Origin of the sequence: Kitasatospora sp. NPDC051705, from assembly GCF_044453265.1 — a bacterium.
Lineage (GTDB): Bacteria > Actinomycetota > Actinomycetes > Streptomycetales > Streptomycetaceae > Kitasatospora.
Window position 1 is genome coordinate 1 of sequence record NZ_JBITCO010000021.1, and the last position, 115343, is coordinate 115343.

Annotated in this window: 88 protein-coding genes (1 of these 88 running past the window's edge); 67 read left to right on the forward strand and 21 right to left on the reverse strand. The window is 74.4% G+C overall.

Annotation, left to right across the window (positions count from 1 at the left end; translation table 11 throughout):
- Positions 1-367 precede the first annotated feature (367 nt).
- The 8 genes from ACIA8Q_RS24070 (at position 368) to ACIA8Q_RS24105 (ending at position 9022) form a co-directional block, all read left to right on the forward strand.
- Entirely contained in the window at positions 368-1006 is a 639-nt protein-coding gene (locus ACIA8Q_RS24070) for a response regulator (RefSeq protein WP_360221051.1), read from the forward strand.
- 144 nt (positions 1007-1150) lie between these two features.
- The gene (locus ACIA8Q_RS24075; RefSeq protein ID WP_387905670.1) at positions 1151-3844 is read left to right on the forward strand and encodes a DNA translocase FtsK; all 2694 of its coding nucleotides are present in this window, start codon (positions 1151-1153) and stop codon (positions 3842-3844) included.
- A 394-nt stretch (positions 3845-4238) separates the two neighbouring features.
- A complete protein-coding gene (locus tag ACIA8Q_RS24080) occupies positions 4239-5099 on the forward strand; it encodes a helix-turn-helix domain-containing protein (protein WP_396317661.1) in 861 nt (286 codons plus the stop codon).
- Between the two features lie 108 nt (positions 5100-5207).
- The gene (rimO, locus tag ACIA8Q_RS24085) at positions 5208-6701 is read left to right on the forward strand and encodes a 30S ribosomal protein S12 methylthiotransferase RimO (protein WP_396317662.1); all 1494 of its coding nucleotides are present in this window, start codon (positions 5208-5210) and stop codon (positions 6699-6701) included.
- A complete protein-coding gene (gene pgsA, locus ACIA8Q_RS24090) occupies positions 6698-7336 on the forward strand; it encodes a CDP-diacylglycerol--glycerol-3-phosphate 3-phosphatidyltransferase (RefSeq protein ID WP_360221027.1) in 639 nt (212 codons plus the stop codon). Before rimO ends, pgsA begins: the two co-directional genes overlap by 4 nt.
- Positions 7337-7458: 122 nt before the next feature.
- On the forward strand, positions 7459-7935 hold the full coding sequence (locus ACIA8Q_RS24095; RefSeq protein WP_360221048.1) for a CinA family protein: 477 nt from the start codon (positions 7459-7461) through the stop codon (positions 7933-7935).
- Positions 7936-8301: 366 nt separating this feature from the next.
- Positions 8302-8670: a helix-turn-helix domain-containing protein gene (locus ACIA8Q_RS24100; protein ID WP_030290911.1), complete on the forward strand. Its 369-nt coding sequence runs from the start codon at positions 8302-8304 to the stop codon at positions 8668-8670.
- A gap of 55 nt (positions 8671-8725) precedes the next feature.
- Entirely contained in the window at positions 8726-9022 is a 297-nt protein-coding gene (locus ACIA8Q_RS24105) for a hypothetical protein (protein ID WP_396317663.1), read from the forward strand.
- 122 nt (positions 9023-9144) lie between these two features.
- On the opposite strand, the gene ACIA8Q_RS24110 is transcribed toward ACIA8Q_RS24105, so the two are convergent.
- Positions 9145-13875: an ATP-dependent helicase gene (locus ACIA8Q_RS24110; RefSeq protein WP_396317664.1), complete on the reverse strand. Its 4731-nt coding sequence runs from the start codon at positions 13873-13875 to the stop codon at positions 9145-9147.
- A gap of 149 nt (positions 13876-14024) precedes the next feature.
- On the opposite strand from ACIA8Q_RS24110, the gene ACIA8Q_RS24115 reads away from it, so the two are divergent.
- The 5 genes from ACIA8Q_RS24115 (at position 14025) to ACIA8Q_RS24135 (ending at position 19484) form a co-directional block, all read left to right on the forward strand.
- Positions 14025-15551 carry a S8 family serine peptidase gene (locus ACIA8Q_RS24115; RefSeq protein WP_396317665.1) on the forward strand — a complete coding sequence of 509 codons (1527 nt, stop codon included), beginning with the start codon at positions 14025-14027 and terminating at the stop codon, positions 15549-15551.
- Positions 15552-15621: 70 nt separating this feature from the next.
- Entirely contained in the window at positions 15622-15816 is a 195-nt protein-coding gene (locus ACIA8Q_RS24120; protein WP_360221015.1) for a DUF3046 domain-containing protein, read from the forward strand.
- A gap of 195 nt (positions 15817-16011) precedes the next feature.
- On the forward strand, positions 16012-17145 hold the full coding sequence (locus ACIA8Q_RS24125) for an AI-2E family transporter (protein ID WP_360221012.1): 1134 nt from the start codon (positions 16012-16014) through the stop codon (positions 17143-17145).
- 193 nt (positions 17146-17338) lie between these two features.
- On the forward strand, positions 17339-18457 hold the full coding sequence (gene recA, locus ACIA8Q_RS24130) for a recombinase RecA (RefSeq protein ID WP_360221009.1): 1119 nt from the start codon (positions 17339-17341) through the stop codon (positions 18455-18457).
- Between the two features lie 4 nt (positions 18458-18461).
- Positions 18462-19484, forward strand: coding sequence for a regulatory protein RecX (locus tag ACIA8Q_RS24135; protein WP_396317666.1), 1023 nt, complete (start codon positions 18462-18464; stop codon positions 19482-19484).
- A gap of 33 nt (positions 19485-19517) precedes the next feature.
- On the opposite strand, the gene ACIA8Q_RS24140 is transcribed toward ACIA8Q_RS24135, so the two are convergent.
- The 5 genes from ACIA8Q_RS24140 to ACIA8Q_RS24160 all read right to left on the reverse strand — a co-directional run bounded on the left by ACIA8Q_RS24140 (position 19518) and on the right by ACIA8Q_RS24160 (position 24756).
- Entirely contained in the window at positions 19518-21275 is a 1758-nt protein-coding gene (locus ACIA8Q_RS24140) for an FAD-dependent monooxygenase (RefSeq protein WP_396317667.1), read from the reverse strand.
- A 122-nt stretch (positions 21276-21397) separates the two neighbouring features.
- Positions 21398-22249, reverse strand: coding sequence for an amino acid ABC transporter permease (locus ACIA8Q_RS24145; RefSeq protein ID WP_360222184.1), 852 nt, complete (start codon positions 22247-22249; stop codon positions 21398-21400).
- Entirely contained in the window at positions 22246-22896 is a 651-nt protein-coding gene (locus ACIA8Q_RS24150; protein WP_360222187.1) for an amino acid ABC transporter permease, read from the reverse strand. The genes ACIA8Q_RS24145 and ACIA8Q_RS24150 overlap by 4 nt, the downstream gene beginning before the upstream one ends.
- A 66-nt stretch (positions 22897-22962) precedes the next feature.
- Complete coding sequence (locus ACIA8Q_RS24155) at positions 22963-23862, reverse strand: glutamate ABC transporter substrate-binding protein (protein WP_360222190.1); 900 nt, start codon at positions 23860-23862, stop codon at positions 22963-22965.
- A 120-nt stretch (positions 23863-23982) separates the two neighbouring features.
- Complete coding sequence (locus ACIA8Q_RS24160) at positions 23983-24756, reverse strand: amino acid ABC transporter ATP-binding protein (protein ID WP_360222193.1); 774 nt, start codon at positions 24754-24756, stop codon at positions 23983-23985.
- 371 nt (positions 24757-25127) lie between these two features.
- Here ACIA8Q_RS24160 and ACIA8Q_RS24165 point away from each other — a divergent pair, with 371 nt between their 5' ends.
- Positions 25128-25886 (forward strand): response regulator transcription factor, encoded by a 759-nt coding sequence (locus tag ACIA8Q_RS24165; protein ID WP_360222196.1) that lies wholly within the window; start codon positions 25128-25130, stop codon positions 25884-25886.
- Between the two features lie 6 nt (positions 25887-25892).
- Positions 25893-27326, forward strand: coding sequence for a HAMP domain-containing sensor histidine kinase (locus ACIA8Q_RS24170; RefSeq protein WP_360222199.1), 1434 nt, complete (start codon positions 25893-25895; stop codon positions 27324-27326).
- Positions 27327-27378: 52 nt separating this feature from the next.
- On the opposite strand, the gene ACIA8Q_RS24175 is transcribed toward ACIA8Q_RS24170, so the two are convergent.
- The gene (locus ACIA8Q_RS24175; protein ID WP_360222202.1) at positions 27379-28398 is read right to left on the reverse strand and encodes a TAXI family TRAP transporter solute-binding subunit; all 1020 of its coding nucleotides are present in this window, start codon (positions 28396-28398) and stop codon (positions 27379-27381) included.
- Between the two features lie 210 nt (positions 28399-28608).
- On the opposite strand from ACIA8Q_RS24175, the gene miaB reads away from it, so the two are divergent.
- Together miaB and ACIA8Q_RS24185 are read left to right on the forward strand one after the other, a co-directional pair.
- Positions 28609-30108 carry a tRNA (N6-isopentenyl adenosine(37)-C2)-methylthiotransferase MiaB gene (miaB, locus tag ACIA8Q_RS24180; RefSeq protein ID WP_360222205.1) on the forward strand — a complete coding sequence of 500 codons (1500 nt, stop codon included), beginning with the start codon at positions 28609-28611 and terminating at the stop codon, positions 30106-30108.
- Between the two features lie 203 nt (positions 30109-30311).
- Entirely contained in the window at positions 30312-31010 is a 699-nt protein-coding gene (locus ACIA8Q_RS24185; RefSeq protein ID WP_387905692.1) for a hypothetical protein, read from the forward strand.
- A 31-nt stretch (positions 31011-31041) separates the two neighbouring features.
- On the opposite strand, the gene ACIA8Q_RS24190 is transcribed toward ACIA8Q_RS24185, so the two are convergent.
- Positions 31042-31287 (reverse strand): antitoxin, encoded by a 246-nt coding sequence (locus ACIA8Q_RS24190; RefSeq protein WP_387905695.1) that lies wholly within the window; start codon positions 31285-31287, stop codon positions 31042-31044.
- A 167-nt stretch (positions 31288-31454) separates the two neighbouring features.
- Between ACIA8Q_RS24190 and miaA the strand changes: the two genes are divergently transcribed.
- The 5 genes from miaA to hflX all read left to right on the forward strand — a co-directional run bounded on the left by miaA (position 31455) and on the right by hflX (position 38220).
- A complete protein-coding gene (gene miaA / locus ACIA8Q_RS24195; RefSeq protein WP_387905697.1) occupies positions 31455-32396 on the forward strand; it encodes a tRNA (adenosine(37)-N6)-dimethylallyltransferase MiaA in 942 nt (313 codons plus the stop codon).
- Between the two features lie 227 nt (positions 32397-32623).
- A complete protein-coding gene (locus tag ACIA8Q_RS24200) occupies positions 32624-33133 on the forward strand; it encodes a hypothetical protein (RefSeq protein WP_360222217.1) in 510 nt (169 codons plus the stop codon).
- Between the two features lie 43 nt (positions 33134-33176).
- Positions 33177-34085 (forward strand): diaminopimelate epimerase, encoded by a 909-nt coding sequence (gene dapF / locus ACIA8Q_RS24205; protein ID WP_387905699.1) that lies wholly within the window; start codon positions 33177-33179, stop codon positions 34083-34085.
- A 174-nt stretch (positions 34086-34259) separates the two neighbouring features.
- A complete protein-coding gene (locus ACIA8Q_RS24210) occupies positions 34260-36614 on the forward strand; it encodes a RelA/SpoT family protein (RefSeq protein ID WP_396317668.1) in 2355 nt (784 codons plus the stop codon).
- Between the two features lie 103 nt (positions 36615-36717).
- Positions 36718-38220, forward strand: coding sequence for a GTPase HflX (hflX, locus tag ACIA8Q_RS24215; protein WP_360222226.1), 1503 nt, complete (start codon positions 36718-36720; stop codon positions 38218-38220).
- A 110-nt stretch (positions 38221-38330) separates the two neighbouring features.
- Here hflX and ACIA8Q_RS24220 read toward each other — a convergent pair whose 3' ends face one another.
- Together ACIA8Q_RS24220 and ACIA8Q_RS24225 are read right to left on the reverse strand one after the other, a co-directional pair.
- Positions 38331-39452 (reverse strand): trypsin-like serine peptidase, encoded by a 1122-nt coding sequence (locus tag ACIA8Q_RS24220; protein WP_396317669.1) that lies wholly within the window; start codon positions 39450-39452, stop codon positions 38331-38333.
- Positions 39453-39493: 41 nt separating this feature from the next.
- On the reverse strand, positions 39494-40666 hold the full coding sequence (locus ACIA8Q_RS24225; RefSeq protein ID WP_387905706.1) for a trypsin-like serine peptidase: 1173 nt from the start codon (positions 40664-40666) through the stop codon (positions 39494-39496).
- A 359-nt stretch (positions 40667-41025) separates the two neighbouring features.
- On the opposite strand from ACIA8Q_RS24225, the gene ACIA8Q_RS24230 reads away from it, so the two are divergent.
- Genes ACIA8Q_RS24230 through ACIA8Q_RS24250 form a run of 5 tightly spaced genes read left to right on the forward strand, consistent with a single transcriptional unit; the run spans position 41026 to position 49089 of the window.
- Positions 41026-43029: an IucA/IucC family protein gene (locus ACIA8Q_RS24230; RefSeq protein WP_396317670.1), complete on the forward strand. Its 2004-nt coding sequence runs from the start codon at positions 41026-41028 to the stop codon at positions 43027-43029.
- Complete coding sequence (locus ACIA8Q_RS24235; RefSeq protein WP_396317671.1) at positions 43026-43724, forward strand: GNAT family N-acetyltransferase; 699 nt, start codon at positions 43026-43028, stop codon at positions 43722-43724. Before ACIA8Q_RS24230 ends, ACIA8Q_RS24235 begins: the two co-directional genes overlap by 4 nt.
- 9 nt (positions 43725-43733) lie before the next feature.
- Complete coding sequence (locus ACIA8Q_RS24240) at positions 43734-45140, forward strand: lysine N(6)-hydroxylase/L-ornithine N(5)-oxygenase family protein (protein WP_396317672.1); 1407 nt, start codon at positions 43734-43736, stop codon at positions 45138-45140.
- Positions 45118-46941 (forward strand): IucA/IucC family protein, encoded by a 1824-nt coding sequence (locus ACIA8Q_RS24245; protein ID WP_396317673.1) that lies wholly within the window; start codon positions 45118-45120, stop codon positions 46939-46941. Before ACIA8Q_RS24240 ends, ACIA8Q_RS24245 begins: the two co-directional genes overlap by 23 nt.
- Before the next feature lie 12 nt (positions 46942-46953).
- Positions 46954-49089 (forward strand): ATP-dependent DNA helicase, encoded by a 2136-nt coding sequence (locus ACIA8Q_RS24250; RefSeq protein WP_387905715.1) that lies wholly within the window; start codon positions 46954-46956, stop codon positions 49087-49089.
- Positions 49090-49278: 189 nt separating this feature from the next.
- Here the strand turns inward: ACIA8Q_RS24250 and lexA are convergent, their stop codons facing one another.
- Positions 49279-49941: a transcriptional repressor LexA gene (lexA, locus tag ACIA8Q_RS24255; protein ID WP_224281048.1), complete on the reverse strand. Its 663-nt coding sequence runs from the start codon at positions 49939-49941 to the stop codon at positions 49279-49281.
- A 562-nt stretch (positions 49942-50503) separates the two neighbouring features.
- Here lexA and nrdR point away from each other — a divergent pair.
- From nrdR to ACIA8Q_RS24325, 14 genes are all read left to right on the forward strand, one after another.
- Positions 50504-51001 (forward strand): transcriptional regulator NrdR, encoded by a 498-nt coding sequence (gene nrdR, locus ACIA8Q_RS24260; RefSeq protein ID WP_360212319.1) that lies wholly within the window; start codon positions 50504-50506, stop codon positions 50999-51001.
- 204 nt (positions 51002-51205) lie between these two features.
- Positions 51206-54088, forward strand: a complete 2883-nt coding sequence (locus ACIA8Q_RS24265; protein WP_387905719.1) for a vitamin B12-dependent ribonucleotide reductase — start codon at positions 51206-51208, stop codon at positions 54086-54088.
- Between the two features lie 166 nt (positions 54089-54254).
- Positions 54255-54491, forward strand: coding sequence for an RNA polymerase subunit sigma-70 (locus tag ACIA8Q_RS24270; RefSeq protein ID WP_360212316.1), 237 nt, complete (start codon positions 54255-54257; stop codon positions 54489-54491).
- A 3-nt stretch (positions 54492-54494) separates the two neighbouring features.
- Positions 54495-55061 (forward strand): Clp protease N-terminal domain-containing protein, encoded by a 567-nt coding sequence (locus ACIA8Q_RS24275; protein ID WP_360212315.1) that lies wholly within the window; start codon positions 54495-54497, stop codon positions 55059-55061.
- A 259-nt stretch (positions 55062-55320) separates the two neighbouring features.
- Positions 55321-57180, forward strand: a complete 1860-nt coding sequence (locus ACIA8Q_RS24280) for an ATP-binding protein (RefSeq protein ID WP_396317674.1) — start codon at positions 55321-55323, stop codon at positions 57178-57180.
- Complete coding sequence (locus tag ACIA8Q_RS24285) at positions 57180-57629, forward strand: roadblock/LC7 domain-containing protein (RefSeq protein WP_396317675.1); 450 nt, start codon at positions 57180-57182, stop codon at positions 57627-57629. Before ACIA8Q_RS24280 ends, ACIA8Q_RS24285 begins: the two co-directional genes overlap by 1 nt.
- Positions 57626-57994: a DUF742 domain-containing protein gene (locus tag ACIA8Q_RS24290; RefSeq protein WP_360212310.1), complete on the forward strand. Its 369-nt coding sequence runs from the start codon at positions 57626-57628 to the stop codon at positions 57992-57994. The genes ACIA8Q_RS24285 and ACIA8Q_RS24290 overlap by 4 nt, the downstream gene beginning before the upstream one ends.
- A complete protein-coding gene (locus ACIA8Q_RS24295) occupies positions 57975-58775 on the forward strand; it encodes a GTP-binding protein (protein WP_396317676.1) in 801 nt (266 codons plus the stop codon). The genes ACIA8Q_RS24290 and ACIA8Q_RS24295 overlap by 20 nt, the downstream gene beginning before the upstream one ends.
- The gene (locus tag ACIA8Q_RS24300) at positions 58772-60016 is read left to right on the forward strand and encodes a cytochrome P450 (RefSeq protein WP_396317677.1); all 1245 of its coding nucleotides are present in this window, start codon (positions 58772-58774) and stop codon (positions 60014-60016) included. The genes ACIA8Q_RS24295 and ACIA8Q_RS24300 overlap by 4 nt, the downstream gene beginning before the upstream one ends.
- Before the next feature lie 42 nt (positions 60017-60058).
- On the forward strand, positions 60059-61273 hold the full coding sequence (locus tag ACIA8Q_RS24305; RefSeq protein ID WP_396317678.1) for a cytochrome P450: 1215 nt from the start codon (positions 60059-60061) through the stop codon (positions 61271-61273).
- 269 nt (positions 61274-61542) lie between these two features.
- Positions 61543-62931: an ABC transporter substrate-binding protein gene (locus tag ACIA8Q_RS24310; RefSeq protein ID WP_360212304.1), complete on the forward strand. Its 1389-nt coding sequence runs from the start codon at positions 61543-61545 to the stop codon at positions 62929-62931.
- 231 nt (positions 62932-63162) lie between these two features.
- Positions 63163-64185, forward strand: a complete 1023-nt coding sequence (locus ACIA8Q_RS24315; protein ID WP_360212302.1) for a sugar ABC transporter permease — start codon at positions 63163-63165, stop codon at positions 64183-64185.
- Positions 64182-65123, forward strand: coding sequence for a carbohydrate ABC transporter permease (locus tag ACIA8Q_RS24320; protein WP_360212300.1), 942 nt, complete (start codon positions 64182-64184; stop codon positions 65121-65123). Before ACIA8Q_RS24315 ends, ACIA8Q_RS24320 begins: the two co-directional genes overlap by 4 nt.
- A gap of 164 nt (positions 65124-65287) precedes the next feature.
- Positions 65288-66997: a DUF4153 domain-containing protein gene (locus ACIA8Q_RS24325; RefSeq protein WP_396317679.1), complete on the forward strand. Its 1710-nt coding sequence runs from the start codon at positions 65288-65290 to the stop codon at positions 66995-66997.
- Between the two features lie 127 nt (positions 66998-67124).
- Here ACIA8Q_RS24325 and ACIA8Q_RS24330 read toward each other — a convergent pair whose 3' ends face one another.
- Positions 67125-68672, reverse strand: a complete 1548-nt coding sequence (locus ACIA8Q_RS24330; protein WP_396317680.1) for an MFS transporter — start codon at positions 68670-68672, stop codon at positions 67125-67127.
- Positions 68673-69058: 386 nt separating this feature from the next.
- Between ACIA8Q_RS24330 and ACIA8Q_RS24335 the strand changes: the two genes are divergently transcribed.
- The 3 genes from ACIA8Q_RS24335 (at position 69059) to ACIA8Q_RS24345 (ending at position 71296) form a co-directional block, all read left to right on the forward strand.
- Positions 69059-69610 carry a TetR/AcrR family transcriptional regulator gene (locus tag ACIA8Q_RS24335; RefSeq protein ID WP_360212296.1) on the forward strand — a complete coding sequence of 184 codons (552 nt, stop codon included), beginning with the start codon at positions 69059-69061 and terminating at the stop codon, positions 69608-69610.
- A 227-nt stretch (positions 69611-69837) separates the two neighbouring features.
- Positions 69838-70536, forward strand: a complete 699-nt coding sequence (locus ACIA8Q_RS24340; RefSeq protein WP_360212294.1) for a ribonuclease HII — start codon at positions 69838-69840, stop codon at positions 70534-70536.
- Positions 70537-70636: 100 nt separating this feature from the next.
- Complete coding sequence (locus tag ACIA8Q_RS24345; protein ID WP_360212292.1) at positions 70637-71296, forward strand: hypothetical protein; 660 nt, start codon at positions 70637-70639, stop codon at positions 71294-71296.
- Positions 71297-71548: 252 nt separating this feature from the next.
- Here ACIA8Q_RS24345 and ACIA8Q_RS24350 read toward each other — a convergent pair whose 3' ends face one another.
- A complete protein-coding gene (locus tag ACIA8Q_RS24350; protein ID WP_360212291.1) occupies positions 71549-72265 on the reverse strand; it encodes a hypothetical protein in 717 nt (238 codons plus the stop codon).
- Between the two features lie 358 nt (positions 72266-72623).
- On the reverse strand, positions 72624-74822 hold the full coding sequence (locus ACIA8Q_RS24355; RefSeq protein ID WP_360212290.1) for a RecQ family ATP-dependent DNA helicase: 2199 nt from the start codon (positions 74820-74822) through the stop codon (positions 72624-72626).
- A gap of 228 nt (positions 74823-75050) precedes the next feature.
- Between ACIA8Q_RS24355 and ACIA8Q_RS24360 the strand changes: the two genes are divergently transcribed.
- A complete protein-coding gene (locus tag ACIA8Q_RS24360; protein WP_360212288.1) occupies positions 75051-76646 on the forward strand; it encodes a DUF4192 family protein in 1596 nt (531 codons plus the stop codon).
- Positions 76647-76707: 61 nt separating this feature from the next.
- Here ACIA8Q_RS24360 and ACIA8Q_RS24365 read toward each other — a convergent pair whose 3' ends face one another.
- Positions 76708-78021 carry an alpha/beta fold hydrolase gene (locus ACIA8Q_RS24365; RefSeq protein WP_387905747.1) on the reverse strand — a complete coding sequence of 438 codons (1314 nt, stop codon included), beginning with the start codon at positions 78019-78021 and terminating at the stop codon, positions 76708-76710.
- Between the two features lie 650 nt (positions 78022-78671).
- Here ACIA8Q_RS24365 and ACIA8Q_RS24370 point away from each other — a divergent pair.
- From ACIA8Q_RS24370 to ACIA8Q_RS24400, 7 genes are all read left to right on the forward strand, one after another.
- Positions 78672-80798, forward strand: coding sequence for a glycogen debranching N-terminal domain-containing protein (locus tag ACIA8Q_RS24370; RefSeq protein ID WP_360212339.1), 2127 nt, complete (start codon positions 78672-78674; stop codon positions 80796-80798).
- Between the two features lie 150 nt (positions 80799-80948).
- Positions 80949-81707, forward strand: coding sequence for an NUDIX domain-containing protein (locus ACIA8Q_RS24375; RefSeq protein ID WP_360212284.1), 759 nt, complete (start codon positions 80949-80951; stop codon positions 81705-81707).
- Between the two features lie 274 nt (positions 81708-81981).
- Positions 81982-83508, forward strand: coding sequence for an ATP-binding cassette domain-containing protein (locus ACIA8Q_RS24380; RefSeq protein WP_396317681.1), 1527 nt, complete (start codon positions 81982-81984; stop codon positions 83506-83508).
- 3 nt (positions 83509-83511) lie between these two features.
- Positions 83512-84417 carry a hypothetical protein gene (locus ACIA8Q_RS24385; RefSeq protein ID WP_396317682.1) on the forward strand — a complete coding sequence of 302 codons (906 nt, stop codon included), beginning with the start codon at positions 83512-83514 and terminating at the stop codon, positions 84415-84417.
- A 126-nt stretch (positions 84418-84543) separates the two neighbouring features.
- Positions 84544-85476, forward strand: a complete 933-nt coding sequence (locus tag ACIA8Q_RS24390) for an FCD domain-containing protein (RefSeq protein ID WP_360212279.1) — start codon at positions 84544-84546, stop codon at positions 85474-85476.
- A 456-nt stretch (positions 85477-85932) separates the two neighbouring features.
- Complete coding sequence (locus ACIA8Q_RS24395; protein WP_360212277.1) at positions 85933-87579, forward strand: RNA polymerase sigma factor; 1647 nt, start codon at positions 85933-85935, stop codon at positions 87577-87579.
- 334 nt (positions 87580-87913) lie between these two features.
- Positions 87914-88717, forward strand: a complete 804-nt coding sequence (locus ACIA8Q_RS24400; RefSeq protein ID WP_387905796.1) for a S1 family peptidase — start codon at positions 87914-87916, stop codon at positions 88715-88717.
- 193 nt (positions 88718-88910) lie between these two features.
- Here the strand turns inward: ACIA8Q_RS24400 and ACIA8Q_RS24405 are convergent, their stop codons facing one another.
- Positions 88911-89141, reverse strand: coding sequence for a hypothetical protein (locus tag ACIA8Q_RS24405; protein ID WP_360212273.1), 231 nt, complete (start codon positions 89139-89141; stop codon positions 88911-88913).
- Between the two features lie 539 nt (positions 89142-89680).
- On the opposite strand from ACIA8Q_RS24405, the gene ACIA8Q_RS24410 reads away from it, so the two are divergent.
- The 6 genes from ACIA8Q_RS24410 (at position 89681) to ACIA8Q_RS24435 (ending at position 96860) form a co-directional block, all read left to right on the forward strand.
- Entirely contained in the window at positions 89681-91792 is a 2112-nt protein-coding gene (locus ACIA8Q_RS24410; RefSeq protein ID WP_360212271.1) for a DNA topoisomerase IV subunit B, read from the forward strand.
- A 156-nt stretch (positions 91793-91948) separates the two neighbouring features.
- Positions 91949-92434, forward strand: a complete 486-nt coding sequence (locus ACIA8Q_RS24415) for a DUF1453 domain-containing protein (protein WP_360212269.1) — start codon at positions 91949-91951, stop codon at positions 92432-92434.
- 41 nt (positions 92435-92475) lie between these two features.
- Positions 92476-93636 (forward strand): histidine kinase, encoded by a 1161-nt coding sequence (locus tag ACIA8Q_RS24420; protein WP_360212267.1) that lies wholly within the window; start codon positions 92476-92478, stop codon positions 93634-93636.
- A gap of 73 nt (positions 93637-93709) precedes the next feature.
- On the forward strand, positions 93710-94405 hold the full coding sequence (locus ACIA8Q_RS24425) for a response regulator transcription factor (RefSeq protein WP_360212265.1): 696 nt from the start codon (positions 93710-93712) through the stop codon (positions 94403-94405).
- 425 nt (positions 94406-94830) lie between these two features.
- On the forward strand, positions 94831-95160 hold the full coding sequence (locus tag ACIA8Q_RS24430) for a DUF485 domain-containing protein (RefSeq protein ID WP_360212263.1): 330 nt from the start codon (positions 94831-94833) through the stop codon (positions 95158-95160).
- The gene (locus ACIA8Q_RS24435) at positions 95157-96860 is read left to right on the forward strand and encodes a cation acetate symporter (protein ID WP_360212261.1); all 1704 of its coding nucleotides are present in this window, start codon (positions 95157-95159) and stop codon (positions 96858-96860) included. Before ACIA8Q_RS24430 ends, ACIA8Q_RS24435 begins: the two co-directional genes overlap by 4 nt.
- A 123-nt stretch (positions 96861-96983) precedes the next feature.
- Here ACIA8Q_RS24435 and ACIA8Q_RS24440 read toward each other — a convergent pair whose 3' ends face one another.
- Both ACIA8Q_RS24440 and ACIA8Q_RS24445 read right to left on the reverse strand, forming a co-directional pair.
- On the reverse strand, positions 96984-97670 hold the full coding sequence (locus ACIA8Q_RS24440; RefSeq protein WP_360212259.1) for a response regulator: 687 nt from the start codon (positions 97668-97670) through the stop codon (positions 96984-96986).
- Positions 97670-99265: a sensor histidine kinase gene (locus tag ACIA8Q_RS24445; RefSeq protein ID WP_360212257.1), complete on the reverse strand. Its 1596-nt coding sequence runs from the start codon at positions 99263-99265 to the stop codon at positions 97670-97672. The genes ACIA8Q_RS24440 and ACIA8Q_RS24445 overlap by 1 nt, the downstream gene beginning before the upstream one ends.
- Positions 99266-99563: 298 nt before the next feature.
- Between ACIA8Q_RS24445 and ACIA8Q_RS24450 the strand changes: the two genes are divergently transcribed.
- The 3 genes from ACIA8Q_RS24450 to ACIA8Q_RS24460 are packed head-to-tail and all read left to right on the forward strand — an operon-like array spanning position 99564 to position 102326.
- Entirely contained in the window at positions 99564-100373 is an 810-nt protein-coding gene (locus tag ACIA8Q_RS24450; RefSeq protein ID WP_360212255.1) for an ABC transporter ATP-binding protein, read from the forward strand.
- Entirely contained in the window at positions 100363-101229 is an 867-nt protein-coding gene (locus ACIA8Q_RS24455; protein ID WP_360212253.1) for an ABC transporter permease, read from the forward strand. Before ACIA8Q_RS24450 ends, ACIA8Q_RS24455 begins: the two co-directional genes overlap by 11 nt.
- 32 nt (positions 101230-101261) lie before the next feature.
- Positions 101262-102326, forward strand: coding sequence for an ABC transporter substrate-binding protein (locus tag ACIA8Q_RS24460; protein WP_360212252.1), 1065 nt, complete (start codon positions 101262-101264; stop codon positions 102324-102326).
- Positions 102327-102548: 222 nt separating this feature from the next.
- Here the strand turns inward: ACIA8Q_RS24460 and ACIA8Q_RS24465 are convergent, their stop codons facing one another.
- Both ACIA8Q_RS24465 and ACIA8Q_RS24470 read right to left on the reverse strand, forming a co-directional pair.
- Entirely contained in the window at positions 102549-103451 is a 903-nt protein-coding gene (locus ACIA8Q_RS24465) for a sucrase ferredoxin (RefSeq protein WP_387905774.1), read from the reverse strand.
- 120 nt (positions 103452-103571) lie between these two features.
- Positions 103572-106022, reverse strand: coding sequence for a DNA topoisomerase IV subunit A (locus tag ACIA8Q_RS24470; protein WP_360212248.1), 2451 nt, complete (start codon positions 106020-106022; stop codon positions 103572-103574).
- Positions 106023-106270: 248 nt separating this feature from the next.
- On the opposite strand from ACIA8Q_RS24470, the gene ACIA8Q_RS24475 reads away from it, so the two are divergent.
- The 3 genes from ACIA8Q_RS24475 (at position 106271) to ACIA8Q_RS24485 (ending at position 110539) form a co-directional block, all read left to right on the forward strand.
- Complete coding sequence (locus tag ACIA8Q_RS24475) at positions 106271-107629, forward strand: pitrilysin family protein (protein WP_360212246.1); 1359 nt, start codon at positions 106271-106273, stop codon at positions 107627-107629.
- Between the two features lie 20 nt (positions 107630-107649).
- A complete protein-coding gene (locus ACIA8Q_RS24480) occupies positions 107650-109014 on the forward strand; it encodes a pitrilysin family protein (RefSeq protein ID WP_360212337.1) in 1365 nt (454 codons plus the stop codon).
- A 331-nt stretch (positions 109015-109345) separates the two neighbouring features.
- Positions 109346-110539: an RtcB family protein gene (locus ACIA8Q_RS24485; protein WP_396317683.1), complete on the forward strand. Its 1194-nt coding sequence runs from the start codon at positions 109346-109348 to the stop codon at positions 110537-110539.
- A 77-nt stretch (positions 110540-110616) separates the two neighbouring features.
- Here ACIA8Q_RS24485 and ACIA8Q_RS24490 read toward each other — a convergent pair whose 3' ends face one another.
- Positions 110617-110898, reverse strand: coding sequence for an HPr family phosphocarrier protein (locus tag ACIA8Q_RS24490; RefSeq protein ID WP_360212242.1), 282 nt, complete (start codon positions 110896-110898; stop codon positions 110617-110619).
- Between the two features lie 226 nt (positions 110899-111124).
- On the opposite strand from ACIA8Q_RS24490, the gene ACIA8Q_RS24495 reads away from it, so the two are divergent.
- The 3 genes from ACIA8Q_RS24495 to ACIA8Q_RS24505 all read left to right on the forward strand — a co-directional run.
- Positions 111125-114031 carry a GNAT family N-acetyltransferase gene (locus ACIA8Q_RS24495; RefSeq protein WP_396317684.1) on the forward strand — a complete coding sequence of 969 codons (2907 nt, stop codon included), beginning with the start codon at positions 111125-111127 and terminating at the stop codon, positions 114029-114031.
- 93 nt (positions 114032-114124) lie between these two features.
- The gene (locus tag ACIA8Q_RS24500) at positions 114125-114724 is read left to right on the forward strand and encodes a DUF5998 family protein (protein WP_360212238.1); all 600 of its coding nucleotides are present in this window, start codon (positions 114125-114127) and stop codon (positions 114722-114724) included.
- A gap of 36 nt (positions 114725-114760) precedes the next feature.
- Positions 114761-115343: the start of a nucleotide pyrophosphatase/phosphodiesterase family protein gene (locus ACIA8Q_RS24505; RefSeq protein ID WP_360212236.1), read on the forward strand. 605 nt of this gene lie beyond the right edge of the window; 583 of the gene's 1188 nt are visible here — the first part of the coding sequence; its start codon is at positions 114761-114763; its stop codon lies beyond the right edge, outside the window.

Here is a 115343-nt window from a genome sequence, read left to right on the forward strand (position 1 = left end):
GGCCCCCAGGGGGGGGGCCCCCCCCCCGGGGGGGGGGGTGGGGGGGTTGGGGGGGGGGGGGGGCCGCGGGCCCCCCCCGGGCCCGCCCCCCCCCGGGGGCCCCCCCGGGGGGCCCCCCCCGTCCGGTGGACCGGTTTGCTGGCGGTCGGGCCCGGGAACCCGGTAGGGTCACCGATCGTTGCGAACAGTGACCGGACGACGACACGCTGGTGAGCGTGCGCCGGAGCACTGTCCGCACGCCGCTCCGGATCGGGTCCCGACGGGGCGATGTGCCGGGCGAGGGGGTGCGGCTAGCATGACCGGGGTAGCGGTGGGCAGTACGCGGTTGCCGTCACCGGGCGGCAGGCAGGCGACAGGAGGGCGGGCCCTGATGCAGAAGGCGAAGATCCTCCTGGTCGACGACCGGCCGGAGAACCTGCTGGCGCTGGAGGCCATCCTCTCGGCGCTGGACCAGACGCTGGTGCGCGCCGCGTCCGGCGAGGAGGCGCTCAAGGCGCTGCTCACCGACGACTTCGCGGTGATCCTGCTGGACGTCCAGATGCCCGGGATGGACGGCTTCGAGACCGCCGCCCACATCAAGCGGCGCGAGCGCACCCGGGACATCCCGATCATCTTCCTGACCGCGCTCAACCACGGCCCGCACCACACCTTCCGCGGCTACGCGGCGGGGGCCGTGGACTACATCTCCAAGCCGTTCGACCCGTGGGTGCTGCGCGCCAAGGTCTCGGTCTTCGTCGACCTGTACGTCAAGAACTGCCAGCTGAAGGAGCAGGCCTCGCTGCTGCGGCTGCAGCTGGAGGCGGGCGGCGGCGAGCCGGCCCTCGGCGGCGCGCTGCTCGGCGAGCTGTCCGCGCGGCTCGCTGCGGTCGAGGAGCAGGCGGAGGCGCTGGGCAAGCAGCTGGACGCCGTCGAGGACCCGGGGGTGGCCGCCACCGCGGGGCACCTGGAGCGCAAGCTGGCCGGGCTGCGCCGGGCCCTGGACGCCCTGCGGCCGGGGAGCCCGTGACCGCCGGTCCGGTTCACCTCCCCGGGTGAATTCCTGCGGCGGCCGGGTGAAACCGGATCAGCGTGACGGTGTGTCTGCGACACGTCCCCGTGCCCGGCTCGGCCGCATGTCCCGGGGTCGCCCGCCCCGGTAGGCTGCTGACCCATGGCCACACGTACGCCCGGCAGCGCGGCACGCAACCCCGGTCCGGGACCGTCCAAGAAGGCCGCGGCGAAGGCCCCGGGCAAGCCGCCCGCGAAGAAGGCGGCGACCAAGAAGGCGGCCCCCGCGAAGAAGGCGGCGGCGGCCAAGCCCGCCCCGCCGCCCCCGCCCAGGCCGATCCTCTTCCGCGCCGTGCGGGCCGTCTGGCTCGGCCTGGCGAACGCGGTGGCCGCGGTCTTCCGCGGCTTCGGCGACGGCGCCAAGAACCTCCACCCGGCCCACCGCAAGGACGGCGTGGGCCTGTTGCTGTTCGCGCTCGCCCTGGTGACCGCGGCCGGCACCTGGTTCAGCCCGGAGGGCTGGCTGGGGGAGGGGGCCACCGCGGTGGTGTCCGGGCTGTTCGGCCGGCTCGACGTGCTGGTGCCCTTCCTGCTCGCCGCGATCGCCATCCGGCTCTGGCGCCACCCGGAGCTGCCGGAGGCCAACGGGCGGATCATGATCGGGCTGAGCGCGCTGCTGGTCGGCGTCCTCGGCCTGGTGCACATCGGCTGCGGCGCCCCCACGATGGGCAGCGGCGCCTCGCGGATAAGGGCGGCCGGCGGGATCATCGGCTGGGCCGCCTCCACCCCGATGATGGCCGCCGCCGGTCCGACGCTGGCCGTGCCGCTGCTCCTGCTGCTGGCCTTCTTCGGGGTGCTGGTGATCACCGCCACCCCGGTCAACCGCATCTTCGAGCGGCTGCGCTCGGCCGGCGTCCGGCTCGGCGTGGTCGAGCCCCGGCCCGGGGACGGGACGCGCGACGGGCGCGCGCCGGAGCGCGAGCTGTCCACCGAGCCGCCGGAGGACGCCGACCCCTCGGCGCTGCCGTTCACCGTGGACGCCGGCGGCGAGGACCCGCGCGACGAGGTGGCCGCCCGCCGGCGCCGCCGCCGGCGCAAGCCGGACCCGGCCGAGCAGGACGGGCCGGAGGCCGTCCGGGTCTCCCTGGACAAGGAGCCGCTGGACCCGTACGCCACCCGCAACCTCGCCGCCGGCGCCGCCGCCGACCTGGACGGCGCGCTGGTCTACGGGGTGCCCGCCTCCTCGGCGGTGGCGGACATGATGCACCAGGTGCAGGACCGCACCGCCCCGCCCGAGGAGGCGGCCGTCCCGGCCGCCCGCAGCGGCGGCCCCGGCGCACCCGAGGAGCACGGCGCGGCGCCGGTGCGCATGGAGCAGCTCCAGCTCTCCGGCGACATCACCTACGCGCTCCCCCCGCTCGACCTGCTGGAGCGCGGCGGCCCGGCCAAGGCCCGCAGCGCCCTCAACGACGAGGTGGTGGCCCAGCTCACCGGCACCTTCTCCGAGTTCAAGGTGGACGCCAGGGTCACCGGCTTCACCCGCGGCCCGACGGTCACCCGCTACGAGGTCGAGCTCGGCCCGGCCGTCAAGGTGGAGCGGATCACCGCGCTCGCCAAGAACATCGCGTACGCGGTGGCCAGCCCGGACGTGCGGATCATCAGCCCGATCCCGGGCAAGTCCGCGGTCGGCATCGAGATCCCCAACCGGGACCGCGAGATGGTCAACCTCGGCGACCTGCTGCGCTCGCGCACGGCGGCCGAGGACACCCACCCGATGGTCGTCGGCATGGGCAAGGACGTCGAGGGCCACACCGTGATGGCCAACCTCGCCAAGATGCCGCACATCCTGGTGGCCGGCGCCACCGGCGCGGGCAAGTCGTCCTGCATCAACTGCCTGATCACCTCGGTGCTCGCCCGGGCCACCCCGGACGAGGTGCGGATGGTGCTGGTCGACCCCAAGCGGGTCGAGCTGACCGCCTACGAGGGCATCCCGCACCTGATCACGCCGATCATCACCAACCCCAAGAAGGCCGCGGAGGCCCTCCAGTGGGTGGTGCGCGAGATGGACCTGCGCTACGACGACCTGGCGGCCTTCGGCTTCCGGCACGTGGACGACTTCAACGCCGCGGTGCGGGCCGGCAAGGTCACACCGCCGCTCGGCAGCGAGCGGGAACTGACGCCGTACCCGTACCTGCTGGTGATCGTCGACGAGCTGGCCGACCTGATGATGGTCGCGCCGCGCGACGTCGAGGACTCGGTGGTCCGGATCACCCAGCTGGCCCGTGCGGCCGGCATCCACCTGGTGCTGGCGACCCAGCGGCCCTCGGTGGACGTGGTGACCGGTCTGATCAAGGCCAACGTGCCGTCCCGGCTGGCCTTCGCGACCTCCGCGATGGCCGACTCCCGGGTCATCCTGGACCAGCCCGGCGCCGAGAAGCTGATCGGCAAGGGCGACGCGCTCTTCCTCCCGATGGGTGCCAGCAAGCCGATCCGCATGCAGGGCGCGTTCGTCACCGAGGCGGAGATCGCCGCGGTCGTCCAGCACTGCAAGGACCAGCTCACCGCCGTCTACCGGGACGACGTGACGGTCGGCGGCGGGCCGAAGAAGGAGATCGACGAGGAGATCGGCGACGACCTGGACCTGCTGATCCAGGCGGCCGAACTGGTGGTCTCCACCCAGTTCGGCTCGACCTCGATGCTCCAGCGCAAGCTCCGGGTCGGCTTCGCCAAGGCCGGCCGGCTGATGGACCTGATGGAGTCGCGGGGGATCGTCGGGCCGAGCGAGGGCTCCAAGGCCCGTGACGTGCTGGTGAAGCCGGACGAGCTGGACGGGGTGCTGGTGACCCTGCGCGGGTGACGGCCCGTCCCTCCGTCGGCCCGTCCCCCCGTCGGGCCCGTTCCCCCCGCTGGACGCGTCTCTTCGGCGGACCCGCGTTCCCCGGGACCGGCGCTCCCCCGGACCGGCGCCCCTGGGGGCCGGTGCCCCTCGGGACCCGTGCCCCCGGGGAGGTGTCACTCGTTCGGAGGGGGGTAGGCGCCGTGGTGGGAACCGAACGTGCGTACACCGCGTCACAGGCCGGAAAGCGAAGCCCGGGGTTCCCCGCGCGGGCCCGCTGACAGCGGGTCAGCGGGGTGCGGGGCCCCGGTCGGGGCGGGTGTGCGCATTCGGTCCTGTTCCGCTTGAGAAACGATCCGCCCGCGCCCCTAGACTGTTCCCCAGCAGGTGGCCATCCGCTCGAAAGGCGTGCCCCGTGACCATCGGCAAGTCCCCCGACCGCGAGAACGCCCCGTCGTCCGCGCAGCCGTCCGACGCCGCGGTTCAGGCGGCCGATGCCCCGAGCATCGGCCGGGTGCTGTCCGCCGCCCGGATCGAGGCCGGGCTCACGGTGGACCAGGTGAGTACGGCGACCCGGGTACGGGTGCCGATCGTCCATGCCATCGAGGAGGACGACTTCGGCCGCTGCGGCGGCGACTTCTACGCCCGCGGACACATCCGCTCGATCGCCCGCGCCGTCGGCGTGGACGGCGAGGAGCTGGTCGCCCGCTACGACGACGCGCACGGCGGCTCGCCCGCCTCCAAGCGCCCCACCCAGCTGATCGACAGCGGGCCGATCAAGGTGCCCGGCCGCGGTCGGCCGAACTGGGCGGCGGCGATGGTCGCCGCGATCGTCGCCGTGGTCGCCCTGATCGGCTTCAACCTGGTGAACGGCAAGACCGGCCACACCGGGACCGGCTCCGCCAGCGCGCGGCTGCCCAGCGGCTCCGGCACCGGCTCCCTCGCCCCGGCCCCCTCGCCCACCGTGCAGCCCCCGGCACCCGCTCCCAGCGCCGCCGCGATCGCCGCCGTGCCGGCCGACAAGGTGACCGTGAAGCTGGTCGCCGAGGGCACCAGCTGGGTGTCCGCGGTGGACGGCACCGGGAAGTCGCTGTTCCAGAACAACATCAGCGACGGCCAGGACCAGACGTTCACCGACGGGAAGCAGATCAAGTTGGTGCTCGGCAACGGCGGGGCCGTGCACGCGTACGTCAACGGGAAGGACCTCGGTCTCCTCGGCAAGGACGGCCAGGTGGTGCACGTCACGTACACCCCCGGCGACCCGCAGGCGGGCTGACCAGAGCAGGCCTGTGGAGGGGTCGGAGACCTGGTGAAGATCTGGTAATCCGAGGCGCGCGGCCTCCGGGGCGAACGGCACCGGAGGCCGCGCGTTAATCTTGGGCCTATGCCTGAACGCCGCACTGTCGCCCTTGTCACGCTCGGATGCGCCCGCAACGAGGTGGACTCCGAGGAACTCGCCGGGCGACTGGAGGCCGACGGCTGGTTGCTCGTCGACGACGCCGCCGCCGCGGACGTCGCCGTCGTCAACACCTGCGGCTTCGTCGAAGCCGCCAAGAAGGACTCCGTGGACGCCCTGCTGGAGGCCAACGACCTGAAGGGACACGGCCGCACCCAGGCCGTCGTCGCGGTCGGCTGCATGGCCGAGCGGTACGGCAAGGAGCTCGCCGACGCGCTGCCCGAGGCCGACGGGGTGCTCGGCTTCGACGACTACGCCGACATCTCCGACCGGCTCCAGACGATCCTCTCCGGCGGCCACCACGCCCCGCACCTCCCGCGCGACCGCCGCAAGCTCCTGCCGATCAGCCCGGCCGAACGGCAGTCCGCCGCCGAGGCCGTCGCGCTGCCCGGCCACGGCGCCGCCGAGGCCCCCGCCGAACCGATCGCCGACCTGCCCGACGGCCTCGCCCCGGCCTCCGGCCCGCGCACCCTGCGCAAGCGGCTCGACGACAACCCGGTCGCCTCCGTCAAGCTCGCCTCCGGCTGCGACCGGCGCTGTTCGTTCTGCGCCATCCCCGCCTTCCGCGGCTCGTTCATCTCCCGCCGCCCCTCCGACGTGCTGCACGAGGCCCAGTGGCTGGCCGGGCAGGGCGTGCGCGAGATCGTCCTGGTGAGCGAGAACAACACCTCGTACGGCAAGGACCTCGGCGACATCCGCCTGCTGGAGACGCTGCTCGGCGAGATCTCCTCGATCGAGGGCGTCGAGCGGGTCCGGGTCTCCTACCTGCAGCCGGCCGAGATGCGCCCCGGCCTGATCGACGCGATGACCGGGACCACCGACGTGGTGCCCTACTTCGACCTCTCCTTCCAGCACTCGGCGCCGGCCGTGCTGCGCCGGATGCGGCGCTTCGGCTCCACCGACCAGTTCCTGGAGCTGCTGAAGACCATCCGCGACCGGGCCCCGCAGGCCGGCGCCCGGTCCAACTTCATCGTCGGCTTCCCCGGTGAGACCGAGGAGGACTTCGCCGAGCTGGAACGCTTCGTCACCCACGCCGGGCTCGACGCGATCGGCGTCTTCGGCTACTCGGACGAGGACGGCACCGAGGCCGCCACCTACGACGGCAAGCTGCCCGAGGACGTCATCGCCGACCGGCTGAGCCGGCTGAGCCGACTGGCCGAGGAGATGACCGCCCAGCGGGCCGAACAGCGGATCGGCACCGAGGTCGAGGTGCTGATCGAGTCGGTCGAGGACGGGGTGGTCGAGGGCCGGGCCGCCCACCAGGCGCCCGAGACCGACGGCCTGACCACCCTGCTCGGCGTCGAGGACCCCGCGGTGGGCCAGTTCCACCGGGCCACCGTGGTGGCCAGCGAGGGCGTCGACCTGATCGCCGAGGCGCTGGAGCAGGTGCGGGCCCCCAAGGCCCCGGGAGCCGGAGAATGACCAAGGGGCCCGGCGCCCCGGCCGCGGCCCACCCGGACAGACCGGTGGCCGCGGTACCGCCGCCGCCGGGTGTCTGGAACATCGCCAACATGCTCACGATGCTCCGGCTGCTGCTGGTGCCGGTCTTCGTGACGCTGCTGTTCGCCGACGGCGGGCACGACCCCAAGTGGCGCTCCGTCGCCTGGGCCTCGTTCGCCGTCGCGATGATCACCGACCTGTTCGACGGCGAGCTGGCCCGGCGCAAGGGCCTGGTCACCGACTTCGGGAAGATCGCCGACCCGATCGCCGACAAGGCGATCATGGGCGCGGCCCTGATCGGCCTCTCGCTGCTCGGCGACCTGCCCTGGTGGGTCACCGTGGTGATCCTGGCCCGCGAACTCGGCATCACCCTGATGCGCTTCTGGGTCATCCGCTACGGGGTCATCCCGGCCAGCCGCGGCGGCAAGCTCAAGACGCTCACCCAGGGCATCGCCGTCGGCATGTACGTCCTGGAGCTGACCGGCTGGCTCGCCACCGCGCGGGCCGTGCTGATGGCCCTGGCGGTGCTGCTGACCGTCGGCACCGCACTGGACTACGTCGGACAGGCGCTGCGCCTGCGCCGCGAGGGACTGGCCGCGGAGCGCGCGGGCCGGTGAACGAAGGGGGAGCGCGGGTGGCGCGGCAGGACACGGCGGGGCACGAGCCGGCTCGGCGCGACCCGGTCCGGTGCGATCCGGCTCAGCACGACTTGGCTCAGCACGACCCGGCTCAGCACGACCTGGCGGCGCGGGCGCACGCCGCGCTGCGCGCCGGGGGCGCCTCGCTGGCCGTCGCCGAGTCGCTGACCGGCGGGCTGCTGGCGGCCGCGCTGGTGGACGTCCCCGGGGCGTCCGCGACCTTCCGCGGCTCCGTCACCGCGTACGCCACCGACCTCAAGGCCTCGGTGCTCGGCGTGGACGAGGGGCTGCTGGCCGTCCACGGGCCGGTGCACCCGGTGGTGGCCCGGCAGATGGCCGAGGGCGTGCGCCGGCTGCTGGGGGCGACCTACGGCCTCGCGACGACCGGGGTCGCCGGACCGGACCCGCAGGACGGCCGGCCGGTGGGCACCGTACACCTCGCGGTGGCCGGCCCGGGGGGAACTCTGGTCAGTTCGCCCCGGCTGTCGGGGGACCGTGCCACAATCCGTCACGGGGCGGTGACCACCGCCCTGGAACTGCTCGTCGGGAGCCTCCCGGCCGGTGCGCCCACGACCTGACCTCGTGGGCCCGGCCCCCGCGCCTCGGGCGCCGGTGGAGTCCTGGTGGAGCCGCGGTCGCGGAGAACTCCACCCGACCGGGACCCGTCGATCCGGCGCACGGGTATGGGACAGCTGGAGGATCGTGTTACATCCAAGGCCCTGGTTGGGCAGAAACCAGGTGGCGAACGAGTTGCGTGACGGTGGCCGGGCGGGCCGCGACGGGTACCACGAGGGGCCCGCGGACCCGGGTACGACACCGCCGCGAGGAGGGGGACGGCCTTGCAGCCCAGAGTGAACACGACCAGGGTCCCCGCACGCGAAGCGGGCAAGGCGGTACGGTGGGGGCGTGACATCTCGATCCGCAGTCCGAGGAGGGAGGCACCGATGATCCTGCTCCGTCGCCTACTGGGCGATGTACTGCGTCGGCAGCGCCAGCGCCAGGGCCGCACACTCCGCGAGGTGTCGGCGGCCGCACGGGTTTCGCTCGGTTACCTCTCCGAGGTCGAGCGGGGACAGAAGGAGGCCTCCTCGGAGCTGCTCTCCGCCATCTGCGACGCACTCGACGTCCGGATGTCCGAGGTCATGCGCGAGGTCAGCGACGAACTCTCGCTCGCCGAACTTGCGGCGATGGCCACCCTCTCCGAAGGTGATCTGCTGAGGCCGGTGCTCGAACCGGTACCGCTGCCCGCCCCCGGCGCCGACCGGGCGAACATGTCGCCCAAGGCCGCCGCGATGGACGTGGTCGCCGCCTGAACCCGGCCTCGACTCCTGGGCTCCTGGTGCCCGGGGCGAGCGAAGGAGGGCGGTCGTGCGAAGAGCGTCGACGGTGTGCACGGAGGCCCGAATACGGCTGCGGCACGTGGTGTCCTGGTCGGCCCGCCGGGTCCTGGCGGTCCTCACCGCCGGCCTCCTCTGTTGGCTCCTGGTGATCCGGGGCCAGCTGGCGGACGGCGCGGCCCTCGGGTTGCTCGCGGCCGGAGGCTGGGGGCTCGGTCTGATCCCGGTGCACGCAGACCGGAGCGCGACCGGACCGCAGCGGCGCCTGCGGGCGCGGGCCGCACGGGCCGCGGGCCGGGTGGAGACGCAACCGCCGCCGACCGGCTGATTCACCCGTACGGGTGAGCCCGGTCGTACCGGCGCGACGAGTGGACGGGAACGCCGCGGGTCCGGTGGACCCGCGGCCTTCTGCTGCTCCGACGGGGGCCGGGCGCCGGGCCGACGGCACCGTCAGGGTCGCAGGCGCAGACCGCGCGGGGTCGCGTGGAAGCCGGCCTCCTCCAGTGCCGCACCGAGCTCCGAGCCGAGGGCCGGCTCGCCGTTCGCCCGCTCCACCGTGACGCTGCCCAGGGCGCCCTCGCGGACCGCGCCCGCCAGCGCGCCCGCCGCCAGCGCCCGGGTGGCCGCGTCCTCCGGCCAGGCCAGCAGCGATTTGCCGCCCCGCTCGACGTACAGCGCCAGCTCGCCGTCCACCAGCACCACCAGGGCGCCCGCCTTGCGGCCGGGGCGGTGCGCCCGGACCTCCTTCGCCTCCCCGGTGCCCCCGGCACCCGTGGCCTCCTTCGCCCCGGAGCCGGTCGGCGGCTCCGGCCAGGGCAGCGCCGCGCCGTAGGCGTTCGCCGGGTCGGCGGCGGCGAGCACCAGCACCTGCGGGGGCTCCGCGGCCGGCGCGGCCGGCCACTCGACCCCCCGGGCCCGCTCCAGTCGGGAGTGCACCGAGCGCAGCCGGTCGGCCGCGCCGTCCATGGCGAACTGGGCCCCGCCCAGCCCCTCGACGAAGTAGCCCCGGCGGGCCCGGCCGCGCTCCTCCATCGCGGCGAGCACCCGGTACACCCCGGCGAAGCCGCCGGGCACCCGCTCCGCCGCCACCGCGCCCCGGGTGAGCAGACCGTGCCGGTCCAGCAGGCTCTGGGCCCGGCTGGTGGCCCGCAGCGTCGGGTCGGCCGCCGGGGCGGGCAGCAGCGACCAGCGGCCGGCCACCGTCGGCGGGCCGCTGCGCAGGGCGCCGCCGGCCCGGCCGAAGGAGCGGCCGGCGCCGCCGTAGCGGCCGCGTGGCGTCGCCCGGGGGGCGCGGTGGGCGGTGGCCCCGGCCGTCCGGCCGGAGCCGAGCAGGGCGCGCAGCGGGGCCAGGGTGTCGTTGGTGACGTAACCGGCCCAGACGAGGTCCCAGAGGGCCGCCACCGCCTCCGGCTCGGGGACGTCCTCCGGGAGCTGCTGGACGAGCTGGCGGAAGAACAGGCCGTAGCCGCCGGCCAGCGCCCGCAACAGGGCGTCGTGCACGGGCGTCAGCGCGGGCGGGACGGCGTCGGGGCGCAGCAGGTGGGCGTTCTCGGTCAGGTGCAGGCTGAGCCAGCCGTCCTTGCCGGGCAGGGCGCCGGCCCCGCACCAGCCGATCTCGCCGGCGGCCGTCAGTTCGTCCAGCAGGCCGGGGGAGTAGTCGGCGAGCCGGGCCGGCAGGATCAGCTTCTCCAGGGCGGAGGCGGGCAGGGCGGTGCCCTGGAGCTGCTCGACCACCCGGAGCAGGCCGTCGGGGCCGCGCAGCCGGTGGCCGGCCAGGTGCTGCCACTGCGGGAGGAAGGCGGCCAGCGCCCGGGGCGGGACGGGCTCGACCTCCTGGCGCAGGGCGGCGAGCGAGCGGCGGCGCAGCCGGCGCAGCACCTCGGCGTCGCACCACTCGACGCCGGCGGTGTGGCTCTCCACCGGCCGGAACTGGCCCTGCACCAGGCGCCCGGCGGAGGTGAGGCGGTGCAGGGTGCCGGTGACGACGGCGGTGCCGAGGCCGAACCGGGCGGCGGCCTCGGCGGCGGTGAACGGGCCGTGGGTGCGGGCGTGCCGGGCGAGGAGGTCGCCCAGCGGGTCCTTGACCGGCTCGGTGAACGCCTCCGGGACGCCGACCGGCAGCGGGGTGCCGAGCGCGTCGCGCAGCCGACCGGCGTCCTCGACCGCGGCCCAGCGCTGCTCGCCGGCGATCCGGACCTGGATCACCCGGCGGGCGGCCTCCAGCTCCAGCGCCCAGAGCGGCTCGGCGCCGCGCACCGTCAGCTCGGCCTCGCTGAGCGGGCCGAGCAGGCGCAGCGCGTCGGCGACGCCCTCGGCGTCCCTGACCCGGCGCTCCGGGGTGAGGCGCTGGAGCTCGGCCTCCAGCTCGGCGAGCACCTGCGGGTCGAGCAGCTCGCTCAGTTCGGCCTGGCCGAGGAGTTCGGAGAGCAGCCGGGAGTCGAGCGAGAGGGCGGCGGCGCGGCGCTCGGCGAGCGGGGAGTCGCCCTCGTAGAGGAACTGGGCGACGTAGCCGAACAGCAGTGAGCGGGCGAAGGGGGACGGCTCCGGGGTGGTGACCTCGACCAGGCGGACGGCGCGGGACTCGAGGTCCCCCATCAGCTCGACCAGGCCGGGTACGTCGAAGACGTCCTGCAGGCACTCGCGGACGGCCTCCAGGACGATCGGGAACGAGCCGTACTCGGAGGCGACCTCGAGGAGTTGGGCGGCGCGCTGGCGCTGCTGCCAGAGCGGGGTGCGGCGGCCGGGGCTGCGGCGCGGGAGCAGCAGGGCGCGGCCGGCGCACTCGCGGAAGCGGGAGGCGAACAGGGCCGAGCCGCCGACCTGGTCGGTGACCAGCTGCTCGATCTCGCCGGGGTCGAACAGGGCGGCGTCGGCGCCGACCGGGGCCTCGTCCGCCGGGGAGGGCTCCGCGGGGCCCGCGAAGTCGAAGTCGGGGGACAGCAGGTCGGCGTCCGGCAGCCGGAGCACGATGCCGTCGTCGGCGTGCATGACCTGCGGGTCGAGGCCGTGCTTCTCGCGCAGCCGGGCGCCGAGGGCGAGCGCCCAGGGGGCGTGCACCTGGGCGCCGAAGGGGGAGTGGACGACGATCCGCCAGTCGCCCAGCTCGTCGCGGAAGCGTTCGACCACGATGGTGCGGTCGTCCGGCAGGTGGCCGCAGGCGGCGCGCTGCTCGGCCAGGTAGTCGAGCAGGTTGGCGGCGGCCCAGTCGTCCAGGCCGGCCTGCCGGAGCCGGGCGGTGGCGTCGGCGGGTGGCATGGCGCCCAGCTCGCGGGTGAACGCGCCGAGGGCGCGGCCGAGTTCGAGCGGGCGGCCGAGGGTGTCGCCCTTCCAGAACGGGAGCCGGCCGGGGACGCCGGGAGCGGGGGTGACCAGCACCTTGTCGTGGGTGATGTCCTCGATCCGCCAGGAGGTGGTGCCGAGGGTGAAGACGTCGCCCACGCGGGACTCGTAGACCATCTCCTCGTCGAGCTCGCCCACCCGCCGCCCGCCGCCGCCCTTCTTCGGGTCGGTGCCGGCGATGAAGACGCCGAACAGGCCGCGGTCGGGGATGGTGCCGCCGGAGGTGACGGCGAGCCGCTGGGCGCCCGGACGGCCCGTCACGGTGCCGGCCACGCGGTCCCAGACCACCCGGGGGCGCAGCTCGGCGAAGGCGTCCGAGGGGTAGCGGCCGGCCAGCATGTCGAGCACGGCCTCGAAGGCGGACTGCGGGAGGGTGGCGAACGGGGCGGCGCGGCGGACCACGGTGAGCAGCTCGTCCACCGGCCAGGCGTCCAGTGCCGTCATCGCGACCAGCTGCTGGGCGAGGACGTCCAGCGGGTTGCGCGGGACGCGCAGCGCCTCGATCCGCCCGGCCCGCATCCGCTCGGTGACCACGGCGGACTGCACGAGGTCCCCCCGGTACTTGGGGAAGAAGACGCCGGTGGAGACGGCCCCGACCTGGTGGCCGGCCCGGCCGACCCGCTGCAGGCCGGAGGCGACCGAGGGCGGTGACTCCACCTGGACGACCAGCTCGACGGCGCCCATGTCGATGCCCAGTTCCAGGCTGGAGGTGGCGACGACGGCGGGCAGCCGGCCCGCCTTCAGCTCCTCCTCGACCAGGGACCGCTGCTCCTTGGAGACGGAGCCGTGGTGCGCCCGGGCGATGACCGGGGGGATCCCCCTGGCGGCCCCCGAGCCGCCCATCAGCTGGGCCGGGGCGTGCGCCTCGGGGGCGGCGGTGCCGGTGGCGCGCTCGTGGGCGATCTCGTTCAGCCGGTTGCACAGGCGCTCGGCGAGGCGGCGGGAGTTGGCGAACACGATGGTCGAGCGGTGCGCCTCGACGAGGTCGACGATCCGTTCCTCGACGTGCGGCCAGATCGAGGTCTGGCGCTGCGGGTCGGTGTCGGACGCACCGCCGGTGGCCGGGGCGGCGGGCAGGTCGTCCAGGTCGGGGACGGGGACGACCACCGACAGGTCGAACTCCTTGGCGGTGGCGGGCTGGACGACGGCGGCGCCGCGCTGCGGGCTGAGGAAGCGCGCCACCTCGTCGACCGGGCGGACGGTCGCGGACAGGCCGATCCGGCGGGCCGGGCGCTCCAGCAGTTCGTCCAGCCGCTCCAGGCTGAGTGCGAGGTGGGCGCCGCGCTTGGTGCCGGCGACCGCGTGCACCTCGTCGAGGATCACCGTGTCGACGCCGCGCAGCGCGTCCCGGGAGGCGGAGGTGAGCAGCAGGAACAGCGACTCGGGGGTGGTGATCAGGATGTCCGGCGGGTGGGTCGCGAAGCGTCGCCGGTCGGCGGCGGGGGTGTCGCCGGAGCGGATGGCGACCTGGACCTCGGGTTCGGGCAGGCCGAGCCGGACGGCGGCCTGGCGCAGGCCGGTCAGCGGGGCGCGCAGGTTGCGTTCGACGTCCACCGCGAGCGCCTTGAGCGGTGAGACGTAGAGGACCCGGCAGCGGCGGGCCGGTTCGGCCGGGGGCGGGGTGCTGCTCAGCCGGTCCAGGGCGGAGAGGAAGGCGGCGAGCGTTTTGCCGGAGCCGGTCGGGGCGACCACCAGGACGTCGGTGCCGCGCCGGATGGCGCGCCAGGCCTCGGACTGGGCGGTGGTGGGGGCGGAGAAGGCGCCGGTGAACCAGGCCCGGGTGGTCGGGGCGAAGCCGGCCAGGGGGTCGTCGTCGGGCGGGGTCGGGTGCTGGGGCGCCATGCCCCCATGGTGCCGGGTGGCACCGACAACCGGGGGCCGGCGGGCGCGGGTGTCCGTGGAGGAGCAAAAAGGGCAATCCGCTCATATGGTGATGATTCAGGACCGTGATCGACCCGTGACCCACCGGACCGACGAGCGGAGAGCGTGCGATGGCGCAGGTGCACCCGTGCGGCGGGCCCGTCCGTGCCGCCCGGCGCCGGGTCGGCGGGCCCGCCCGGGCGCTGCTCGCCATGCTGCTCACCGCGCTGGTGGTCGGCGGCGCCGTCCCCTCCGTCTCGGGGGCCGGCCGCTCCTACCTCAGCTACCTGGTCCTGGCCGAGCAGGAGGACGCCGCCGGCGCCGCCCGGGCCGGGGCGGAGAGCCGGGCGGCGGGCGGTCAGGTGGTCCAGGAGTACCCGCAGATCGGGGCCGTCCTGGCGTACGCCACCGGCGGCTTCGCCGACCGGCTGCGCACCCGCCCCGGGATCGCCGCGGTCGGCGCCACCCGCACCACGCCGGTGGTGAGCCCGCCCCGGCTGCTCGACGGCGCCGGGGACTTCGCGGCCGGCGCCGGCCCGGCCGCCCGCGGCGCCGACCGGGCGGACGGCGGCACCCCCACCGTGCCCGACCCGGCCGAGGGCGACCCGTGGAACCTCGCCCTGGTGGGTGCCGCCCCCGCGCCGGGCGGCGACGCCTCCGCCGCACCGCGCGGCCCCGCGGCCGGCGCCGCGCCCACCGCGGGGGCGCTGAACCGGGTGCTGGTCGCGGTGCTCGACTCCGGCGTCGACGACACCCACCCGGACCTGCGGGCCGCCGTCGACCCGAAGGCCTCCGCCTCCTGCGCCGACGGGCGCCCGGACGCCCGCTCCGGTGCCTGGCGGCCCGACCCGGGCGTCGGCGAGAGCGGCCACGGCACCCACGTCGCCGGCATCGTCGGCGCCGCCCGGGACGGTCACGGCGTCACCGGGGTCGCGCCCGGCGTGCGGATCGCCGCCGTCCGGCTGCTCGGGCCGCTCGGCCAGTACTACGCAGAGAACATCGTCTGCGGGATGCTCTGGGCCGCCGACCACGGCGCCAGGGCGATCAACAACAGCTACTTCGCCGACCCGTGGAAGTACAACTGCCCGGAGGACCGGGACCAGGCCGCGCTGGTCGCCGCCGTCGGCCGCGCCGCCGGCTACGCGCAGCGCAGGGGCGCCGTGGTGGTCGCCTCGGCGGGCAACGACGGGCAGGACCTCGGCGCGGCCCGGACCGACGACCGCAGCCCCAACGACCGCACCGCCGGCCCGGCCCGCACCCGCCACCTCGGGACGGAGTGCATCCGGCTGCCCGGCGAGCTGCCCGGGGTGGTCACCGTCACCGCCGTCGACCGGGACGGCCACCCGTCGGGCTACTCCAACTACGGGCGCGGCCGGGTGTCGCTGGCCGCACCCGGCGGGGACCCGGACGGCGGCCCGCAGGGCGCGATCGTCTCCGACTGGCCCGGCGGGCAGTACGCGGCGCTCGCGGGCACCTCGATGGCGGCGGCGCACGTCACCGGGGCGGTCGCGGTGGCCGCCGCACTGCACCCGGACTACGGCTCGGGGGCGCTCGCCGCGCTGCTGGCCGGCACGGCGGCCGCCGCCTGCCCGCCGGGGCCCTACGCCTGCGGGGAGCGGCAGTACGCCGGTGCGGGGCTGCTCGCGCTGCCGAAGTGAGCCGGCCCCGGGCCGCCCGGGCGGGCGGACCGGCCGGGGCGGGCGGGCGCGGTCCGGGATACTGGGGGGCATGAGGCTGACGGAGTTCTGGCGACGGATGTACGCGCACTTCGGCGAGGCGTACGCGGAGTCCTTCGCCTCCGACCACGTGATGAGCGAACTCGGCGGGCGGACGGTGCGGCAGGCGCTGGAGTCCGGCTGGGAGGCCAAGGACGTCTGGCGGGTGGTCTGTCGGACCCAGGGCGTCTCCGGCGCGCTGCGCTGAGCCGGGCCCGTCCGGCGGTGGGCCGAACGGGTGCCCGCGCCCGGGCGGGCCCGGGGCATGGGTGAGACTGTCGGGGTGGCAAGCAGCGCAGGAGCACCGGAACCGGACAGGTCGGCGCAGGCCGTCGACGATGCCGCGGGCCAGCCGCCCGCACCCGCGCGGCCGCCGGGCCGGGGGATCGAATGGAGCGGCGGGATGCCGCGTTGGCTTCCCCGGGCGATGGTGCTGGCCCTCGTGCTGGTCGGGGTGTTCAAGCTCGCCGACTGGGCCTTCCACCAGCTGATCGACCTCTTCGTGATGCTGCTGGTGGCCTTCTTCCTCTCGCTGGCGCTGGAGCCGGCCGTCGACCGGATGGCGGCGCGCGGGGTGCGCCGCGGGGTGGGCACCTTCCTGGTCTTCGTGGCCGTCGGGGTCGCGGTGGCCGGGTTCCTCGCGGCGCTCGGCACGCTGCTGGTCGACCAGGTGGCGAAGATCGCCGGGGACCTCCCGCACCTGGTCGACAACCTGATCGGCTGGATCAACCGGACGTTCCACCAGGACCTGTCGCTGGGCGAGCTGCAGAAGAAGCTGCTCAAGGACTCCGGGGCGATCGAGAGCTACGCCCAGCAGGCCGCCGACAACGTCTGGGGCGTCTCCTCCACCGTGATCGGCGGGCTCTTCCAGGCCTTCACGGTCGGGCTGTTCACCTTCTACTTCACCGCCGAGGGCCCCCGGGTGCGCCGGACGGTCTGTTCGGTGCTGCCGCCGGCCAAGCAGGCCGAGGTGCTCCGGGCCTGGGAGATCGCCCTGGCCAAGACCGGCGGCTACCTCTACTCCCGGGCGCTGCTGGCGGTGGTCTCGGCCGCCGGCCACTGGGTGATGTTCGCGCTGCTGGACCTGCCGTACTCGGCCGCGCTGGCGGTCTGGGTCGGCGTCATGTCGCAGTTCGTGCCCACCATCGGGACGTACCTGGCCGGCGCGCTGCCGGTGCTGGTGGCGCTCACCGTGGAGCCGGTGGACGCGCTCTGGGTGCTGGTCTTCGTGGTGGTCTACCAGCAGGTCGAGAACTACCTGCTGCACCCGAGGATCACCGCGCGGACGGTGGACGTGCACCCGGCGGTGGCGTTCGGCTCGGTGATCGCGGGCGCGGCGCTGCTCGGGGCGGTCGGCGCGCTGATCGCCATCCCGGCGGCGGCCACCCTGCAGGGCTTCGTCGGGACGTACGTGCGGCGCTACGAGGTGGCCACCGACCCGCGGATCGACCGGGGCGAGCAGCGGCGGGCCCGGCGGGAGCTGCGCCGGGAGGCGGCGCGGCGGCTGCGGCGGATCGTCGGCGGCGACGGGGAGTGATCCGGCGGCCGGGCCGCGGCGGGGGTGACCCGGCCGCCGGGCCGACGTGCGAAGCTTGAATCGAACAGTTGTTCTTTGTACTCTCCGGCGAAGAGTTCTCCACAGGCGGAGCCGGGTCGGGCTCGTTTGTCAGTGGGACGCGCTAGCGTCGAGGACGATGAAGCGCACAGCACAGAACCCGAGGGTGGAAGCCATGGCAGGTACGGATCGCGAGAAGGCCCTTGAGACCGCCCTCGCCCAGATCGAGCGGCAGTTCGGCAAGGGCTCGGTGATGCGCCTCGGTGAGAAGGCCAACGAGCCGGTCGAGGTGATCTCCACCGGGTCCACCGCCCTGGACGTCGCCCTCGGCGTCGGCGGCATCCCGCGCGGCCGGGTGATCGAGATCTACGGCCCCGAGTCCTCCGGCAAGACCACGCTGACCCTGCACCTGGCGGCCAACGCCCAGCGGGCCGGCGGCACGGTCGCCTTCGTCGACGCGGAGCACGCGCTCGACCCGGAGTACGCCAAGAAGCTCGGCGTGGACACCGACGCCCTGCTGGTCAGCCAGCCGGACACCGGTGAGCAGGCCCTGGAGATCACCGACATGCTGATCCGCTCCGGCGCGATCGACCTGGTGATCATCGACTCGGTCGCGGCCCTCGTCCCGCGCGCCGAGATCGAGGGCGAGATGGGCGACTCGCACGTCGGTCTGCAGGCCCGTCTGATGAGCCAGGCGCTGCGCAAGATCGCCGGTGCGCTGAACCAGTCGAACACCACCGCGATCTTCATCAACCAGCTCCGCGAGAAGATCGGCGTCATGTTCGGCTCGCCGGAGACCACGACCGGTGGCCGGGCCCTGAAGTTCTACGCCTCGGTCCGTCTGGACATCCGCCGGATCGAGACCCTGAAGGACGGCACCGAGGCGGTCGGCAACCGCACCCGCGTCAAGGTCGTCAAGAACAAGGTCGCCGCGCCGTTCAAGCAGGCCGAGTTCGACATCCTCTACGGCATCGGCATCAGCCGCGAGGGCGGCCTGATCGACATGGGCGTCGAGCACGGCTTCATCCGCAAGTCGGGTGCCTGGTACACCTACGAGGGCGACCAGCTCGGCCAGGGCAAGGAGAACGCCCGCAACTTCCTGCGGGACAACCCGCAGCTCGCGGACGAGATCGAGCGGAAGATCAAGGGCAAGCTCGGCATCGGCCCCAAGGTCGAGGAGCCGGCCGAGGGTGACGCGGCGGCCCCCGCCTCCGACGGCGCGGCCAAGCCGATCACCGCGACCGCCGCCAAGACGGCCGCGGCGAAGAAGACGGCGGCGGCCGCCAAGGCCTGAGCCGTTGACACAGCACGACGCGGCGGGCAGCGGCCCGGACGACGACCACGGACCACCGGACTGGTTCGCCGCGGTCGCGGAGGAGCCGCCGCCCGCGGAGCAACCGGAGCCGCCGTCCGCGGCGCTGCCCCGGTCACGGCCCCGGAAGGGGCAGCGGCGGGAGCGGTCCTCCGCCGCGCGGTGGGCATCCGGTTCGGAGCCGGAGTTCGACCGGGCGCCGGCCCGGGCGGTGCGCGGCGCGGCGCCCGGGCCGGCACCGGCGGAGCCCTCGGTCGACGAGCTGGGGCTCGTCTCCGCCTCCGAGCTGCCCACCGGCCGGCGTCGGCGCCGCTCGGCCCTGGTGGCCGAGCGGGCCGACGCGACCGGCGCCGTGACGGACGACGAGCCGGGCGGATCCCCGGCCGAAGGCCCCCGGGGAGCGGCCACCGGTCCGCGCGGCGGCACGGGCACGCGCCGGGCCCGGCGCGCGGCGGAGCGGTCCGAGGGCGGGGAGCCGGAGGAGGGGCGTGCGCCCGGCGCCCGTCGACGGGCGGGGGCCGAGGAGTCGGCCGACCCGCAGACCCGCGCCCGCGACATCTGCCTGCGGCTGCTCACCGGCGCCGCCAAGAGTCGCAAGCAGCTCGCCGACGCCCTGCGCAAGCGGGAGATCCCGGAGGACGTCGCCGACGAGGTGCTCACCCGGCTCGAAGAGGTCGGGCTGATCGACGACGCGGCCTTCGCCGCGGCCTGGGTGGAGTCCCGGCACGCCGTCCGAGGCCTGTCCCGGCGGGCGCTCACCCAGGAGCTGCGCACCAAGGGGGTGGCCGCCGACCTGGTCGAGCAGGCCGTCGCCCAGGTCGACCACGACGACGAGACCGAGGCCGCCAGGGCCCTCGTCGACCGCAAGCTGCGGGCCACCCGGGGGCTGGACGCCCAGGTGCGCACCCGCCGGCTGGTCGGCATGCTGGCCCGCCGCGGCTACTCCGAGGGGCTGGCGTTCCGGGTGGTGCGCGGCGCGCTGGAGTCGGAGGAGCAGGACGCAACGTAGCCGCGCGCCCCGGGAGGGCGGGCCCGGGAGGGCTCAGGCGCTCGGCGAGTCCACCTGCTCGGGGGCGGGGTGGTCCTGGGCGGGGCTGTCCTCGGCGGGGCGGTCCCGGGCCGGCTCGGCGTCCGCGGCCCCGGCCAGCGGGGCCGGCCCCCCGCGGGCCCGGTCGGCCAGTGCCAGCAGGTCCTCGGCGGCGGCGCCCTGGGTGACGCCGACCAGGTGCCCGTCCGGCCGGATCAGCAGCACGGTGTGCGGCCCGGCCTCCGGGTACTCCTCGGTGACCAGCACCTCGGCCGGCACCGGCAGCGCGGCGGCGACCTCGGCCAGCCGGGGCATCAGACCGGCGCCCAGCCAGTGCTCGGAGGACCAGACGGCGGTGCCGGGGGCGACCAGCAGCAGCAGGAAGGCGACGCCGAGCCGGGCGTGCAGGTGGTCGGGGGTGCCGTCGGCGGCCAGCACCGGCAGGTCCGGGACGAGCACGCCGGGCGCGGTGGCGGGCAGCAGTTCGCTGAGCGAGGTGGTGCTGCGGGCACCGCGCTGGACCGGCACCCGGCCGGGGACGCCGGAGGGCGCCGCCGGGTAGGCGGGCGCGCCGCCGAAGCGGCCGGTGCCGAGCTGTCCGTCGGCGAGCAGCGGGGCGTGCTTGCGGAACCCCCCGACCAGCAGCGAACGCCTGGTCTGCTGCCAGCCGCGCAACGGGCGCAGCAGCGGCATGGCCTGGTCGACGGCGCGCAGCCGGGCGCCGACCGCGCCGCGCCGCTCCGCCTCGTAGCCGTCCAGCAGGGAGCCGCCGGGCTGCGGGCCGCCGGAGTGGAGGTGCCAGGCGAGGGCGAGCCGCCAGGCGAGGTTGTCGGCGTCGCGCAGCCCGTCGGCGAGGTTCTGCATGCCGAGTGCGCCGTGCAGGTGGGCGGCGTCGCCGGCGAGGAAGCAGCGGCCGCTGCGGAAGCGGGCGGCGAGGCGCTGCTGGGCGGTGTGGTCGGCGGCGGCCAGCAGGTCGAAGCGCGGCAGTTCGCCGCACCAGCCGGTCAGGGTGGCGGTGACCCGGGTGAGCAGGGTGTCGCCGGTGACGATGCCGGGCCAGGTGGCGTGCGGGTCGACGGGCTCGGTGGGGGCGGGCCGTCCGGGGGGCAGCCGCCAGTCGAGCCGCCAGACGCCGTCCGGCAGGGGGCGGGCGGAGGCCTCGCGGTCGCCGCGCCACGGGGGCTCGCGGTGGAGTCTGGCCTCGTGGAACGGCAGGTCGACGCGGACGGTGGCGATGGCGTTGCGGTCGACGGCCGGGCGGCCGGGGAAGCGGATCTTCAGGAGCTTGCGGACGGCGGAGCGGGCTCCGTCGCAGCCGACCAGGTGGCTGCCGCGCCACCAGGTGCTGGAGCCGTCCTGGGTGCCGTGGGTGCGGACGCTGACGCCGTCGCGGTCCTGTTCGAGTTCGACGACCCGGCTCAGCGGGACGAGTCTCACCAGCGGGGTGCCGGTCAGGGCGTCCCGCAGGCCGCGCTGGAGCCGGTGCTGGGGCAGGTGGAAGGTGGGGGAGTCGGTGAGGTCGATCCGCAGCACCTCCTGGCGGCGCCGCCAGACGGCGAAGGAGTCCCAGAGGGCGGAGTCCGAGACGGCCCGGGAGTAGCCGATCCGGGTGAGGAAGGCGGCGGTGTCGGCCCCGAGGACGACGCTGCGCGGGCCTTCGGGGCAGAGGCCGGAGCCCTCGTCCAGGACGACGGTCGGCACCTCGTGCCGGGCCAGGGCGAGGGCCAGGGCCAGACCGACCGGTCCGGCCCCGACCACGATCACCGGGTCCATGCGGCGACCTCCGGGCACGAACCGGCCGATGGGCCGGCGTCAGTTACCGCTGCCGCATATGCCGCGTGGATGCTCCCGGGAGGTGTCACGAAGAGCAATGCAACAGTTCACCTGCGTGTCCGTCAAGCAGCAGCCGAAGTGCGCCGGTTCGCGCCGCGACGGCCGCGTGCTTCGATCCACCGGGCGAGCGCGGTCAGCAGCAGGCAGAGCAGGATGTAGATCGGGCCGATCACCAGCACCACGGGGATGTAGGGGAAGCCCGCGGCGTTCAGCGGCTGGCTGGCGATCTTCTTGCCGATGAACAGCAGCTCCTGGTAGGTGATGATGAAGCCGAGCGAGGTGTCCTTGAGGGTGACGACCAGCTGGCCGATCATCGAGGGCAGCATCGAGCGGACGGCCTGCGGCACCAGGATGCCGGCCATCACCTGGGTCTTGCGCATGCCCAGCGCGTAGGCGGCCTCGGCCTGGCCGCGCGGGACGGCGTTGACGCCGCTGCGGATGATCTCGGCCTGGACCGAGCCGTTATAGAGGGTGAGCCCGAGCACCAGCGCCCACATCGGCTCCTTCGCGAAGAACGCGTAGTAGAGCGCGACGATCAGGATCAGCAGCGGCATCGCCCGGAAGAACTGGACGAAGCTGACGCAGAGCCAGCGGACCGGCCGGTGGTCGGAGAGCTGGCCGGTGGCCAGCAGCGAGCCCAGCGTGAGCGAGAACAGCGCCGCCAGCCCGAAGGCCTTGAGGGTGGCGAGCAGGCCCTCCAGGATCCACTGCTGGACGGTGTTGTACTGGAAGGCGTCCCACAGCTGGGGGTCGAACTGCCCGTTGTCGTCGAGCGCGGTGAAGGCGTACCAGAGCAGTCCGGCGACGCCGAGCAGCGACAGCACCCCGAAGAGGCGGTACCGGTTGCGGGCGCGCGGGCCGGGGGCGTCGTAGAGGACGCTGGCCGTCGGGACGCGGGTGGAGGTCTTGCTCATCGGGCCACCGCCAGTCGGGACTCCAGGAAGCGGAACAGCGCGGCGACCGTGGCGCTGATCACCAGGTAGGCGCAGGCGATCCAGAAGAAGATCGAGAAGATGGAGTAGCCCTTCTCGGAGAAGGTCTGCTGGGCGCTGTACAGCTCGCTGACGCTGAACGCGCCGGCGATCGCCGAGTTCCTCGGCAGCGCGATGAACACGCTGCTCAGCGGGGCCAGGACGGTCCGGGCGGCCTGCGGCAGGACGACCAGGGTGAGCGTCTGGCCGAAGCCCATGCCGAGGCTGCGGGCGGCCTCCGCCTGGCCGAGCGGCACGGTGTTGATGCCGGAGCGGATCACCTCGCAGACGAACGAGGCGGTGTACCCGCCGAGCGCCAGCACGGCGAAGGCGAGGTGGCTGAAGTGCACGCCCAGCGCCGGCAGCCCGAAGGTGACCGCGAAGAACAGCAGCGTCAGCGGGGTGTTGCGGAACAGCGTCACCCAGGTGGTGCCGAAGGCGCGCAGCACCGGTACCGGGGAGACCCGGAAGGCCGCCAGCAGGGTGCCCAGCAGCAGGGCGAGCAGGGCGCTGAGCGCGCTCAGCTCGATCGTCTGCAGGAAGCCGTCGCGGAACAACGCGAAGTTGTCGTCCTCGAACAGGAACCCCATCCGGCGGCCCTCCTCTCAGGATGTCGGGTCGGGAACGTGTGGCCGCGGCGGTTCGCCGCGTGCTGATCAGTAGCGGTCGAGGGTGGGCACGGCGGGCGCGGCGGAGCCGGACAGGCCGAGCGTCGCGTCGTAGGCCTTCTTCCAGTCGCCGTTCTCCTCGTGGGCCTTGAGGGCGTCGGTGATGGCGCCGCGCAGGGCCGCGTCGTCCTTGTTGAGGCCGACGCCGTAGTTCTCCTTGGTGAACGGCTTGCCGACCACCTGGAGCTTGCCGGCGAACTTGGAGGCGTAGCCCTTGAGGATCGCGTCGTCGGTGGTGACCGCGTCGACCTCGCCGGCGAGCAGCTTCTCGACGCAGGCCGAGTAGGTGTCGAACTGGGTGATCTTCGGGTTGTACTGCTGGATGTTCTTGATCGAGGTCGAGCCGGTGGCGGTGCAGACGTTCTTGCCGCTGACGCTCTCCGGGCCGGTGATCGAGGTGTTGTCCTTCTTCACCAGCAGGTCCTGGCCGGCGATGTAGTACGGGCCGGCGAAGGAGACCGTCTTCTTGCGCTCGTCGTTGATGCTGTAGGTGCCGACGTAGAAGTCGATCTGGCCCTTGGCGATGGCCGGCTCGCGCTGCGAGGAGACCAGGGTCTGCCACTTGATCTGCTGCGGGGTGAAGCCGAGGTCGGCGGCGATCATCTTGGCGATCTCGATGTCGAAGCCGCTGCGGTCGCCGCTGGCGACGTCCTCGAAGCCCAGGAACGGCTGGTCGGCCTTGGCGCCGATGATCAGCTGGCCGCGCTTCCTGGCCTCGGCGAGGATCGCGGAGTCGATCTTGACGTCGGTCTTGACCGTGTAGGTCGGCAGCGCCGGCGCGTTGCCGGAGCTCGCGGCGGAGCCGGGCGAGCCGTCCTTGCCGCAGGCGGCGGTGGCGGTGAGCGCGACGGCACAGAGCGCGACGGCGAGGGTGCGACGAGTCCTCATGAGGGTGTTCTCCTGGGAGCTTGGCCACGGTTCAACCGGGCTCTGGCGTCTGGAAGTTGTGTACACGGGCAGGGCCGTCCGGCGCCCTTGCCGGCGGCGGCCCCGCGTGGTCCCGAAGCGTCAGTGGTGCAGGATCTTCGAGAGGAAGTCCTTGGCGCGCTCGGAGCGCGGCGCGGTGAAGAAGGCGTCCGGGGTGTTCTGCTCGACGATCCGGCCGTCGGCCATGAACAGCACGCGGTTGGCGGCGGAGCGCGCGAAGCCCATCTCGTGGGTGACCACGACCATCGTCATGCCCTCGGCGGCCAGCCGGCGCATGACCTCCAGCACCTCGTTGACCATCTCGGGGTCGAGGGCCGAGGTGGGCTCGTCGAACAGCATCACCTTGGGCTTCATGGCCAGCGCCCTGGCGATCGCCACGCGCTGCTGCTGGCCGCCGGAGAGCTGGGCGGGGAACTTGTCCGCCTGGGCGCCCACGCCGACCCGGTCCAGCAGCTCGCGGGCGGTGCGCTCGGCCTCGGCCCGGGGGACCCGGCGCACCTTGACCTGGCCCATCACCACGTTCTCCAGCACGGTCTTGTGCGCGAAGAGGTTGAAGGACTGGAACACCATGCCGACCTCGGCGCGCAGCCGGGCCAGCTCCCGGCCCTCGGCGGGCAGCGGGCGGCCGTCGATGGTGATCGAGCCGGAGTCGATGGTCTCCAGTCGGTTGATCGTCCGGCACAGCGTGGACTTGCCCGAGCCGGACGGCCCGATCAGGACCACCACCTCGCCCTGGACGATCTCCAGGTCGACGTCCTGCAGCACGTGCAGGGCGCCGTAGTGCTTGTTCACACCGTTCAGCACGACCAGGGGGGCGGCTGCGGGGGTGGAGTCCGCGACCGGGTTCTCGGTCATCGCGCCTGCTCCCTCTGTGTCGGCCCTCGGGAGTCCGAACTCCCTTGGGCGGCAATGGTGGTACGAATCCGGGAGCCGCGACCGGCGGAGCCGCAGCCCCCGGTGGGCCGACCATAGGAGCGATGACGAGCCGCCGTCAGCCGATCTGAGCGGAACTTGAGGATCACGAAACGGCCACACGGTGCTCGCGGACTGTTCGCGAGTGCGTCAACGGGGCATGTCACATCGGGCGTTCGCGCCGGTGCTCCCCGTCCCCCCGGAGCCCGGTGGACGGCCGAGCCTGGCGCCGGGCCGTCCGCTGGCTCATACTGCGCAGGACCGGGACCCGACCGATCGGTCCGGTGATCACGTGGGGGAAGGAGGAGAACAGGATGCGACTGCTGCTCGTCGAGGACGACGAACGGGTGGCCGCCGCGCTGGTCGCGGTACTGGGCCGGCACGGCTTCCAGGTCCGGCACGCCCGCAGCGGGCACGAGGCGCTGGACGCCCTGGTGCCGGACGGCAACGACCCGTACCGGGTGGTGCTGCTCGACCTCGGACTGCCCGACCGCGACGGCTTCGAGGTGTGCAGCCGGATCCGGGCCGGCAGCGGCGTGCCGGTGATCATGGTCACCGCCCGCGCCGACATCCGCTCCCGGATCCACGGCCTCAACCTGGGCGCCGACGACTACGTCACCAAGCCCTACGACATGGGCGAGCTGCTCGCCCGCATCCACGCGGTGGCCCGCCGCGGCGCCGCCCCCGCCGCGGTCGCCGCGCCCGCGCCCGACGCCGTCCCGCAGCAGCGCGGCCCGCTGGAGTCCCGCGGCATCCGGATCGACCGGGAACGCCGCCGGGTCAGCGTGGACGGCCGGGACGTGCCGCTCACCCGCAAGGAGTTCGACCTGCTCGCCCTGCTCGCACAGAGCCCCGGTGTGGTCTACCGGCGCGAGCAGATCTTCAGCGAGGTCTGGCGCAGCGGCTGGGAGGGCAACGGGCGCACCCTGGAGGTGCACATCGGCTCGCTGCGCAACAAGCTCGCCCTGCCCGGCCTGGTCGAGGCCGTCCGCGGCGTCGGCTACCGGCTGATCCCGGAGTCCCCGGCGCCCGCCGCGGACCAGGCCCCGTCGTCCGCACCCGCGGAGCACTGACCGCACGTGCGCACCCGCCTGCTCGGCATCCTGATCGCCCTCATGCTCTGCGTCCTGGCCGCCCTGGGGCTGCCGCTCGCGGCGGCGGTCGCGGCGGCCCAGCAGAGCAAGGTGGTCGTGGACCGGCTCGACGACGCCGCCCGCTTCGCCCAGGACCTGCCCACCTCCGGGGCCTCCGGGGTGGAGTCCGCGCTCAAGGGGGACCTCGAACCCGCCCCCGGTGACGTCAGCCGCCGGCACGCCATCGACGCCGAGGTCAGCCGCTACCACGACCTCTACGGTGTCCGGCTGGGCATCTTCCAGCGCGACGGCCAGCCGATAGCCGCCGCGCCCGCCGACTGGCGGGTGCCGGCCGGCGGCTGGGGCGCACAGGCCTTCCAGGAGGCGCTGGACGGGCGGCGCAGCCACAACCCGCCGCAGGTGTGGCCGTGGACCGGCGACCGCACCCTCACCGTCGCCACCCCGGTGGTGCGCGACGGCGACGTGGTCGCGGTGGTGCTCAGCGAGTCGCCGACCGGGGCGCTGCGCACCCGGATGCTGCACAGCTGGCTGGTGATCGGCGCGGGCGAGGCCGCCGCCATGATCGTCGCCGTGCTGCTGGCCGTCCGGCTCACCGAGTGGGTGCTGCGTCCGGTCCGCACCCTCGACCGGGCCACCCACGACATCGCCACCGGCCGGATGGCCGCCCGGGTCGCGCCCGGCGGCGGGCCGCCCGAGCTGCAGCGGCTGGCCCGCTCCTTCAACGAGATGGCCGACCACGTGGTGCTCGCCATGGACCAGCAGAAGGCCTTCGTCGCCGACGCCTCGCACCAGCTGCGCAACCCGCTGGCGGCGCTGCTGCTGCGGGTCGAGGTGCTCGGCCTGGAACTGCCCGAGGGGCACGAGGAGGAGCTCGGCGGCGTCCGGGAGGAGGGCGTCCGGCTGGCCCGGGTGCTCGACGACCTGCTCGGCCTGGCCACCGCCGAGCACGCCCGCCCCGAACCCGAGCAGACCGACCTCGCCGCGCTCACCCTGGCCCGGGTGGACGCCTGGCGGCCGGTCGCCGAACAGCGCGGCATCGAGCTGCGCTGGGACGGCCCGGCGCTCGCGCTCGGCATGGCCGACCCGATCGGCTTCGGCTCCGCCCTCGACGCCGTGCTCGACAACGCGCTCAAGTTCAGCCCGGCCGACAGCCGGGTGCGGCTGCGGGTCGCGGTGCGCAAGGACGAGGTCGCGGTGACCGTCACGGACGCCGGGCCCGGCCTCACCGAGGACGAGCTGTCCCGCGCCGGGGACCGGTTCTGGCGCAGCCCGCGCCACCAGAACGTGGACGGCTCCGGGCTGGGCCTGTCGATCGCCCGTACCTTGCTGGCGGCCGGCGGCGGCTCGCTCGGCTTCGCGCCGGTCAAGCCGACCGGGCTCGCGGTGACGCTGGCCGTGCCCAGGCCGGCGAAGGCCTGAGGGCCGGCCCGCGCGACCCCGCGGGCCGGCCGACGGGCGGAGCGCAGGCTCCTCAGGGCTTCACGGAGCGGTAGTAGCGCATGGCGCCCTCGTGCAGCGGGAGCGGGTCGGTGTAGACGGCGGTGCGCAGGTCGACCAGCTGGGCGGCGTGCACCTGGGCGCCGATCTGGTCGCGGCTGTCGATCACCGCCCGGGTCATCCCCTCGACCAGGCCCGGGTCCACGTCGTCCCGGGTGATCAGCAGGTTGGGCACCGCCACCGTGGCGACGGCCTCCGTGGGCTCGGCGTTCGGGTAGGTGCCCTTCGGCATGGTGGCCGCCCGGTAGGCGTCGGTGCCGCCGCCCTCCATCTTGTGGATCGCCTCGGCGAGGTCCCCCAGCGGCACGACCCGGATCCGCACGTGGTCGGAGAGGTCGGTGAGGGCGCTGGTCGGCAGGCCGCCGGACCAGAAGAAGGCGTCCAGCTTGCCCGCGCGCAGGTCGTCCGCGGCGGCGCCGACACCGTCCGGCACCGGGACGATGTCGCGGTCGAGGTCCAGTCCGGCCGCGGTCAGCAGCCGCCTGGTCACCAGGTTCACCCCGGACTGCGGCAGCCCCACGCCGACCCTCAGGCCCTTGAGGTCGGCGGTGCGGTGCACCGGCGAGGACGCGGGGACGATCAGCTGCAGGTAGTCGTCGTAGAGCCGGGCGATCGCCCGCAGCCGGTCCTTCCCCGGTCCGCTGTAGTCGGCGACCGCGTCGGCCGTGGCGATCGCGAAGGAGTCCTGGCCGCCGGTCACCCGGGTGAGGTTCTCTATCGAGCCCTGGGAGTTGTCCAGGGCCAGCCGCACACCGGGCATCGCCTTGGCGACGTGGGTCTCCAGCAGCTGCCCGTACCGGTCGTACACGCCGCGCTCGACCCCGGTGGCGAAGCGGGTCTCGCCGAGCGGGTAGCCGGGCGAGCGGCCCGCCGACAGCCACCAGCCGCCCAGCGCCGCGAGCACCAGCACCAGGGCCAGCAGCGTCCGCCACAGCGGGCTGCGGGCCGCGGTGCGGGCGGCGGCGCCGAGGCGTGGAGGAGTGGTGGGGGCCATGCAGGGATACTGCCAGGCGCCCCGGCCGAACGGGAGGGGGAACGGGGTACGGGAACCGCGGGGCCGGCCCGGCACCCGTGCTCCCGGCCGGACCGGAGCGCCTGCCCGGTGGGCGGTGGGCGGGACGGCGGGGGCGGTGGGCGGGACGGCGGGAGCACGGGCGGGGCGGGACCGGGAAAAGCGCTTCGCGGCTGCCCGTACCCTGGTCTGGTGAGCGGTGAGAGCGGATTGAAGAGCTACAAGGTCGTCACGTACGGCTGCCAGATGAACGTCCACGACTCCGAGCGGCTGTCCGGCCTGCTGGAGGACGCCGGCTACGTCAAGGCCGGCCAGGACGGCGACCCGGACCTGGTCGTGTTCAACACGTGCGCGGTGCGCGAGAACGCCGACAACAAGCTGTACGGCAACCTCGGGCAGCTGGCGCCGGTCAAGACCCGCCACAAGGGCATGCAGATCGCCGTCGGCGGCTGCCTGGCGCAGAAGGACCGCGACACCATCGTGCGGAAGGCCCCCTGGGTCGACGTGGTGTTCGGCACCCACAACATCGGCCACCTGCCGGCGCTGCTGGAGCGGGCCGCGGTCGAGCGCAAGGCCCAGGTGGAGATCCTGGAGTCGCTGGAGACCTTCCCCTCCACCCTGCCGACCCGCCGCGAGTCGGCGTACGCGGCCTGGGTCGCCATCTCGGTCGGCTGCAACAACACCTGCACCTTCTGCATCGTCCCGGCGCTGCGCGGCAAGGAGGAGGACCGCCGCCCCGGCGACGTCCTCGCCGAGATCGAGGCGCTGGTGGACGAGGGCGTCATCGAGGTGACCCTGCTCGGCCAGAACGTCAACGCCTACGGCTCCGACCTGGGCGACCGCGAGGCCTTCTCCAAGCTGCTCCGGGCGGCCGGCCAGGTCGAGGGCCTGGAGCGGATCCGCTTCACCTCGCCGCACCCGCGCGACTTCACCGACGACGTGATCGCCGCGATGGCCGAGACCCCGAACGTGATGCACCAGCTGCACATGCCGCTGCAGTCCGGGTCGGACCGGGTGCTCAAGGCGATGCGCCGCTCCTACCGGCAGGACCGCTTCCTGGGGATCATCCGGAAGGTCCGCGAGGCGATGCCCGACGCGGCGATCTCCACCGACATCATCGTGGGCTTCCCCGGCGAGACCGAGGAGGACTTCGAGGAGACGATGCACGTCGTCCGCGAGGCCCGCTTCACCAGCGCCTTCACCTTCCAGTACTCCAAGCGCCCCGGCACCCCGGCCGCGGACATGGCGGACCAGGTGCCGAAGGCCGTCGTCCAGGCCCGCTACGACCGGCTGATCGCGCTCCAGGAGGAGATCTCCTGGGACGAGAACAAGAAGCAGGTCGGCCGCACCCTGGAGATCCTGGTCGCCGAGGGCGAGGGCAAGAAGGACGACAAGACCGACCGGCTCTCCGGCCGCGCCCCCGACAACCGGCTGGTGCACTTCACCCGGCCCGCCGAGCCGGTGCGCCCGGGCGACATGGTGACCGTCGAGATCACCTACGCCGCCCCGCACCACCTGCTCGCCGAGGGGCCGACCCTCGCGGTGCGCCGCACCCGGGCCGGTGACGCCTGGGAGAAGCGCCAGGCCAAGCCCGCGGCCAAGCCGGCCGGGGTGATGCTCGGCCTGCCGACCATCGGCGCTCCGGCCGCGCTGCCGTCGGCCGCCCCGGCGGGTGGCTGCTGCGGCGACTGACGCCGCGCCGCGCACGACGGCCCGGTGGGACCCGCGTCCCGCCGGGCCGTCGCGCTTCCCGCCCGGCGCGTTCTCCGGCCTGGGTCCCGTTCTCCGGCCGGGCTCCCGTTCCCCGTCGGGGTCCGTTCCCCGTCGGGGTCCGTGTGCGGACGGGCCGCTTCGGCCCCCCTCCTCCCGGCGGGAGAGGGCCTAGAGTGATCCACATGCTGGTAGCCGCCGCCGTGTGCCCCTGTCCGCCGCTGCTCGTCCCGGAGGTCGCCGCCGGGGCGGCCGCCGAGCTGGACGGGCTGCGGGCCGCCTGCGACGAGGCGCTGGCTGCGCTGGTCGCGGCCGCGCCGCAGCTGGTCGTGGTGGTCGGCACCGGCCCGCAGGCCGAGGTGTGGACCGAGGGCGGGGCCGGCTCCCTGCACCGCTACGGGGTGCCGCTGGTGGCCAAGCTGCCCGGCGACCGGGTGGAGGGGCCGGAGCTGGCGCCCTCGCTGACCATCGGCGCCTGGCTGCTGCAGCGCGCCGGCGTGGACGTCCCGACGCACGCCTGCGCCGTGCCGGTCGACGCCCCCGCCGACCGGATGCTCGGCCTCGGCCAGGGCCTGGCCGGGCTCGCCGACCGGGTCGCCCTGCTGGTGCTGGGGGACGGCAGCGCGTGCCGCTCGCTGAAGGCCCCCGGCTACCTGGACGAGCGGGCCGAGGGCTTCGACGCCGCGCTGGCCGCCGCCCTGGGCTCCGCCGACCTGGCCGCCCTCGCCGCGCTGGACGCCGCGCTGGCCGCCGAGCTCCAGGCCGAGGGCCGGGCGCCCTGGCAGGTGCTGGCCGGCGCCGCCGAGGGCGCCGGCCTCACCGCACGGCTCGGCTACCAGGACGCCCCGTACGGCGTCGGGTACCTGGTGGCGTCCTGGAGCTGAGCGCCCCGGTGCGGGGCGGCGGCCGGGAGCCTCAGCCCCGCGGGGCCGGGCCGGGGCCGTCGCCCGAGGCGGGCCCGGGCCTGGTGGCGAAGTCGTCCACCGCACCCTTGGCCCGGCTGGCGCCGTGCTCGATCTTCTCGCTGTACTTGCCCTTGGTGGCCCGGTCGATCGCCCCGCCGGCCCGGTCCACCGCGTGGTCGATCTGGTCGCCGTGCTTTCCCGCGAGCTCGCTGGCCCGCTCCTTGAGCTCCCCGGCCTTGCCCTTGAGGTTGTCCATCAGACCCATGGTGTCGTCACCCTTCCTCTCCGTGTCCTGACCAACGTCCCGGGGGGTCGAAGCGTTCGCGACCGCCGAAACGGCCGGAAACAGTCATATCGTCGCGCACCGGTGGCGGTCGGGCAGCGCGGTCACGGCAACCCCGCCGGTTTTGCGAGACTGGAGCGGTGAGCAGCTCCCAGCCCCGCGTGGTCTCCGTCGTCGGCGCGACCGCCGCCGGCAAATCCGACCTGGCCGTCGCCATCGCCCGCACCCTCGACGGCGAGGTGATCAACACCGACTCGATGCAGCTGTACCGGGGCATGGACATCGGCACCGCCAAGCTCACCCTGCCCGAGCGCGGGGGAGTGCCGCACCACCTGATGGACGTCTGGGACGTCACCGAGGCCGCCAGCGTCGCCGAGTACCAGCGGCTGGCCAGGGCCGAGATCGACCGGCTGCTCGCCGCCGGGCGCACGCCCGTCCTGGTCGGCGGCTCCGGGCTGTACGTCCGGGCGGCGATCGACGAGATGGAGTTCCCCGGCACCGACCCGGAGGTCCGCGCCCGGCTGGAGGCCGAGCTCGACCGGGACGGCCCGTACGCCCTGCACCGGCGGCTGGCCGAGCTGGACCCGGCCGCCGCCGAGGCGATCCTGACCGGCAACGGGCGGCGGATCGTCCGTGCCCTGGAGGTCATCGAGATCACCGGCCGGCCGTTCACCGCCAACCTCCCGAGCAACACCGCCGTCTACGACGCGGTGCAGATCGGCGTCGCCGTGCCGCGCCCCGAACTCGACGAGCGGATCACGCTGCGGGTCGACCGGATGTGGCGGGCCGGGCTGCTGGACGAGGTGCGGGAGCTGGAGGGCGCCGGACTGCGGGAGGGCCGCACCGCCTCCCGGGCGCTCGGCTACCAGCAGGTGCTGGACCACTTCGCCGGGGAGTGCACGGAGGACGAGGCGCGGGCCGAGACCGTCCGGGCCACGAAGCGCTTCGCCCGCCGCCAGGAGTCCTGGTTCCGCCGCGACGACCGGATCCACTGGCTCTCCCGCCCGGCCGGGACCGACCCGGTCGAGCTGCTGGAACGATCCCTCGAACTGATCGGCCGTCAGGGGGTTCCGGCCGCGTAGGCGGGTTCCGGCCACCCGGCGGGTGCAGGTGCGCGCGCAGGTGGCCGTGCAGGACGAACCGGCGGTCACGGGCCGATCACGTGATGGCCACGGATCACTTGTCGACCCCGGTCAGGCCCGGAACGCACCTCTGGACATGCCATCATCGATGCCATAGGGATCGGCCCGCGCGGGCCGACCGTGCCCGGCCGCGAGTCCGCTCGTGTCGAACAGTCAGGGGAGGCCGTGTGTCAACGGGTACCGGCCCCGAATCCGGCCAGAGCGGGAGCGTCACCGCACCGGCCGAGGCGTTCGACGAGTCCACGATGGGCGACCTGCCCGTGCTGACCGGCCTGGGCGCACCCACCTCCTACGCCACCGCGCTGCCCGCCCTGGACACCCGCACCCCGGCGGGCGCGGTGCACGAGCGGGAGATCCGGCCGCTGCGCCGGCTCCGCTGGTGGCAGACCCTGCCGATCGCCCTGCTGGGCACCCTCGGCTCGCTGATGTTCGCCTTCCCGCTCGCCTTCGGCTCCGCCGGGGCCCGCGCGACCATGGTCGGCATGCTCGGGCTGCTGCTCACCGCCGCCTCCGTCGGCTGGGGCGCCATGGCCGCCCGGCACGCCGGCTACAAGTGGCCCGGCCTGCCGCGCCGCGGCTCCGGGCAGCGGGCCGGCTGGAAGGCGATCGTGGTCTACACCCTGATCGCGCTGGCGGCCTGCGCGCTGGCCGTCTGGCGGGTCGCCTACCTGCGGTGACCGGGCCCGGGCCCCGGCCCGGCGACTCAGTACCATCGGGAGGGTGAGCGCATCCTCCCCGCAGCAGGCCGGCCCCCGCTTCTTCAAGGGGCACGGCACCGAGAACGACTTCGTCATCATCCCGGACCCGGACGGCGCACTGGCGCTCGGCCCGCAGGCCGTCGCCGCCCTGTGCGACCGGCGGGCCGGCATCGGCGGGGACGGGCTGCTGCGCGTGGTGCGCTCCGCCGCCGACCCGGCCGCGGTGGACCAGGCCGACCGGGCCGAGTGGTTCATGGACTACCGCAACGCCGACGGCAGCATCGCCGAGATGTGCGGCAACGGCGTGCGGGTGTTCGCGCGCTTCCTGGTCGAGTCAGGGCTGGCGAAGCCGGGCGAGCTGGCGATCGCCACCCGCGCCGGGGTGCGGCGGGCGAGGGTCGCCGAGGACGCCGCGGACGGCACGCTCGGCGAGGTCACCGTCGACATGGGCCGGGCGCGGCTGCCCGGGCCGGACGGCGTCGAGGTCGCGGTCGGCGCCCGGCGCTGGCCCGCGCTGAACGTGAACATGGGCAACCCGCACGCGGTGGCCTTCGTCGAGAGCCTGGAGCACGCGGGGAACCTGTACACCGCCCCGCTCACCAGCCCCGACGGCGTGTACCCGGAGGGCGTCAACGTCGAGTTCGTGGTGGACCGCGGTCCGCGGCACGTCGCCATGCGGGTGCACGAGCGCGGCTCCGGGGAGACCCGCTCCTGCGGCACCGGCACCTGCGCCGTCGCGGTGGCCGCCATCCGTCGGGACGGCGTCGACCCGGCGGTCACCGGGGAGCCCGCCACCTACACCGTGGACGTGCCGGGCGGCCGGGTGGTCGTCACCGAGCACCCGGACGGCCGGATCGACATGACCGGGCCCGCGGTGATCGTGGCGGGCGGCGAGATCGACCCGCGCTGGTGGGCGACCCTCGTCGGCTGACGGCCCGGTTTGCCCACTTCGTGAGCCGGCGAATCCGCCCGTTCGGGTGATGCCGGTCGCGGACGGGAAGCAACGCATCGCGGAACGTGCTCTGCTCGGTAGCATGGACCACCGGGCCGAGCGCCCCCGAGAGGGGCAGGCGGGCAACCGGTGATCGCTGCCGGAGGTGCGCCGATGACCATCGAAGCCGGGCAGTCCCTGACGGGGCAGCCGACGTCCGCACGGCAAGCCGGGGCCAGGCGGCCCCTGGGGGAACTCGGCCGGGCCGCACTCGGCCGGGCCGGCCGGGCCGCCCTGCTGGCCACCGGCCGGCCGCCCGTCCCGGACGCCCTCGAACCGCTCGTCCGGGTCCACCGCGAGCACCATCCGCAGGCCGACCTCGGCCTGCTCGCCCGCGCGTACCGGCTCGCCGAGGCCAGCCACCGCGGCCAGAAGCGCAAGAGCGGCGAGCCGTACATCACCCACCCGCTCGCCGTCACCATGATCCTGGCCCAACTCGGCGCCGGGACCACCACCCTGGTCGCCTCGCTGCTCCACGACACCGTCGAGGACACCGAGTTGACGCTGGAGCAGGTCGGCGAGGGCTTCGGGCCCGAAGTCGCCTACCTGGTGGACGGGGTGACGAAGCTGGAGAAGGTCGACTTCGGCGCCGCCGCCGAGGCCGAGACCTTCCGCAAGATGCTGGTCGCCACCGGCGACGACGTCCGGGTGATGGTCGTCAAGCTCGCCGACCGGCTGCACAACATGCGCACCATCCGGCACATGAAGCCGGCCAGCCAGGTGCGGATCGCCAAGGTCACCCGGGACGTGCTGATCCCGCTGGCCGAGCGGCTCGGCATCCAGGTGCTCAAGGCGGAGCTGGAGGACATCGTCTTCGCCACCCTGCACCCGGAGGAACACGCCCGCACCAGGGCCCTGATGGCCGGTCACGAGGGCGAGCCCGACGCGCTGCTGGAGCCCTTCGCCCGGCAGCTGGCCCGCCAGCTCGCCGAGACCGGGGTCACCGCCGAGGTCACCGTCCGCCCCCGGCACTGCGTCTCGCTGCACCGGGTGCTGCTCAAGCGGGCCGCCGCGCCCGGCCGGGACGGGCGGCCGCAGGGGCCGCAGCCGGCCGACTTCGGGCGGCTGCTGGTGGTCGTCGAGGAGAACGCCGACTGCTACGCCGTGCTCGGCGAACTGCACACCTGCTGGACGCCGCTGCCCGGCGAGTTCAAGGACTTCGTCGCCGCCCCCAAGTTCAACCTCTACCAGTCGCTGCACACCGCCGTGGCGCTGGGCGGCGGTGAGGTGGTCGAGGTGCTGGTGCGCACCCGGCGGATGCACGCGGTCGCCGAGACGGGGGTGGTCGCGCTCGGGGACCCGGAGCCGGCCGGCGCCGTCCAGGACGCCGACGAGCTCGACCGCACCGACCCGGCCCGGCCCGGCTGGCTCAGCCGGCTGCTGGAGTGGCAGCAGGAGACGCCCGACCCGGACGCCTTCTGGTCCGCGCTCACCGCCGACCTGGCCGGCGACCGCGAGATCACCGTGGTGACCGAGGACGGCGAAACGCTTCAGCTGCGGGCCGGCGCCACCTGCGTGGACGCCGCCTACCTGCTCGGCGAGGAGACCGGCCACCGGTGTATCGGCGCCCGGGTCAACGGCCGGCTCACCGCGCTCTCCACCGTGCTCCAGGACGGCGACCTGCTCGCCGTGCTCACCGAGACCGCGCCCACCCCGGCCGGGCCCGCCGGGAGCGCGCCCGCCGGGGCCGGCGCACCCGCCGCCGAACCCTCCGGACCGGCCCCCGAGTGGCTGGCCCACGCCCGGACCCCGGCGGCCCGGCTGGCCATCGAACGCTGGCTCGCCGACCACCCGGCCCGGCTCCCCGTGGTGCGCACCGGGCCCTCCAGCGGCCAGCCCGCCCCGGCCGCGCAGCGCCGCCCGGAACGCCGCCCGGCGCCGGTCGCGGTGGCCGGGCACCCCGGGGCGCCGGTCCGGCTGGCCCGCTGCTGCACGCCCGTCCCGCCGGACGAGGTGGCCGGCTACCCGATCCGCGGCGGCGCCGTCGCCGTGCACCGCACCGGCTGCCCGGCCGGGGAGCGGATGCGCGAGGCGGGCCGCGCGGAGCTGGAGGTCCGCTGGCAGCCGCAGGGCGCCCCGGCGGCCGGCCACCGGGCCACCCTGCGGGCCGAGGCGCTGAACCGCCCCCGGCTGCTCGCCGACCTCACCGCGGCGATCTCCGCCGAGGGCGTGGGCATCGTCTCCGCCGAGGTCGAACCGCCGCAGGAACTGCGGGTCCGGCACACCTACACGGTGGAACTGCCCGAGCCGGCCGTGCTGCCCGCGCTGATGCGGGCGATGCTCCGGGTGTCCGGGGTGTACGACGTGAGCCGCCCGCATGCCCCCGAGGGCGGCGGCGCCCGCGACCCCGGGGGAAATGGGGATGACCGGCCCGCGCCGGGCGTGCGACCATCATGGGGAATTCACGGCCGGTCCGCGGCGTTCACAGGGCACAGGAGCCCCGGTGGCACCCGAGGACCCGAGGGGTAGCTCACCTCGCCCGGACGGTAAGCGGGGCGGAAGCTGGGCAGACTCCCGGTGGGCGGCGCGAGCCGTCCGCACAGGCCATCCGCACCAGCGACCAAAGGACAGAATGACCTCCACGTTCGACACCCGCGACCACGCCGACGCCCCGCGCCGCCTGGACGGTATGCGGGCGGAAGCCCTCATGGACGAGGACCTCGCGGCCATCGACGAGGACCACGGCCACCACTACGACGGCGACCAGTACGACCGCAGCGAGCGCGCCGCGCTCCGCAGGGTCGCCGGCCTCTCCACCGAACTCGAGGACGTCACCGAGGTCGAGTACCGCCAGCTCCGCCTGGAGCGCGTGGTCCTCGTCGGCGTCTGGACGGACGGCACCCTGGAGGAGGCGGAGAACTCGATGGCCGAGCTCGCCGCGCTCGCCGAGACGGCCGGCTCCGAGGTGCTGGACGGCGTCATCCAGCGCCGCGACAAGCCCGACGCGGCCACCTACATCGGCTCCGGCAAGGCCCAGGAACTGCGCGACATCGTCGCCGCGACCGGTGCCGACACCGTGGTCTGCGACGGTGAGCTCACCCCCGGGCAGCTGATCCACCTGGAGGACGTGGTCAAGGTCAAGGTCGTCGACCGGACGGCCCTGATCCTGGACATCTTCGCCCAGCACGCCAAGTCCCGGGAGGGCAAGGCGCAGGTCTCGCTCGCGCAGATGCAGTACATGCTGCCGCGCCTGCGCGGCTGGGGCCAGTCGCTCTCCCGGCAGATGGGTGGTGGCGGCTCCGGCTCGTCCGGCGGCGGCATGGCCACCCGTGGTCCCGGTGAGACCAAGATCGAGACCGACCGGCGCCGGATCCGCGAGAAGATGGCGAAGCTCCGCAAGGAGATCGCCGAGATGAAGAAGGGCCGCGACACCAAGCGCCAGGAGCGCAAGCGCCACCAGGTGCCGTCGGTGGCCATCGCCGGGTACACCAACGCCGGCAAGTCCTCCCTGCTCAACCGGCTCACCGGCGCCGGCGTCCTGGTGGAGAACGCGCTGTTCGCCACCCTGGACCCGACCGTCCGCCGGGCCCAGACGCCGAGCGGGCGGGTCTACACCCTGGCCGACACCGTCGGCTTCGTCCGGCACCTGCCGCACCACCTGGTCGAGGCCTTCCGCTCCACCATGGAGGAGGTCGCCGACGCCGACCTCATCCTGCACGTGGTCGACGGCTCGCACCCCGAGCCGGAGACGCAGCTGGCCGCCGTCCGCGAGGTCATCGTCTCGGTCGACGCGCAGAACGTGCCGGAGATCGTGGTGATCAACAAGGCGGACGCCGCCGACCCGCACGTGCTGCAGCGCCTGCTGCGCCGCGAGCCGCACGCCATCGTGGTGTCGGCCCGCAGCGGCGCGGGCATCGAGGAGCTGCTGAAGCTCATCGACGACGAGCTGCCGCGTCCGGCCGTCGAGGTGCGGGCCCTGGTGCCCTACACCCACGGCGGGCTGGTCTCGCGGGTGCACGCCGAGGGCGAGCTGCTCGCCACCGAGCACACCGGCGAGGGCACCCTGCTGCACGCCAAGGTGCCGGCCGAGCTGGCCGCCGAACTGGAGCGCTTCACGGTGGCGCTGCAGGGCTGAGGCCGCTGCCGCGGTGCGGCACGAACGGTGACGGAGGGCCCCGGACGGATGCGTCCGGGGCCCTCCGCGTCCCCGGGCCGTCCGGACGGCCCGGGGACGCGGCCCGTGCGTCACCTGGTGCTCTTGCTGAAGAAGTCGAAGGCCCGCTTCGCCTGGTCCTGCAGGGCGGGGCCGGCCAGGTACCCGTCCGGGGTGCGGCCGCCGAGCGCGGTCACGCTGACCAGGTTCGGCTTGCCGTCCTTGGTGATGAACCAGCCGCCGCCGTCGGCGCCGCCCGTCATGGGGCAGCCGATCACGTACATCGGCGGGCGGGCCCGGTCGAAGGACAGCCGGCCGGGTGCGGTGGCGGCGTCGCAGCGGTCGAGCTCCAGCCCGTCGGACGGCCGCTCGGCCGGGTAGCCGTACGCGGCGGCCGAGGTGACCTGCTCGCGCGGGGCGTTGAACCAGACCGGGACGGCGGCGCCGACGACCTCCTCCAGTGAGGGCCCGGAGGCCTCCTCGCCGCGCACCCGGACGATCCCGTAGTCGTACTGGTGGCGGGCGCCGACACCGCCCTCCCGCAGCCAGGTCGGCGACACCAGCGCGCGCACCGCCGTCCACCGGCCGTACGGCGCGAGCTGCTGCTCGGTGGCCGGCCGGCCGCGGACCGCCCCGCCGTCCCGGTTGTAGCCGGGGACGAAGGTGACGCCCTTCAGCCAGCCGCCGCCCCCGCCCTCGTGCAGGCAGTGCGCGGCGGTGTAGACGAGGTTGCTGCGGCCCGGGTTGGCCGGGTCGGAGACCACCGTGCCCGAGCAGGCCGTGTCGCCGTGGGCCGTGCCGGCGAAGAGCCGGCCGACCACGGCGGAGGCCGGGCCGTACGGGCGCGGCTGCGGGACGGCCCGGCCGGCGGGCGGCGGGGCGTCGTGCTGGACGCCCGCCGGCGCCGAGGCGAGCGGGTACTCCGGCGTCGGCCGGCCCTTGGCGGCGGCCATCCGCCCGGCCGTCCAGGCGTCCGGCGGCGCCTCCTCGGCGGAGCCGCTGTCGGCGACGTAGCGCGTCCAGTCCTCCAGCTTCCAGCCCGCCAGGTCGTCCGGGCCGGTGGGGACCGCCCGGGGGAGCGCGGCGGGCGGCGGCGCGGGGGCGCCGGGGCCGTCCGGGCCGCAGGCGGTCGCGGTGAGCACGAGTGCGGCGAGCACCGCGGCGCCGGCCGCCGCGGGCCGGCGCCGCGGTGCGCGGCCGGTGTGCTTGGGCATGGTGCATCGTCCCCCGGGTGCGGTCTCCGCCGGCCGTGCGGCTACGGCTTCCTGGAGATCCAGTCCAGCGCCTGCCGGGCGACCGCCTCCAGGTAGGGGCCGCTCAGCGAGGTGTGGTCCTGGGTGCCGATCGAGGTGTTGCTGACCAGCGCGGTCCGCCCGTCCGGCATGGTGGCGAACCAGCCGCCGCCGCTGGCGCCCTGGGTCATGTTGCAGCCGATGGTGAGCATCGACGGGCGCTTCGCGTCGAACGACAGCCGGGTCGGCTTCCCGCCGTCGCACCGGTACAGCTCCTGGCCGTCGAACGGCTTGTAGAGCGGGTAGCCGACCGCGGCGACGGACACCTTGTCCCGCGGGGCGTCGAACCAGACCGGGACGGCCGAACCGACCGTCTCCTCCAGCGACTTCCCGGTGTCGTTCTGGTTGTGCACCCGCATGATCGCGAAGTCGTACTGGTTCGCGGCGTCACCGCTCTCGCCGCCCTCCACCATCCACTGCGGCGAGGTGGTGACGAGGTCGGCCCACCAGGTGCCCAGCGGGGCCAGTTCGGACAGCGGGGCCTTCTTGCCGCCGCTGGAGGCGCCCGAGTTGTTGTAGGCGGGGACGAAGACCAGGTCCTTGAAGAAGTCGCCGCCCTTGCCCGCGTGCACGCAGTGGCCGGCCGTCCAGACCAGGTTGCTCCGGCCCGGGTGCTGCGGGTCGGTGATCACCGTCGCCGAGCAGTTGCCCCGGCCGCCCTGGGCGCTGAAGAACACCTTCCCGGAGGGCTGCTTCGTGTACGGGCGGGCCACCGGGGTGGCCTTGACCGCGGCGGGCTCCGGATCGGTCACGCCGTTGTCGGTGGCGGGCTTGGCGGTGGGCGGGGCCGGCTCGGCGGGCTTGGAGTCGCCCATCTTGTCCGGGTTCCAGAAGTCCTTCACCACCGGGTTGTTGAAGACGTGCTGGGACGCCCACTTGTCCCAGTCCTCGAAGCGCCACTTCTTCAGGTCGTCCCAGGTCTTGGGCAGGCCCTCCAGCAGACTGGTCGGCAGGCCCGACGGGAGGGTGATCCCGCCGATCAGTCCGCCGCCGGCGGAGGCGCTGCTCGCGGAGGCCGGCGGCGGCGCCGCGCCGCCCCCGCCGCCGGCCGGGCCGTCCGGCCCGCAGGCGCTCGCCGCGAGCAGGGTTCCGGTGACCAGGGCGGCGGCCAAGGCTGACCGGTGGATCGATGGCATCTGTGCGCTTCCCCCTGTGCTCGGTCGGGCTGTCGTGCGGCGGCTCGCCGCTGTGGAGTCTTCCACCGGACACCAGGACGGCGGCGGCCGCCCCCCGGGTTGCGTTCCTGACCACAGGTCACCGATCCGTGATGCGGCCCACGCCGGCCCGGCGGCGCACCGGCCGTCCCGCCCGGCGGCACAACCGGGCCGTCCTCCCGGGCGGTGAACAATCCCGGATCTTCACCCGGACGAGTGAGCCGTTCTTGTGATCACCCCTCAGGGATAGGTAACCCTTACCTGACGCCGCGGTGCGAGTGCCCGCCGAACCGTCCACCACCCGTGCGCGTCGGCACCCCCACGCGTCCCAAGGAGCAGCCTTGAGCACCGCCCTCACCGGAGCCCCGCCCGACCCCCCGCTGCAGGCGGAGCCCCCCGGGGACCCGGAGGACGCGCAGGCGTCGGGCGGTGCGCCCCGGCCGGCCGATCCGGGCCCGCCGCCGCAGCCCGGCCCGCTGCTCCAGCCGGGCCCGCCGGCGCCGCTGCTCCAGCCGGGCCCGCCGGCGCCGCTGCTCCACCCCGACCCGCTGCTCCACCCCGACCCGCTGCTCCACCCCGACCCGGCCGTCGCCGCCGAACAGGCCGGACTGGAAGCCCTGTTGCGCTGCTGGACGCGCGAGACCGGAGCCCGGCCCGGCCCCGACGGCCGACTGCGGATCGCCGTCCTCGGCGGCGCCGCCCTGCTCTCCGCCCCCGTCCGCCACTGGTCTCCCGGCGGCTGGCACCGGTTCGGCCCCGCCGTCCTCGCCGCCCACGACACCGCCGCGGCGGAGGGCCCCGGACCCGGCGCCGCGCCCGTCGACGCCGTCACCGCCGCCGCGCTGCTCGCCGCCGCGGCCGCCGAACGGCCCGACCCCGGACAGGTCGCCGACCTCGCCGCCCGGGTCGCCGACTCGGTCGTGCGCACCGCCGAGATCCTCGCCCACCGCCGCACCGCCGCGCCCGCCGGCGGACCGGAGCACTCGCACTTCCTCGCCGCCGAACAGTCCCTGCTCCTCGGCCACCCGCTGCACCCCACCCCGAAGAGCCGCGACGGCCTCGGCCCGGCCCAGAGCGCCGCCTACTCGCCCGAACTGCACGGCTCCTTCCGGCTCCACTGGTACGCCGTCGACCGCAGGCTGCTCGCCGCCGGCTCCGCCCTCGACGAGAGCGCCGACCGGATCACCGCCGGCCTGCTCGGCGACCACGCCGCCCTGCCGCCCGGCACCGCCGCCCTGCCGCTGCACCCCTGGCAGGCCCGCGAACTCGCCCACCGCCCCGCCGTCGCCGAACTCCTCGCCGACGGACTGCTGCACGACCTAGGCCCGGCCGGCGAACCCTGGTACCCCACCTCCTCCGTGCGCACCGTCTACCGGCCCGGCACCCCGTGGATGCTCAAGCTCTCGCTCGGCCTGCGGATCACCAACTCCCGCCGGGAGAACCTGCGCAAGGAACTCCACCGCGGACTCGAGGTGCACCGGCTGCTGGAGAGCGGACTCGCCACCGAGTGGCGGGCCGCCCACCCCGGCTTCGACGTCGTCCGCGACCCGGCCTGGATCGGCGTCGACCACCCCGCGCTCGGGGACCCGGGCGGCCTGGACACCGTGCTGCGCGCCCAGCCCTTCGCCCCCGCCGACCGCGCGTACTGCCTCGCCGGACTCGTCGCCGAACAGCCCCTCGGCACCGGTGACACCGTGCCCTCCCGGCTCGGCGACACCCTGCGCGCCCTCGCCGCCCGACACGCCCGCCCGCTGCGGACCGTCGCCGCCGAATGGTTCCTGCGCTACCTGGACGCCGTCGTCCTGCCCGTCCTGTGGCTCGACGGCCGGGCCGGCATCGCCCTGGAGGCGCACCAGCAGAACAGCCTCGTCCTGCTCGACGCCGAGGGCTGGCCCGACGGCGGCCGCTACCGCGACAACCAGGGCTACTACTACCGGGAGAGCGCCGCCGACCGGCTCACCGCCCGCCTGCCCGGACTCGGCGACCGGAGCGACACCTTCCTGCCCGACGACGTGATCGACCACCACTTCGCCTACTACCTGGGCATCAACCACGTCCTCGGCCTGGTCGGCGCGCTCGGCAGCCAGGGACTCGCCGACGAGACCGTCCTGCTCGCCGGACTGCGGCGGTTCCTGGCCGGCCCGCGGGCCGCCGCCACCGGCTCGGCCCTGCCCGCCCTGCTGCTCGACGCACCCACCCTGCCCTGCAAGGCCAACCTGCTCACCCGGATCAACGGCCTGGACGAACTCGTCGGACCGGTCGCCACCCAGTCCGTCTACGTGGACATCCCCAACCCGGTGGCCGACCGGGCGGGCGGACGACGGTCGCGGACGGGGCACGCGTGAACCCCGAGGACACCGGCACCGGCGCGCGGCCCCGCCCGGTGCACTCCGTCCCGGCGCGGCCCGGACCGGCAGACCCCATTCCGGAGCGGCCCCGCCCGGTGCACTCCGTCCCGGCGCGGCCCGGACCGGGCGCCCTGCTCGACCACCTGCCCGGATGGGGTGCCGTCCCCACCCCGGCCGGCCCGTTCCGGCTCAGCCCCCTCCGGCTGCCCGCCGACCTCGACCTGCTCACCGGGTGGATGAACGACCCCGAGGTCGACGCGTTCTGGGACCTCGCCGGACCGCCCGCCACCACCGAACGGCACGTCCGGGCCCAACTCCACGGCGACGGCCGCAGCGTGCCCTGCCTCGGTCTGCTCGACGGCACCCCGATGAGCTACTGGGAGGTCTACCGAGCCGACCTCGACCCGCTCGCCCGGCACTACCCGGCCCGACCCCACGACACCGGCCTCCACCTGCTGCTCGGCCCCGCCGAGAGCCGCGGCCGGGGCCTCGGCGCCGTCCTGCTGGCCGCCGTCGCGGACCTCGTCCTGCACCGGCGGCCCCGCTGCGAACGGGTCCTCGCCGAACCGGACGTCCGCAACCGCCGCTCCGTCCGGGCCTTCGAACGGGCCGGGTTCCGGACGGCCGCCGAACTCGACCTGCCCGACAAGCGCGCCGCCCTGATGGTCCGCTCCCGCTTACTCCCCGCCTAGGACAGTCCCGTGGACACCCCAGCACCCCCGCCGCCGTACGACCTGCTCGGCGTCGGCATCGGCCCGTTCAACCTCTCGCTCGCCGCGCTCGCCGACCCCGTCCCCGGCCTGCGCACCCTCTTCTGCGACCAGCGGTCCGAGTTCCGCTGGCACCCCGGCATGCTCGTGGACGGCGCCCGGATGCAGGTGCCCTTCCTCGCCGACCTGGTCTCGCTCGTCGACCCGACCAACCCGTGGTCCTTCCTCAACTACCTGCGCGACCAGGACCGCCTCTTCCCCTTCTACTTCGCCGAACGCTTCCAACTGCCGCGCCGCGAGTACGACCACTACTGCCGGTGGGCCGCCGAACGCCTCGCCAACTGCCGCTTCGGCACCGAGGTCACCGCCCTGCACTGGGACGGCGACTGCTACCACGCCGAACTCACCGACACCGCGACCGGGCGGCGCAGCACCGTCCGGGCCCGCAACCTCGCCCTCGGCGTCGGCACCCGGCCCGTCCTGCCCGAGGCCTTCGCCGACCTCGCCGGCCACCCCCGGGCCTTCCACTCCGCCGACTACCTGGACCGCCGCGCCGACCTCGCCGACGCCCGCGACATCACCGTCATCGGCAGCGGACAGTCCGGCGCCGAGGTCCTCCTCGACCTGCTCCGCCGCCACGACGGCGACGCCGTCCGGCTGCGCTGGCTCACCAGGACCAGGGCGCTCGCACCCATGGAGTACTCCAAGCTCGGCCTGGAACACTTCACCCCCGACTACACCCGCTACTTCCACGGCCTGCCCGAAGCCGTCCGGGACACCCTGGTCACCGCCCAGTGGCAGCTGCACAAGGCCGCCAGCGCCGAGACCCTCGCCGAGATCCACGACCACCTCTACGAGCGCACCATCGGCCACCCCATCGACACCGCCCCGCTCGAGATCACCCCCGGCACCGCCGTCACCGACGCCCGGCCCGGCCCCTGCGGAGGCCTCGAACTGCGCTGCCGGCACACCGACTCCGGCGCCGAACACGTGCTGCGCACCGACGCCGTGGTGCTCGCCACCGGCTACCGGGCCGCCCGACCGGCCGCCCTCGAACCGCTCGCCCACCTGATCGACTGGGACGGGGCCGGGCGCTACCGGGTCGACCTCGACCACCGGGTCGCCACCCGGCCCGAACTCACCGGCGGCCTCTACGTCCAGAACGCCGAACTGCACACCCACGGCGTCGGCACGCCCGACCTCGGCCTCGGCGCCCACCGCGCCGCCGTCATCCTCAACGCCGTCACCGGCCGCACCGTCCACCGGCTGCCCACCCGCACCGCCTGGACCGGCTTCGCACCGCCCGCCCCCGGACCCGCCGCCGGCACCCCCGCCCCCGGGACCACCACCGTCCCCCGCCCCCAGGAGCTGACCCGTGCCGCAACCGCCGGCCGCTGAACCGCCGCTCTACCTGCCCCCGCACCTGACCGCCGGGCACTGGCGGCGGGCCGGCCGCGCCCTGCTGGCCAAGATGATCGGCGAGTTCTCCTACGAGGAACTGCTCACCCCCACCCCCGGCACCGCCGCCGACGAGTACCTGCTGGCGCTGCCCGCGGCCGAGTACCGCTTCACCGCCCGCCGGGGCGCCTACGGCAGCTGGCGGGTCGACCCGGACTCCGTCCGCTGCACCGACCCCGAGGGCCCCGACCCGCTGCGCTTCCTCCCGCACGCCCGGCACGCCCTCGGCCTGCGCGGCGAGACCACCGGCCACCTGATCCGCGAACTCACCGCCACCCTCACCGCCGACGCGCGCCAGCTCGCCACCGCGCTCACCGCCGCCGAACTCGCCGACCTCGACCACCCCGGCCTGGAGGGCCGCCAGGACGGCCACCCCTGGATCGTCCCCAACAAGGGCCGGATCGGCTTCTCCGCCGGCGACACCGCCCGCTGGGCCCCCGAGGCCCGCACCCCGCGCCCGCTGCCCTGGATCGCCGTCCACCGCAGGCTCGCCCAGTACCGCGGCGTACCGGGCCTGGAACGGCCCGAGCAGCTGTACGCCCGCGAACTCGACGACCCGGACGCACTGCGCGCCGCCCTCGGACCGGCCGCCGACGACTACCTGCTGCTGCCCGTCCACCCCTGGCAGTGGGACGAGACCGTCCTCCCGCTGTTCGCGCCCTGGATCGCCTCCGGCGAGATCGTCCCGCTGCCCTCCGACGGCGACCCACGACTGCCCCAGCAGTCCATCCGCTCCTTCTTCAACACCGCCCACCCCGAACGCTGCACCGTCAAACTGCCCCTGGCCATCCTCAACACCCTGGTCTGGCGCGGCCTGCCCACCGAACGCACCCTCGCCGCGCCCGCCGTCACCGCCTGGATCCACGGCCTGCGCGACGCCGACCCCTACCTGCGCGACGAGTGCCGGGTGATCCTGCTCGGCGAGATCGCCTCGGTCACCGTCGACCACCCCCTCTACCGCGAACTGCCCGAGGCGCCCTACCAGTACAAGGAGCTCCTCGGCGCGATCTGGCGCGAACCCCTCGGCCCCGCCCTGACCGCGGACGAACGGGCCCGCACCCTCGCCGCCCTGCTGCAGACCGGCTCCGACGGCCGGGCGCTCGCCGCCGAACTGATCGCCCGCTCCGGCCTCACCCCCGCCGCCTGGACCGCCCGGCTGTTCAGCGCCCTGCTGCCGCCGCTGCTGCACTTCCTCTACCGCTACGGGCTGGTCTTCTCCCCGCACGGGGAGAACGCCATCGTCGTCTTCGACGGCCGCGAGAGGCCGACCAGGCTCGCGGTGAAGGACTTCGTCGACGACGTCAACCTCAGCGACCAGGACCTGCCCGAACTGCGCGACCTGCCCCCCGAGGTCGACGACGTGCTGCTCCGGGAGGGCCCCCAGGGGCTCTGCCAGTTCCTCCACTCCGGACTCTTCATCGGCGTCCTGCGCTACCTCGCCCCGCTGCTGGAGGCGCAGACCGGACTCCCCGAGACCGAGTTCTGGGCCCTGCTGCGCGCCGAGGTCCACCGCTACCAGGAGCGCTTCCCCGGGCTGCACGAGCGCTTCGAGCTGTTCGACCTCTTCCGGCCCCGGATCGACCGGCTCTGCCTCAACCGCAACCGGCTGCTCCTCGACGGCTACCAGGACCGCCCGCACCGCCCGCACGCCGCCCGGTACGGCACCGTCCCGAACGCCCTGGTGACCCTGGAGGCGGATCTACCCGGGCAACGGAGCCGGATTGTCACCCCCGCCCCGTAGGGTGGGAGGGTCATGACGAACGACTCCGAATCCCAGCTCCCCGACCTCCCCGACGAGGACGACGCCGACGCCTCCGAGGCCCCCGGGGCCGAGGAGGCCGTCGCCGTCCCGCGCGCCCGCATCCCCGAACTGCTGCACGCCGCGGTCGCGGCCGTCGGCGGTGTGGAGCGCCCCGGGCAGGCCCGGATGGCCGAGGCCGTCGCCGACGCGGTCGACAACGCCGAGCACCTGCTCGTCCAGGCCGGCACCGGCACCGGAAAGTCCCTCGCCTACCTCGTCCCCGCGCTCGCCCACGGCGACCGCGTGGTGGTCGCCACCGCCACCCTGGCGCTCCAGCGCCAGCTGGTGGAACGCGACCTGCCGCGCACCGTCGAGGCGCTGCACCCGGTGCTGCGCCGCCGGCCGCTGTTCGCGATGCTCAAGGGCCGCTCCAACTACCTGTGCCTGCACCGGGCCAACGAGGGCACCCCGAGCGACGAGGGCGAGGGCCTGTTCGACGCGGCCGAGGTGCTCGGCGGGCCCGCCAGCAAGCTCGGCCAGGACGTCCTGCGGCTGCGCGAGTGGGCCGACGAGACCGAGACCGGGGACCGCGACGACCTCAGCCCCGGCGTCTCCGACAAGGCCTGGGCCCAGCTGGCGGTGACCTCCAAGGAGTGCCTCGGCGCCACCCGCTGCGCCTACGGGCAGGAGTGCTTCGCCGAGAAGGCCCGCGAGCGGGCCAAGCTGGCGGACGTGGTGGTCACCAACCACGCGATGCTCGCCATCGACGCGATCGAGGGCGCGCCGGTGCTGCCCGAACACGGGCTGCTGATCGTCGACGAGGCGCACGAGCTGGTCAACCGGGTCACCGGCGCGGCCACCGCCGAGCTGACGGTCGGCGCCGTCAACCGGGCGGTCAAGCGGGCCGCCCGGCTCGCCAACGAGAAGGCTGTGGACGCCCTGCAGGCTGCGGCCGAGAACTTCCACGGCCTGATGGAGACCGCCCAGCCCGGCCGGGTCGAGGAACTGCCCGAGTACCTGGCCTACGCCGTCACCGCCATCCGGGACGCCTCCCGCCAGGTGATCACCTCGCTCGGTGAGACCCGCGACAAGGCGCTCAGCGACGAGGACGCCGTCCGCAAGCAGGCGATGGCCTCCGCGGAGTCCCTGCACGAGACGGCCGAGCGGCTGCTGGAGGACTCCGAGTACGACGTGGTCTGGATCGAGCGCAGCGACCGCTTCGGGATGGGCACCGCCTCGCTGCGGGTCGCGCCGCTCAGCGTCTCCGGGCTGCTCCGCGAGGGCCTGTACAAGGAGCGCTCGGTGGTGCTCACCTCGGCCACCCTCAAGCTCGGCGGGGACTTCAACGGCGTCGCCGCCTCCGTCGGCCTGCCCTCCGAGGCCCGGCTGCCGGACGAGCGCACCGAGGGGGACAACCCCGAGCCGGGCTTCGGCGAGGACGCCGCCCCGCACTGGCGGGGCATCGACGTCGGATCGCCGTTCAAGTACCCCAAGCAGGGCATCCTGTACGTCGCACGGCACCTCGCCGAACCGGGCCGCGACCCCGAACGGCCCGACATGCTGGACGAGTTGGCCGAGCTGATCGGCGCGGCCGGCGGCCGCACGCTCGGCCTGTTCTCCTCGATGCGCGGCGCCCAGACGGCGGCCGAGGCGATGCGGGAGCGGCTGGACAACCGGATCCTGCTCCAGGGCGAGGACACCCTCGGCGAGCTGATCCGCGAGTTCGCCTCGGACGCGACCACCTGCCTGTTCGGCACCCTGTCGCTCTGGCAGGGCGTGGACGTGCCCGGCTCCGCCTGCCAGCTGGTCGTGATGGACCGCATCCCGTTCCCCCGGCCGGACGACCCGCTGATGAGCGCCCGCCAGAAGGACGTCGAACAGCGCGGCGGGAACGGCTTCATGGCCGTCGCGGCGACGCACGCGGCGCTGCTGATGGCGCAGGGCGCGGGCCGGCTGGTGCGCGCGGCGGACGACCGTGGTGTGGTGGCCGTGCTGGACCCACGGGTGGAGACGAAGCGGTACGGGAGCTTCTTCCGGTCCTCGATGCCGGAGTTCTGGTACACCACGGACCGCAACCAGGTGCGCCGCTCGCTGGCGGCCATCGACGCCTCGGCGGTGCCGGTCCGGCCGGTGGTGAAGCGGGGCTGAGCCGCCGGGCTGGGTCCGGGCGGTCCGGCCGGTCGGTGCGGTCGGCCGGGCGGGTTCTGACGGCCGGCCCGGGCCGCGGAGCCCGTCCCCAGCCCCGACCCCGACGCCGACCCCGGCCCCGGACGCGCCGGAGGGGCTCCCCGCAGTCGTGCGGTGGAGCCCCTTCCCGGTGCGGGCCGCGGCGGGCGCTCAGAGACGGCGCAGGACCGCGACGACCTTGCCCAGGATGGTCGCGTTGTCGCCGTTGATCGGCTCGTACGCCGGGTTGTGCGGCATCAGCCAGATCCGGCCGTCCTCGCGCTTGAGCCGCTTGACGGTCGCCTCGCCGTCGATCATCGCGGCCACGATGTCGCCGTTCTCGGCGACCGGCTGGCGGCGCACGGTGACCCAGTCGCCGTCGCAGATGGCCGCCTCGATCATCGAGTCGCCGCGCACCGTCAGCGCGAACAGCTCGCCCTCGCCGACCAGTTGGCGGGGCAGCGGGAAGACGTCCTCGACCGTCTGCTCGGCCAGGATCGGCCCGCCGGCGGCGATCCGGCCGACCAGCGGCACGTAGGAGGTGGACGGCCGGCCGGCCGTCTCGGCGGTGTTCGGACGGGCCACCTCGACGCCGCGGACCTCGTAGGCGCGCGGGCGGTGCGGGTCGCGGCGCAGGAAGCCCTTGCGCTCCAGGGCCATCAGCTGGTGGGCGACCGAGGAGGTGCTGGACAGGCCGACGGCCTGGCCGATCTCGCGCATGGACGGCGGGTACCCCCGGCGCTGGACGGAGTCCCGGATGACCTCGATCACGCGGCGCTGGCGCTCGGTGAGGCCGGCCTCGTCCGTCCGGATTCCGGGGGGGCGGCCGGGCATCGCGCGGGTGGGCGACGGATGGGCGTCGTCCAGCGCGGGCGAGTGTTCGATCGGCTGGTCGGGGACGCGGCTCGCGCCGGAGACTGCCGGGCCGGAGAGGCGGTGGTCTTCGCTACGGTCCATGCTGATGTCCACACCCTGCTGATTCGTGGTGCGCTGCCCCACCTTGAACTGGGAGTGTTCCTGCACCGGGATGGTGTTGCTTTCAATGGTGTTCACGGCGGCCCCTCTCGACGGCTGTCCTCTCCCTTTTCCAGCCCAACGCACCTCCTATCGAAAGGTTGCGCCAAACACACGTTCGAGTGAATTATTCGGGAGTTGGCTGACTCGATCAAGGCTTTGTTGTACATCGATTAAATGTTCGACCGGACGTCGACTTCGGCAGTCTAATCGGCGCCGACACGCCAGGGGTGCCGCATCCCCCCGGAGACCTACATGTAGTGGCTACAGTCCTCTCTGGGCCCAGTACTAGTGGTTACGGTGCATGATCAGCTTGCCGAGGCCGGGGTCGCATCGCATAGACTCAACAGGTCCGCACGTTCTGCCACGGAGGGATCCTCAGGTGCACTGCCCCTTCTGCCGGCACTCCGACAGCCGCGTTGTCGACAGCCGGACCACCGAAGACGGCAGCTCCATCCGCAGGCGCCGGCAGTGTCCGGACTGCGGCCGCCGCTTCACCACCGTGGAGACGGCCGCGCTGATGGTCATCAAGCGCAGCGGGGTCACCGAGCCCTTCTCCCGGGAAAAGGTCATCAGCGGCGTCCGCAAGGCCTGCCAGGGCCGCCCGGTCACCGAGGACGCCCTCGCCCAGCTCGGCCAGCGGGTCGAGGAGTGCGTGCGCGCCACCGGCAACGCCGAGCTGACCACCCACGACGTCGGGCTGGCCATACTCGGCCCGCTCAAGGACCTCGACGTGGTCGCCTACCTGCGCTTCGCCAGCGTGTACCAGGCCTACGACGGACTGGAAGACTTCGAGGCCGCCATCGCGGAGCTCCGCGCCGAGCGGCCCGTCCCCGAGGCGGACGGCACCTGCGTGCCCGTCGCCGCCGCCGCGCCCTAGGAGGCGCCGCACCCCGGCCCCCAGCGGGCCTACCGCACCACACCGGCCCCCCGGGGCCCACGCACGCCCTGAAAAAGGGCGCAGAACACAACAAACCGTGCGCAAGCAGGCGAGGACTCCCCGCTGCCCGCACACCGGAAGAACGAACCAGCGGTGCCCGGACTTTTCAGGGCACTTCGGGCGTTTGCCCAGGAGGAGGAAGAAGTGACAGACACCACGAGCGGTTCCGCACGCGGGTCGAAGTCCGACAAGGCCGCGGCCAAGGGTGCCGGCAAGGCCCCCAAGGGCGGTCTTCGGATCGGGCGCATCTACACCACTCCTGGCGTGCACCCGTACGACGAGGTCCGCTGGGAGCGCCGCGACGTCGTCATGACCAACTGGCGCGACGGGTCGATCAACTTCGAGCAGCGCGGCGTCGAGTTCCCCGACTTCTGGTCGGTGAACGCCGTCAACATCGTCACGTCCAAGTACTTCCGCGGCGCCGTCGGCACCCCGCAGCGCGAGTGGAGCCTCAAGCAGATCATCGACCGCGTGGTGCTCACCTACCGCGCCGCCGGCGAGAAGCACGGCTACTTCGCGAACCCGGACGACGCCGAGATCTTCGAGCACGAGCTGACCCACGCCCTCCTCCACCAGGTGTTCAGCTTCAACTCGCCGGTCTGGTTCAACGTCGGCACCAAGCAGCCCCAGCAGGTCAGCGCCTGCTTCATCCTGGCCGTCGACGACTCCATGGAGTCGATCCTCGACTGGTACAAGGAAGAGGGCATGATCTTCAAGGGCGGCTCCGGCGCCGGCCTCAACCTCTCCCGGATCCGCTCCTCCAAGGAGCTGCTCTCCTCCGGCGGCAACGCCTCGGGCCCGGTCTCCTTCATGCGCGGCGCCGACGCCTCCGCCGGCACCATCAAGTCCGGCGGCGCCACCCGCCGCGCGGCCAAGATGGTCGTGCTCGACGTCGACCACCCGGACGTCGAGGCCTTCATCGAGACCAAGGTGAAGGAGGAGGAGAAGATCCGCGCCCTGCGCGACGCCGGCTTCGACATGGACCTCGGCGGGGACGACATCACCTCCGTCCAGTACCAGAACGCCAACAACTCCGTCCGCGTCTCCGACGAATTCATGACGGCCGTCGAGAACGGCACCGAATTCGGCCTGCGCGCCCGGATGACCGGCGAGGTCATCGAGACCGTCGACGCCAAGAAGCTGTTCCGCAAGATGGCCGAGGCCGCCTGGGCCTGCGCCGACCCCGGCATCCAGTACGACTCCACCATCAACCACTGGCACACCTGCCCGGAGTCCGGCCGCATCAACGCGTCCAACCCCTGCTCCGAGTACATGCACCTGGACAACTCCAGCTGCAACCTCGCCTCGCTGAACCTGATGAAGTTCCTGCGCGACGACGACTCGTTCGACGCCGAGCGCTTCGCCAAGGTCGTCGAGCTGGTCATCACCGCGATGGACATCTCCATCTGCTTCGCCGACTTCCCCACCGAGAAGATCGGCGAGACCACCCGCGCCTACCGCCAGCTCGGCATCGGCTACGCTAACCTCGGCGCCCTGCTGATGGCCACCGGCCACGCCTACGACAGCGAGGGCGGCCGCGCCCTGGCCGGCGCCATCACCTCCCTGATGACCGGCACCGCCTACCGCCGCGGCGCCGAACTCGCCGGCGTCGTCGGCCCGTACGACGGCTACGCCCGCAACGCGGCCCCGCACCAGCGGGTCATGAAGCAGCACGCGGACGCCTCGCTCGCCGCCGTCTCGCTGGACGAGCTGGACGCCCCGGTCTGGGCCGCGGCCAACGACACCTGGCAGGACGTCCTGCGCATCGGCGCGCAGAACGGTTTCCGCAACGCCCAGGCCTCGGTGCTCGCCCCCACCGGCACCATCGGCCTGATGATGGACTGCGACACCACCGGCGTCGAGCCCGACCTCGCCCTGGTCAAGTTCAAGAAGCTCGTCGGCGGCGGCTCGATGCAGATCGTCAACGGCACCGTCCCGCGCGCCCTCAAGCGCCTCGGCTACCAGGACGAGCAGATCGAGGCGGTCGTCGCGCACATCGCCGAGCACGGCAACGTCGTCGACGCCCCCGGCCTCCGGGCCGAGCACTACGAGGTGTTCGACTGCGCGATGGGCGAGCGCTCGATCTCGCCGATGGGCCACGTGCGGATGATGTCCGCGATCCAGCCGTGGATCTCCGGAGCCATCTCCAAGACCGTCAACATGCCGGCCGCCGCGACCGTCGAGGACGTCGAGGAGATCTACTTCGAGGCGTGGAAGATGGGCGTCAAGGCGCTCGCCATCTACCGGGAAAACTCGAAGGTCGGCCAGCCGCTCTCGGCGAAGAAGAGGGACTCCGGGGCCACGTCCGAGGAGGCGTCCGCGACCCCGGTCGCCGCGGTCGAGAAGGTCGTCGAGTACCGCCCCGTCCGCAAGCGCCTGCCCAAGGGCCGCCCGGGCATCACCACCTCCTTCACGGTCGGTGGCGCCGAGGGCTACATGACCGCCAACTCCTACCCGGACGACGGCCTCGGCGAGGTCTTCCTCAAGATGTCCAAGCAGGGTTCGACCCTCGCGGGCATGATGGACGCCTTCTCCATCGCCGTCTCGGTCGGCCTGCAGTACGGCGTGCCGCTGGAGACGTACGTCTCGAAGTTCACCAACATGCGCTTCGAGCCGGCCGGCCTGACCGACGACCCGGACGTCCGGATGGCGCAGTCGATCGTCGACTACATCTTCCGCCGCCTGGCGCTGGACTTCCTGCCCTTCGAGACCCGTTCGGCGCTCGGCATCCACTCCGTCGAGGAGCGCCAGCGCCACCTGGAGACCGGGTCCTACGAGCCGCTGGACGCGGAGGAGCTCGACACCGAGTCGCTCGCCCAGTCCGCCCCGGTGGTCGCCAAGCCGGCTCCGGCCGTCGAGGCGCCCAAGCCGGCCGCGAAGCAGGCCCACAACTCCACGGAGCTGATGGAGATCCAGCTCGGCCTCAACGCCGACGCGCCGCTCTGCTTCTCCTGCGGCACCAAGATGCGCCGCGCCGGCAGCTGCTACCTCTGCGAGGGCTGCGGCTCCACCAGCGGCTGCAGCTGACACCGGTCGCCACCCCGCGGGGGGTGAGCACCCGCTGAGGCGGGGCGAGGACTTCACGTCCTCGCCCCGCCTCTTTTCGTCGTTCCCGGGTGGTGGGGGAAGTGTCTTCGGGGCGGTGGTGTCAACCGGGGTTGACATGGGCGGCGGTGTCAACCAGGGTTGACGTATGAGCGAGAGCGGAGAACTCGCGGCGGCGGCGAGCAGTCGTGACCCCGCGGTGGGGCTCCGGGCGGTCCGTGCGCTGCGTGATCTGGCGGACCGGCTGGAGGGGTTGCAGGTGGGCAATGCCCGGTCGCTGGGCTGGTCCTGGCAGGACATCGCGGTGTGCCTGGGAGTGACCAGGCAGGCGGTGCACAAGAAGTACGCCCGGCGCGGGCCCGGCAAGGGCGAGGACGGAGGCTGAGAGATGTTCGAGCGGTTCACCGAATCGGCGCGGCAGGTGGTGCTGCTGGCCCAGGGCGAGGCGAGGGAGCTGCGGCACGCCGTCGTCGGGACGGAGCACCTGTTGCTCGCGATCCTGGCGCAGCCGGACGACCCCGCGGCGGGCGTCCTGATCGGGATGGGCCTGGACCGCGAGACGGCGCGGCGGGCGGTGGTGCGGCTGGTCGGGCCGGGCGGCGACGCCGAGGCGCTGGCCTCGATCGGAGTGGATCTGGACGCCGTCCGGGCGGCGGTGGAGTCGGAGTTCGGGGAGGGGGCGCTGGACGTGCCGGCCGGGGACGGGCCGCGGCGCCGCGGCTGGTTCAGGGCGGCGGAGTCGAGGCCGGCCCGCGCCCGGTTCAGCGCCCGGGCGAGGAAGGTGCTGGAGCTCTCGCTGCGCGAGTCGTTGCGGCTGAAATCCGGTCAGATCGCGGTGGGGCACCTGCTGCTCGGGGTGCTCCGGGAGGGGGAGGGCTTCGGGGCCAGGGTGATCGTCGACCACGGGCTGGACCCGCGGGCGGTGCGCCGGGCGGTCGAGGCGGAGCTGGGGTGAAGCGCGGGGTTCGACGGTGCGTCGGTTGCGTCGCCAATCGGTGTGTACGACGTGAATGAAGGAGATTGGCCGTCAACTGGCCGGTTGAGGCCAATGTCTGAATCGATATGATCGGACCAAAGCGTGAACCGATCAGCCGCCCGGAGACGTTTCGCGACGTCTCCGGGCGGTCTCGTATGCGCCCGACCAGCAGTCGGCGGCCGTATCCGTTGCCGACCCGCCGCCCGCGCCGCCGCCGACGTTGCCGAGGATCGCACCGATGAGAGAAGCCACCAGCCCCGACGGCCGGCCGAGCCGACGGCCCGCGCCGCGCACCGCCGCCCTGACCGCGGCGGCCGTCCTGCTGGCGGTCGCCGCCGCACCGGTCGGGGTCACCCGGGCGCTGGGCGCGCACCAGCCGCTCACCGCCCTCGCGGTGGCCGCGGTCACGGTGCTCTGGCTGATCGCGGTCGGACTGGCCTCGGCCGGTGCCGAACGCTCCCGCCGGCTGGCCGAGGAGCTCGCCGCGCAGCACGAGGAGACGATGGCGGCGCTGGTCGCCGCCGGTGCCGCCCGACAGGCCGAGGTGGCGGCCCTGGACCGGGCCGGAGCGGCCGGTGCCGAACGGGACGCAGCCCGGGCCGAGCGGGTCAGGGCCGAGGACGAGGTCACCGCCGTCCACGGGGAACTGGCCCGGCTGCGGGAGGAGATCGCGGCCGAGCGGGCCGGCTTCGAGGCCGAGCGGGACAAGGTCGAGGCGGAGCGCGTCGAGCTGGAGCGGTTGACCGGGGGCGTGCTGCCGGACGTGGTGGAGCGGCTGCGCGGCGGCGCGTCCGTGGACAGCGCGCTGGCCGCCCACCGGGGCCACCCCCAGCACGCGCTGCTGCGCGCCGTCGCCGAGGAGGTCGGCCGGGGCGAGCGGCTGCGTGCCGCCGCGCTCGCGGTCTGCGCGACGGCTGCCGGCCGGGTCCAGGCGCTGGCCACGAGCATGCACGCCGAGCTGCGCGAGATGCAGCACCGGCACGACGAGGAGGTCCTCGGGGACCTGCTGCGGCTGGACCACTCGACCGCCCAGGCGGGTCGGATGGCCGACAGCATCGCGGTGCTCACCGGCGCCCGCTCGGGCCGGCGCTGGGCCAAGCCGATCGCGGTGGAGTCGGTGCTGCGCGGTGCGCTCGGCCGGATCGGCGCGTACCAGCGGGTGCGGCTGCACAACGCCAGCTCGGCCGCGGTGGCCGGGTTCGCGGCCGAGGGCGTGATGCACGCGCTGGCCGAGCTGCTGGACAACGCCACCAACTTCTCCGCCCCGCCGGCGGAGGTGCACGTGTACGTCGAGGAGGTGCCGGCCGGTCTGGCGGTGACCGTCGAGGACAGCGGGTTGGGGCTGAGCGACAGCTGGCTGCGCCGGGCCGAACGGGCCGTCTCCGCCGAGCCCCTGGATCTGGCCACGCTGTCCGCCGGGACCCGGCTGGGGCTCGCGGTGGTCGGCTCGCTGGCGCGCAAGCACGGCCTGCAGATCTCCTTCCGGCCGTCGGCGCGCGGCGGTACGGGGGTGGTGATGCTGATCCCGCAGCAGCTGGTCTCGCACCCGGCTCCGGCGTCCGAACCGGCGCCCGTGGCGGTCCGGCCGCCCGCCGGGGAGCAGGTGCGCCCGGCGCTGACCCCGGCGCGCCCGGCGCCCGCACCGCTGCCGTCGGTGCCGGCCGGGCCGTCGGCCCCGGTGGGCGTGCCCGTACCGGCCGTCCCCGTGCCTGCCGTCGCGGTGTCTGCCGTCGCGGTGCCGGTCGGGGCCGTGCCCGCCGTGCCCGCCCAGGGCGCCCCGGCGCCGGCCGCCCCGGCCCGCCTGACCGAGAGCGGTCTGCCGCAGCGCCGCCGCGGCCAGACCCTCACCACGACCACCCCCGCCGCCGCGACGACCCCCACCCGGGCCTCCGCCCGGAGCGCCGTGGCCCCGGCGCCCGCGGTGAAGCCCGTGCCGGCCGACGCGGCGACCGCCGCGGCCAGGTTCGGCGCCTTCCGCAAGGCCGCCCGGCAGGCCGCCGACCAGCTCTCCGCGGCCCCGGCACCCACGGCCCCCGACACCGACACCGACACCGACACCACGCCCGACGCTTCCCCCGTCACCGAGAAGGACTCCTGATGAGCAGCGCCACTGACCGTGACCTCGACTGGCTGTTGGAAAACCTGCTGGCGGCGACCCCCGGCACCCGGCACGCCCTGGTGCTCTCCGCCGACGGTCTCAAGCTCTGCCACACCGACGGGCTGAGCACCGACCAGGCCGACCAGCTGGCCGCGATCTCCTCCGGTCTGCAGAGCCTGGCGCACGGCGCCTCGATCGAGTTCGGTGACGGCAGCGGCGGCGTCCGGCAGTCGATGACCGAGTTCCACGGCGGCATCCTGTGCATCGTGGCGGCGGGCGAGGGCGCGCACCTCGCGGTGGTCACGGACGACGACGCGGACGTCGGCGTGGTCGGCCACAACATGCACGGCCTGATCGAGCAGATCGGCGTCCACCTGAGTGCCCCGGCCCGTGACGGGGCGGAGCCGGAGGAAGCGGGCGCCGTGCCGCAAGAGAGCGCCGGGGCATGAACGCCGGGCCGGTCCTGCCGGGTCGTGACGACGATCCGGACCGCCTCTACACGATCACCCGGGGGCGCAGCCGTGCTCCGGAGAACGCCTTCGACCTGGTCACCCTGATCGTCGCCGAGCGGGTGCCGGCGCCGGGGATGCAGTCGGAGCACGCCCGGATCCTGCGGATGTGCGAGGCCCCGACGGCCCTGGTGGAGGTGGCCGCGGAGCTGGCGCTGCCGATCTCGGTGGTGAAGATCCTGCTCGGCGACCTGCTGGAGTCCGGGGCGGTCACCGCCCGCCACCCCCGGTTCGCGCCGACCAAGGCCCGGCTGCCCGATCTCGACACGTTGAAGCAGGTGCTGCATGGCCTCCAACGGCTCTGACCCGGTGCTCCCCGGTACTGACCCGGCCCCCACGGCCCCCGACCCGGCCCCCGGCACCGACCCGGCCCCCGGCGCCGGTCGCACCCCGTTGCGGGCGACGGCCGACAACGCGCTGAAGATCGTCGTGGTCGGCGGGTTCGGGGTGGGCAAGACGACCCTGGTGGGCTCGGTCAGCGAGATCCGTCCGCTGAACACCGAGGAGGTCATGACCAGGGCGGGTGAGGGCGTCGACCCGGCCGGGGCCTGGGGCAAGCGCTCCACCACGGTGGCGTTCGACTTCGGCCGGATCACCCTGTCGGCGAGCCAGGTGCTGTACCTGTTCGGTGCCCCCGGGCAGGAACGTTTCTGGTTCCTCTGGGACCGTCTCTTCAGCGGCGCGCTGGGCGCGGTCGTCCTGGTGGACACCCGCCGGCTGGAGGAGTCCTGGTACGCGATCGACCGGCTGGAGCACCACGGCACGCCGTTCATCGTGGCCCGCAACAACTTCGGCGAGCAGACCCACTCCCTGGAGCAGGTCCGGGAGGCGCTCGACCTGCCCGCCGAGGTGCCGTTGGTGGACTGCGACGCCCGGGACCGCGAGTCCGGCAAGCAGGTGCTGATCGCGCTGGTCCGCCATCTGACCGCCCTGGCGGAGGCCGCCGGCGAGCCCCCGGTGCCGGTCGGCGCTCCGGCCGGCCTCGAAGCCGGCGAGGCCCCCGCCGCGGAAGCCGCCGAAGCCGCCGAAGCCGTCGAGGCCCCCGAAGCCCCCGTCACCCCGGAGTACGAGGAGAGCACCCCGTGACCGAGCCCGCCGCCACCCCGCCCCCGGGCTGCCCGGCGCACGCCGGGGCCGCCCCGCTGTACGGGCCGCGCTTCCAGACCGACCCGGCCCAGCTGTACCGCGAGCTGCGCACCGCGCACGGCCCGGTCGCCCCGGTCGAGCTGGCCGGCGGCGTGCCCACCTGGCTGGTCATCGGCTACCGCGAGCTGCAGCTGGTGACCGGCCAGCCGCAGCTGTTCGGCCGCGACTCCAGCCGCTGGAACGCCTGGGAGACCCTGCCCGAGGACTGGCCGCTGAAGCCGATGATGGCGCCGGTGCCGTCGATCCTGTACGCCGAGGGCGAGGAGCACGTGCGCCGCTCCCGGGCGGTGACCGACGCGCTGGCCGAGGTCGACCCGTACGAGCTGCGCAAGCACTCCGAGGAGATCGCGGACCGGCTGATCGACGGGTTCGCCGGTCGCGGCGAGGCCGACCTGGTCGCCGAGTACGCGCACCGGATGCCGCTGCTGGTGCTGTGCCGGGTGCTCGGTCTGGACGAGGAGCAGGCGCCGCAGCTGATCGCGGCGCTGCTGGCCATGCTGGACGGCGGCCCGGACGCCCCGGCGGGTGCGCAGCGGCTGCTGGAGCTGATGCTGGACCTGGTGCGGGAGAAGTCCGAGCACCCGGGCGGGGACGTGGCCTCGCGGATGCTGGCGCACCCGGCCGGGCTGACGCACGAGGAGGTGATGCGCGACCTGCGGGTGCTGCTGATCGCCGGTCACCAGCCCTCGTCGTACTGGATCTCCAACGCGCTGCGGCTGATGCTCACCGACGAGCGGTTCGCCGCCTCGCTGGCGGGCGGCCGGCGCAGCATCAGCCAGGCGCTGAACGAGGCGCTCTGGGAGGACACCCCGACGCAGATCTTCGCGGGCCGCTGGGCGGTCCGGGACACCCAGTTGGGCGGCCAGCGGATCGCCGCGGGGGACATGCTCCTGCTGGGCTTCGCCGGGGCGAACGCGGACCCGTCGGTGCGTCAGGCGGACGGCCGCCCGGCCGAGGGCAACCGCGCGCACATGAGCTACTCGTACGGTGAGCACGGCTGCCCGTTCCCGGCGCAGGAGGCGGCCGAGGTGATCGCCACCACGGCGATCGAGGTGCTGCTGGACCGGCTGCCGGACCTCCGGCTGGCGGTGGCCGAGCACGCTCTGGTGTGGCGGCCGTCGGCCTGGGTGCGCGGGCTGGTGGCGCTGCCGGTCTCGTTCACCCCCGGCCATCCGGCCTGATCGCATCCCCACGTCCCGCCCCAGTCAAGGAGATCCCCGTCGATGACCGCTGCCCCGGCCCCGATAGCCCTCGATCCGCTGGCCCGTGACTCCGCCGCCGAGGGCGCCCTGTTGCGGTCCGCCGGCCCGGTGGCGCCGGTGGTGCTGCCCGGCGGGGTCTCCGCCTGGGCGGTGACCCGGCACGCCGAGGCCCGCGACCTGCTGACCGACGCCCGGCTGGTGAAGGACGCCGCGCACTGGGCGGCCTTCCAGCGCGGGGAGGTCCCGAAGACCTGGCCGCTGATCGGCCTGGCGGTGCCGGGTCCGAGCATGGTGACCACGGACGGCGCCGCGCACCGGCGGCTGCGGGCGCTGGTGGCGCAGGCCTTCACCCCGCGCCGGGTGGAGCTGATGCGCCCGCGGGTCGAGCGGATCACCGGCGCGCTGCTGGACGCCCTGGCGGCGGGGGAGCCGCTGGTGGACCTCAAGTCGGCGTTCGCCTTCCCGTTGCCGATGACGGTGATCTGCTCGCTGCTGGGCGTTCCGGAGTCGGACCACGCCGTGCTGCGCGACCTGTACGAGCGGTTCTTCGGCATCAAGCCGGACCCGGGGGGCATCCAGGCGACCATCGCGGGGCTGAACGCCTTCGTGAACGACCTGGTGGCGCAGCGCCGTTCGGTGCCCGGGGACGACCTGGCGAGCGTGCTGCTGGCGGCGGACACCGAGGGCGGGGCGCTGACCGACGCGGAGGCGGCGGCCACCCTGCGGGTGATCATCGCGGCGGGCCACGAGACCACGGTGAACCTGATCGGCAACGCGGTGCGGGCCCTGCTGACGCACCCGGACCAGTTGGAGCTGGTGCGTTCGGGCCGGGTGTCCTGGGACGCGGTGGTGGAGGAGTCGCTCCGCTGGACGCCGCCGACCAGCAACTTCCTGTTCCGCTTCGCGGCGGAGGACATCGCGGTCGGCGACGTGGTGATCCCGGCCGGCGAGCCGGTGCTGGTGTCGTACAACGCGATCGGCCGGGACCCGTCGCAGCACGGGGTCACGGCGGAGCTGTTCGACGTCACCCGGGACCCGATCCGCCACCTGTCCTTCGGCCACGGCCCGCACGTCTGCCCGGGTTCGCCGCTGGCCCGGTTGGAGGCCGGGGTGGCGCTGCCGGCGCTGTTCGCGCGGTTCCCCGGGCTGTCGCTGGCGGTCCCGGACGAGCAGCTGCGGCCGAGTCCGTCGCTGGTGGTGAACAGCCTGCTGGAGCTGCCGGTCCGGCTGTACTGACGGCGCGCCGCGAGCGGCCCCGTCCGGGTCCCCGGGCGGGGCCGCGGGTGTTCCCGGGGGTGCTGGTGCGCCGGGGGTGCCGCCGGGCGTGTCGTGGTCACGACCGGGTGAAGGTCGGGCGTGGACCTTGGCGGGGGCCGGTGGCTGCGTTAACGTCGTCGAATCGATTGCTCGGACGCTCGTCCGAGATCTCGGCGGAACCATCTCCGGTACAGCGCAATGTCGTTCAGCCCACAGCCCGGCAGCACGCCCTGGCGAGGAGGACCGCATTGACCCTCAACCCGACCGCGCCGTCCACGAGTTCACGCCGCCGCCTGGTCGCCGTGCCCGCCCTGCTGGCGGCCCTGGCCCTGACCGCGGCCTGCTCCAACAGCTCCGGCGGTTCGGGTGGCGGCGGTGACGGAGCCGCCCCGTCGCTGACCGGCGACTGTGCCAAGTACCAGCCGTACGCGGGGCATTCGGGCACCACGGTGACGATGTTCGCCTCGATCCTGAGCCCGGAGTCGGACAACCTGGAGAAGTCCTGGGCCGAGTTCAGCAGATGCACCGGCATCAAGATCAGCTACGAGGGCTCGAACGACTTCGAGTCCCAGCTGCCGGTCCGGGTGGCCGGCGGCAACACCCCGGACTTCGCGATCGTCCCGCAGCCCGGCCTGCTGGCGCAGATGGTGAAGAGCGGCAAGGTGGTGAAGCCGCCCGCGCAGACGGTCAGCAACGAGGACCGCTGGAGCCCGGTGTGGAAGACCTACGGCTCGGTCAACGGCACGTTCTACGCGGCGCCGATGAGCGCCAACATGAAGTCGCTGGTCTGGTACTCGCCGAAGGCCTTCCGGGCGGCCGGGTACGAGGTGCCGAAGACCTGGGCGGACCTGATGGCGCTCAGCGACCGGATCGCCAAGGCCGGCGCCACCAAGCCGTGGTGCGGCGGCATCGCCTCCGGCACCGCGACCGGCTGGCCGGCCACCGACTGGCTGGAGGAGGTGGTGCTGGGCACGTACGGCGGTGACGTCTACGACCAGTGGGTGGGCCACAAGGTGAAGTTCTCCGACGAGAAGATCACCACGGCGATGCGGACCGTGGCCGACTGGATGCAGAACCCGGCCTGGGTCAACGGCGGCTACGGCGACGTCAAGTCGATCGCCACCACGACCTTCCAGGACGCGGGCGCGCCGATCCTCAGCGGCAAGTGCGCGATGCTCCAGCAGGCCTCGTTCTACAAGGCGCAGTGGCCCAAGGACACCAAGGTCGGCCCGGACGGCGACGTCTTCGCCTTCCAGCTGCCGGCGGTGAACCCGGCCGTCCCCAACCCGGTCGAGGGCGGTGGCGAGTTCCTGGCCGCGTTCGCGAACCGGCCCGAGGTGCAGGCGGTGCAGAACTACCTGTCCAGCTCGGAGTGGGCGAGCAGCCGGGTGCGGACCGCGACCGGCTGGGTCTCGGCCAACCAGGGCGTGGACAAGAGCCTCTACACCGATCCGGTCGACCGGCTGTCGGCGGACGCGCTCACCGACCCGGCGGCGACCTTCCGCTTCGACGGCTCCGACCTGATGCCGGCCGCCGTCGGCGCGGGGCAGGAGTGGAAGTCGCTGACGGCCTGGTTCGCGGAGGGGCAGTCGATCCAGAAGACCGCGGCCGACATCGACGCCGCCTGGCCGCAGTAGCCGCCGGGGTGCGGAGGCCGGTGGTGGCCTCCGCCACGGCGTCCCGCACCGGCGTCCACACCGGCCTCCGCACCGGCCTCCCGCCACAGCACCGCCGGCGCACCGGCGGGCGGCGGCCGCACCGGCGCCGGCCCGACCGGGCGCCACCAGGACCACCTGTCGAGGGCGGTGCGGGGCCACCCACCCGCACCGCCCGCCCCCTTCCCCGAGCACCAGGAGGGACGCACAGCCATGTCCGTACCCGCAACCCCGTCACCGTCCGCCGCGCTCGCCTCCGGCGCGTGGGGCGACGCGGCGGTCAAGTTCGGCAACAGCCTCGGCGCCGTGGCGGGCTTCCTCGGCATCCTGCTGCTGGTGTTCCTCGCGGCCGGCCGGGCCCGGGGCCGGCTCTCCCGCCCGCTGGCGGTGGCGGTCTTCCTCGGCCCGGCCGTGGTGCTGCTGTCGGTGGGCCTGGTGGTGCCGCTGGTCCGGACCGTCTACCTGAGCCTGCAGAACGACGACGGCACCCGGTTCGTCGGCGGGGAGAACTTCGGGTGGGCGCTCAGCACCGACTCGGTGCAGAAGGTGCTGGTCACCACGCTGCTGTGGCTGGTGGTCGCCCCGCTGGTGGCGACCGGGCTGGGGCTGGTGCTGGCGCTGCTGGTGGACCGGATGCGCGGCCAGGCGGTGTACAAGTCGCTGATCTTCATGCCGATGGCGATCTCGCTGGTCGGCGCCTCGATCATCTTCAAGTTCGTCTACGAGTCGCGCGGCGCGGGGCAGCCGCAGATCGGCCTGCTCAGCCAGCTGGCGATCGCCGCGGGCTGGGACGATCCGCCGAACTGGATGCTCTCGCAGCCGCTGAACACCTTCCTGCTGATGGCGGTGATGGTCTGGGTGCAGACGGGCTTCGCGATGGTGGTGCTGTCGGCGGCGATCAAGGCGATCCCGCACGAGGTGACCGAGGCGGCCCGGCTGGACGGTGCGGGCGGGGTGCGGCTGTTCTGGTACGTCACCGTGCCGATGATCCGCACCACGCTGGTGGTGGTGCTGACCACCATCATGATCATCACCCTGAAGGCCTTCGACATCGTCCGCACCATGACCGGCGGCAACTTCGGCACCCAGGTGCTGGCCAACGAGATGTACTCGCAGTCCTTCGTGCAGTTCAACACCGGCCGGGGCGGCGCCCTGGCGGTGATCCTCTTCCTCGCGGTGCTGCCCCTGGTGGCCTACAACATCGTCCAGCTGCGGAAGGAGCGTCGGGTCCGATGAGCGGACGCATCACCGACAAGCGCGTGCGCGCCCCGCACGGCAGCCCGGTCCGGAAGGCCTTCAGCAGCCCGTTGGCCTCGGTCTTCGTGATCGCGGTGACCGTCCTGTGGACGATCCCGACCCTGGGCCTGCTGGTGACCTCGCTGCGCCCCAAGCAGGACGTCACCGCGAACGGCTGGTGGAACGCCCTGCTCCACCCGGACCTCGGGCTCGACAACTACCACACGGTGCTGTTCGAGGGCGGCTTCGGCGTCTCGACCGGACTGATGCCCTTCCTGGTCAACTCGCTGGCGATCAGTGTCCCGGCCACGCTCTTCCCGCTGGTGCTGGCCGCGATGGCGGCCTACGGGCTGGCCTGGGTGAGGTTCCGGGGGAGCGACACGGTGTTCTTCGCCGTGTTCGCGCTCCAGGTGGTTCCGATCCAGATGGCGCTGATCCCGCTGCTGCGGCTGTTCTCCGGGGGCGCGCACCTCGGCTCGCTGACGCTGGTCCCGGCGGTGGACCTGAAGGGCAGCTACGCGCCGGTCTGGCTGGCGCACACCATGTTCGCGCTGCCGCTCGCGGTGTTCCTGCTGCACAACTTCATCGCCCAGCTGCCGCGCGACCTGATGGAGGCGGCGGTGGTGGACGGCGCCTCGCACTTCAAGATCTTCCGGTCGATCGTGCTGCCGCTCTGCACCCCGGCGCTGGCCTCGTTCGCGATCTTCCAGTTCCTCTGGGTCTGGAACGACCTGCTGGTCGCGCTCACCTTCGCCGGCGGCACGCCGGAGGTGGCGCCGATGACGGTCCGGCTGGCGCAGCTGTCCGGGTCCTTCGGCGGGCGCTGGGAGCTGCTGACGGCCGGGGCGTTCCTGTCGATCATCGTGCCGCTGATCGTCTTCTTCAGCCTGCAGCGCTACTTCGTCCGGGGGCTGCTGGCCGGATCGGTCAAGGGGTAGCCGGGGGCGGACGGGTGGTCAGGGGGTTCTGAACGCGTTCAGAAGTGATTTTTGAACTTGTTCAGAATGGTCTACAGTCGGCTGCATCCGCGGTGCCGGGAGCGCCGCCGGCGGGCTGCCCCCGGGGCGGCTTCCGCATGCCCACCGACCACTGAGGGGGACTCATGTCCGGTCCGTCCACGCCCGCGTCCGAGCCCGACCGGCCGTCCGCGTCCACGCCCGCGTCCGAGCCCGACCGGCCGTCCGCGTCCACGCCCGCGTCCGAGCCCGACCAGCCGTTCGGTCCGGCGTCCGGCCCGGTCGGCGCCTCCGTGCCCGGCCCGCACTGGGGGGCCGGCGCACCCGTCCCGTCCTCCTCCCTCTGGCTGCGCCCGAGCGACCCCGGGCGCAAGGCGGCCGCCACGCCCCGCGTCCTCCTCCTCGCGCTGCTCACCGGGCTGCTGACGTCCTGGCTGCTGAACGACGGCCTCGGCGCCAACCTGCTGGTCTGCGCTGCCGGCACCGCCGCCGCGGCGGGTCTGGCCGCCCGTGCGGCGGGCCGCCGCATCCGGCCCTGGACGGTCGTGTGGAGCCTGCTCGCCGCCGCCCTGCTCGTCGTCCCGGCGCTCTGGGAGGCGGGCTGGCCCGTGACGCTGGCCGTCGTGTGCGCGCTCGGACTGGCCTCGCTCGCGCTGCACGGCGGCCGCCGCTGGCCGGGCGTCCTGCTCCCGCTGCCCGCGATCCTCTGGCAGCTGCCGCCGGGGGTGCTCTGGCTCGTCGACGGCCTGCGCGGCCGGAGCCTGCCCGGCCGCGGCCGGATCGTGCCGGTGTTCAAGGCGCTCGCGGTCGCCGCCGTCCTGCTCACCGTCTTCGGCGTGCTGTTCGCGGGCGCCGACGCCGCCATGGCGGACCTGCTCTCCGGGCTCAGCCCCAGCCTCGACCTCGACCGGGTGCCGCTGCGCTTCGTGCTGTTCGTGCTCGGGGCGCTCACCGCGCTCGGGTTCGCCCACATCGCGGCCGGCCCGCGACGCTGGGACCGCACGGTCGTCCGGCCCGGCCGGGCCCGGGGCCGGCTGGAGTGGGCCCTGCCGCTGGTCGCGCTCAACCTGATGTTCGGCGTCTTCGCGGTGATCCAGGCCGTGGTCGTGCTCGGCGGTGCGGACGCCGTCCTGCGCAACACCGGGATGAGTCGCTCCGAGTACGCCCGGCAGGGCTTCTGGCAGCTCAGCGCGATCACCGTGCTGACCCTGGCCGTGGTGGCGGTCGCCAAGCGCTGGGCGCCGCGCGCCACCCCGGCCGACCGGCGGGTGGCGCGGATCCTGCTCGGCGCGCTCTGCCTGCTCGCCCTGGTCGTGGTCGCCTCGGCGCTCGGCCGGATGTGGTTCTACGTCGACGCCTCCGGGCTGACCAGGCTGCGGCTCTGGGTCCTGGTGGTGGAGGGCTGGCTCGGCGTCGTCTTCCTGCTGCTGATCACCGCGGGCCTGACCCGCGGGGCCGGCTGGCTGCCGCGCGCCGTGCTCCTCAGCGGCATGCTGTCGGTCGCGGCCTACGGGCTTGCCGGCCCGGACGCGATCATCGCGGAGCAGAACGTCTCCCGGTACGAGCGGGCGCTCGCCGCCGATCCGCAGACCGCGCGGATCGACCTGCGCAACGTCCGCGACCTCTCGGCCGACGCGGTGCCCGCGCTGGACCGGCTGCCCGGCGCCCAGCGGACCTGCGCGCTGCAGGTGATCGCGGCGGACCTCGCGGACCACCCGAAGCCCTGGTACGCCGCCGGCGCCTCGGCCGCCCGGGCCCGGGAGATCCTGGCGCAGCGGCCCCCGGTGGAGCGGCCGACGGGCGGGCGCAGTGCCTGCGAGCAGGCCGGGATGCCGTTCGAGGACATCTGGTACTGACGCCGGGGCCCGCACCGCCGGTGAGGGTGGGGGAAACGGCCGGGCCGGCCGGGAGCGTGGTGCTCCCGGCCGGCCCGGTGGCGGTGTGCCGCGGCGGGTGGTGGCCCGCGGTGCGGTGTGGCGGGGCTCAGTGCATCGCGACGCCGGCGGTCTGGCTGGGCAGGTCGCTGGCCTTGGCCTTGATCACGAAGACCGCGACGATCAGCGCCAGCCCGGCGAGCACGGCGCCCACGATGAACCCGTGCGAGATGCCCTGGGCGAGGACGGAGTTGGCGGCCTCGGTGCCCTTCGGGAACTCGTGGTGCTGCTGGAAGTAGGCCAGCTGGTCCGGAGTGGCCGACGACATGAAGCCGGGCGCCTGGGCCGTGCCCTCGGCGGTGGCGTAGTGCGCGAAGACCGTGGTCAGGATCGACAGGCCGAGCGAACCACCGATCTGCTGCATCGAGTTGAGCAGACCGGACGCGGCGCCGGTCTCCTCCCCGGCCACACCCGCGACCGAGAGCAGCATCACCGGGACGAAGATCAGGCCCATGCCGAAGCCGAAGATCACCGTGGGGCCGAGCACCCCGTCGACGTAGCCGCTGTCCTTGCTCATCTGGGTGAGCCAGGTGAGGCCGACGGTGACCAGCAGCGCGCCGCCCGCCATGAACGGCTTCGGGCCGTACTTGGCCTGGAGGGAGGAGGCGAGCTGCGCCGCGATGATGATCGCCACGCTGATCGGGAGGAAGGAGACGCCGGCCTTCAGCGGGCTGTAGCCGAGCGGGCCCTGCACGAAGAGCGTGATGTAGAAGAAGATGCCGAACATGGCCGCGGCCAGGCAGAGCATCATCACCAGGCCGCCGGTGCGGTTGCGGTCGGCGAACAGGTGCAGCGGGGTGATCGGCTGGTCGGTGCGCCGCTCGATCACCAGGAACGCGGCCAGCAGCAGGGCGCCGGCGGCGAACGAGCCGAGCGTGACGCTGTCCGACCAGCCGTCCGAGGCGGCCCGGATGAACCCGTAGACCAGACCGACCAGGCCCAGCGTCGAGGTCAGCGCGCCCGGCAGGTCGAAGCGGCCCGCGGTGCGCTCGGACTCGGCGATGTAGCGGGGTGCGGCGAGCGCGATCAGGGCCGCGATCGGTACGTTGACGAAGAAGACCCAGCGCCAGTCCAGGTACTCGGTGAGCAGACCGCCGGCCAGCAGGCCGATCGCGGCGCCCGAGCCGGCCACCGCCGAGAACACGCCGAACGCCTTGTTGCGTTCCGGCCCCTCCTCGAAGTTGGTGGCGATCAGTGCGAAGGCCGTCGGTGAACAGATCGCGCCGCCGATGCCCTGGAGCGCGCGGGCCGCGAGCAGCATGCCGCCGTCCTGGGCGAAGCCGCCGAGCAGGGAGGCGAAGCCGAACAGCAGGGTGCCGAAGATGAACACCCGGCGGCGGCCGAGGATGTCGCCGGCGCGCCCGCCGAGCAGCAGCAGCCCGCCGAAGGTCAGCGTGTAGGCGTTGATGACCCACGACAGGTTGGTGGTGGAGAAGTTCAGCGCGTCCCGGATCTGCGGCAGCGCGATGTTCACGATGGTGGCGTCGAGCACCACCATCAGCTGGGTGGCCGCGATGACGGTCAGGGTGATGCCCTTGCCCCGGCCCTTCCCGCTCTGCGGTGGTGAGGTCTTGCTGAGTGTGTCGGAGATAGCCACGTGTGTGCCCCCTGCTGGCTATGTGCCTGGCTGTGTGCTGGGTGCTGCGTCCGCTGCGGACCGAGTGGTCCGGCGTGTCCCGCGTGTCCCGCGTTCTGGGTGCGGGCTGGCGCGGGCTAGGAAGGAACGGGATCGTTCACTAATCTGGACGATATCCTGGTTCCAATTGTGAACGCAAGCGTTCTCTAAGGGTGGTGGCGATGGAGCGGCTTGTGCGGCGCCTGACGGCGGACCGGGCGACCGGGAGGGCGGGCTCCCGCGCGCCGGAGGCGGGGGAGTCGCCCCCGCGGCCCGCGGCGCAGCCTGCCCCTGTACCCGTGCCCCACTGCCCGGTTCAGGTCGCCCGCGAGGCCCTCGCGCGGCCGGGCCGGCGGCGGGGGAAGGAGTTGGAGAACGCGATCTTCGAGGCCGCGCTCGACCAGCTCACCTCCGGCGGGTACGCGCGGCTGACGATGGAAGGGGTCGCCGGCGCGGCGCGGACCGGGAAGGCCGCGCTCTACCGGCGCTGGGCGTCCAAGGACGAGCTGGTCATCGACGCCCTGGACGCCACTCTGCCACGCCCCTACGACACCCCGGACCTCGGGTCCGCCCATCGTGAATTGCTCCAGCTCATCGAGGGGTTCACCGGGGCGATGGGCTCGCGGCCGGGCGCCGCCATCCAGGTGCTGATGGGCGAGATCGACCATGAACGGGCCGAGGTGTTCAAGGAGTTCATCACCCGGCGGGTGATCGAGCCGACCACGGAGACCATCCTGGCGATCCTGCGCCGGGGCGCCGAACGCGGTGACGTCCGGCCCGGCGCGGCCACCCCGGTCGTCGCGGACGTCGTCCCGGCGATGCTGCTCTACCAGGTGAAGATCTGCGGTCGGCGCAACCTCGGGCCGGAGTACGTGGCCCGGCTGGTGGACGACGTGCTGCTGCCGATCATCCGGGTCTGAGCGGGGACGGCGGGGGCGGCGGGGACGGCGGGAGCAGCGGGAGCAGCGGGCCGGTGGGTCCTGCGGCGGGCTTAGGCTGGATGTCGCCAGGGCGGACGAGTCGTTCGCGGCGGGTCCGCTCTCCCGGCGGCCCGCTCTCCCGGCGGCCCGCTCTCCCCGCGGGTCCGTTCGTCGGGTCCGGCCCGGCGAGCCCGTCCACCCCTCCTCCCGCCGAACGGAAGCCCCCGATGCCCATCGTCCCGCCGACGCACTCCGTCGAGCGCTCGCTCCGCCGCGCCGGCGCCAGGATCGTCGTCGGCCTGGACGAGGTCGGGCGCGGCGCCTGGGCCGGCCCGGTCACCGTGGGGGCCGCCGTCACCGGTCTGCGCAGGGCCCCGGAGGGGCTGACCGACTCCAAGCTGCTCACCGAGCTGCGCCGCCGCGCGCTGGCCCCGGTCCTCGCCGACTGGGTCACCGCGTACGCGCTCGGCCACGCCTCGCCGCAGGAGTGCGACGAGCTCGGCATGACGGCGGCGCTGCGGCTGGCCGCCGTCCGGGCCCTGGAGGCCCTGCCGGTCGAGCCCGACGCGGTGATCCTGGACGGCAAGCACGACTACCTGGGCGGCCCCTGGCGGGTGCGCACCGTGATCAAGGGCGACCAGTCCTGCATCTGCGTCTCCGCCGCCTCGGTGCTCGCCAAGGTCCACCGCGACGGCCTGATGGCCGAACTCGGCGAGGCGCACCCCGAGTACGGCTTCGCGGACAACGCCGGCTACCCGTCCCCGGTGCACCGGGCGGCCCTGGAGGAGCACGGCCCCACCGAGCAGCACCGGCTCTCCTGGGCGTACCTGGACGGGCTGCCGAAGTGGCGTCACCTGAAGCGCGTCCGGGAGGTTCCGGGTGCGCGCGAAGACTCCGCCGACGAACAGTTGACGCTCGGTTTCTGACGGTCCGTCGGAATTGCCCCGGGTGGGGGTGCCGACTCCGTGGTGCCCAATGGGTGGGGCGCCCGTGCGCGTTCGACCGGCATTTGATAGATATCCGGGTATGCCTGTCTTCCCCGAGGAGCCGGAGATTCACGAGAGCCTCCCGGGCCCCGGCGTTCCCTTCCCCCGCGAGTCGGACGCACAAGCCCTCCACACGCCCGCCAGCAGCGGCGCCACCGCCACCGCACCCACCACCGTCGCCGCCGTGCCGGTGCCCGGCCCCCGTCCGGCACCGCCGCGCGCGGCACCCCCGCGCTCCGACCGCCCCGGTCCGCCGCGGCTCATCCCCAAGCCCGGGCCGGCGCCGCGCCGTCCCGCCGAGGCCGTGCCGCAGGTCGAGGTCCAGCGGGTCGCCGCGGCCCCGGCCCAGGCGCTGGACCGCGCGGACGAGGCCGTCGACCGGCTGCTGGACGCCGGCCGCGACCCGGGCCAGATCCTGGTGCTGACGCTCGGCGAGGCGCACCCCTGGCAGCAGCACGAGCTCTCCTTCGGAGAGGAGCGCTACTGGGCGCAACTCGCCGAGGGCGGTGACGTGTTCTACGCCGACGCCGGGCTGGCCCGGCCGGTGAGCCGCGAGGTGGTCGTCCTGGTCGCCAACGGCGGCCCGGCCGCCCGGGCCGCCGAGGCCTACACCGCGGCCCTCGGCCGCGCGACCGCCCTGCTCGTGGTCTGCGGGGAGGCCGGTCCGGCCGCCGCGGCCGGACGCCCGGGCAGGGCCTGAACCCGACTGATCCACCCCGGGTCCGGTGCCGCACGGCACCGGGCCCGGGGTCCGTCGTACCCGGGGTCGGTCTTCCGGGACCGTCGTACCGGGCGTCGTCGCCCGGACCGGCCGAGCCCGTGGCGGACCGCCCCGTCCCGTTGTCGCCCCGTCGGCTCTGCCGTGCCGCGGTCGTCCTGTCGGGTGGGGCGCCGTCGGCCGCGCCGGAGTCGCGGGCGGCCGGCCCGGGGCGGCGCGAGCGGTGTCGGGAGGTCAGCGGGTGCCGGTGCGGCGGGCCGGTTCGACGGCGGTGACCCGCGCCGGGGGCCACGGGTGCTCGGACTGGCGGGAGTGCTGCGACCGGTCGCTCCGCTGGGCCCGCTCGGGCGCCTGGTGCCGGGCGCGCTGGGCGCGCGGCGTCTCCAGGGCCGAGCGCGGGGGCAGCTCCGTCACGGTGTGCACCGGCCCGTCGGCCCATGAACCCGCGTGCGGATCGCGCCCGCTGCGGCCGTCCCCGAGGACCTGCCAACCCGCCGGGGTGAGGCCGACGTAGGAGCCGCAGCGCAGCCCGTGCAGCGCGGATGCGTCGCGGAGCGCCCACATCCAGGCGCCGTCCTGCTCCGTCCAGCCGGGTGCGCCCTCGCGGCAGCGCAGCAGTACGGCCGTGCGGGCCGGCCGGGCCAGCCGCAGGTCGTGCGGGGTGATCTGGCGCAGCTGGGTGAGCAGGGCGTTGCGGTGCTGCCAGCCGTCGGTGTCGTGCGGCCAGGGCGCGAACGAGGCCGAGGCGGCCAGGTGGTGCAACGCGTCGAGGACGGCGACCACGACCGTGCCCGGTTGCGGCAGGTGGCGCTGGTGCAGTTCCAGGACGAAGTCGCGCGGGTCGCGCAGCAACGGGATCCCCGAGGCGCTCCAGGTCTCCAGGTCCAGGAGCCGTCTCGGCGACGAACTCCGGGCGAGGGGATGCTGACCTCGGCCGATACCGTTGATCACGATCCTCCTTCCTGACCCACGGGCATGCGGGCGCCTGGGTACGACGAAGGCCGGGTCCAGCGGACCGGATTTCGGGTACGCGCCAATTCTCGCGGTAGTGGGGCCGGAGCGGCAACGATGAAATGATGAACGCCACCCGAAAGCCCATGTTCTGCCGGATATGTTCCAGGGCGGCCCGAGCCTCGCTCAGGCGGCGCCGGACCATGATCCGGGCGTCGCGTGAGCGCCCGGTGGACCGCCGTCCGTGCGGTGACCACTCCTTTTTCCGATCACGCCGTCCGGCGGGTCCGTGAGGCTCCGACTTTCTCCCTTCGTTAGGCCATTCGAGTGAGGGCGTGTCGGTGGGCGACCGCTGGTGTCACCCCTGCACGGCCAGCACCAGGGGCAGAACCGCGCTCGCCCCGGCCCGGCGCAGCAGCCGGGCGGCGACCGTGACCGTCCACCCCGAGTCGACCAGGTCGTCCACCAGCAGCACCGGCCCGCCGGCCGCGGCCACCGCCTGGGCGACCTCCGGCGGCAGCACCAGCGCGCCGGCCAGCGAGTGCAGCCGCTGGGCGCTGTTGCTGCGGGCACCGTGCGGCGGCCGGCCGTCGGCGTACTCGATCCGGCCCAGCAACGGCATCCGCCCGATCTCGGCGATGCGCGCGCCGAGGCTGTCCACCAGGCGGGGCCTGGTGGACGAGGCCATCGTCACCACGCCCACCGGCCGTTCCAGCCGGGTGCCCTCCGCCGTCGCGGGCCCCGCCCAGCCGCCCGGGCCGCGGGCCCAGTCCGCCAGCACCGCCACCAGGGCGTCCACCGCCTCGCCGGGCACCGGCGCGTCCGGGGCCTGCTCGGCGAGCAGGGTGCGCAGCCGGGTGCCCCAGCCGATGTCGGAGAGCCGACCGAGCGCCCGCCCGTTCTCCGCCTGCTCGCCCGCCGGGATCCGGCCCTTCAGCGGCACGCCCACCGCGTCCATCCCGGTCGGCCAGAGCCGGCGCGGCTCGAAGCTGACGCCCGGGCGGCCGAGCGCGGCCCGGGCCGCCTCCAGCGCCGCGGCCGAGACCTCCGGGGTGTGCAGCGGCCCCGCGCAGTTGTCGCACCGGCCGCAGGGCCGGGCCTGGTCGTCGTCGAGCTGGCGGCGCAGGAACTCCATCCGGCAGCCGGTGGTCGACGCGTACTCGCGCATCGCCCGCTGCTCGGCCTCGCGGGAGGCGGCGACCTTGGCGTACCGGTCGGTGTCGTACGCCCAGCTCTGGCCGGTGGCCGTCCAGCCGCCCTTGACCCGGCGGACGGCGCCGTCCACGTCGAGCACCTTGAGCATGGTCTCCAGCCGGGTGCGGCGCAGGTCCACCCTGGGCTCCAGGGCGGCGGTGGAGAGCGGCCGGCCGGCTCCGGCCAGCGCGTCGATGGTGCGGCGGACCTGCTCCTCGGGCGGGAAGGCCAGCGAGGCGAAGTAGCGCCAGATCGCCTCGTCCTCGCGGCCGGGCAGCAGCAGCACCTCGGCCCGGTCGACGCCGCGCCCGGCCCGGCCGACCTGCTGGTAGTAGGCGATCGGCGAGCTGGGCGAGCCGAGGTGCACCACGAAGCCGAGGTCGGGCTTGTCGAAGCCCATGCCCAGCGCGGAGGTGGCGACCAGCGCTTTGACCCGGTTGGCCAGCAGGTCGGCCTCGGCGGTGCGGCGCTCGGCGTCCTCGGTGCGGCCGGAGTACGAGGCCACCGGGAAGCCCCGCTCGCGCAGGAAGGCCGTGACCTCCTCGGCCGCGGCCACCGTCAGGGTGTAGACGATGCCCGAGCCGGGCAGCCGGTCGAGGTGGTCGGCCAGCCAGGCCAGCCGGTGCGCGGGGTCGGGCAGGGCCAGGACGCCGAGGGTCAGGCTCTCCCGGTCGAGCGGACCGCGCAGCACCAGGGCGCGCTCGTCGGTGCCGCCGGTGCCGAGCTGCTCGGCGACGTCCGCGGTGACCCGGGCGTTGGCGGTGGCGGTGGTGGCCAGCACGGGGACGCCGGGCGGGAGCTCGGCGAGCATCGTGCGCAGCCGGCGGTAGTCGGGGCGGAAGTCGTGGCCCCAGTCCGAGATGCAGTGGGCCTCGTCGACCACCAGCAGCCCGGTGGATGCGGCGAGCTTGGGCAGCACCTGGTCGCGGAAGTCGGGGTTGTTCAGCCGCTCGGGGCTGACCAGCAGGACGTCGACCTTCCCGGCGGAGACCTCGGCCTGGACCTCGTCCCACTCGTCGGTGTTGGCGGAGTTGATCGTCCGGGCGTGGATGCCGGCCCGGGCCGCCGAGTCGACCTGGTTGCGCATCAGGGCGAGCAGCGGGGAGACGATCACGGTGGGCCCCGCGCCGCGGGCCCGGAGCAGGGCGGTGGCGATGAAGTAGACCGCGGACTTCCCCCAGCCGGTGCGCTGCACGACGAGGGCGCGCCGGTGGTCGACCACGAGGGCCTCGATGGCCGTCCACTGGTCCTCGCGCAGGGCGGCCCCGGGCCCGGCGAGCTCGCGCAGGACGGCCTCGGCCCGCGCCCGGACCTCGGCGCGGTCGTCGGCGGTGGCGGTGGTGTGGTTCTCGGGCTGCTGCATGGCGTCCATGTAACCCCGAGCCGCCGACAAGGGGCGAATGCCGGGGTGGCGGAGGTGGTGGAGCCGGGATGTATTTCATCCGCTCTTCCGCTGAACGGGCGCTGACTTTCACCCGCAGGAGTGGCCGCGATGAGCGCCGAATGAGTGAAGCGAAAAAAGAGGGCGGAGTTATCCACAGGAAATGAGAAAGATCCGACGGGTCTTCCGGATTGCGCGACCCTTCCGGTCATGAACGCCATGAACAACGACCCCGTCGTCCTGTCCCTCGGCCCGGCCTCCGGCCACCGGCCGGTCACCCTGCGCGGCCCGGCCGACATGGCCGAGCTGCTCCCCTACCTCCTGGGGTTCTACCCCGACGACAGCATCGTGGCGGTCGGCCTCCAGGGCCCCGGCCTGCGCCAGGGCGGCGTGATCCGGGCGGACGTGCCGGATTCGCCCGAGCACTGGCCGGCGGCCGCGGACGAGACGGCCGCACTGCTGCTCGCCCTCTCCGAGCGCCACGGGGACCGCCCGCACCAGGTGCTCCTCTACCTCTGCCGGGACTCCACCGCCGCGCACGCCCCGCCGGCCGTGGAGGGCCTGCGTCCGTTGGCGGACGCCCTGCGCGCGGCCTTCGCGCGCAGGGGAGTGGCGGTCAAGGAGTCGCTCTGCGTCTCCGACGGCCGCTGGTGGTCCTTCCTCTGCCGCCGCGAGGGCTGCTGCGATCCGGCGGGCAACCCGGTCCACCGGGTGCCCGGCCCGGGCGCGGCGGCCGCCGCCGCGGCCTTCGCCGGACTCGCCCCGCGCGGCAGCCGCAAGGCGATCATCGGCGGGCTGGCGCCGGTCGGGCCGCCGGCCGCGGAGGCCCAGCGGGCGGCGCTCGCCCGGGCCGGCGCGGGGGCCGCCGCGGCCGGTGAGAGCCGGGGTCCGGCCGCTGCCGCGTCCCGGGAGCGGGGCGGCGAGCTGCTCGACCAGGTCTTCGCCGAGTTCGCGGCCGGCGCCCGCGAGGTCGACGAGGAGCGGGCGGCCCGGCTGCTGGTCGCCCTGCGCGACCGGCGCACCAGGGACCGCGGTGTGGAGTACAGCCGCCCCGCCGAGCTGGCGCCCGCCGAGCGGCTCTGGCGCTTCCTGGCCCGGCGCGCGGTGCCGCCCTACGAGGGCTGCGCGGTGGCCCCGCTGACTCTGCTGGCCTGGGCCTCCTGGGTCGCGGGGGACACCGCGACGGCCCGCGTGGTGCTCGGCCACGTCCTCCGGCTCGACCCCTCCTACCTACTGGCGGAGCTGCTGTACGAGTCCCTGAACGACGGCATGGCGCCCGACGGCCTGCTCGCGGCCGTCGAGGCGCAGCGCCGGCGGCGCGAGGCGGGCGGGCCCGCCCCGGCGCCGGTCGGCGAGCCCGCGCGGACCCCCGCGCCGGCGCCGACACCCGCCCGGGATCCGGACCTCGACGGGGAGCCGCCGGCCGCCACGGGCCCGGGCGGCGGGCCCGGCGGGCGGCCCGGTCCCTCAGGTGCCGGGCGCGGTCGCCGCGGCGCCAGGCGGAAGGCGGCTCGGGCCGGTCGGGCCGCCCGGGTCGCGTCGACGGAGGGCGGGCGCGGCGCCGCAGGTCCCTCCGCTCCCGACCCGGGCCCCTCCGGGGCGGCGCCGGAGCAGGCGGGCCCGGGGGCGCTCGCCCTGCTCCCGGTGCCCGGGCGCGCCCCGGGCGGACTCCGGGAGAGGTCCTCCCGGGGCCTGCGGCTCGGCCGGGCGTCGGCGGGCGGGTCGGCGGCCGTGCCGCACGCCGGCGGGCGCCACCGGTGCCGGGGCGTGCGGAGGGCGGCGAGGGGGGTCAGGCGTGCGCAGTGACCTCGGCTGCGGGCCGCCGCGGGCGGCCCGCAGCCGGGCCGCCCGGCTCGGCCGGTGGCCGCTACGCCTCGCCGTGCGCCATCTTGATCAGCCGGTCGAGGACCTTCCCGCCGCTCACCCGCAGGCCGTCGTGCTCCCATTCGTTGGTGACCCAGGTCCGCAGGCCGCGCACCGCGCGGGCGGTCTCCAGCGAGTCGGCGGTGTCCACGTACATGTCGTCGTGGTAGACCGCCGCCACGACGGGCACCGTGTTGGCGGCCAGCCGCGCCGGGTCGTACAGGTCCGGCCAGTCCGCGCGGGCGGCGAGCAGGTCCGCGGTCTCCTTCAGCGGGCGCAGCGCCGGATCGGTGTCGAACATCCAGGGGTAGATCATCTCCCCGGTGAACAGCACCGGGGCGTCGGAGTCCAGCGCGGCCCGGGCGTCGAACTGCGGGAACTCCTTGCGGACCCGCTCGGCGGCCCAGGCGGTGCCGCCGGTGTCCACCGAGCGCTGGCCGTAGATCGACTCGTGCAGCACGGCGTACAGCGGGCCCTCGGCGAAGGACGCCTTGGCCTGGACACCGGCCAGGAAGGTGTCGGAGAGCTCCGGGCCGTCCACTCCGTCCACCCAGGCCTCCTCCAGCAGGTGGTGGAGGGCGCCCGAGCCGCTGCCGCCGCCCAGCATCATCCCGAGGGCCTGGAAGGCCTCGACGGTCAGCCGGCCGCCGTCGGGAAGCGGCGCCGGGGCGGCCGCGAGGTGCGCCGCGATCCGCCGCACCGCCTCGACGTCCTGCGGGAACCGTGCGTAGTGGTCCTCGTTCTTCCGGACGACCCGGGGGTAGGCGGCGCGGTAGACGTCGTCCGCCGAACTGCCGAGTCCGGCCAGACCGCCGGTGATGAAGGCTTCGGTCAGACCCTCGGGGGCGAGGGAGAGGTAGGTGAGGGTGCAGAAGCCGCCGAAGCTCTGGCCGAGCAGGCTCCAGCGCCGCTCCGCGCCGAGCAGCCGGTGCCGGATCAGCTCGGCGTCCCGCACGATCGAGTCCGCGCGGAAGTGCGCCAGGTAGTCGGCCTGCGCCCGGGGGCCGCCGCGCCGGGCGAGGGTCTGCCGGTTCGCGGGGGTGGACCGCCCGGTGCCGCGCTGGTCGAGCAGCAGCACCCGGTAGTCGTCGAGGGCGCGGTCCAGCCAGGCGTCCCGGCCCAGCGGGCGGTTGGCCTTGCCGCCGGGGCCGCCCTGGAGGAAGAGCAGCCAGGGCAGGTCGGCCTGCTCGCGGCCGGCGGCGACCACCTCGCGGGCGTAGACCTCGATCTGTTCGCCCTGCGGGGCGGCGTGGTCGAGCGGGACCTGGAAGACGTGGTCGGTCGTGACAATCCCGGGCAGCCGGCTGACGGTGGACATGCAACTCCTCGGTCTCTGCTGGTCACAGCGATGGGGTCGCGGCTCACGGGGTCACCGGGTGCGGGCACCGCGACCTCCGCACCGTATCCTGGCCGCGGTCGGGCGCCGGTTCGACGGCGGCCGTCCACTCGACCAGGAGTACGGCACCGCACCGGAGCCGGCTCCGGCGTGGTCCACGGGCCGGAGCGCGGCGTCCGCCGCCCGGTGGCGGACCCACGAGGCCGCCCCGGCGGAGCGACGGTGACGGCCGGACGCTGACGGTGCGGCCGGTGACGGCCCGACAGCGGTGGTACGACCGCCCGAGGGGCCCGGTGTGAGAGGCCGCACCCGGTGTCGGCCGTGACCTGGGGGCGGTGCGCGGCGTTGACCCCGGGGGCCCTGCGCCCGGCCGCCCGGCGGGCCCGGGCGCCAGGACCGACGACCCGTCGGGCACCGTGGCGGGCCGGGGCGGGCGAGGGGCGTCGCGCCGGTACCCGTCCGGTACCGCGCACCGCTTGGCACGACCCGGCACCGGGTACGGCCGGACAAGCACAGCCGCCGACGGGACACCCCGTCGGCCCGCACCACCAGCACGCGATCGAGCATGCTCGCGGCCCACCGGCCTGACCCGGCCACCGGACCGCCGAGGGGAGGAGAGTCCGGTGACCGCCATGAGGCCACCACAGGCCATGCCGGCCGAGAGCGTGGTCGGCGCGCCGCCGAGACCGGGCGGCCGCGCCGACCAGGTCCCGGCCGGCGGGCCGGCGGGAGCGCCCGCCGGGCCGGGCCGACCCGCGGCCCCGCCGCGGCCGCAGCCGCCCGCCGTCCACCACGCGGTGCTCTGCGTCAACGCCCCCGGGATGGCCGCCTCCGGACCGGACGGCCAGCTGCGCGGCCAGGGCCTGCACGGCTTCTACCGGCACGGAGTGCGGGTGCTCGCCCGGATGGAGCTGCGCCTGGGCGGCATGGAGCCGCTGCCGCTCCAGGGCACCTCGACCAGCACGGCGCAGGCCCGCTTCCTCGGCGCCGTGCGCCTGCCCGGTGACCCGGACCCGGATCCGGCGCTCACCGTCGAGCGGCTGCGGCACGCCGACGGCGTCGAGACGGTCATCGTCCGCAACACCGGCAGTCGGCCCGCCCGGCTGCCGATGGAGATCGCCCTCGGCACCGACCTCGGCCCGGTCGCCGAGATCGCCGCCGGGCACCGCCCGCCCGACCTGCCCGGCCAGGTGCAGTCCGCCGGCCTGCGCTGGGCGGGCCCCGCGCACAGCGCCGTGGTCAGCGCCAAGCCCTCCCCGCACGCGGTGCTGGCCGGCGCCGGAGTGCTCCGGTGGGACTTGGAGGTCCAGCCCGGCGCCCGCTGGTCGGTCGAGTTGCGCGTCGAGCTGGAGAGCGCGGCCCCGGGCCCGCGCCCGCCCGGCGGCCGCGGCACCGGTGTGCCGCTGCCCTGGGCGGAGCCCGGGGTCCGCTGCGACGACGCCCGGGCCGCCCAGCTGGTCACCCGCTCGCTGGACGCCCTCGGCGGGCTGCTGTTCGCCGATCCGGACCGCCCGACCGACCTCTACCCGGCCTCCGGCGCGCCCTGGCGGTTCGGCCTCGCCCCGGCCGACGCGCTCTGGGCCGCCCGGCTCACCCTGCCGCTCGGCACCCGCCTCGCGGCCGGCACCCTGCGGGCACTGGCCCGCCGTCAGCAGCTCGCCCCCGCCCCGGGCCGCACCGAGGGCCTGCTGCCCGGCGCCCTCCGGCACGGCGGCCCCGAACTGCCGCCCACCTGCACCGCCACCGAGGCCACCCTGCTGTTCGTCACGGTGCTGGCCGAGGCCTGGCGCTGGGGCCTGCCCCGGGCGGAGACGGCCGACCTCCTCCCGGCCGCCGAGCGGGCCCTGTCCGCGCTCCGCGACGGCCTGGTCGACGGCTTCGTCACCGACCTCAGCCGCCCGGCGGAGGACCGCGCCGCGCACCCGGTGGCCGCCCGCACCGAGGTCCAGGCCCAGGCCCACCGCGCCGCCCTGCACGGCGCGGACCTGCTGGAGGCCTTCGGCCGCCCCGGCGCGCAGGAGTGGCGCAGCTGGGCCGCCGACCTGCGCGGACGCTTCCGCGAGCGGTTCTGGATCGACGACCTCTCCGGCGGCCGGCCCGCCGCCGGGCTCGCCCCGGGCGGCCAGCCGCTGCCGGCCGTCGCCTCCTCCCTGGTCCACCTGCTCGACACCGGGCTCGCCGCCGACGGCGGCCGCCACGAGACCCTGCTGGACCGCGAGCAGACCAGGCTGCTCGCCCAGCGGCTCGCCGCGCCGGAGCTGGACAGCGGCTGGGGTCTGCGCACGCTCAGCGCCAAGTCCCCCCGGTTCAACCCGCTGGGCCACCGCGGCGGCGCGGTGCGCGTGCACGAGACGGCGCTGGCGGTCGCCGGTCTCGCCGAGGCCGGTCACGAGAACGAGGCCGGCGCCCTGCTGGAGGGGCTGCTCGCCGCCGCCGCCCACTTCGAGGGCCGGCTGCCCGAGATGTACGCGGGGGAGCAGCGCACCGCCGGCTGCCCGCCGGTGCCCCATCCGGCGGCGTGCCGCCCCGCGGCCGTCTCGGCGGCCGGCGCCGCCCACGCGGTGTTCGCACTCGCCGGGGTCCGTCCGGACGTCCCGGGCGGCCGGGTGCTGGTCCGGCCGGCCAGCACCGCGCCGCTGGGCGAGCTGGAGCTGACCGGCCTGCGGGTCGCCGGTGAGCCCTTCTCGGTGCGGGTCAGCCGGATCGGCGTGGCGATGGTCGAGGAGGCCTCCGCGGAGCTGCAGCTGGTCGCCCGCTGACCGGCCCCGCCCGGTCGCCGGGTCGGGGCGGGGCCCAGGTGAGGGGGGCGGAGGGCGGAGCGGCCCGCGGCCGGCGGGTGCGTAGCCGCCCGGCCGCAGTCCGTGCACGGGCCTGTGCTTATCGTCAGAAAGACGACTATGATCGTCGCCATGTCGCGCTACGATCCGTCGGCCTTCCCCCCGTTCGCTGTCACGGTTGACCTGGTGGTTCTGACGGTGCGCGACCACGCGCTCTGCGCCCTGTTGGTCAGACGTGGTGAGCCGCCGTTCCAGGGGTACTGGGCGCTGCCCGGCGGCTTCGTCCGCCCGGACGAGGGCCTGGCCGAGGCAGCCTCCCGGGAGCTGGCCGAGGAGACCGGCCTGCGCGCGCACTCCGCCCCCGGCCACGAGGCCGTCGGCCCCGGCGCGGCCGGCGCGCACCTGGAGCAGCTCGCCACCTACGGCCACCCGCAGCGCGACCCCAGGATGCGGGTGGTCAGCGTCGCGTACCTGGTCCTCGCGCCCGACCTGCCGACCCCGCGGGCCGGCGGCGACGCCAGCAGCGCCCGCTGGGCGCCGGTCGTCGAACTGCTCGGCCAGAGCCCGGCCGACGGCGTCCCGCTCGCCTTCGACCACGGGCTGATCCTCGCCGACGGCGTCGAGCGCGCCCGCTCCAAGATCGAGTACTCCTCCCTCGCCACCGCCTTCTGCCCGACCGAGTTCACCGTCGGTGAGCTCCGCCGGGTCTACGAGGCCGTCTGGGGCGTGGCCCTCGACCCGCGGAACTTCCACCGCAAGGTCACCGGCACGCCGGGCTTCCTGCTGCCCTCCGGCGGCACGACGACCCGTCAGGGCGGGCGTCCGGCGCAGCTGTTCACCGCCGGCGGCGCGACCGTCCTCAACCCGCCGATGCTGCGCCCGGAGTCCTGACCGGTCCCGGCCGCGGCCCCCTGTCGTCGGCCCGGCCCGCCGCGCCGCCCACCGGGCGGCGTACCCGCCGGGACGGTCCCGGCGGGCCCCGGGATCGGATTGTCCCCTGATCGGGTGAGGTGGACGGCGGGCGGGCCCGCGCCGCTCCCGCAATGCCCGGAATCGCCGCCGCCTCCCCCTAGTGTGCTGGCGCGGAGCCGTGCGGGCACAGGCCGACAGCACCGGGGGCGCTCCGCTTCCAGCAGGCCGGCCGAGGGCATGGGAGCAGGCAGCGATGATCCAGATCACCGGACTGACCAAGGTCTATCGCAAGGGCGATCCGCCCGCCGTCCTCGACCTGACCTTCGACGCCCGACCCGGCCTGGTGACGGCGCTGCTTGGCGCGGAGGAGGCGGGGAAGTCCACCGCGCTGCGGCTGATGCTCGAACTCGAACGCGGCCAGGGCGTCACGCTCTTCGGCGGCCGCACCTACCGCCGACTGCGCCGCCCAGAGCGCCAGGTCGGCGTGCTGCTGCCGGGCCCCGGCCAGGGGGCGGCCGCGGTCGCCGGCCACCCGGGCCGCCGCGCCCATGGCCACCTGCGGATGCTCGCCGCGGCCGTCGGCGTCCCCGCCCGGCGGGCCGACGAGCTGCTGGAGCAGACCAGGCTGGCCGCCGTCGCCGGGCAGCGGCTGCGCAGCTTCTCGCCCGGCATGCACCGCCGGCTCTCCCTGGCGGCCGCGCTGCTCGGCGACCCCGGCACCCTCCTGCTGGACGCGCCGACCGAGGGCCTGTCGCCGCGCAACGTCGAGTGGTTCCACTCCTTCCTGCGTTCGTTCGCCGTGGCCGGCGGGACGGTCCTGGTGACCACCCGCACCCCGCAGGAGGCCGCCCAGCTCGCCGACCGGGTCGTCACCCTGGACCGCGGCCGGCTGGTGGCCGACCAGCCGGTGTCGGAGTTCCGGCGGACCCGCCTCAGCCCCGAAGTCGCCGTGCGCGGGCCGCAGATGGCGCGACTGGCCGACCTGCTGGTCAGCCAGGGCGCCGAGGTGCGCCGGGACGGCGGCGCGGGGCTCGCGGTGGCCGGTGTCGAGCGCACCGAGATCGGTGAACTCGCCTACCGCCACGGCATCCTGCTGCACGAACTGGCCGACCGGGTGGTCGAGCAGCCGGCCCCCCGGGCCGTGCTGCCGGTCGCCTCGGGCCGTGCCGGTCACCCGGGCGTCCGGCCGGTGACCACCGTCGAGCCGGGCCCCGCCCTCGCCGCGGACACCCCGACCGCCCCGGCCGCCCCGGCCGCCGAGGTGCCGCGGCACCGGGACGCGGCCGTGCTGCCCACCCGCGCACTGCCCGTGGTCTCGGCCGCGACGGCCCTCTCGGCCCTCGCCGCCGCCCGCCGGGCCGCACCCGCCGAGCCGGCAGGGCCCCCCGAGCCTGCCGGGCCCGTCGGGCCCGGCGACTCCGCCGATCCCGAGGACGTCCCCCCGACCGTCGCCGTGGACCGGCTGTTCCGCAACGGCCCCGGCGGTCCGGCCCGCCGCGACCGCACCGACCGCTCCGACCGCTCCGACCGCACCGAGCCCACCGCATCGGTCGGGGCCGACGGGTCGGCCGAGGACCCCGTGCCGCCCCTCTCGGAGACCCCGGCCGCGACCCCGGCCGCGGCCCGCGCCAACGCCGCGGACCTGCTGACCGAGGACACCGTCCGGCTCGGCCGCCTCACCCTGACCCCGCCCCCGGCCCGGTCCCCGGAGGCGGCCGCCACCGAGGCCCCCGCCGCGCCGGCCGCCCCCGCCACCACCGACGACCACCGGAGCGAGTGAACCGTGCGAGTCCTGGCCTACGAGCTGCGCCGTCTGCGCGGCCTGCGTTCCACCTGGCTGCTGCTGGCCGCCGTGCTGCTCTGCGACGCCGCCGTGGCCGCCGTCCTGGCGGGTCAGACCCCTGCCGGCCCGCTGCCCGCGGCCGCCGGGGTGCGGCTGCTGACCGCCGCCGTGCCGCTGGTCCCGCTGCCCTTCGCGGCGCTCGGCGCGGGCGTGCTGGGCGCGCTCTCGTACGGGCACGAGGTGCGCCACCCGGGGCTGCCGGCCTCGCTGGTGTCCTACCCGCGCCGGGTCCGGCTGCTGCTGGTCAAGCTGCTGGTGATCGGCCCGGTCGCGGGGCTGCTGACGCTCGCCACCCTGCTGCTCGACGCGGTCGCCGTGCACCTCGCGCTGCCCGCCGGGGTGACGGTGGCCGCCTGGGCGCAGCCCTCCGCGGTGTCGGGCCGGGTGTCCGGGGCGCTGGCCGCCGCCGGGCTGGACGGTCTGGCGGACCTCCCGGGGGTCTTCGCCCCGGTCGGCCCGGCGGTCGGCCACGGCGTGCCGGCCGCCCTGCTGGCGTTCGTCCTGCTGACCGTCGTGGCGGGCTGGACCGGGGTGCTGACGGCTTCGCTGACCCGCAGCGCGGCGGCCGGAATGCTGCTGCTGTGCGCGCTGCCCCCGCTGCTGGAGTCCGGGGTGGCGCTGCTGCTGCGGCAGACCGGCCGGCCGTGGCCGGCCCGCGCGGCGGGGCTGCTGCCGTTCCAGTCCGGCATCGAGTGGGCCTACGGCTGGGTGTACCGCGGGGGCCGGGAGGTCGCGGCCGGGGGCACGGCGCTGACGGATCCGGCCCTGCTCGCGGCGGTCGCCGCCCCCGCGGCGGTGCTGCTGCTGGCGGCCCTGCTGGTCCAGGTCCGGCGGCGAGCGCTCTGAGGCCGGCGTCGCCGTCCGCCGGACGGCTGTCGCACCGAAGCACCAAGATCGACCAGCAGTGACCGTAATGAGCGGTTCTTCCTGATAAGAAGTCAATTATCCAGTCGCGGTCGATCACCCTTTCGTGTGCTTTTCACGAGAATTCTCAAGCTGCGCCTGCCGATCGCCGACAAAGGAGCTGTGAGTACCCTTGCGCACCCCACCATGACCCCCGCCCGTTCCGCCGAAGGGCCCATCCACGGCCCCGGCGATCTGGACCGCTTCTCGTACGCCGACCGGCCGACCCCGCCGGCCCCCCGCTGGGAGGGCGCCGAGTCCGACCTCGTGCGGGTCGGCCGCAAGACCACCAGCAGCCGCGGCCGCGGTCTGCACGGCCAGCTGGTCCAGCAGCTCGGCCAGATGATCGTCTCCGGCGACCTCGGCGCCGACCGCCCGCTCGTCCCCGAGGAGATCGGCCAGCGGTTCGAGGTGTCCCGGACCGTCGTCCGCGAGTCGCTGCGCGTGCTGGAGGCCAAGGGCCTGGTCAGCGCCCGGCCGAACGTCGGCACCCGGGTCCGCCCGGTGGGCGACTGGAACCTGCTGGACCCGGACATCATCGAGTGGCGCGCCTTCGGCCCGCAGCGCGACGAGCAGCGCCGGGAGCTGTTCGAGCTCCGCTGGGCGATCGACCCGCTGGCCGCCCGGCTCGCCGCCGGCCACGGCCGGGAGGACGTCCAGCAGCGGCTGGTCGAGCTGGTCGAGATCATGGGCCACGCCGCCGCCCAGGCGGACCTCTCCACCTACACCCGGGCCGACGCCGAGCTGCACGGCCTGGTCCTGCAGATGGCGGGCAACCGGATGCTGGAGCACCTGTCCGCGATCGTCGCCGGCGCGCTGCAGGTGTCGGGCGGTCCGGCCACCTCCTGCGAGCGGCCGTCCGAGGCCTCGGTCAGCCTGCACGCCCGGCTGGTGGACGCGCTGGGGACCGGCGACGGCACCGCGGGCGAGGTCGCGATGCGGGCGCTGCTCACCGCGCACCCCGAGATCGAGCCGTCCGTGCCGGCTCCCCGGGAGCACTGAGCGGGCTGTTCCGACGAGCCGGGGCGCCCCGGGCGTCCACCGCTCCTCCAGAGCCCTCCGGCCGCGCCCGTGCGGTGCAGCCGGAGGGCCTCTGCACACCGGTGGCCCGACCGCAACCCGAAATGTAGCGCCCATGACAACAGGTTTCGGCGCGAGTGCGCGATGATGGACTCCGGCCCGGTGGCCGCGGACGCCGAGTGGTGTGACCCGCGACACGAAGGCCATGCGTAACACTTGACGAGTAGCAGCGATGTCTCCTGAGCGGGAGCAGCTCCGGAATACTCCAACATGTCAGAATGCTGTGTTGGTCCGCGGCGCTGCTGCCGTCCTGCAAACCCAGTCCTCAAGCCCGAGTCGGTCGGAATCGACACCGCGCGTGCGACGCGCGATCTCCTTCCCCGCCCGCTCGGGCGGCCGGTACGGGTTCGAGTCCACTCATCGTCCGAGAGGTTGTTCGTGTCGGCCAGCACATCCCGTTCGCTTCCCCCCGAGATCGCCGAGTCCGCGGCTCTGCTGGCGCTCATCGAGCGGGGCAAGGCCCAGGGGCAGATCGCCGGTGACGACGTGCGCCAGGCGTTCGAGGCGGACCAGATCCCGGTCACCAAGTGGAAGAACGTCATGCGCAGCCTCAATCAGGTGCTGATTGAGGAGGGCGTGGACCTGATGGTCAGCGCGGCCGAGCCGGCCGGCGCCAAGCGCAAGAGCGTTGCCGCCAAGAGCCCCACCAAGCGCACCGCCACCAAGGCTGTCACCACCCGGACCCCGGCCGCTCCGTCGGCCCCGACCAAGCCGCCCGTGCGCATCGCGCCCGGCGCTCCCGTCGCGGCCCCGGCCGTCGCGGCCGCCGCGGCGCCCGCGCCCACGGTGTCCGCCGAGATCACCGCCGAGGGCACCACCGTCGTCGCCGAGGCGCGTGCCGTCGCGGCGAAGAAGGCTGCTCCGGCCAAGAAGGCCGCGGCCAAGAAGACCGCCGCGCCCGCCAAGAAGACCGCCGCCAAGAAGACCGCCGCCGGCAAGGCCGGCAAGGGCGACGAGGAGCTGATCGGCGAGGAGGAGCTCCTCGAGGACGTCGCGCTGCCGGCCGACAAGGCCGGTACCGAGACCGAGGGCGCCCCGGAGGAGGAGTCGGAGGGCTTCGTCCTCTCCGACGACGACGAGGACGACGCGCCGGCCCAGCAGGTCGCCGTCGCCGGTGCCACCGCCGACCCGGTCAAGGACTACCTGAAGCAGATCGGCAAGGTCCCGCTGCTCAACGCCGAGCAGGAGGTCGAGCTCGCCAAGCGCATCGAGGCCGGCCTGTTCGCCGAGGACAAGCTCTCGGCCGCCGACAAGCTCGCCCCCAAGCTCAAGCGCGAGCTGGAGATCATCGCCGAGGACGGCCGTCGGGCCAAGAACCACCTGCTGGAGGCCAACCTCCGTCTGGTGGTCTCGCTGGCCAAGCGCTACACCGGTCGCGGCATGCTCTTCCTGGACCTGATCCAGGAGGGCAACCTCGGTCTGATCCGTGCGGTCGAGAAGTTCGACTACACCAAGGGCTACAAGTTCTCGACCTACGCCACCTGGTGGATCCGGCAGGCGATCACCCGCGCCATGGCCGACCAGGCCCGCACCATCCGCATCCCGGTGCACATGGTCGAGGTCATCAACAAGCTGGCCCGCGTCCAGCGCCAGATGCTCCAGGACCTGGGCCGCGAGCCCACCCCGGAGGAGCTGGCCAAGGAACTCGACATGACCCCCGAGAAGGTCATCGAGGTCCAGAAGTACGGCCGCGAGCCGATCTCGCTGCACACCCCGCTGGGCGAGGACGGCGACAGCGAGTTCGGTGACCTGATCGAGGACTCCGAGGCGGTCGTCCCGGCCGACGCGGTCTCCTTCACCCTGCTCCAGGAGCAGCTGCACTCGGTGCTGGACACCCTCTCCGAGCGCGAGGCCGGCGTGGTCTCGATGCGCTTCGGCCTGACGGACGGTCAGCCGAAGACGCTCGACGAGATCGGCAAGGTGTACGGGGTCACCCGTGAGCGCATCCGCCAGATCGAGTCGAAGACCATGTCGAAGCTGCGCCACCCGTCGCGTTCCCAGGTGCTGCGCGACTACCTGGACTGATCCGACCCGGCCGACGAGGCCGTGAGTGCGTGGCGGAGGCCCGGAGCCGGACGGCTCCGGGCCTCCGTGCTTCCCCGGGCCGGGCGGGTCAGCGTCCGGGTGCCGGTTGTCCCTCGTCCGGGTGGCGGTGTGCCGGGAACCGGACGCGGAGCGTAGTCGATCACCTACGCTGTGCCGGTTGCCTGCCGCCGAGCCGACTGGAGTCACGGTGCCGCCCATTCCGGACCGCGCTGTCCTGCCGACCACCGCCCCGCCCCCGGCCCGTCCGGCCGCCGCCCTTCCGCCGGCCGCCCTCCCCGCCGCCGCCCGTCCGGGCCGGCGTCGACGGGCCGCGGTGCTGGCGCTGCTGGCCGCCGTGCCCGTCCCGCTGGTCGCGCTCGGCACGGCCGGGCCCGCCGGGGCGCAGCGCCGGGTGGTCGGGGGCGCCGCCGAGAGCACCGCCGACCACCCGTGGGTGGTGGCGCTCTCCAGCCGCCAGCAGTTCGGTGCCGGCCGGTCCGGTCAGTTCTGCGGGGGAGCGCTGGTCACGCCGACCAAGGTGGTGACAGCCGCGCACTGCTTCTACGACGAGTCCAGGGGTGCCAGGGTGGACCGGCCGGGCCTCAAGGTCATCGTCGGCCGGGACGACATGCGGGGCTCGGTCGGGCGCGAAGTCTCCGTCCGGTCGGTGTGGATCCACCCCGACTACGCCTTCAGCGCCAACATGAACGACGTGGCGGTGGTCACGCTGACCGACTCCCAGGGCTCCCGCCCGGTGATCGACCTGGTCGGCCAGGGCGAGACCGAGCCGTACGCGGCCGGCACGACGGCCCGGGTCTTCGGGTGGGGCGACACCACCGGGAGGGGCAACTACTCGCCCGTGCTGCGCGGGGTGGACGTGCCGATCATCGCGGACCAGACCTGCGCGCACGCCTACCCGGGCGGACAGGACGGCAAGTTCGACGCCCGCGGCATGGTCTGTGCGGGCGAGGAGAAGGGTGGCAGGGACGCCTGCCAGGGCGACAGCGGCGGCCCGCTGGTCGTCGCCGGGCGGCTGGTGGGCCTAGTCTCCTGGGGGACGGGCTGCGCCGAGGCGGCCCACCCCGGCGTCTACACCAGGGTGGCCTCGGTCGCGGACGCGGTGCGCTCGGTGCTCTGAGGTGCGCGCCGTGCGCCGCGGGTGACCGGCCGGTCACGTTCTGACGCGGCGTCGGTGCGCAGCGTGCCTGCCCCGGGCAACAGCAGAGCCGGGCGACCGGCCCCCCGAGGGGGACCTGCCGCCCGGCTCACCGGTCACGCGCGGTGCATGGCCGGACACAGCTCGACGCTGGCTGCTGGTGTGGCGCCCGGGATCAGCGCTCGTCGTCGGAGGCCGTGGCGTTGGTGGTGCCGAGCCGGCCGCTCTCGTCCTGTATCTCCACGGCGATCTTCTTGAGCTCGGGCTCGAACTTCCGGCCGTGGTGGGCGCAGAAGAGCAGCTCTCCGCCGCTGGCGAGTACGACGCGCAGGTAGGCCTGGGCGCCGCATCGGTCGCAGCGGTCAGCCGCGGTGAGCGGGCTCGCAGGTGTCAGAACAGTAGTCACGTCGCCTCTTCTCTAGCTCGACGAGCTGTCGTACCAGGGTCAACATCCAACCAGGCCGAAAACGTTCCCGCTCGTGGCTTTTCTTCTCTGAGGATTCTGCTGTGTTGATGAGGACGTGCCCCGGGGGCCGGTGGTTCATGCGTGCCCGTTCCCAGGATCCGCCCGTCGCTCGAACGCCCGATCGGGACGGGGTGCGAGGTCCGCGTAGCATAATCCTCTGCCGGGTTGGAGCATAAGCCCCGTCCCGGGCCCCGGTAGCCTGCATAACGGCAGTTCCGGAGCCTGCACCAGACCCCACGATCCGCCAGGACCGGTGGTACCGGGAGGAGATGGCGCCCCGGAGCCCCGGGTGCCGGTACGGTCCTTGTTCGCGCAGCGCGTACAAGCTGCGCGGAGGCGGCCCGCCGTGCTGGGCACCCGCCGGAGGGGTTCGGGCACCCTGGGCGACGACTGTCGGTGCGGCGTGCTGCACTGGCGGGCGGGCCGGACGCGTGCCGGATGTGACCGATGAGACAGAACTTCACCGAGGAGAGTGCCGCGTGAGTGCCGAAACGACCGTGCCGTCCGCACTGCTGGCCGGCGACGACGGTTCCAACTACACCGCTCGGCACCTGCTCGTCCTGGAGGGCCTGGAGGCGGTTCGCAAGCGCCCCGGCATGTACATCGGCTCGACCGACAGCCGCGGTCTGATGCACTGCCTCTGGGAGATCATCGACAACTCGGTCGACGAGGCGCTGGGCGGCTACTGCGACCGCATCGAGGTCCTGCTGCACCCGGACTCCTCCGTGGAGGTGCGCGACAACGGGCGCGGCATCCCCGTCGACGTCGAGCCCAAGACCGGGCTGTCCGGCGTCGAGGTCGTGATGACCAAGCTGCACGCCGGCGGCAAGTTCGGCGGCGGCTCCTACGCGGCCTCCGGCGGTCTGCACGGCGTCGGCGCCTCCGTGGTGAACGCCCTCTCCGCCCGGCTCGACGTCGAGGTGGACCGCAGCGGTCACACCCACGCGATCAGCTTCCGCCGCGGCACCCCCGGCATCTTCACCGAGACCAGCCCGGACGCCCCCTTCGAGCCGGCCAACGGCCTGACCCGGAGCCGCAAGGTGCCGAAGACCCGCACCGGCACCCGGATCCGCTACTGGGCCGACCGGCAGATCTTCCTCAAGGACGCCAAGCTCTCCCTGGAGAACCTGCACAGCCGCGCCCGGCAGACCGCCTTCCTCGTCCCCGGCCTGACCATCGTCGTGCGTGACGAGCGGCTCACCGAGAGCGAGCAGGTCGAGGAGTCGGTGTTCCGCTACGACGGCGGCATCGCCGAGTTCTGCGAGTTCCTCGCCCCGGACAAGCCGGTCTGCGACGTGCTGCGGCTGCGCGGCGAGGGCACCTTCAAGGAGACCGTGCCCGTCCTCGACGAGCTCGGCCACATGACCCCCACCGAGGTCACCCGCCACCTGGGCGTGGACATCGCGCTGCGCTGGGGCGCCGGCTACGACACCACGCTGCGCTCCTTCGTCAACATCATCGCCACCCCCAAGGGCGGCACCCACGTCACCGGCTTCGAGCGCTCGCTGGCCAAGACCGTCAACGAGGCGCTGCGCTCCGCCAAGCTGCTGCGCGTGGCCGAGGACGACATCACCAAGGACGACGCCACCGAGGGCCTCACCGCGGTGGTCACCGTCCGGCTCGCCGAGCCGCAGTTCGAGGGCCAGACCAAGGAGGTGCTCGGCACCTCGGCGGCCAACCGGATCGTCGCCGCCGTCCTCGCCAAGGAGCTCAAGGCCTTCCTCACCTCGGCCAAGAAGGACCACAAGCTCCAGGCCCGGGCGGTCATGGAGAAGATCGTCGCCGCCGCCCGCACCCGGGTCGCCGCCCGCCAGCACAAGGAGGCCCAGCGCCGCAAGACCGCGCTGGAGACCAGCTCGCTGCCGGCCAAGCTGGCCGACTGCCGCAGCGACGACGTCGACCGCAGCGAACTCTTCATCGTCGAGGGCGACTCCGCGCTCGGCACCGCCAAGCTCGCCCGCAACTCCGAGTTCCAGGCGCTGCTGCCGATCCGCGGCAAGATCCTCAACGTGCAGAAGGCCTCGGTGAGCGACATGCTCAAGAACGCCGAGTGCGCCGCGATCATCCAGGTGATAGGGGCCGGCTCGGGCCGCACCTTCGACATCGACCAGGCCCGCTACGGCCGGGTCATCTTCATGGCCGACGCCGACGTCGACGGCTCGCACATCCGCACCCTGCTGCTGACCCTCTTCCACCGCTACATGCGGCCGATGGTCGAGCAGGGCCGGGTCTTCGCCGCGGTGCCGCCGCTGCACCGGATCGAGCTCACCAACCCCAAGCGCGGCCAGGAGAAGTACCACTACACCTACTCGGACGCCGAACTGCGCTCCACCCTGCTGGAGTTCCAGCGCAAGGGGCTGCGCTGGAAGGACCCGGTGCAGCGGTACAAGGGCCTCGGCGAGATGGACGCCGACCAGCTGGCCGAGACCACCATGGACCCGCGCCACCGCACGCTGCGCCGGATCAACCTGGGCGACCTGGAGCAGGCCGAGAAGGTCTTCGACCTGCTGATGGGCAACGACGTCGCCCCGCGCAAGGAGTTCATCGTGGACTCGGCGGCCACCCTGGACCGCTCCCGCATCGACGCCTGACGCGCCCCGCGCGGCGAGGGCCCTCCACCTCCGGGTGGAGGGCCCTCGTGCTGCCGGTTCCACCCGCGGTCCACCCCGGCTCCGATCAGCGCGGGGCGCCGGATCCGTAGCGTCGGGGAGGTCAGTTCAAGTCTCCCCCCGGGACGGAGTAGTCCGATGTCGGCCCTCGTCAACCTCCTCGTGGTCGTCGCGGTGATGGCCCTGGTCATCCGGCGCCAGATGCGCCCGCAGCGGCTGGACGGCGACCGCCGCTTCTGGGTGCTGCCGGTGGTCCTCGGCGCGCTCGCGCTGCGCGACCCCCGGCTGATCGACCACGAGCACACCGTGCTCTCCGCCACCCTGCTCGGCTGCGGACTCGCGGCGGTGCTCGCGATGGGCTCCGTCTGGGGCTGGACCGTCCGGCTCTGGCGGGCCGAGGACGGCGCGCTCTGGGCCAAGGGCACCAAGGCCACGATGGCCGCCTGGGCCGGGATGATCTTCATCCGGCTCAGCCTCTACGAGACCGGCGCCGTCCTGCACGTCCACCAGGCGAGCAGCGCGCTGCTGCTCAGCCTGGCGGTGCTGCTGCTGGTGCGCTCGCTCGTGGTGAACTGGAGGGCCCGGATGCTGGAGGCCCCGGACCGGGTCGCCGGGCTGCGCTGACCGACCGCTGACCGACCGCACCGAGCTCCGAGGAGGAACCCGTGGCCGGGTGGTACTGGACCCGCTGGCCGTCCCGCGAGGGGCTGGAGCGCGACGCCGAGAGCGGACCGCGCCGGCTGCTCACCGGGCTCGGCCGGGCCGTCCTGCTGATCACCGTCTGCTGGGGGACCTTCGCCGACGGCAGGTACGCGGGCTGGGCGGTGGTGGTGGCGGTGGCCGGGCTGGCCGCCGCCGTCGGCCTCAGCGCCGGCTACCTGCACGCCAGCCGGGAGCAGCACCCGGTGCCCGCGTTCGCCCTGTCCGCGGCGGTCGTCGGCGCGGCCTGGCTGGCGAACTGGGGCGGGGCCATCCTGCTCGCCGACGTGCTCTGGTACGGGCTCGCCGTGACCGCGCTGGTCCGGCTGCCGCCCGCGCCCGCGGTCCTCGTCGCCGCCGCCGCGCTCGGCTCGTACACCGCCGTCAGCTGGGCGAGCTGGCTGAGCATCATCGCGACCGTCGGAGGGCTGGTCATGCTGGGCTACCTGATGCGGCTGGACCTCGAGGCGCGTGGCACCGCCCGCCGGCTGCTGGTCCAGGAGCGCGCCGCCCGGGCCGCCGAGACGGAGAGCGCCGCGCTCGCCGAACGGGCCAGGATCGCCCGGGAGATCCACGACGTGCTCGCCCACAGCCTGTCCGCGCAGCTCGTCCACCTGGAGGCGGCCCGGCTGATGCTGGACGCGGGCACCGACCGCGAGCAGGTCCGCGAACGGGTCGTCGCCGCGCGGCGGATGGCCCAGGACGGGCTGGCCGAGACCAGGCAGGCGCTGTCGGCGCTGCGCGGCGAGTTCACCCCGGTCGGGGAGTTCCTGGTGGAGCTGACCGAGCGGGAGCGCGCCGCGCTGACCGTCACCGGCAGCCCCCGGCCGCTCGCCGCGGAACCGGCCCTCGCCGTGCGGCGCACCGCGCAGGAGGCGGTGACCAACGTCCGCAAGCACGCGCCCGGCGCCCGGTGCTCCGTCGAACTGCGCTACCTGGCGGACGCCGTGGAGCTGGAGGTGCGCAACTCCAGGGCCCCGCGCGGCGAGACGCCCGGAGGGCTCGCGGCCAGCGGCGGCGGGTACGGTCTGCTGGGGATGCGCGAACGCGCGGAACTGCTCGGCGGCACCCTGCTGGCGGGCCCCGAGGACGGAGGGTGGCGCGTGCAGCTGCGGGTGCCGGGGTGAGCGGGCGGGGCGGGTCGGCCCGCGGAGGGCGTGGGCGCCGCGGGGCGGCGACGGGATGCGGCGGGACGGGCGGATGAGCGGCACGGGGACGACCAGGGTGCTGGTGGCGGACGACCAGACGGTGGTGCGCGAGGGCATCGTGATGCTGCTCGGGCTGCTGCCCGGCATCGAGGTGGTCGGCGCGGCGGCGGACGGCGAGGAGGCCGTCGCCCTGGTGGAGCGGCATCACCCGGACGTGGTGCTGATGGACCTGCGGATGCCCCGCTGTGACGGCGTCGAGGCGACCAGGCGGATCCGGACCGCGCACCCGGAGACCGAGGTGGTGGTGCTCACCACCTACGCCGACGACGACTCGCTGTTCCCGGCGCTGCAGGCCGGGGCGCGCGGCTACCTCACCAAGGACGCCGGCGGCGAGGAGATCGCCCGGGCCATCGCGGACGTCCGCTCGGGCGCGGCCGGACTCTCGCCGCAGATCCAACTCCGTTTGCTGGAAAGGCTTTCGGAGCACCCCGGGGCGCCGACGCCGACGCCCCGGGAGCCGGTCGGCCGACGCGGGGCGCTGCCGGACGGGCTGACCGCCCGGGAGGCCGAGGTGCTCGCCCTGATCGCCGACGGGCTCTCCAACGCCGAGATCGCCCAGCGGCTGTTCGTCAGCCAGGCCACCGTGAAGACGCACATCAACAACCTGTTCGCGAAGACCGCGGTGCGGGACCGGGCGCAGGCCGTCGCGTACGCGTTCCGACACGGGATCACCGGTACGCAGCAGTAGTCGGATGAGTGTCTGTCGGATCATCGATCACCTCATCGAGTGAACGTATCTGCAATGGTCAGAGGCGCTGCCCGGCGGCCCCCATGATGGTTCGGGTCAGAGTGCCCGCCGGTCCAGGAGCAGCAGTGCCACAGCAGCAGACCAGCAGTCCCGGGCAGGGGCAGCGATTCGACTGGTGGGCCGCTCCGGCTGCCGCCACCGCCTCCGACCGGACGGCGGCACCCGGCCGACCGGCGGTACCCGGCCAGTCGGCGGTACCCGTTCGGCCGACCCCCGCACGGGAGGTCCCGCCGGCCCCGGCGGTACCCCCGGCCGCAGCCCCGGCCGCCGGGCCGTCGGGCGCCGGGCCGTCCACCGCCGCCGGGTCGTCGGGCGCCGGGCCGTCCGGTGCCGGGCCGGTCGAAGCGCCGCAGCCCTCCCGCGCCGTGGCCACCACCACCGACAGCACCGAGGTGTACCGGGCCGTCCAGCGCAGCGCCGCCTTCCAGGACATCCGCCGCAGCCACCGGGGCTTCGTCTTCCCGGTCAGCGGCGCCTTCCTCTCCTGGTACCTGATGTACGTCGCCGCCCAGGCCGCCGCTCCCGGCGTGATGCGCAGCCAGGTGGCCGGCCCGGTCAACGTGGCCTGGCTGCTCGGCCTGCTGCAGTTCGCCACCACCTTCGTGCTCACCTGGCTCTACGCCCGCAACGCCCGGACCAAGCGCGACCGCGCCGCCCTGGGCCTGCGCTGGGACACCCAGGACCAGCTGCGATGACGACCGCCACCCCGCCCCCCGTCGCCCCCACCGGCGACCACCACGACCTCGCCATCGCGCTGTTCGCGGTCATCGTCCTGGTCACCCTGGCGATCACCCTCTGGGTCGGCCGCAAGGGCGGCGCCGCCGAGGACTTCTACGCCGGCGGCCGCGACTTCACCCCGCTGCAGAACGGCTTCGCGCTCTCCGGCGACTACCTCTCCGCGGCCTCCTTCCTCGGCGTCGCCGGACTGATCGCGCTGTACGGCTACGACGGCGTGCTCTACAGCATCGGCTTCCTGGTCGCCTGGCTGGTGGTGCTGATGCTGGTCGCCGAACTCGTCCGCAACGCCGGCCGGTACACCCTCGCCGACGTGCTCGCACTGCGGCTGCGCCGCCGCAAGGTGCGGGCCGCGGCCGGCGGCGCCAGCGTCGTCGTCACCCTGCTCTACCTGGTCGCCCAGATGGTCGGCGCGGGCTCGCTGGTCGCCCTGCTGCTCGGCACCAGCAGCCCGCACGCCCGGACCTGGACCATCGTCGCCGTCGGCGCCCTGATGATCGTCTACGTCACGGTCGGCGGGATGCGGGCCACCACCTGGATCCAGATCGTCAAGGCCGTCCTGCTGATCGCCGGCTCGGTGCTGCTCACCGTGCTGCTGATGGTCCGCTTCCACGGCGACGTGGGCGAGCTGATGCGCCAGGCCGCCCAGCACAGCGGGGCCGGGCACCGCTACCTCGAACCCGGTCTCAAGTACGGTGCCACCTTCACCAGCCGGCTCGACTTCTTCAGCCTGGGACTCGCCCTGGTGCTCGGCACCGCCGGGCTGCCGCACATCCTGTCCCGCTTCTACACCGTGCCCACCGCACGGGCCGCCCGCCGCTCCACGATGTGGGCGATCGGCCTGGTCGGCGGCTTCTACCTGATGGCCATCGCCCTGGGCCTGGGTGCGACCGCGCTGGTGGGCTCGGCCGAGGTCCGGCACGCCAACTCGGCCGGGAACACCGCCGTCCCGCTGCTCGCCCTGGTGCTGGGCGGCGGCAACGGCAGCACCGGCGGGGTCGTGCTGTTCGCCCTGATCTCGGCGATCGCCTTCGCCACCATCCTCGCCGTGGTCGCCGGGCTCACCCTGGCCTCCTCGGCGGCCTTCGCCCACGACATCTGGGCCGGCGCCTGGCGCGGCCGCCCGCGCCGCCGGTCCCTGCTGCGGCGCGGGGCCGTGCCGGCGTCCCGGCCCGGCGCCGGGCCGGCCGGTGACGGGGCCACCGACCTGGCCACCGACCAGGAGGTCGGGGTGGCCCGGATCGCGGCCGTCGGGATCGGTGCCGCGGCCATCGCGATCAGCCTCTTCGCCCAGCAGCTGAACGTCGCCTTCCTGGTCGGCCTGGCCTTCGCGGTGGCGGCCTCCGCCAACCTGCCGGTGCTGCTCTACAGCCTGTTCTGGTCGAGGTTCACTGCCCGCGGCGCGGTCTGGTCGGTGTACGGCGGGCTCGTCCCGGCGATCGTGCTGGTGCTGTTCTCCCCGGTGGTGTCCGGCACCAAGGTGGCGCTCTTCCCCGGCGTGGACTTCCACTGGTTCCCGCTGGAGAACCCCGGCATCGTCTCCATCCCGCTCGGCTTCCTGGCCGGCTGGATCGGGACGCTCACCTCGCCCGAACCCGCCGACGCGGACCGCTTTGCCGAGCTGGAGGTGCGTGCCCTCACCGGTGCGGGCGCGGCCTGAGCGCCGCGTCCCGGGGAACCCCGGCGGGCCTGGGGCCGCCGGGGTTCCCCCCTGTCCGCCGCCGGGCGGCCGGCGTCGTTCACCGCCGGACGGTCGGGTCCGTTCACCGGTGGCAGGGCCCGTTCACCGTCGGGCGGCCAGGCCGTAGCGGTGCTCGGGCCGGCCGGTGTCGCCGTAGCGCAGGGTGAGCCGCAGCCGGGCGTCCCGCTCCAGCTGCTTGAGGTAGCGCTGCGCGGTCGAGCGGCTCAGCCCGGTGGCCTCCGCGACCTCCTGCGCCGACAGCGGCCGGCCCGCCTGCCGCAGCACCCCCAGCACCAGGTCGGTGGTGGGCGCCGAATGGCCCTTCGGCAACGGGCCGGCCGGGGAGGCCGCGCTGCGCAGGGTCGCGAACAGCCGGTCCACCTCGTCCTGGCCCGCCTCCCGGGCCGGCGCGGCCAGCGCGTGCCGCAGCTGCGCGTACGCGACCAGCTTGTCCCGCAGGCCGGCGAAGGTGAACGGCTTGACCAGGTACTGCAGGGCGCCGTGCTGCATCGCGGCGTGCACCGTGGACACGTCCCGGGCGGCCGTCACCATCATCACGTCGCAGGCCACCTGCCGCTCCCGCAGCCGGCGCACCAGGGCCAGGCCGGTCTCGTCCGGCAGGTGGTGGTCGAGCAGCAGCAGGTCCACCGGGCGGCGTTCCAGGGCGGCCAGCGCCTCCCCGGCCGAGTGGGCGGTGCCGGTGACCCGGAAGCCCGGCACCCTGGCCACGTAGGCGGCGTGCACGTCCGCGACCCGGAAGTCGTCGTCCACCACGAGTACGTCGATCATCACGCCTCCACGAGCTGAGTGGTGAGCAGGGCCTCGGGCAGCTCGACGGTGAACCGGGCGCCGCCGAGCGGCCCCGCGTCGAGCACGATCCGGCCGCCGGTCCGTTCGACCAGCCGCCGCACCATCGCCAGGCCCAGCCCGCGCGGACGGTGCGCGGGTGCGTCCTTGCTGGTCCACCCCTCCTCGAAGACCTGCTCGCGCAGCTCCTCCGGCACCCCCGGGCCGCTGTCCGCGACCTGCAGCAGCAGCGTGGAGCCGGCCGCCGCCAGCGTCACCTCCACCCGGCCGCCCCCGCCCGGCGCCACCGCGTCCACCGCGTTGTCGATCAGGTTGCCGAGCACCGTCACCAGCGCCCGCGCGTCCACCACCGCGTCCGGCAGGTGCGCCGCCGGGGCCAGCACCAGCCGCACTCCGCGCTCGCCCGCCACCGCCGACTTGCCCGCCAGCAGCGCCGCCGCGTGCGGGTCCTGCACCTGTTCGGCGATCCGCGCGGCCACCGCCGCGTGCGAACCCGACTGCTCCGAGATGAACGCCACCGCCTGCTCGTGGCGGCCCAGCTCCAGCAGGCCCAGCAGGGTGTGCATCCGGTTGGCGTGCTCGTGGTCCTGCGCCCGCAGCGCCTCGGTCAGGCTACGGGTGGTGTCCAGCTCGCGGACCAGCGACTCCAGCTCGGTGCGGTCGCGCAGCGTCACCACCGCGCCGCGCTCGGCCGTGGTCGTCCGGTTCACCACCAGCACCCGGTCGTCCCGGACGGCCGGCAGGTCGGTGCCGGTGATCCGCCCGGCCAGCACGTCCGCCAGCCGGCCCGGCGGCAGCACCGCGTCGATCGGCCGGCCGGTGCAGTCCGCGGGCAGGCCGAGCAACCGCACCGCCTCGTCGTTCGCCAGCCGGATCCGCCCGCGCTCGTCCAGCGCCACCATGCCCTCGCGGATGCCGTGCAGCATCGCCTCCCGCTCCACCAGCAGCGCCGAGATGTCGGCCAGCGCGATGTTGTGGGTGCGCCGCTTCAGCCGTCGGGCCAGCGCCAGCGTCGCGACCGTCCCGGCGGCCAGGCCGGCCCCCGCGCACAGCAGGATCCCGGTGAGCATCTTCAGCAGCCGGCGGCGGATCGAGTCGTCGCTGATGCCCACCGACACCTCGCCGACGATCCGGCCGTCCGCGACCCGCAGCGGCACCTTGCCGCGGGCGGTGCGGCCCAGGGTGCCCTGCTGGATCGCGGTGACGCTGCGCCCGCTGAGCGCCGGCTCCGGGTCGGTGCTGACCCGCTGGCCGATCCGGTCCGGGTCGGTGTGCGAGAGCCGGATGCCCTCCAGGTCGGTGACCACCACGAAGCTGGCGCCGGTGGCCAGCCGGATCTGTTCGGCGTTGCGCTGCGCGGTCGCCGAGTCCCGGGCGTCGGCGGCCCGTGCGATCACCTCGTGGGTGGCGGTGGCCTGGGCGATCGACAGCGCCCGCTGCATCGCGTCGTGGTCCAGCTCGCTGCTGACCGGGGCCAGGAACAGCCCGGCGGTCACCGCGGTGACACCGACGGTGACGACGGTCTGGCTCAGCAGCAGTTGTGCGAAGACCCGGCGGGGCCAGTGGGGCAGCTTCATCCGGGCCTCCTCTCGGCGGCGGGGCAGCGGGTCGGTGCGTCGGCGGGTCGTTCGGCAGGGCGGATCGGGCGGGTCGGCGGCGGGGCAGCGGGTCGGCCGGGGCGGTCCGGCCGGGTGGGGGGTTGGGACACCCTATGTTTCCGGCCTGTTTCTGTCAGCCGCGTCCCCGCAGTTGTAGCGCAAGCAAAACGAGCAGAACACCCCTCAATGCGGAGAAACCGCAGTACGCCGAGAAGCCTCCCGCCGGGGCCGGGCCCGCTCCTACCGTCCTGGGGCAAGCACAGACCCGGGAGGAAACATGAGCAACACCCCGGCGATCGAGCTGACCGGCGCGACGAAACGGTTCCGCACCCCTTCCGGGGCCCTGCACACCGCCGTCCACGATCTCGATCTGACCGTCGCCCAGGGCGAGTTCGTCGCCGTCGTCGGGCCCACCGGCTGCGGGAAGTCCACCACGCTGACCCTGGTCAGCGGCCTGGAGGAGCCCACCGAGGGGGAGGTCCGGGTCCACGGCGAGCCCGTCCGCGGGATCGACCCCAAGGTGGGCTTCGTCTTCCAGCAGGACGCCGTCTTCCCCTGGCGCACCGTCCTGTCCAACGTGATGGCCGGGCCGCGCTTCCGCGGGGTGCCCGCCGCCGAGGCCAGGGAACGGGCCCGGGACTGGCTCGGCCGGGTCGGCCTCGCCGCCTTCGAGGACCGCTACCCGCACCAGCTGTCCGGCGGCATGCGCAAGCGCGTGGCGCTCGCCCAGACCTTCGTCAACGACCCGGCCATCCTGCTGATGGACGAGCCGTTCTCCGCCCTCGACGTGCAGACCCGCGCCCTGATGTCCGACCAGCTGCTGGAGCTGTGGGCCGGGACGGGCTCCTCCGTCGTCTTCGTCACCCACGACCTGGACGAGGCGATCGCGCTCGCCGACCGGGTCGTCGTCATGACCGCCGGACCGGCCACCGTCAAGGAGGTCTTCACCGTCGACCTGCCGCGGCCGCGCACCGTCGAGGCGGTCCGGCTGGAGCCGAGGTTCGTCGAGCTGTACCGCGAGATCTGGGCCTCGCTCGGCGAAGAGGTGCGCATCACCAGGGAGAGAGGAGCGGGTCGTGCCGCTTGAGACCGCACCGGCCGCCGCCACCGCCCCGGCCGTCACCACCAGGACCGAGGCCCGCGAACGGGCCGCCCGCAACCGCAGACTCACCGTGTACGGCGCCCGCATCGCGGTCCTCGTCGCCTTCCTCGGTCTCTGGGAGCTGTGCGCCCGCACCGACGTCATCGACCCCTTCAACTTCTCGCAGCCGTCGAGGATCTGGGACCAGATCTGGCAGTGGGTCACCCACGGCACCGCGCAGGGCTCGCTCGGCGAGCAGATCGGCTACACCCTCTACGAGGCCCTCACCGGCTGGGTGATCGGCGTGACCGGCGGCGTGCTGCTCGGCATCGCGCTCGGCCGGATCCGCTTCCTGGCCGACGTGTTCGGGCCCTACATCAAGGTGCTCAACGCCATCCCGCGCATCGTGCTCGCCCCGATCTTCCTGATCTGGTTCGGCCTCGGCCCGGCCTCCAAGGTCGCCTCCGCCGTGGTCCTGGTGTTCTTCCCGGTGTTCTTCAACGCCTTCCAGGGCGCCCGCGAGGTGGACCGCAACCTCGTCGCCAACGCCCGCATCCTCGGCGCCGACAACCGCAGGGTCACCCTCCAGGTGGTCATCCCCGCCGCCACCACCTGGATCTTCACCAGCCTGCACGTCAGCTTCGGCTTCGCCCTCATCGGCGCCATCGTCGGCGAGTACATCGGTGCCACCAAGGGCCTCGGACTGCTCGTCGCCGCCGCCCAGGGCACCTTCAACGCGGCCGGCGTCTACGCCGCGATGACCATCCTCGCCGTCGTCGCGCTGCTCACCGAGGGCCTGCTGACCTTCGCCGAGAAGAAGCTCTTCCGCTGGAAGCCCGCCGACGCGGGCGACGGCCGCTGACCCCCTCCCACCCCAGAGAGGCACCCCCACCCATGCGCAGATCCACCGCCCTCGCCCTCGCCGCCGCGCTCCTCCTGCCGCTCACCGCCTGCGCCAACGACGCCGCCACCTCCACCCACGGCGCCGCCGCCGCACCGGCCGACCGGCAGGTCGACGGACCCAAGGTCAAGATCATGGTGGGTGGCCTCGACAAGGTCATCTACCTGCCCGCGATGCTCACCCAGCGGCTCGGCTACTTCGCCGACGCCGGCGTCAACGTCGAGCTGATGAGCGAGCCCGCCGGCGTCAACGCCACCACCGCCCTGCTCGCCGGCGACGTCCAGGGCGCCGTCGGCTTCTACGACCACACCATCGACCTGCAGGCCAAGGGCAAGATCGTCGAGTCCGTCGTGCAGTTCTCGCAGGCCCCCGGCGAGGTCGAGATCGTCTCCACGAAGCAGGCCGACGCCATCAGGTCCGGCGCCGACTTCAAGGGCCGCAAGCTCGGCGTCACCAGCATCGGCTCCTCCACGGACTTCCTCACCAAGTACCTCGCCGTCAAGAACGGCGCCGCCGTCAGCGACTTCAGCCCGATCGCCGTCGGCGCCGGCCAGACCTTCATCGCCGCGCTCCAGCAGGGCAGCATCGACGCCGGGATGACCACCGACCCGACCGTCGCCACCATCCTCGACAAGGGCCTCGGCAAGGTCCTCTACGACATGCGCACCCCCGAGGGCTCCCGCCAGGCGCTCGGCGGCCTCTACCCCTCCTCGTCGCTCTACATGAACACCGACTGGGTGGAGAAGAACAAGGGCACCACCCAGAAGCTCGCCGACGCCTTCGTCCGGACCCTGCGGTGGATGTCCGGCCACAGCCCCGAGGAGATCGCCGCGAAGATGCCCGCGGACTACGCGCAGGGCGGCGCCGAGCAGTACGCGGCCGCCATCAAGGCCACCCTGCCGATGTTCACCACCGACGGCGTCATGCCCGCCGACGGCCCGAAGACCGTCCTCGCCGTGCTCGCGGCCTTCCACCCGGACGTCAAGGGCAAGGAGGGCACCATCGACCTCGCCCGCACGTACACCACCGAGTTCGTCGGAAAGGCCGCCACCGGCTGACCCGACCGGTACGTGACGGCCCCGGCACCCCGTGGACAGCAGGCCGGGGGCCGTCCACGCGCCACGGTCCCGCGCCCACCCCCACGGGCGCGGGGCCGCGCCGCGTCCCGGGCCGGTGCGCCCGGTGCGGCGTATCGGGCGCCCGTGGTCCGGGGCCCCGCAGTCCGGTGCTGTGTGGTCCGGGGCCGTGCCGCGGGCCCACGGACCGGCGGCGACCCCGGTTCAGAGCCCCCGGACCGACAGCACGTCCATCCGCGACGGCGACCCGGCGGCCTTGCCGCAGCTCTCCGGACGCGGCGGCTCGCTCGCCCCCTCCAGGACGTCCACCTCCCAGGCTCGGCCGTCCCCGTGCATCACCGCGACCAGCCAGCGGCCGTCGCCGTCCGGCCGCTGCACCAGCGTCAGTGCGTCCACCCTCGTCTCCCCGGTCGCCAGCCGCACCGCGTGCTCGGCCGCCTGGCCCGGACGGTCCCAGCCCGAACAGCCCCGCGACCACTCCGGCACCATGTGCCCGGCCGCCGTCGCCGCCAGCACCTCCTTGGCGGTCTCCGCCGTCAGCCGCCCGTACGCGTACCCGTACGGCAGCACCAGCATCGTGGGGGAGAAGCGGTGCCCGCCGAGGTGCGTCACCTCCCACACCTCGCTGTGCCCGGCCGCCGCCAGCTCCGCCGCCAACGGGCGGCCCAGCAGCGCGCAGCAGCGGTCCCGCCGCCCGTTGGTGCACACCAGCGCCACCGGGCCGCCGACGTGCTCCGCCCCGAAACCGCCGTGGTCACCCACGCCCAGCGCCGCGAAGTCCAGCCCCAGCAGCTCCTCCGGATCCGCCACCCCGGCCCGGCGCACCCAGCCGCGACCCGGCACCGTGTGCGCCACGATCACCTCGCGGCGCGCCGTCGGCAGGCAGTCCGCGTGCCGGCCCGGCCGCCGGACCAGCGCCACCCGCACCCCGGTGCCCGCCGCGGCCGCCTCCAGCGCCCGGCCCACCCGCGGATCCAGGTGGCTCTCCCCGAGCGCCTTCGCGCCCCAGGGCCCGTTCTGCTCCACCAGCAACCAGGTGGCCGCCACCGCCGCCGTGGCGGTCAGCGGCTCCGACAGTTCACGCGACACGGTCGCACAGGTGCTCACCCGGGCAAGGCTACCCTCACCAAAACGCCGGAGGGGGCGCCCACTCGGGCACCCCCTCCGGATCGACCGGGCCCTGCTCCGGAGAGGCCGGGCCGGCCCTGCTCCGGCGCGGCTCGGACGCTACGCCGGGCCGGCCACCACCGCGATCGCGCCCGTCACCGGCGTACCCGAACCGTCCCGGCGCGGGTCGCGCTCCGGCAGGCCCACCGGCGCCCCCTTGTCGGTGGCCGCCCGGGCCGGGGCCGCCCCCGCCCAGGCGAAGGTCAGCGCGTCCTCGCCGCGCAGGAAGCGCTGGCAGCGCACGCCGCCCGTCGCCCGGCCCTTGCGCGGGTACTGCTCGAACGGCGTCACCTTCCACGACGTCTGCTCGCCGCCGGAGAGCGTCCCCGACGCCCCCGCGACCGACACCACCACCGCGTCCGAAGCCGGATCCACCGCCGTGAACGACAGCACCCGCGCCCCGTCCGACAGCTTGATGCCCGCCATGCCGCCCGCCGGGCGGCCCTGCGGACGGACCTGCCCCGCCGGGTAGCGCAGCAACTGCGCGTCCGAGGTGATGAACACCAGGTCCTCGTCGCCGGTGCGCAGCTCGACCGCGCCCACCAGCTCGTCACCCTCCTTGAGGGCGATCACCTCGAACTCGTCCTTGTTCGCCGGCCACTCCGGCACCACCCGCTTCACCACGCCCTGCACCGTGCCCAGCGCCAGCCCGGGCGAGGACTCGTCCAGCGTGGTCAGCGCCAGCACCCGCTCCCCGGCCTCCAGCCGCAGGAACTCGCCCACCGCCGCACCGCCGGCCAGCGTCGGCGACGGAGTCGGCGGCAGCGCCGGCAGGTCGATCACCGGAAGCCGCAGCACCCGGCCCGCCGACGTGACCACGCCCACGTCCGCCCGCGCCGTCGCCGGCACCGCCGACACGATCACGTCGTGCTTCGCACGCGACTCCGACAGCTCGAACGGCTCGCCGTCCGCCGTCCGCGCCAGCAGGCCCGTCGACGACAGCAGGACCCGGCACGGATCGTCCGCCACCTCCAGCGGCACCGACAGCGCCGCCGACGGCACCGCACCGGCCTCCAGCAGCACCGTGCGCCGCTCCGTCCCGAACTGCTTGGCCACCGCGCCCAGTTCGGAGGAGACCACGCTGCGCAGCCGGGTGTCCGACTCCAGGATCTCCGTCAGCTCCGCGATCTCCGCGTTCAGCTTCGCCTTCTCCTGCTCCAGCTCCACCCGGTCGAAGCGGGTCAGCCGGCGCAGCGGGGTGTCCAGGATGTACGCCGTCTGCGTGTCCGACAGCGAGAAGCGCTCCATCAGGCGCTCCTTCGCCTGCGCCGCGTTGTCACTCGACCGGATGATCGCGATGACCTCGTCGATGTCGAGCAGCGCCACCAGCAGGCCCTCGACCAGGTGCAGCCGCTCCTCCCGCTTGCGGCGGCGGAAGTCGCTGCGCCGGCGCACCACCGTGAAGCGGTGGTCGACGTAGACCTCCAGCAGCTCCTTCAGACCCAGCGTCAGCGGCTGGCCGTCGACCAGCGCCACGTTGTTGATGCCGAAGGTCTCCTCCATCGGCGTCAGCTTGTACAGCTGCTCCAGCAGCGCCTCCGGCACGAAGCCGTTCTTCACCTCGATCACCAGCCGCAGCCCGTGCTCGCGGTCGGTCAGGTCCTTGACGTCCGCGATGCCCTGCAGCTTCTTCGCGTTGACCAGGTCCTTGATCTTCGAGATGACCTTCTCCGGGCCGACGTTGTACGGCAGCTCGGTGACCACGATGCCCTTGCGGCGGGCCGTCACCGCCTCCACCGTCGTCGTCGCCCGGATCTTGAACGTGCCGCGGCCCGACTCGTACGCGTCCCGGATCCCCGACAGGCCCACGATCCGCCCGCCCGTCGGCAGGTCCGGACCGGGCACGAACCGCATCAGCGTGTCCAGGTCCGCGTTCGGGTGCTTGATCAGGTGCCGGGCCGCGGCCACCACCTCGGACAGGTTGTGCGGCGGCATGTTCGTCGCCATGCCGACCGCGATCCCCGTCGCGCCGTTCACCAGCAGGTTCGGGAACGCCGCCGGCAGCGCCAGCGGCTCCTGCTCGCTGCCGTCGTAGTTGGGGCCGAAGTCGACGGTGTCCTCGTGGATCGACTCCACCATCGCCATCGACGCGGCCGTCAGCCGCGACTCGGTGTACCGCATCGCGGCCGGCGGGTCGTCGTTGCCCAGCGAACCGAAGTTCCCGTGCCCGTCGATCAGCGGCAACCGCATCGAGAACGGCTGCGCCATCCGGACGACCGAGTCGTAGATCGACGCGTCGCCGTGCGGGTGCAGCCGACCCATCACCTCGCCCACCAGACGGGCGCACTTCACGTGCCCGCGCTCCGGACGCAGGCCCATCTCGTTGGCCTGGTACAGGATCCGGCGGTGCACCGGCTTCAGACCGTCCCGCGCGTCGGGAAGCGCACGCGAGTAGATCACCGAGTAGGCGTACTCCAGGAAGGAGCCCTGCATCTCGTCCACGACGTCGACGTCGAGGATCCGCTCCTCGAAGTCTCCGGGCGGCGGGGTCTGCGAACTGCGGCGGGCCATCGCGGCGGGGCTCCCTTACGTCTCGCTTGCAGTGTCTCGGTCTGCTCTGTCGTCCATCCGCCGGCCCCCGTCAACAGGGCGCGGCGCCCCCATTGTGGACCCTCCCGCCGACACTCCCGGCCAGCGCCCCTCTTCCGCCCCTGGCGAACGCCCCGTCCGCGCGGACACAAACGCGCCTCCCACGCGTTGCACCACAATGGGGGACGCCACACCAACCCCGACATCGACGACGGGAAGGACCCGAGCGCATGGCCAACCCGGCCCCCGCCTCCAGCCGAGGCATCGCCATCACCGAGCACCGCCTGGCCAACGGCCTGCGGGTCGTCCTCTCCGAGGACCACCTCACCCCGGTGGCCGCGGTCTGCCTCTGGTACGACGTCGGCTCCCGGCACGAGGTCAAGGGCCGCACCGGCCTCGCCCACCTCTTCGAGCACCTGATGTTCCAGGGCTCCGCGAACGTGTCCAACAACGGCCACTTCGAGCTCGTCCAGGGAGCCGGCGGCTCGCTCAACGGCACCACCAGCTTCGAGCGCACCAACTACTTCGAGACCATGCCCGCCCACCAGCTGGAGCTCGCCCTCTGGCTGGAGGCCGACCGCATGGGCTCGCTGCTCGTCGCCCTCGACGAGACGTCCATGGAGAACCAGCGCGACGTCGTCAAGAACGAGCGCCGCCAGCGCTACGACAACGTCCCGTACGGCACCGCCTTCGAGAAGCTCACCGCGCTCTCGTTCCCCGACGGCCACCCGTACCACCACACCCCCATCGGCTCCATGGCCGACCTCGACGCCGCCACCCTCGAGGACGCCCGCGCGTTCTTCCGCACCTACTACGCGCCCAACAACGCCGTCCTCTCCGTCGTCGGCGACATCGACCCCGAGCAGACCGTCGCCTGGGTCGAGAAGTACTTCGGCAGCATCCCCGGCCACGACGGCAAGCAGCCCCCGCGCTCCGGGGAACTCCCCGCCACGATCGGCCGCGAACTGCGCGAGCCCGTCCACGAGGACGTCCCCTCCCGCGCGCTGATGGCCGCCTACCGCCTCCCGCACGACGGCACCCGCGAGGCCGACGCCGCCGACCTCGCCCTCACCATCCTCGGCAGCGGCGAGTCCAGCCGCCTCTACAACCGGCTCGTCCGCCGCGACCGCACCGCCGTCGCCGCCGGCTTCGGCCTGCTCCGCCTCGCCGGCGCCCCCAGCCTCGGCTGGCTCGACGTCAAGACCTCCGGCGACGCCACCATCGCGCAGATCGACGCCGCCGTCGACGAGGAGCTCGCCCGCTTCGCCGCCGAGGGCCCCACCGCCGCCGAACTCGAGCGCGCCCAGGCCCAGATCGAGCGCGAGTGGCTCGACCGGCTCACCACCGTCGCCGGCCGCGCCGACGAACTCTGCCGCTACGCCGTCCTGTTCGGCGACCCCAAGCTGCTCAACGACGCCCTCCCGAAGGTCCTCGACGTCACCGCCGAGGAGGTCCAGGCCGTCGCCCAGGCCCGGCTCCACCCCGACAACCGGGCCGTCCTCGTCTACGAGCCCACCACGGCCGACGACACCGACGACACCGACGACGACACCGCCACCGACGCCTCCCAGGAGGGTGCCGCCGTATGAGCACCGACCACGCCCCCGCGATGACCTTCCACCCCCAGCCCCGGCCCGGCACCCCCAGCCCGTGGGCGTTCCCCGCCCCCGAGCGCGCCTCCCTCGGCAACGGCATCACCGTGCTGCACTGCCACCGGCCCGGCCAGCAGCTCGTCGCCGTCGAGGTCCTCCTCGACGTCCCGCTCGCCGCCGAACCCGAGGGCCTCGACGGCGTCGCCGCCATCCTCGCCCGCGCCCTCAACGAGGGCACCGACACCCTCAGCGCCGAGGAGTTCGCCGCCGAGCTCGAGCGCGCCGGCGCCACCCTCGACGCCCACGCCGACCACCCCTGCATCCGGGTCTCCCTCGAGGTCCCCGCCTCCCGACTGCAGCGCGGCCTCTCCCTGCTCGCCGACGCCCTGCGCGCCCCCGCCCTCCCCGAGGACGAGATCGAGCGCCTCGTCGCCAACCGCCTCGACGAGATCGTCCACGAGCAGGCCAACCCCGCCCGGCGCGCCGCCAAGGCCCTCTACGCCGAGCTCTTCGACGCCGCCGACCGGCTCTCCCGGCCCCGCAGCGGCACCGCCGACACGGTCAAGTCCATCGACCGCGCCGCCGTCAAGGCCTTCTACGACGCCCACGTGCGCCCCGCCACCAGCACCGTCGTGGTGGTCGGCGACCTCACCGGCACCGACCTGCCCGCCCTCCTGGAGAGCACCCTCGGCACCTGGACCGGCAGCGCCGCCGAAGCCTCCGTCCACGCGCCCGTCACCGGCGACGACCACGGCCGCGTCGTCATCGTCGACCGCCCCGGCTCCGTCCAGACCCAGCTGCTGATCGGCCGCATCGGCCCCGACCGGCACGACCCCGTCTGGGCCGCCCAGATCCTCGGCACCTACTGCCTCGGCGGCACCCTCACCTCCCGCCTCGACCGCGTCCTGCGCGAGGAGAAGGGCTACACCTACGGCGTCCGCTCCTTCGCCCAGCCGCTGCGCTCCGCCGCCGACGGCAGCGGCCGCTCGCTGCTCGCCATCAGCGGCTCGGTGGACACCGCCTCCACCGCCCCCGCGCTCGAGGACACCTGGAAGATCCTGCGCCTCCTCGCCGCCGAGGGCCTCACCGACGCGGAGCGCGACGAGGCCGTGCAGTTCCTGGTCGGCGTGGCGCCGCTGAAGTACGAGACCGCGGGCTCCGTCGCCGGGACGCTGGCCGACCAGGTCGAGCAGCACCTGGCCGACGACTACCAGGCCGAGGTCTACCGGCAGCTCGCCGAACTGCCCACGGCCGCCGCCACCGAGGCCGTCGTCGCCGCCTTCCCGCCGGACCGCCTCGTCACCGTCCTGGTCGGCGACGCCGCCGCCATCGCCGAGGACGTGCGGGCCCTCGGCATCGGCGAGGTCACCGTCGTCAGCTGACGCCTCCGGCCTCCCGCACGGGCCCGGTGGAGCACCCGCTCCACCGGGCCCGTCGCGTCGTTAAATGCCTTGCGGGCCCACGCCGTTCCGTGGGTGAATCGTCCCCGGCACAGACGTGCGAACGGCGACGGAGGAAGGGAGGCGGCACCATGCGGGTCGAGCGAGCCATACGACGACGCTCCCCAAGGCCGTACCTCCCCCGTACCGCGCAGGGCTGCTGAGCCCCACCCCTGACTTCCCCGAGCCGCACCGGGATCCTTCGCGCGGCACCCCACCCTTCACGTGAACCACGCCTTCGCGTGACCACCCGACCCCTGGAGGTCGTTCACCCATGTCGTACACCGAAGTCCCCGGCGTCCGGGTCCCGATCCGGATGTGGACCGATCCGGCCACGGTCGAGGGCCAGGCCCTGCAGCAGCTGCGCAACATCAGCTCGCTGCCCTGGCTGCACGGCCTCGCCGTGATGCCCGACGTCCACCTGGGCAAGGGCGCGACGGTCGGCTCCGTCATCGCGATGAAGGGCGCGGTCTGCCCGGCGGCGGTCGGCGTCGACATCGGCTGCGGGATGAGCGCGGTGAAGACCTCGCTCACCGCCGCGGACCTCCCGGACGACCTGTCCCGGCTGCGCTCCAAGATCGAGCAGGCCATCCCGGTCGGCCGCGGCCTGCACACCGACCCGGTCGACCCGGCCAAGCTGCACGGCTTCCGGGCGGCGGGCTGGGACGACTTCTGGCACCGCTTCGACGGGGTGGCGGAGGAGGTCAAGTGGCGCCGCGAGCGGGCGATGCAGCAGATGGGAACGCTCGGGTCGGGGAACCACTTCTCGGAGGTGTGCCTGGATGACGACGGGACTGTCTGGTTGATGCTGCACTCCGGTTCGCGCAACATCGGCAAGGAGCTGGCGGAGCACCACATGTCCGTCGCCCGGGCGTTGCCGCACAACCAGGGGCTGGTCGACCGGGACCTCGCCGTCTTCATCGCGGACACCCCGCAGATGGCCGCGTACCGCCAGGACCTCTTCTGGGCCCAGGAGTACGCCAAGAACAACCGCGCGGTGATGATGGCGCTCTTCCAGGACGTCGTGCGCCGTGAGTTCCCCAGGGCGAAGGTCGCCTTCGACGAGGTCATCAGCTGCCACCACAACTACGTGGCGGAGGAGCGGTACGACGGGGTCGACCTGCTGGTGACCCGCAAGGGCGCGATCCGGGCCGGTTCCGGTGACTACGGGATCATCCCGGGCTCGATGGGTACCGGCTCCTACATCGTCCGCGGCCTGGGCAACGAGGCGTCGTTCAACTCCGCCTCGCACGGCGCCGGCCGCAAGATGAGCCGCACGGCGGCGAAGAAGCGGTTCAGCACGGCGGACCTGGTCGAACAGACCAAGGGCGTCGAGTGCCGCAAGGACGGCGGCGTGGTGGACGAGATCCCGGGCGCCTACAAGAACATCGAGAAGGTCATCGAGCAGCAGAAGGACCTGGTCGAGGTGGTCGCGCACCTCAAGCAGGTCGTCTGCGTGAAGGGCTGATCAACGCCGGCAGCTGATCAACGCCGACAGGGGTGCACCACGCGTGGTGGTGCACCCCTGTCGGGCGAGGGGTGGGCTCAGGCTGCGGCCGGGAGCTCGTCGAGGCCTTCCTGGACGAGCTTGGCGAGGCGGTCGAGGGCCTCGTCGGCGTTCTCGGCGTCGGAGGCGAGGACGACCTCCTCGCCGCCCTGGGCGCCCAGGCCGAGCAGGCCGAGCATGGAGGCGGCGTTGACGGGGGTGCCGCCGGGCTTGGCGATGGTGATCGGCACGCCGGTGGCCGTGACGGCCCGGACGAAGATCGAGGCGGGACGGGCGTGCAGGCCCTCGGCCCAACCGATGGTGACGCGGCGCTCGGCCATGAGACGTGCCTTTCCGGTGAAGCTGGTCACGGCCGTGCTCGGAGGAGCGGGGGGACGGCCATGTTGTCTAGACCAGTGTTGCACGCAGCCGGCCCCCGCGAACCGTCGCGTTCAGGACTTGTGATTGTTTCTTTTCGGGGCATAAGGCCCGGCCAGTGGCCCTGTCCACCCTGCCGCGAGCGCCTGTCCGGCGCCATTCGGCCCGCTGCCGGATAACCTGACGAATGTGGACGACTCCGCGGTGGCGAACCCCGAGCAACCGGACTATCCGCAGCACTGGGAGGCCGACATCCTGCTGCGCGACGGCGGCACGGCCCGGATCCGGCCGATCACGCCGGACGATGCCGGGCGGCTCGTGGAGTTCTACGAGCAGGTCTCGGACCAGTCCAAGTACTTCCGCTTCTTCGCCCCCTACCCCCGGCTGTCCGACAAGGACGTCCGCCGCTTCACCCACCACGACTTCGTGAACCGGGTGGGCCTCGCGGTGGTGATCCGGGACCACTTCATCGCCACCGTCCGCTACGACCGGATCGACGCCGACGGCCGCCCGTCCGACACCGGTACGGAGGCCGAGGTCGCGTTCCTGGTGCAGGACGCCCACCAGGGCCGCGGGGTGGCCTCGGCGCTGCTGGAGCACATCGCCGCGGTGGCGCAGGAGCGCGGGATCCGCCGCTTCCAGGCGGAGGTGCTGCCGGAGAACCGGAAGATGGTGAAGGTCTTCACCGATGCCGGCTACACCCAGCGCCGCAGCTTCGCCGACGGCGTGGTGCACCTGGACTTCGACCTGGAGCAGACCGACCGCTCGTTGGCGGTGATGCGGGCCCGCGAGCACCGCGCGGAGGCGCGGTCGGTGCAGCGGTTGCTGACGCCGCGGTCGGTGGCGGTGATCGGGGCGTCCCGCCATCCGCAGACGGTGGGGCGGGCGATCCTGCGGGACCTGCTGGGCACCTTCGAACCCGAGCCCGCCGCCCCCGAGCCCGCCGACCGGGCCGACGCCGGGGAGCAGCAGGCCGGGGCAGAGCAGGGCAGGGAGCAGCAGGTCGGGGTGCAGCCCCGCCCGGTGTACGCGGTCAACCGCAACGCCCCGCCCGGCACGGTGCTGGACGGCGTCCCGGTGCACCGCTCGGTCCTGGACATCCCCGGCCCGGTGGACCTCGCGGTGATCGCCGTCCCGGAGGGCGCCGTGCCCGCGGCCGTCGCGGAGTGCGGTGCGCACGGGGTGCAGGGCCTGGTGGTGGTGACCGCCGGCTACGCGGAGACCGGGGTGGACGGGCGGGACCGCCAGCGCGCCCTGGTGCGGCAGGCCCGGGCGGCGGGGATGCGGGTGGTCGGCCCGAACGCGTTCGGCCTGATCAACACCGATCCGGCCGTCCCGTTGAACGCCTCGCTGGCGCCGCACCTGCCGGGCCGCGGCGGTTTCGGGATCTTCTGCCAGTCCGGCGCGATCGGCGTGGCGCTGCTGGAGGCCGCCCACCGGCGCGGTCTCGGGGTGTCCTCGTTCGCCTCGGTCGGCAACCGGGCGGACGTCTCCGGCAACGACTTCCTGCAGTACTGGGCGGAGGACGACGCCACCGAGGTGGTGCTGCTCTACCTGGAGTCCTTCGGCAATCCGCGCAAGTTCACCCGGATCGCGCGGCGGCTGGCCGCGGTGAAGCCGATTGTGGTGGTGAAGGGGGCCCGGCACACGGGCAGCCTGCCGCCGGGCCACGCGGTGCCGGCGACCGCGACCGGGCTGCGCGACGCGACGGTGGACGCGCTGTTCGAGCAGGCAGGCGTGATCAGGGTGGAGACGATCACCGAGCTGTACGACACCGGGGAGCTGCTGGGCCTGCAGCCGCTGCCCCCGGGGGACCGGGTGGCGGTGGTCGGCAACTCGGACTCGATGGGACTGCTGACGTACGACGCCTGTCTGAGCGCGGGGCTGCGGCCGCGCACCCCGGTGGACCTGACCACCGCGGCGACCGGCGAGAACTTCCGGATCGCGCTGGACGTGGCGCTGAGCGACCCGGCGGTGGACGCGGTGATCGCGGTGGCGATCCCGCCGATCGGCACGTCCGCGCACGCGTTCATGGGCGGTCGGCTGACCGGCCCGGACGACCCGGAGATGGGCTCGGACGATCCGGAGATCGCCACCGCGCTGCTCGAAGCCGGTCTGCGGGCGCGGGAATTGGGCAAGCCGCTGGTGCTGGCGCACCTGGCGCTGACGGATCTGCCGGCCCGGCTGCGTCCGGGCGGCGTCCCGGCGTTCGCGGCCCCCGAGCGGGCGGTGCGCGCGCTGGCGAACGCCGTGCACTACGCGCAGTGGCGCCGCCGGACGGCGGTGGCGGAGGAGACGGCCCGGGTGCCGGAGCTGGACCGGATCGACGAGCCGGGGGCCCGTGCGCTGGTCGAGGCGGCGTTGAGCACCCGGACCGCGATCGCCGCGCGGACCCAGCCGGGCGGTGCCCGGATCACGCTGCCGGACGTCGGGGCCCGTGAGCTGCTGGCCCGCTACGGCATCGACGTCTCCCCGACGCTGCCGGCGCCGGACGAGGAGACCGCGGTGCGGGCGGCGGAGGCGCTCGGTTACCCGGTGGCGCTGAAGGCGACGGCCCCGCACCTGCGGCACCGCCCCGACCTGGGCAGCGTGCGGCTGGACCTGACCGGTGAGCCGGGTCTGCGCCGGGCGCACCGCGAGCTGGACGCGTTGCTGGGCGGCGCGGCGCAGGCGGAGCTGGTGGTGCAGCGGCTGGCGCCGCGCGGGGTGGACACCGTGATCGGTGCCACGGTGGATCCGGCGGTCGGCGCGATCCTGTCGTTCGGCCTGGCCGGGGCGCCGGCGGAGCTGCTGGGCGACGTGGCGCACCGGCTGGTTCCGGCCACCGACCAGGACGTGGCGGGGCTGGTGCGGGAGGTGCGGGCGGCGCCGCTGCTGTTCGGCTGGCGGGGGGCGGAGGCGGTGGACACGGGCGCGCTGGAGGAGCTGCTGCTGCGGGTGTCGCAGCTGGTGGACGACGTGCCGGAGGTCGCCTCGGTGGATCTCGAACCGGTGGTCGTGGCCCCGTACGGGCTGGCGATCCTGGGGGCGCGGGTGCGGCTCGCGCCACTGCCCGTCCGCAGCGATCTGGGCCCGCGTGCCATGAGCACCCTGTAACCTTCCTTGGTTGTGCCCGGCCGTCGGGCGCTGTTGTCCGAAGCTCGGCGCCGTGCCGCCCGCTTCGTCGGCGGACCATGCCAGGATGGAGTTATGGCGAAGACCGGTACGACCACCACTCAGGACCTGCGCTCGGCGATCGAGCGCAGCGGCTACTACCCGGCCCTGGTGTCCGAGGCGGTCGAGGCCGCGGTGGGCCCGGAGCCGATCAGCTCGTACCTGGTGCACCAGGAGACGACCTTCGACGCCAACGAGGTGCGCCGGCACGTGACGGTGCTGGTGCTGACCCCGACCCGGTTCGTGGTGAGCCACACCGACGAGCAGTCGGGGGACGGCGGCAGTCCGGCGGTGCCGTTCGCGACGACGTCGACGGAGAGTGTCCGGCTGGACCGGATCGGTTCGGTCGTGCTGAGCCGGATGGTGGCGAACCCGGAGACGTACACGCCGGGGACGCTGCCGCGCGAGGTGGTGCTGACGATCGGCTGGGGTGCCGTGCAGCGGCTGGACCTGGAGCCGGCGGGCTGCTCGGACCCGAACTGCGAGGCGGATCACGGCTACACGGGGTCGGCGACGGCTGACGACCTCTCACTGCGGGTGAGCGAGGCCGGTGACGGCCCGGAGACGGTCGCGCAGGCTCTGGTGTTCGCCCGTGCGCTGTCCGACGCGACGATCAGCAACGGCCCGCGGGTCTGAGCGCCGCCGCCTCCGTCCGCTACTGAATCCGGTTCCATGTCCTTCGCACCCGCCGACGGCTACGACGCCTTCGAGATCCTTGACCCGGCCGCGGCTCCCGCGCCCCCGTACGGCAGCGGTTCGCTCTGCGACCTGCTGCCCTCGGTGGCGGCGGGGCTGGGGGTTCCGGGCTTCACCGCCACCCTGCCGATCGCCCCGGCGGACCGCGTGGTGGTGTTCCTGGTGGACGGCCTGGGCTGGGAGCTGCTGCTGCGGCACCCGGAGTACGCGCCGTTCCTGTCCTCGTTGGCGGCCGGTTCGCTGGGCGGCTCGGGCCGCCCGCTGACCGCGGGTTTCCCGTCGACCACGGCGACCTCGCTGGCCTCGGTCGGGACGGGCACCCCTCCGGGGCTGCACGGCCTGGTCGGGTACACGGTGGCGGTGCCGGGCGCGGGGTACCTGATGAACCAGCTGCGCTGGCAGCCGCACACCGACCCGGGGGCGTGGCAGCCGTACCCGACGGTCTTCGACCGGACGCACGAGGCGGGGGTGGCGACGGCGCAGGTGTCCTCCCCGTTGTTCGCGCAGACCCCGCTGACAAGGGTGGCGCTGTCCGGCGGCACCTTCCTGGGCCGGACCA

Coding starts and splice junctions, on each gene's coding strand:
- ACIA8Q_RS24220 (WP_396317669.1), bottom strand. CDS start 39,452: ATGCCCAAGCACACCGGCCGCGCACCGCGGCGCCGGCCCGCGGCGGCC.
- ACIA8Q_RS24325 (WP_396317679.1), top strand. CDS start 65,288: ATGTCCGGTCCGTCCACGCCCGCGTCCGAGCCCGACCGGCCGTCCGCG.
- ACIA8Q_RS24175 (WP_360222202.1), bottom strand. CDS start 28,398: ATGGCCCCCACCACTCCTCCACGCCTCGGCGCCGCCGCCCGCACCGCG.
- ACIA8Q_RS24435 (WP_360212261.1), top strand. CDS start 95,157: ATGACGACCGCCACCCCGCCCCCCGTCGCCCCCACCGGCGACCACCAC.
- ACIA8Q_RS24075 (WP_387905670.1), top strand. CDS start 1,151: ATGGCCACACGTACGCCCGGCAGCGCGGCACGCAACCCCGGTCCGGGA.
- ACIA8Q_RS24470 (WP_360212248.1), bottom strand. CDS start 106,022: ATGGCCCGCCGCAGTTCGCAGACCCCGCCGCCCGGAGACTTCGAGGAG.
- ACIA8Q_RS24185 (WP_387905692.1), top strand. CDS start 30,312: ATGCTGGTAGCCGCCGCCGTGTGCCCCTGTCCGCCGCTGCTCGTCCCG.
- ACIA8Q_RS24225 (WP_387905706.1), bottom strand. CDS start 40,666: ATGCCATCGATCCACCGGTCAGCCTTGGCCGCCGCCCTGGTCACCGGA.
- ACIA8Q_RS24115 (WP_396317665.1), top strand. CDS start 14,025: ATGGCGCAGGTGCACCCGTGCGGCGGGCCCGTCCGTGCCGCCCGGCGC.
- ACIA8Q_RS24475 (WP_360212246.1), top strand. CDS start 106,271: ATGGCCAACCCGGCCCCCGCCTCCAGCCGAGGCATCGCCATCACCGAG.
- recA (WP_360221009.1), top strand. CDS start 17,339: ATGGCAGGTACGGATCGCGAGAAGGCCCTTGAGACCGCCCTCGCCCAG.
- ACIA8Q_RS24275 (WP_360212315.1), top strand. CDS start 54,495: ATGTTCGAGCGGTTCACCGAATCGGCGCGGCAGGTGGTGCTGCTGGCC.
- ACIA8Q_RS24370 (WP_360212339.1), top strand. CDS start 78,672: ATGAGGCCACCACAGGCCATGCCGGCCGAGAGCGTGGTCGGCGCGCCG.
- ACIA8Q_RS24110 (WP_396317664.1), bottom strand. CDS start 13,875: ATGGCGCCCCAGCACCCGACCCCGCCCGACGACGACCCCCTGGCCGGC.
- ACIA8Q_RS24320 (WP_360212300.1), top strand. CDS start 64,182: ATGAGCGGACGCATCACCGACAAGCGCGTGCGCGCCCCGCACGGCAGC.
- ACIA8Q_RS24160 (WP_360222193.1), bottom strand. CDS start 24,756: ATGACCGAGAACCCGGTCGCGGACTCCACCCCCGCAGCCGCCCCCCTG.
- ACIA8Q_RS24295 (WP_396317676.1), top strand. CDS start 57,975: ATGGCCTCCAACGGCTCTGACCCGGTGCTCCCCGGTACTGACCCGGCC.
- ACIA8Q_RS24490 (WP_360212242.1), bottom strand. CDS start 110,898: ATGGCCGAGCGCCGCGTCACCATCGGTTGGGCCGAGGGCCTGCACGCC.
- ACIA8Q_RS24100 (WP_030290911.1), top strand. CDS start 8,302: ATGATCCTGCTCCGTCGCCTACTGGGCGATGTACTGCGTCGGCAGCGC.
- ACIA8Q_RS24145 (WP_360222184.1), bottom strand. CDS start 22,249: ATGAGCAAGACCTCCACCCGCGTCCCGACGGCCAGCGTCCTCTACGAC.
- ACIA8Q_RS24365 (WP_387905747.1), bottom strand. CDS start 78,021: ATGTCCACCGTCAGCCGGCTGCCCGGGATTGTCACGACCGACCACGTC.
- ACIA8Q_RS24500 (WP_360212238.1), top strand. CDS start 114,125: ATGGCGAAGACCGGTACGACCACCACTCAGGACCTGCGCTCGGCGATC.
- ACIA8Q_RS24165 (WP_360222196.1), top strand. CDS start 25,128: ATGCGACTGCTGCTCGTCGAGGACGACGAACGGGTGGCCGCCGCGCTG.
- ACIA8Q_RS24305 (WP_396317678.1), top strand. CDS start 60,059: ATGACCGCTGCCCCGGCCCCGATAGCCCTCGATCCGCTGGCCCGTGAC.
- ACIA8Q_RS24140 (WP_396317667.1), bottom strand. CDS start 21,275: ATGGACCCGGTGATCGTGGTCGGGGCCGGACCGGTCGGTCTGGCCCTG.
- ACIA8Q_RS24190 (WP_387905695.1), bottom strand. CDS start 31,287: ATGGACAACCTCAAGGGCAAGGCCGGGGAGCTCAAGGAGCGGGCCAGC.
- lexA (WP_224281048.1), bottom strand. CDS start 49,941: ATGCCCGGCCGCCCCCCCGGAATCCGGACGGACGAGGCCGGCCTCACC.
- ACIA8Q_RS24360 (WP_360212288.1), top strand. CDS start 75,051: ATGAACGCCATGAACAACGACCCCGTCGTCCTGTCCCTCGGCCCGGCC.
- ACIA8Q_RS24415 (WP_360212269.1), top strand. CDS start 91,949: ATGTCGGCCCTCGTCAACCTCCTCGTGGTCGTCGCGGTGATGGCCCTG.
- pgsA (WP_360221027.1), top strand. CDS start 6,698: ATGACCAAGGGGCCCGGCGCCCCGGCCGCGGCCCACCCGGACAGACCG.
- ACIA8Q_RS24125 (WP_360221012.1), top strand. CDS start 16,012: ATGCCGCGTTGGCTTCCCCGGGCGATGGTGCTGGCCCTCGTGCTGGTC.
- ACIA8Q_RS24460 (WP_360212252.1), top strand. CDS start 101,262: ATGCGCAGATCCACCGCCCTCGCCCTCGCCGCCGCGCTCCTCCTGCCG.
- ACIA8Q_RS24345 (WP_360212292.1), top strand. CDS start 70,637: ATGCCTGTCTTCCCCGAGGAGCCGGAGATTCACGAGAGCCTCCCGGGC.
- ACIA8Q_RS24440 (WP_360212259.1), bottom strand. CDS start 97,670: ATGATCGACGTACTCGTGGTGGACGACGACTTCCGGGTCGCGGACGTG.
- ACIA8Q_RS24270 (WP_360212316.1), top strand. CDS start 54,255: ATGAGCGAGAGCGGAGAACTCGCGGCGGCGGCGAGCAGTCGTGACCCC.
- ACIA8Q_RS24290 (WP_360212310.1), top strand. CDS start 57,626: ATGAACGCCGGGCCGGTCCTGCCGGGTCGTGACGACGATCCGGACCGC.
- ACIA8Q_RS24340 (WP_360212294.1), top strand. CDS start 69,838: ATGCCCATCGTCCCGCCGACGCACTCCGTCGAGCGCTCGCTCCGCCGC.
- ACIA8Q_RS24450 (WP_360212255.1), top strand. CDS start 99,564: ATGAGCAACACCCCGGCGATCGAGCTGACCGGCGCGACGAAACGGTTC.
- ACIA8Q_RS24380 (WP_396317681.1), top strand. CDS start 81,982: ATGATCCAGATCACCGGACTGACCAAGGTCTATCGCAAGGGCGATCCG.
- ACIA8Q_RS24280 (WP_396317674.1), top strand. CDS start 55,321: ATGAGAGAAGCCACCAGCCCCGACGGCCGGCCGAGCCGACGGCCCGCG.
- ACIA8Q_RS24210 (WP_396317668.1), top strand. CDS start 34,260: ATGACCATCGAAGCCGGGCAGTCCCTGACGGGGCAGCCGACGTCCGCA.
- ACIA8Q_RS24445 (WP_360212257.1), bottom strand. CDS start 99,265: ATGAAGCTGCCCCACTGGCCCCGCCGGGTCTTCGCACAACTGCTGCTG.
- rimO (WP_396317662.1), top strand. CDS start 5,208: ATGCCTGAACGCCGCACTGTCGCCCTTGTCACGCTCGGATGCGCCCGC.
- ACIA8Q_RS24355 (WP_360212290.1), bottom strand. CDS start 74,822: ATGCAGCAGCCCGAGAACCACACCACCGCCACCGCCGACGACCGCGCC.
- ACIA8Q_RS24425 (WP_360212265.1), top strand. CDS start 93,710: ATGAGCGGCACGGGGACGACCAGGGTGCTGGTGGCGGACGACCAGACG.
- ACIA8Q_RS24285 (WP_396317675.1), top strand. CDS start 57,180: ATGAGCAGCGCCACTGACCGTGACCTCGACTGGCTGTTGGAAAACCTG.
- ACIA8Q_RS24155 (WP_360222190.1), bottom strand. CDS start 23,862: ATGAGGACTCGTCGCACCCTCGCCGTCGCGCTCTGTGCCGTCGCGCTC.
- ACIA8Q_RS24250 (WP_387905715.1), top strand. CDS start 46,954: ATGACGAACGACTCCGAATCCCAGCTCCCCGACCTCCCCGACGAGGAC.
- ACIA8Q_RS24480 (WP_360212337.1), top strand. CDS start 107,650: ATGACCTTCCACCCCCAGCCCCGGCCCGGCACCCCCAGCCCGTGGGCG.
- ACIA8Q_RS24375 (WP_360212284.1), top strand. CDS start 80,949: ATGTCGCGCTACGATCCGTCGGCCTTCCCCCCGTTCGCTGTCACGGTT.
- ACIA8Q_RS24485 (WP_396317683.1), top strand. CDS start 109,346: ATGTCGTACACCGAAGTCCCCGGCGTCCGGGTCCCGATCCGGATGTGG.
- ACIA8Q_RS24150 (WP_360222187.1), bottom strand. CDS start 22,896: ATGGGGTTCCTGTTCGAGGACGACAACTTCGCGTTGTTCCGCGACGGC.
- ACIA8Q_RS24315 (WP_360212302.1), top strand. CDS start 63,163: ATGTCCGTACCCGCAACCCCGTCACCGTCCGCCGCGCTCGCCTCCGGC.
- hflX (WP_360222226.1), top strand. CDS start 36,718: ATGACCTCCACGTTCGACACCCGCGACCACGCCGACGCCCCGCGCCGC.
- ACIA8Q_RS24120 (WP_360221015.1), top strand. CDS start 15,622: ATGAGGCTGACGGAGTTCTGGCGACGGATGTACGCGCACTTCGGCGAG.